This window comes from Vibrio sp. YIC-376 (assembly GCF_052353105.1).
In the GTDB taxonomy this organism is placed as follows: Bacteria; Pseudomonadota; Gammaproteobacteria; order Enterobacterales; family Vibrionaceae; genus Vibrio.
On sequence record NZ_JBBWFK010000007.1, the window covers coordinates 57,672 to 173,014 of the forward strand.

113 protein-coding genes and 1 pseudogene (2 of these 114 cut by a window edge) are annotated in these 115,343 nt (G+C 45.2%); 47 read left to right on the plus strand and 67 right to left on the minus strand.

Features of this window, described 5'->3' with window-relative positions; genetic code table 11:
* A protein-coding gene (locus WJM94_RS14350) for a Dyp-type peroxidase (RefSeq protein WP_444494878.1) crosses the window boundary here: on the minus strand, positions 1-60 show its 5' portion. The gene continues 843 nt to the left of window position 1, outside the view; the window shows 60 of its 903 coding nt (coding positions 1-60); it begins with the start codon at positions 58-60; its stop codon lies beyond the left edge, outside the window.
* Positions 61-106: 46 nt separating this feature from the next.
* A complete protein-coding gene (locus WJM94_RS14355) occupies positions 107-592 on the minus strand; it encodes a DUF2919 domain-containing protein (RefSeq protein ID WP_444495111.1) in 486 nt (161 codons plus the stop codon).
* A 210-nt stretch (positions 593-802) separates the two neighbouring features.
* Between WJM94_RS14355 and WJM94_RS14360 the strand changes: the two genes are divergently transcribed.
* Positions 803-1,159: a DUF2956 domain-containing protein gene (locus WJM94_RS14360; RefSeq protein WP_444494879.1), complete on the plus strand. Its 357-nt coding sequence runs from the start codon at positions 803-805 to the stop codon at positions 1,157-1,159.
* 28 nt (positions 1,160-1,187) lie between these two features.
* Positions 1,188-1,490, plus strand: coding sequence for a DUF4156 domain-containing protein (locus tag WJM94_RS14365; protein WP_444495112.1), 303 nt, complete (start codon positions 1,188-1,190; stop codon positions 1,488-1,490).
* Positions 1,491-1,559: 69 nt separating this feature from the next.
* Here WJM94_RS14365 and WJM94_RS14370 read toward each other — a convergent pair whose 3' ends face one another.
* Positions 1,560-1,847, minus strand: coding sequence for a winged helix-turn-helix domain-containing protein (locus WJM94_RS14370; RefSeq protein ID WP_444494880.1), 288 nt, complete (start codon positions 1,845-1,847; stop codon positions 1,560-1,562).
* A gap of 315 nt (positions 1,848-2,162) precedes the next feature.
* Between WJM94_RS14370 and WJM94_RS14375 the strand changes: the two genes are divergently transcribed.
* The 4 genes from WJM94_RS14375 to WJM94_RS14390 are packed head-to-tail and all read left to right on the plus strand — an operon-like array spanning position 2,163 to position 4,602.
* Entirely contained in the window at positions 2,163-2,513 is a 351-nt protein-coding gene (locus tag WJM94_RS14375) for an ArsC family reductase (RefSeq protein ID WP_444494881.1), read from the plus strand.
* An 18-nt stretch (positions 2,514-2,531) separates the two neighbouring features.
* Positions 2,532-3,668, plus strand: a complete 1,137-nt coding sequence (gene dapE, locus WJM94_RS14380) for a succinyl-diaminopimelate desuccinylase (protein ID WP_444494882.1) — start codon at positions 2,532-2,534, stop codon at positions 3,666-3,668.
* Between the two features lie 32 nt (positions 3,669-3,700).
* Positions 3,701-4,402, plus strand: coding sequence for a M15 family metallopeptidase (locus WJM94_RS14385; protein ID WP_444494883.1), 702 nt, complete (start codon positions 3,701-3,703; stop codon positions 4,400-4,402).
* Positions 4,399-4,602: a DUF2897 family protein gene (locus WJM94_RS14390; protein ID WP_444494884.1), complete on the plus strand. Its 204-nt coding sequence runs from the start codon at positions 4,399-4,401 to the stop codon at positions 4,600-4,602. Before WJM94_RS14385 ends, WJM94_RS14390 begins: the two co-directional genes overlap by 4 nt.
* Positions 4,603-4,699: 97 nt before the next feature.
* On the opposite strand, the gene bamC is transcribed toward WJM94_RS14390, so the two are convergent.
* A complete protein-coding gene (gene bamC / locus WJM94_RS14395) occupies positions 4,700-5,719 on the minus strand; it encodes an outer membrane protein assembly factor BamC (RefSeq protein WP_444494885.1) in 1,020 nt (339 codons plus the stop codon).
* A 60-nt stretch (positions 5,720-5,779) separates the two neighbouring features.
* Positions 5,780-6,664, minus strand: a complete 885-nt coding sequence (gene dapA / locus WJM94_RS14400) for a 4-hydroxy-tetrahydrodipicolinate synthase (protein ID WP_444494886.1) — start codon at positions 6,662-6,664, stop codon at positions 5,780-5,782.
* A gap of 528 nt (positions 6,665-7,192) precedes the next feature.
* Between dapA and WJM94_RS14405 the strand changes: the two genes are divergently transcribed.
* Complete coding sequence (locus WJM94_RS14405; protein ID WP_444494887.1) at positions 7,193-7,735, plus strand: glycine cleavage system protein R; 543 nt, start codon at positions 7,193-7,195, stop codon at positions 7,733-7,735.
* 16 nt (positions 7,736-7,751) lie between these two features.
* A complete protein-coding gene (gene bcp / locus WJM94_RS14410; RefSeq protein WP_444494888.1) occupies positions 7,752-8,222 on the plus strand; it encodes a thioredoxin-dependent thiol peroxidase in 471 nt (156 codons plus the stop codon).
* Positions 8,223-8,314: 92 nt separating this feature from the next.
* Here the strand turns inward: bcp and WJM94_RS14415 are convergent, their stop codons facing one another.
* Both WJM94_RS14415 and WJM94_RS14420 read right to left on the minus strand, forming a co-directional pair.
* Positions 8,315-9,388 (minus strand): AI-2E family transporter, encoded by a 1,074-nt coding sequence (locus WJM94_RS14415; RefSeq protein WP_444494889.1) that lies wholly within the window; start codon positions 9,386-9,388, stop codon positions 8,315-8,317.
* Between the two features lies 1 nt (position 9,389).
* Entirely contained in the window at positions 9,390-9,623 is a 234-nt protein-coding gene (locus WJM94_RS14420; protein WP_444495113.1) for a sulfurtransferase TusA family protein, read from the minus strand.
* A gap of 260 nt (positions 9,624-9,883) precedes the next feature.
* Between WJM94_RS14420 and WJM94_RS14425 the strand changes: the two genes are divergently transcribed.
* The 4 genes from WJM94_RS14425 to WJM94_RS14440 are packed head-to-tail and all read left to right on the plus strand — an operon-like array spanning position 9,884 to position 12,735.
* Complete coding sequence (locus WJM94_RS14425) at positions 9,884-11,335, plus strand: beta-barrel assembly-enhancing protease (protein ID WP_444494890.1); 1,452 nt, start codon at positions 9,884-9,886, stop codon at positions 11,333-11,335.
* Positions 11,336-11,351: 16 nt separating this feature from the next.
* Positions 11,352-11,702, plus strand: a complete 351-nt coding sequence (arsC, locus tag WJM94_RS14430) for an arsenate reductase (glutaredoxin) (RefSeq protein WP_444494891.1) — start codon at positions 11,352-11,354, stop codon at positions 11,700-11,702.
* Positions 11,703-12,272, plus strand: coding sequence for an NAD(P)H:quinone oxidoreductase (gene wrbA / locus WJM94_RS14435; RefSeq protein ID WP_444494892.1), 570 nt, complete (start codon positions 11,703-11,705; stop codon positions 12,270-12,272). It abuts the gene before it with no gap.
* A 22-nt stretch (positions 12,273-12,294) separates the two neighbouring features.
* Positions 12,295-12,735: a DUF2069 domain-containing protein gene (locus WJM94_RS14440; protein ID WP_444494893.1), complete on the plus strand. Its 441-nt coding sequence runs from the start codon at positions 12,295-12,297 to the stop codon at positions 12,733-12,735.
* A 70-nt stretch (positions 12,736-12,805) separates the two neighbouring features.
* Here the strand turns inward: WJM94_RS14440 and WJM94_RS14445 are convergent, their stop codons facing one another.
* Positions 12,806-14,005 carry a DUF2066 domain-containing protein gene (locus WJM94_RS14445; protein ID WP_444494894.1) on the minus strand — a complete coding sequence of 400 codons (1,200 nt, stop codon included), beginning with the start codon at positions 14,003-14,005 and terminating at the stop codon, positions 12,806-12,808.
* Positions 14,006-14,440: 435 nt separating this feature from the next.
* Between WJM94_RS14445 and WJM94_RS14450 the strand changes: the two genes are divergently transcribed.
* Positions 14,441-15,694, plus strand: a complete 1,254-nt coding sequence (locus tag WJM94_RS14450; protein ID WP_444494895.1) for a uracil-xanthine permease family protein — start codon at positions 14,441-14,443, stop codon at positions 15,692-15,694.
* A gap of 93 nt (positions 15,695-15,787) precedes the next feature.
* Here the strand turns inward: WJM94_RS14450 and upp are convergent, their stop codons facing one another.
* A complete protein-coding gene (gene upp, locus WJM94_RS14455; RefSeq protein ID WP_014232731.1) occupies positions 15,788-16,414 on the minus strand; it encodes a uracil phosphoribosyltransferase in 627 nt (208 codons plus the stop codon).
* Positions 16,415-16,594: 180 nt separating this feature from the next.
* Between upp and purM the strand changes: the two genes are divergently transcribed.
* Both purM and purN read left to right on the plus strand, forming a co-directional pair.
* Positions 16,595-17,635, plus strand: coding sequence for a phosphoribosylformylglycinamidine cyclo-ligase (purM, locus tag WJM94_RS14460; protein ID WP_444494896.1), 1,041 nt, complete (start codon positions 16,595-16,597; stop codon positions 17,633-17,635).
* A gap of 129 nt (positions 17,636-17,764) precedes the next feature.
* Positions 17,765-18,415 (plus strand): phosphoribosylglycinamide formyltransferase, encoded by a 651-nt coding sequence (gene purN / locus WJM94_RS14465; protein ID WP_444494897.1) that lies wholly within the window; start codon positions 17,765-17,767, stop codon positions 18,413-18,415.
* Between the two features lie 82 nt (positions 18,416-18,497).
* Here purN and WJM94_RS14470 read toward each other — a convergent pair whose 3' ends face one another.
* Entirely contained in the window at positions 18,498-19,343 is an 846-nt protein-coding gene (locus tag WJM94_RS14470) for a class II glutamine amidotransferase (RefSeq protein ID WP_444494898.1), read from the minus strand.
* 49 nt (positions 19,344-19,392) lie between these two features.
* Positions 19,393-19,968: a D-sedoheptulose 7-phosphate isomerase gene (gene lpcA, locus WJM94_RS14475; RefSeq protein WP_444494899.1), complete on the minus strand. Its 576-nt coding sequence runs from the start codon at positions 19,966-19,968 to the stop codon at positions 19,393-19,395.
* A 356-nt stretch (positions 19,969-20,324) separates the two neighbouring features.
* Between lpcA and fadE the strand changes: the two genes are divergently transcribed.
* Together fadE and WJM94_RS14485 are read left to right on the plus strand one after the other, a co-directional pair.
* The gene (gene fadE / locus WJM94_RS14480) at positions 20,325-22,769 is read left to right on the plus strand and encodes an acyl-CoA dehydrogenase FadE (RefSeq protein WP_444494900.1); all 2,445 of its coding nucleotides are present in this window, start codon (positions 20,325-20,327) and stop codon (positions 22,767-22,769) included.
* A 317-nt stretch (positions 22,770-23,086) separates the two neighbouring features.
* Positions 23,087-24,850 carry a SulP family inorganic anion transporter gene (locus tag WJM94_RS14485; protein ID WP_444494901.1) on the plus strand — a complete coding sequence of 588 codons (1,764 nt, stop codon included), beginning with the start codon at positions 23,087-23,089 and terminating at the stop codon, positions 24,848-24,850.
* Positions 24,851-24,949: 99 nt separating this feature from the next.
* Here the strand turns inward: WJM94_RS14485 and WJM94_RS14490 are convergent, their stop codons facing one another.
* Both WJM94_RS14490 and dnaQ read right to left on the minus strand, forming a co-directional pair.
* A complete protein-coding gene (locus WJM94_RS14490) occupies positions 24,950-26,200 on the minus strand; it encodes a TIGR03503 family protein (protein ID WP_444494902.1) in 1,251 nt (416 codons plus the stop codon).
* A gap of 8 nt (positions 26,201-26,208) precedes the next feature.
* Complete coding sequence (dnaQ, locus tag WJM94_RS14495; RefSeq protein WP_444494903.1) at positions 26,209-26,931, minus strand: DNA polymerase III subunit epsilon; 723 nt, start codon at positions 26,929-26,931, stop codon at positions 26,209-26,211.
* A 58-nt stretch (positions 26,932-26,989) separates the two neighbouring features.
* On the opposite strand from dnaQ, the gene rnhA reads away from it, so the two are divergent.
* Positions 26,990-27,454 (plus strand): ribonuclease HI, encoded by a 465-nt coding sequence (gene rnhA / locus WJM94_RS14500; protein ID WP_444494904.1) that lies wholly within the window; start codon positions 26,990-26,992, stop codon positions 27,452-27,454.
* Here the strand turns inward: rnhA and WJM94_RS14505 are convergent.
* Positions 27,451-28,206 (minus strand): class I SAM-dependent methyltransferase, encoded by a 756-nt coding sequence (locus WJM94_RS14505; protein WP_444494905.1) that lies wholly within the window; start codon positions 28,204-28,206, stop codon positions 27,451-27,453. The two genes, rnhA and WJM94_RS14505, sit on opposite strands and share 4 nt — an antisense overlap.
* 37 nt (positions 28,207-28,243) lie before the next feature.
* Here WJM94_RS14505 and gloB point away from each other — a divergent pair, with 37 nt between their 5' ends.
* The 3 genes from gloB to WJM94_RS14520 all read left to right on the plus strand — a co-directional run bounded on the left by gloB (position 28,244) and on the right by WJM94_RS14520 (position 31,523).
* Positions 28,244-29,002, plus strand: coding sequence for a hydroxyacylglutathione hydrolase (gene gloB, locus WJM94_RS14510; protein ID WP_444494906.1), 759 nt, complete (start codon positions 28,244-28,246; stop codon positions 29,000-29,002).
* 254 nt (positions 29,003-29,256) lie between these two features.
* Positions 29,257-30,840, plus strand: coding sequence for a LysM peptidoglycan-binding domain-containing protein (locus WJM94_RS14515; RefSeq protein ID WP_444494907.1), 1,584 nt, complete (start codon positions 29,257-29,259; stop codon positions 30,838-30,840).
* Positions 30,837-31,523, plus strand: a complete 687-nt coding sequence (locus WJM94_RS14520) for a YIP1 family protein (protein WP_444494908.1) — start codon at positions 30,837-30,839, stop codon at positions 31,521-31,523. The genes WJM94_RS14515 and WJM94_RS14520 overlap by 4 nt, the downstream gene beginning before the upstream one ends.
* On the opposite strand, the gene WJM94_RS14525 is transcribed toward WJM94_RS14520, so the two are convergent.
* From WJM94_RS14525 to rpsB, 21 genes are all read right to left on the minus strand, one after another.
* A complete protein-coding gene (locus WJM94_RS14525) occupies positions 31,520-32,365 on the minus strand; it encodes an endonuclease/exonuclease/phosphatase family protein (protein WP_444494909.1) in 846 nt (281 codons plus the stop codon). The two genes, WJM94_RS14520 and WJM94_RS14525, sit on opposite strands and share 4 nt — an antisense overlap.
* Before the next feature lie 84 nt (positions 32,366-32,449).
* Positions 32,450-32,788: a nitrogen regulatory protein P-II gene (glnB, locus tag WJM94_RS14530; RefSeq protein WP_444494910.1), complete on the minus strand. Its 339-nt coding sequence runs from the start codon at positions 32,786-32,788 to the stop codon at positions 32,450-32,452.
* 177 nt (positions 32,789-32,965) lie between these two features.
* Positions 32,966-33,277, minus strand: coding sequence for a c-type cytochrome (locus tag WJM94_RS14535; protein ID WP_444494911.1), 312 nt, complete (start codon positions 33,275-33,277; stop codon positions 32,966-32,968).
* 59 nt (positions 33,278-33,336) lie between these two features.
* A complete protein-coding gene (tilS, locus tag WJM94_RS14540) occupies positions 33,337-34,653 on the minus strand; it encodes a tRNA lysidine(34) synthetase TilS (RefSeq protein WP_444494912.1) in 1,317 nt (438 codons plus the stop codon).
* An 86-nt stretch (positions 34,654-34,739) separates the two neighbouring features.
* Positions 34,740-35,699: an acetyl-CoA carboxylase carboxyl transferase subunit alpha gene (gene accA, locus WJM94_RS14545; RefSeq protein WP_444494913.1), complete on the minus strand. Its 960-nt coding sequence runs from the start codon at positions 35,697-35,699 to the stop codon at positions 34,740-34,742.
* Between the two features lie 46 nt (positions 35,700-35,745).
* On the minus strand, positions 35,746-39,225 hold the full coding sequence (gene dnaE / locus WJM94_RS14550) for a DNA polymerase III subunit alpha (protein WP_444494914.1): 3,480 nt from the start codon (positions 39,223-39,225) through the stop codon (positions 35,746-35,748).
* A 99-nt stretch (positions 39,226-39,324) separates the two neighbouring features.
* Positions 39,325-39,978, minus strand: coding sequence for a ribonuclease HII (gene rnhB, locus WJM94_RS14555; protein ID WP_444494915.1), 654 nt, complete (start codon positions 39,976-39,978; stop codon positions 39,325-39,327).
* 9 nt (positions 39,979-39,987) lie between these two features.
* Positions 39,988-41,127, minus strand: coding sequence for a lipid-A-disaccharide synthase (lpxB, locus tag WJM94_RS14560; protein ID WP_444494916.1), 1,140 nt, complete (start codon positions 41,125-41,127; stop codon positions 39,988-39,990).
* Between the two features lie 111 nt (positions 41,128-41,238).
* A complete protein-coding gene (gene lpxA, locus WJM94_RS14565; protein WP_444494917.1) occupies positions 41,239-42,027 on the minus strand; it encodes an acyl-ACP--UDP-N-acetylglucosamine O-acyltransferase in 789 nt (262 codons plus the stop codon).
* Between the two features lies 1 nt (position 42,028).
* Positions 42,029-42,481, minus strand: a complete 453-nt coding sequence (gene fabZ / locus WJM94_RS14570; RefSeq protein ID WP_444494918.1) for a 3-hydroxyacyl-ACP dehydratase FabZ — start codon at positions 42,479-42,481, stop codon at positions 42,029-42,031.
* Positions 42,482-42,654: 173 nt separating this feature from the next.
* Positions 42,655-43,686 (minus strand): UDP-3-O-(3-hydroxymyristoyl)glucosamine N-acyltransferase, encoded by a 1,032-nt coding sequence (gene lpxD / locus WJM94_RS14575; RefSeq protein WP_444494919.1) that lies wholly within the window; start codon positions 43,684-43,686, stop codon positions 42,655-42,657.
* Between the two features lie 6 nt (positions 43,687-43,692).
* On the minus strand, positions 43,693-44,202 hold the full coding sequence (locus WJM94_RS14580; protein WP_444494920.1) for an OmpH family outer membrane protein: 510 nt from the start codon (positions 44,200-44,202) through the stop codon (positions 43,693-43,695).
* Between the two features lie 13 nt (positions 44,203-44,215).
* Complete coding sequence (bamA, locus tag WJM94_RS14585; protein WP_444494921.1) at positions 44,216-46,630, minus strand: outer membrane protein assembly factor BamA; 2,415 nt, start codon at positions 46,628-46,630, stop codon at positions 44,216-44,218.
* A 43-nt stretch (positions 46,631-46,673) separates the two neighbouring features.
* Positions 46,674-48,032 carry a sigma E protease regulator RseP gene (rseP, locus tag WJM94_RS14590; protein WP_444494922.1) on the minus strand — a complete coding sequence of 453 codons (1,359 nt, stop codon included), beginning with the start codon at positions 48,030-48,032 and terminating at the stop codon, positions 46,674-46,676.
* Positions 48,032-49,237, minus strand: a complete 1,206-nt coding sequence (gene ispC / locus WJM94_RS14595; RefSeq protein ID WP_444494923.1) for a 1-deoxy-D-xylulose-5-phosphate reductoisomerase — start codon at positions 49,235-49,237, stop codon at positions 48,032-48,034. Before ispC ends, rseP begins: the two co-directional genes overlap by 1 nt.
* A 51-nt stretch (positions 49,238-49,288) precedes the next feature.
* A complete protein-coding gene (locus WJM94_RS14600; protein WP_444494924.1) occupies positions 49,289-50,131 on the minus strand; it encodes a phosphatidate cytidylyltransferase in 843 nt (280 codons plus the stop codon).
* Positions 50,132-50,143: 12 nt separating this feature from the next.
* Positions 50,144-50,899, minus strand: a complete 756-nt coding sequence (locus WJM94_RS14605) for an isoprenyl transferase (protein WP_444494925.1) — start codon at positions 50,897-50,899, stop codon at positions 50,144-50,146.
* Positions 50,900-50,995: 96 nt separating this feature from the next.
* Complete coding sequence (frr, locus tag WJM94_RS14610; RefSeq protein ID WP_444494926.1) at positions 50,996-51,553, minus strand: ribosome recycling factor; 558 nt, start codon at positions 51,551-51,553, stop codon at positions 50,996-50,998.
* Positions 51,554-51,648: 95 nt separating this feature from the next.
* Positions 51,649-52,380: a UMP kinase gene (pyrH, locus tag WJM94_RS14615; protein WP_444494927.1), complete on the minus strand. Its 732-nt coding sequence runs from the start codon at positions 52,378-52,380 to the stop codon at positions 51,649-51,651.
* A 148-nt stretch (positions 52,381-52,528) separates the two neighbouring features.
* A complete protein-coding gene (tsf, locus tag WJM94_RS14620) occupies positions 52,529-53,374 on the minus strand; it encodes a translation elongation factor Ts (protein ID WP_444494928.1) in 846 nt (281 codons plus the stop codon).
* A 131-nt stretch (positions 53,375-53,505) separates the two neighbouring features.
* Entirely contained in the window at positions 53,506-54,234 is a 729-nt protein-coding gene (gene rpsB, locus WJM94_RS14625) for a 30S ribosomal protein S2 (RefSeq protein ID WP_444494929.1), read from the minus strand.
* 375 nt (positions 54,235-54,609) lie between these two features.
* On the opposite strand from rpsB, the gene map reads away from it, so the two are divergent.
* From map to WJM94_RS14640, 3 genes are all read left to right on the plus strand, one after another.
* Complete coding sequence (map, locus tag WJM94_RS14630; protein WP_444494930.1) at positions 54,610-55,488, plus strand: type I methionyl aminopeptidase; 879 nt, start codon at positions 54,610-54,612, stop codon at positions 55,486-55,488.
* A gap of 98 nt (positions 55,489-55,586) precedes the next feature.
* Positions 55,587-58,211 carry a bifunctional uridylyltransferase/uridylyl-removing protein GlnD gene (gene glnD / locus WJM94_RS14635; protein ID WP_444494931.1) on the plus strand — a complete coding sequence of 875 codons (2,625 nt, stop codon included), beginning with the start codon at positions 55,587-55,589 and terminating at the stop codon, positions 58,209-58,211.
* 142 nt (positions 58,212-58,353) lie between these two features.
* Positions 58,354-58,737, plus strand: a complete 384-nt coding sequence (locus WJM94_RS14640; RefSeq protein ID WP_444494932.1) for a DUF3461 family protein — start codon at positions 58,354-58,356, stop codon at positions 58,735-58,737.
* A gap of 62 nt (positions 58,738-58,799) precedes the next feature.
* On the opposite strand, the gene truC is transcribed toward WJM94_RS14640, so the two are convergent.
* Positions 58,800-59,573, minus strand: coding sequence for a tRNA pseudouridine(65) synthase TruC (gene truC / locus WJM94_RS14645; protein ID WP_444494933.1), 774 nt, complete (start codon positions 59,571-59,573; stop codon positions 58,800-58,802).
* A 5-nt stretch (positions 59,574-59,578) separates the two neighbouring features.
* Entirely contained in the window at positions 59,579-59,893 is a 315-nt protein-coding gene (locus tag WJM94_RS14650) for a YqcC family protein (protein ID WP_444494934.1), read from the minus strand.
* 79 nt (positions 59,894-59,972) lie between these two features.
* On the opposite strand from WJM94_RS14650, the gene WJM94_RS14655 reads away from it, so the two are divergent.
* Both WJM94_RS14655 and WJM94_RS14660 read left to right on the plus strand, forming a co-directional pair.
* Positions 59,973-61,010 (plus strand): DUF3549 family protein, encoded by a 1,038-nt coding sequence (locus WJM94_RS14655; RefSeq protein WP_444494935.1) that lies wholly within the window; start codon positions 59,973-59,975, stop codon positions 61,008-61,010.
* A 6-nt stretch (positions 61,011-61,016) separates the two neighbouring features.
* On the plus strand, positions 61,017-61,316 hold the full coding sequence (locus WJM94_RS14660) for a DUF3301 domain-containing protein (RefSeq protein WP_444494936.1): 300 nt from the start codon (positions 61,017-61,019) through the stop codon (positions 61,314-61,316).
* Here WJM94_RS14660 and WJM94_RS14665 read toward each other — a convergent pair.
* Positions 61,276-61,761, minus strand: a complete 486-nt coding sequence (locus WJM94_RS14665) for a GNAT family N-acetyltransferase (RefSeq protein ID WP_444495114.1) — start codon at positions 61,759-61,761, stop codon at positions 61,276-61,278. The genes WJM94_RS14660 and WJM94_RS14665 overlap by 41 nt on opposite strands.
* A 1,055-nt stretch (positions 61,762-62,816) precedes the next feature.
* Between WJM94_RS14665 and WJM94_RS14670 the strand changes: the two genes are divergently transcribed.
* Both WJM94_RS14670 and WJM94_RS14675 read left to right on the plus strand, forming a co-directional pair.
* Positions 62,817-63,110 carry a hypothetical protein gene (locus WJM94_RS14670; RefSeq protein WP_444494937.1) on the plus strand — a complete coding sequence of 98 codons (294 nt, stop codon included), beginning with the start codon at positions 62,817-62,819 and terminating at the stop codon, positions 63,108-63,110.
* Positions 63,107-63,550 carry a YaiI/YqxD family protein gene (locus WJM94_RS14675; RefSeq protein ID WP_444494938.1) on the plus strand — a complete coding sequence of 148 codons (444 nt, stop codon included), beginning with the start codon at positions 63,107-63,109 and terminating at the stop codon, positions 63,548-63,550. Before WJM94_RS14670 ends, WJM94_RS14675 begins: the two co-directional genes overlap by 4 nt.
* A gap of 75 nt (positions 63,551-63,625) precedes the next feature.
* On the opposite strand, the gene WJM94_RS14680 is transcribed toward WJM94_RS14675, so the two are convergent.
* The 3 genes from WJM94_RS14680 to WJM94_RS14690 form a co-directional block, all read right to left on the minus strand.
* A complete protein-coding gene (locus tag WJM94_RS14680; RefSeq protein WP_444494939.1) occupies positions 63,626-65,212 on the minus strand; it encodes an AbgT family transporter in 1,587 nt (528 codons plus the stop codon).
* A gap of 219 nt (positions 65,213-65,431) precedes the next feature.
* A complete protein-coding gene (gene ykgO / locus WJM94_RS14685) occupies positions 65,432-65,557 on the minus strand; it encodes a type B 50S ribosomal protein L36 (protein WP_005380299.1) in 126 nt (41 codons plus the stop codon).
* A 45-nt stretch (positions 65,558-65,602) separates the two neighbouring features.
* Complete coding sequence (locus tag WJM94_RS14690) at positions 65,603-65,857, minus strand: type B 50S ribosomal protein L31 (RefSeq protein ID WP_444494940.1); 255 nt, start codon at positions 65,855-65,857, stop codon at positions 65,603-65,605.
* Positions 65,858-65,994: 137 nt separating this feature from the next.
* Here WJM94_RS14690 and tsaA point away from each other — a divergent pair, with 137 nt between their 5' ends.
* The 4 genes from tsaA to WJM94_RS14710 all read left to right on the plus strand — a co-directional run bounded on the left by tsaA (position 65,995) and on the right by WJM94_RS14710 (position 69,114).
* Positions 65,995-66,690: a tRNA (N6-threonylcarbamoyladenosine(37)-N6)-methyltransferase TrmO gene (gene tsaA, locus WJM94_RS14695; protein ID WP_444494941.1), complete on the plus strand. Its 696-nt coding sequence runs from the start codon at positions 65,995-65,997 to the stop codon at positions 66,688-66,690.
* A 111-nt stretch (positions 66,691-66,801) separates the two neighbouring features.
* Positions 66,802-68,517: a proline--tRNA ligase gene (locus WJM94_RS14700; protein ID WP_444494942.1), complete on the plus strand. Its 1,716-nt coding sequence runs from the start codon at positions 66,802-66,804 to the stop codon at positions 68,515-68,517.
* A 199-nt stretch (positions 68,518-68,716) separates the two neighbouring features.
* Positions 68,717-68,923, plus strand: coding sequence for a YaeP family protein (locus tag WJM94_RS14705; protein WP_444494943.1), 207 nt, complete (start codon positions 68,717-68,719; stop codon positions 68,921-68,923).
* Positions 68,923-69,114 carry a DUF4250 domain-containing protein gene (locus WJM94_RS14710; RefSeq protein ID WP_444494944.1) on the plus strand — a complete coding sequence of 64 codons (192 nt, stop codon included), beginning with the start codon at positions 68,923-68,925 and terminating at the stop codon, positions 69,112-69,114. The genes WJM94_RS14705 and WJM94_RS14710 overlap by 1 nt, the downstream gene beginning before the upstream one ends.
* 80 nt (positions 69,115-69,194) lie before the next feature.
* On the opposite strand, the gene WJM94_RS14715 is transcribed toward WJM94_RS14710, so the two are convergent.
* Positions 69,195-70,559: a sodium-dependent transporter gene (locus WJM94_RS14715; RefSeq protein ID WP_444494945.1), complete on the minus strand. Its 1,365-nt coding sequence runs from the start codon at positions 70,557-70,559 to the stop codon at positions 69,195-69,197.
* A 183-nt stretch (positions 70,560-70,742) separates the two neighbouring features.
* Between WJM94_RS14715 and WJM94_RS14720 the strand changes: the two are divergent.
* Positions 70,743-70,862: pseudogene (locus WJM94_RS14720) on the plus strand (endochitinase); the annotation flags it as partial.
* Between the two features lie 108 nt (positions 70,863-70,970).
* Here WJM94_RS14720 and WJM94_RS14725 read toward each other — a convergent pair.
* Together WJM94_RS14725 and WJM94_RS14730 are read right to left on the minus strand one after the other, a co-directional pair.
* Positions 70,971-71,714, minus strand: coding sequence for a YggN family protein (locus WJM94_RS14725; protein ID WP_444494946.1), 744 nt, complete (start codon positions 71,712-71,714; stop codon positions 70,971-70,973).
* 61 nt (positions 71,715-71,775) lie between these two features.
* Positions 71,776-72,255: a transcription elongation factor gene (locus WJM94_RS14730; protein ID WP_444494947.1), complete on the minus strand. Its 480-nt coding sequence runs from the start codon at positions 72,253-72,255 to the stop codon at positions 71,776-71,778.
* 76 nt (positions 72,256-72,331) lie between these two features.
* Here WJM94_RS14730 and WJM94_RS14735 point away from each other — a divergent pair, with 76 nt between their 5' ends.
* Positions 72,332-74,257 (plus strand): RecQ family ATP-dependent DNA helicase, encoded by a 1,926-nt coding sequence (locus WJM94_RS14735; RefSeq protein ID WP_444494948.1) that lies wholly within the window; start codon positions 72,332-72,334, stop codon positions 74,255-74,257.
* Between the two features lie 12 nt (positions 74,258-74,269).
* Here the strand turns inward: WJM94_RS14735 and dinB are convergent, their stop codons facing one another.
* The 11 genes from dinB to bolA all read right to left on the minus strand — a co-directional run bounded on the left by dinB (position 74,270) and on the right by bolA (position 84,054).
* Positions 74,270-75,334, minus strand: coding sequence for a DNA polymerase IV (dinB, locus tag WJM94_RS14740; RefSeq protein ID WP_444494949.1), 1,065 nt, complete (start codon positions 75,332-75,334; stop codon positions 74,270-74,272).
* A gap of 118 nt (positions 75,335-75,452) precedes the next feature.
* Complete coding sequence (locus WJM94_RS14745; RefSeq protein WP_444494950.1) at positions 75,453-75,686, minus strand: DUF2789 domain-containing protein; 234 nt, start codon at positions 75,684-75,686, stop codon at positions 75,453-75,455.
* 202 nt (positions 75,687-75,888) lie between these two features.
* Complete coding sequence (gene nqrM, locus WJM94_RS14750; protein WP_005436655.1) at positions 75,889-76,122, minus strand: (Na+)-NQR maturation NqrM; 234 nt, start codon at positions 76,120-76,122, stop codon at positions 75,889-75,891.
* A gap of 21 nt (positions 76,123-76,143) precedes the next feature.
* Positions 76,144-77,148 (minus strand): FAD:protein FMN transferase, encoded by a 1,005-nt coding sequence (locus WJM94_RS14755; protein ID WP_444494951.1) that lies wholly within the window; start codon positions 77,146-77,148, stop codon positions 76,144-76,146.
* A 283-nt stretch (positions 77,149-77,431) separates the two neighbouring features.
* Positions 77,432-78,655, minus strand: coding sequence for an NADH:ubiquinone reductase (Na(+)-transporting) subunit F (gene nqrF / locus WJM94_RS14760; protein WP_444494952.1), 1,224 nt, complete (start codon positions 78,653-78,655; stop codon positions 77,432-77,434).
* A gap of 33 nt (positions 78,656-78,688) precedes the next feature.
* A complete protein-coding gene (gene nqrE / locus WJM94_RS14765) occupies positions 78,689-79,285 on the minus strand; it encodes an NADH:ubiquinone reductase (Na(+)-transporting) subunit E (protein WP_444494953.1) in 597 nt (198 codons plus the stop codon).
* Between the two features lie 7 nt (positions 79,286-79,292).
* Positions 79,293-79,925 (minus strand): NADH:ubiquinone reductase (Na(+)-transporting) subunit D, encoded by a 633-nt coding sequence (locus WJM94_RS14770; RefSeq protein WP_444494954.1) that lies wholly within the window; start codon positions 79,923-79,925, stop codon positions 79,293-79,295.
* A complete protein-coding gene (locus tag WJM94_RS14775; protein ID WP_444494955.1) occupies positions 79,925-80,695 on the minus strand; it encodes a Na(+)-translocating NADH-quinone reductase subunit C in 771 nt (256 codons plus the stop codon). The genes WJM94_RS14770 and WJM94_RS14775 overlap by 1 nt, the downstream gene beginning before the upstream one ends.
* Positions 80,685-81,929: an NADH:ubiquinone reductase (Na(+)-transporting) subunit B gene (locus WJM94_RS14780; RefSeq protein WP_444494956.1), complete on the minus strand. Its 1,245-nt coding sequence runs from the start codon at positions 81,927-81,929 to the stop codon at positions 80,685-80,687. Before WJM94_RS14780 ends, WJM94_RS14775 begins: the two co-directional genes overlap by 11 nt.
* A gap of 5 nt (positions 81,930-81,934) precedes the next feature.
* Entirely contained in the window at positions 81,935-83,275 is a 1,341-nt protein-coding gene (locus tag WJM94_RS14785) for a Na(+)-translocating NADH-quinone reductase subunit A (RefSeq protein ID WP_444494957.1), read from the minus strand.
* A gap of 470 nt (positions 83,276-83,745) precedes the next feature.
* Positions 83,746-84,054: a transcriptional regulator BolA gene (bolA, locus tag WJM94_RS14790; RefSeq protein WP_444494958.1), complete on the minus strand. Its 309-nt coding sequence runs from the start codon at positions 84,052-84,054 to the stop codon at positions 83,746-83,748.
* A gap of 281 nt (positions 84,055-84,335) precedes the next feature.
* Between bolA and WJM94_RS14795 the strand changes: the two genes are divergently transcribed.
* The 4 genes from WJM94_RS14795 (at position 84,336) to WJM94_RS14810 (ending at position 88,076) form a co-directional block, all read left to right on the plus strand.
* Positions 84,336-85,490, plus strand: a complete 1,155-nt coding sequence (locus WJM94_RS14795; protein ID WP_444494959.1) for a methyltransferase — start codon at positions 84,336-84,338, stop codon at positions 85,488-85,490.
* 42 nt (positions 85,491-85,532) lie between these two features.
* The gene (locus tag WJM94_RS14800; protein WP_444494960.1) at positions 85,533-86,102 is read left to right on the plus strand and encodes a YajG family lipoprotein; all 570 of its coding nucleotides are present in this window, start codon (positions 85,533-85,535) and stop codon (positions 86,100-86,102) included.
* Positions 86,102-86,647: a peptidylprolyl isomerase gene (locus tag WJM94_RS14805; protein WP_444494961.1), complete on the plus strand. Its 546-nt coding sequence runs from the start codon at positions 86,102-86,104 to the stop codon at positions 86,645-86,647. The genes WJM94_RS14800 and WJM94_RS14805 overlap by 1 nt, the downstream gene beginning before the upstream one ends.
* Before the next feature lie 76 nt (positions 86,648-86,723).
* Positions 86,724-88,076 carry an AmpG family muropeptide MFS transporter gene (locus WJM94_RS14810; RefSeq protein WP_444494962.1) on the plus strand — a complete coding sequence of 451 codons (1,353 nt, stop codon included), beginning with the start codon at positions 86,724-86,726 and terminating at the stop codon, positions 88,074-88,076.
* Positions 88,077-88,182: 106 nt separating this feature from the next.
* Here the strand turns inward: WJM94_RS14810 and WJM94_RS14815 are convergent, their stop codons facing one another.
* The 3 genes from WJM94_RS14815 to WJM94_RS14825 all read right to left on the minus strand — a co-directional run bounded on the left by WJM94_RS14815 (position 88,183) and on the right by WJM94_RS14825 (position 90,311).
* Complete coding sequence (locus WJM94_RS14815) at positions 88,183-88,842, minus strand: ChrR family anti-sigma-E factor (RefSeq protein ID WP_444494963.1); 660 nt, start codon at positions 88,840-88,842, stop codon at positions 88,183-88,185.
* A complete protein-coding gene (locus WJM94_RS14820; RefSeq protein ID WP_444494964.1) occupies positions 88,839-89,423 on the minus strand; it encodes an RNA polymerase sigma factor in 585 nt (194 codons plus the stop codon). Before WJM94_RS14820 ends, WJM94_RS14815 begins: the two co-directional genes overlap by 4 nt.
* A 291-nt stretch (positions 89,424-89,714) precedes the next feature.
* Entirely contained in the window at positions 89,715-90,311 is a 597-nt protein-coding gene (locus tag WJM94_RS14825; protein ID WP_444494965.1) for an LON peptidase substrate-binding domain-containing protein, read from the minus strand.
* 323 nt (positions 90,312-90,634) lie between these two features.
* Between WJM94_RS14825 and WJM94_RS14830 the strand changes: the two genes are divergently transcribed.
* The 4 genes from WJM94_RS14830 (at position 90,635) to csdA (ending at position 94,253) form a co-directional block, all read left to right on the plus strand.
* Entirely contained in the window at positions 90,635-91,447 is an 813-nt protein-coding gene (locus WJM94_RS14830; protein WP_444494966.1) for a nucleoside-specific channel-forming Tsx family protein, read from the plus strand.
* A gap of 108 nt (positions 91,448-91,555) precedes the next feature.
* A complete protein-coding gene (gene panE / locus WJM94_RS14835; protein ID WP_444494967.1) occupies positions 91,556-92,446 on the plus strand; it encodes a 2-dehydropantoate 2-reductase in 891 nt (296 codons plus the stop codon).
* The gene (locus tag WJM94_RS14840) at positions 92,443-93,042 is read left to right on the plus strand and encodes a DJ-1 family glyoxalase III (protein ID WP_444494968.1); all 600 of its coding nucleotides are present in this window, start codon (positions 92,443-92,445) and stop codon (positions 93,040-93,042) included. The genes panE and WJM94_RS14840 overlap by 4 nt, the downstream gene beginning before the upstream one ends.
* Positions 93,042-94,253, plus strand: a complete 1,212-nt coding sequence (csdA, locus tag WJM94_RS14845) for a cysteine desulfurase CsdA (RefSeq protein WP_444494969.1) — start codon at positions 93,042-93,044, stop codon at positions 94,251-94,253. The genes WJM94_RS14840 and csdA overlap by 1 nt, the downstream gene beginning before the upstream one ends.
* Before the next feature lie 333 nt (positions 94,254-94,586).
* On the opposite strand, the gene csdE is transcribed toward csdA, so the two are convergent.
* From csdE to WJM94_RS14865, 4 genes are all read right to left on the minus strand, one after another.
* Positions 94,587-95,012, minus strand: a complete 426-nt coding sequence (csdE, locus tag WJM94_RS14850; protein ID WP_444494970.1) for a cysteine desulfurase sulfur acceptor subunit CsdE — start codon at positions 95,010-95,012, stop codon at positions 94,587-94,589.
* 18 nt (positions 95,013-95,030) lie between these two features.
* Entirely contained in the window at positions 95,031-95,840 is an 810-nt protein-coding gene (tcdA, locus tag WJM94_RS14855) for a tRNA cyclic N6-threonylcarbamoyladenosine(37) synthase TcdA (RefSeq protein WP_444494971.1), read from the minus strand.
* Positions 95,841-95,942: 102 nt separating this feature from the next.
* Positions 95,943-97,055, minus strand: coding sequence for a murein transglycosylase A (gene mltA / locus WJM94_RS14860; RefSeq protein WP_444494972.1), 1,113 nt, complete (start codon positions 97,053-97,055; stop codon positions 95,943-95,945).
* A gap of 237 nt (positions 97,056-97,292) precedes the next feature.
* The gene (locus tag WJM94_RS14865; protein WP_444494973.1) at positions 97,293-97,748 is read right to left on the minus strand and encodes a DUF2850 domain-containing protein; all 456 of its coding nucleotides are present in this window, start codon (positions 97,746-97,748) and stop codon (positions 97,293-97,295) included.
* 165 nt (positions 97,749-97,913) lie between these two features.
* Between WJM94_RS14865 and argA the strand changes: the two genes are divergently transcribed.
* Entirely contained in the window at positions 97,914-99,251 is a 1,338-nt protein-coding gene (argA, locus tag WJM94_RS14870; protein ID WP_444494974.1) for an amino-acid N-acetyltransferase, read from the plus strand.
* Between the two features lie 39 nt (positions 99,252-99,290).
* Here argA and recD read toward each other — a convergent pair whose 3' ends face one another.
* The 4 genes from recD to WJM94_RS14890 form a co-directional block, all read right to left on the minus strand.
* Positions 99,291-101,450, minus strand: coding sequence for an exodeoxyribonuclease V subunit alpha (gene recD / locus WJM94_RS14875; RefSeq protein WP_444494975.1), 2,160 nt, complete (start codon positions 101,448-101,450; stop codon positions 99,291-99,293).
* Positions 101,450-105,148 (minus strand): exodeoxyribonuclease V subunit beta, encoded by a 3,699-nt coding sequence (gene recB / locus WJM94_RS14880; RefSeq protein ID WP_444494976.1) that lies wholly within the window; start codon positions 105,146-105,148, stop codon positions 101,450-101,452. The genes recD and recB overlap by 1 nt, the downstream gene beginning before the upstream one ends.
* Positions 105,149-105,454: 306 nt before the next feature.
* Entirely contained in the window at positions 105,455-108,958 is a 3,504-nt protein-coding gene (recC, locus tag WJM94_RS14885; RefSeq protein ID WP_444494977.1) for an exodeoxyribonuclease V subunit gamma, read from the minus strand.
* A gap of 188 nt (positions 108,959-109,146) precedes the next feature.
* Entirely contained in the window at positions 109,147-110,121 is a 975-nt protein-coding gene (locus WJM94_RS14890) for a TDT family transporter (RefSeq protein ID WP_444494978.1), read from the minus strand.
* A gap of 109 nt (positions 110,122-110,230) precedes the next feature.
* Between WJM94_RS14890 and WJM94_RS14895 the strand changes: the two genes are divergently transcribed.
* The 4 genes from WJM94_RS14895 to dapD all read left to right on the plus strand — a co-directional run bounded on the left by WJM94_RS14895 (position 110,231) and on the right by dapD (position 114,969).
* On the plus strand, positions 110,231-111,139 hold the full coding sequence (locus WJM94_RS14895) for a LysR family transcriptional regulator (protein WP_444494979.1): 909 nt from the start codon (positions 110,231-110,233) through the stop codon (positions 111,137-111,139).
* Between the two features lie 117 nt (positions 111,140-111,256).
* The gene (locus WJM94_RS14900) at positions 111,257-111,553 is read left to right on the plus strand and encodes a YebG family protein (RefSeq protein ID WP_444494980.1); all 297 of its coding nucleotides are present in this window, start codon (positions 111,257-111,259) and stop codon (positions 111,551-111,553) included.
* A gap of 331 nt (positions 111,554-111,884) precedes the next feature.
* Entirely contained in the window at positions 111,885-113,630 is a 1,746-nt protein-coding gene (locus tag WJM94_RS14905; RefSeq protein ID WP_444494981.1) for a PKD domain-containing protein, read from the plus strand.
* A 307-nt stretch (positions 113,631-113,937) separates the two neighbouring features.
* Complete coding sequence (gene dapD, locus WJM94_RS14910) at positions 113,938-114,969, plus strand: 2,3,4,5-tetrahydropyridine-2,6-dicarboxylate N-succinyltransferase (protein ID WP_444494982.1); 1,032 nt, start codon at positions 113,938-113,940, stop codon at positions 114,967-114,969.
* Between the two features lie 118 nt (positions 114,970-115,087).
* On the opposite strand, the gene glpQ is transcribed toward dapD, so the two are convergent.
* Positions 115,088-115,343 carry the end of a glycerophosphodiester phosphodiesterase gene (gene glpQ, locus WJM94_RS14915; RefSeq protein ID WP_444494983.1) on the minus strand. 800 nt of this gene lie beyond the right edge of the window, so only the last 256 of its 1,056 coding nucleotides appear in the window; the start codon falls outside the window, past its right edge; its stop codon occupies positions 115,088-115,090.

Below are 115,343 nucleotides of genomic sequence, written 5' to 3' on the forward strand. Positions count from 1 at the left end.
TTGAGTGTAGAGTGCAAATGGTGCTGCTTCTGGCACAATTGCCGTTTGAGCTTGTAACATTAAGTTTTCCTCTAAACTTTGCCCCTTTGCGGGAAATTATTGATTTTTAATTCTTTGAAGCCTGTTCTTTATTATGCTCAAATTGTGGAACATTAAAACAGTCTTTTACCCACCTTCCGTTGACAAGGTAGATCATAAACCAGGTTATTAAGGTGATGGTAAGAGCGTTTGCCCAATTGAATACACCGTGTTCGAGATACACATGATAAGTGGTCTGAGCAAGTTGGATACCACACAAGATCAAAGTCATCTCACGGCCGTAGCTCACTATTTTATTCACCCACCTACGTTCAGGCTGACGTAATCCCATTAGCCACATCAACAACAGGCTCGGGATGCCCATTAATAAACCTAAATATAGCGTGCTTGAATCTGGGTAAACAATCGACAGCAATTTGCTCCCGCTTTCACGACTGACCCCCGCCATGGCGAATACTACCCAGGATCTGGCAAGAAACATCCATCCTAGCCAAACTAAAATCGGCGCTTTCAAAAAGCCATGAGCGTCATATTGGTCAAATGCGTAGCGCACAATATCTTCTTCTTTAATCACTTACTGCGGTCACTTTACCTGATCGCCAAGAAACTGCAATGCAGCAGCCAGTACATCAGAAAAGTCGTACCCGCGCAGAAGCTTGCTCAGAACTTGGGGACAGCAGTTCATTTCAACCCATTTGGAAGGTAGACTATAACTAAGTGACTTCAAGATGCAGGCTCCTGTAAGCCGGAGTGATTAAAAACCATGAAAAAGAATAACCCAGCAGCACCCGTGCCCTCTTTAGAAACCCAGAATGAAGCAATGAGCATTGCCAGAGCAACCCAGAAACCGGGACAGACAAAAGAACAAACCAAACTGATCGCTCAAGGGATAGAAAAAGGAATCGCGCTATATAAGAAGCAACAAAAAGAACGAAATCGCCAAGCAGACAGAGCGAGAAAAAAGCAGCTTAGAGATAGACAACGTCAGACCGACGACGTGACAGATGCAGACACGCAAGGCGTCGTAGAATCGAAGTCGTCTAAATCATCACTGCTTCCCTGGGTATTGCTTGTACTCAGTTGGATCGGTTTCGCAGCCACCATTATGATGGGAAAATAACATGCGTCACATGATTGTTGTCAGCACGATGATATCGCTGTTTGGTTGCTCATCTACATCGCTCATTTCCCATGACATAAGTCAGCAGGTTGAAGTCCGGATTGATAGTCAGTTTGACCCAGCTCAGTGCGAGTATTTAGGAGAATTAACTGGCAGTGAGGGACACTGGTACAACTACCTGTTCTACTCGAATGACGACATGATCAAAGGTGCAATCAACGATTTAAAAAACAATGCCATGGCCATCAACGCGGATACCGTGTTTATGATTTCTCCGCAATATTTCGTGACATCGTTTAGTGTGTTAGGCACCGCCTACCGTTGTAAATAATCCACGGTTTCTGCATACCCCATCTCATGGCTCAGTAGATAGGCAGAAAAAAAGCCAGCGACTGCTGGCTTATGCACGAAATCCTAGGCTACTAGCGATATCGGTCTCTCTCTCCAGAACCCATTGACTGTCAAAAGGTCCCCAATCCGACAGTTGGTAATAGCCGTCATTATGACGTCGACCATCTTGAACGAATATGAGTTCAATACCGATTCCAGGTAATGCCTTGAGTACATCTTGAATTGTACGACGAGGCCACCCCGTTTTTTCGATTAGTTTTGGTACATTTGGCCTTTCCAGGTTTTCGACCAACAAGGCCAAATATAACCGCCTTGCAAAAACAGGACTCAACTCCATTGACACCTCCTCAAATTGTGCTGAATCATTATTTCGTTTTTGCACCACAAGATGTTGCGTTTGATCAATAACTCGACTTTTCCAACCGAATTTGGTGTCATTTTACTCAAATTCCTACAAATAGAGTTCTATTTAGGCCCATTTTGTAAGTTATTAACTCCTACATCCCGTCACTTAGAGACACAAATCTACGCATAAATTATTCTCTGTAGCATTTTGTCAGTTCGATTGCTTCTTGGTAGGATGCGTGAACAGCCGAGAATTGCTTGAGCACATTAGGTGCCTAAGACCAAATAAAAGAGAAAAGGAAACATTATGACGATTACCATGTTCGGTATTCCAAACTGCGATACGATAAAAAAAGCCAAAAAGTGGCTAGAAGCGCAAAATATCGCGTATGAGTTTCATGATTATCGCAAACAAGTTGTGGATGCCGCTTTGGTGACGGAGTTTTGTGATGCTTTGGGCTGGGAGACTGTACTCAACAAACGTGGTACAACTTACCGCCAACTGACGCAGGAACAGAAAGATTCTCTCAGTGGAGAAAACGCCGTTGAACTGTTGGTAGAGAATCCAGCCATGATTAAGCGCCCTATTCTAAAAGTGAATGACCAGCTCCACATAGGTTTTAAAGCTGATCAATACGCTACTATTTTTAACTCATAATTTAAGGAACACTCAAGGATGACAGACAGTCCAGTACTGGCTCTTGCTAAAGACCTAATCAGCAGACAATCCGTAACGCCTGAAGATGCAGGTTGTCAGGACTTAATGATCGAGCGCCTTACAGCGCTTGGCTTTGAAATTGAAGTCATGGTGTTTGAAGATACAACCAACTTTTGGGCTCGCCGCGGCACACAAGCTCCTTTATTTGCATTTGCTGGTCATACTGACGTAGTGCCTGCTGGCAAACTTGAACAATGGGACACTCATCCATTTGATCCAGTCGTAAAAAATGGCTATCTGCATGGTCGGGGAGCAGCAGATATGAAAGGTTCTCTTGCGGCGATGGTCGTTGCTGTTGAACGCTTTATCGCAGAGCACCCTGATCATAAAGGCTCTATCGGCTTTTTGATCACATCGGACGAAGAAGGCCCTTTCATTAACGGTACAGTACGAGTCGTAGAAACCCTGATGGAACGTGGCGAGATCATTGATATGTGTATCGTCGGTGAACCTTCAAGTACAGAGATCGTTGGTGATGTGGTGAAAAATGGCCGTCGTGGCTCAATTACTGGCGATCTTACGGTAATTGGCACCCAAGGGCATGTGGCATACCCGCACCTTGCTAATAACCCGGTTCATTCCTCCTTGTTAGCAATCCACGAGCTGGCGACAACAGAATGGGATAAAGGTAATGATTACTTCCCGCCAACCAGCTTCCAAATCCCTAATGTATCTGCAGGCACTGGAGCTTCAAACGTTATTCCGGGTGAATTCAATGTTCAGTTCAACCTACGTTTTAGTACAGAGCTAACGAACGAAGTGATTGTTCAACGAGTCACTGAAACGCTGGATAAACATGCTCTGAACTACGAACTTAACTGGACATACAACGGCGACCCGTTCCTGACGGATACCGGTGCCTTGCTTGATGCCGTCGTTGCAGCCGTTGATGAAGTTAACCACACCAAACCAGCATTGCTGACAACTGGTGGTACTTCTGATGGTCGCTTTATCGCTCGTATGGGCGGACAAGTTGTGGAACTTGGTCCAGTTAACGCAACCATTCATAAGGTCAACGAGTGTGTGAAAGTTGACGACTTAGAGAAGTTAACAGACATGTACCAAAACACGCTGAAGCACTTGCTGGCAAATTAATCGTTCGTTAGTTACTAATTTATGAGAACACTATGACGCCATCGCAACTCACAGGTACTACCGATTCTCACCTTCAATCAACTATGGTGGGTCAGAAAGCCTTTTTGCTTCATCCAGAAGTGGCGGACGACCTACTTAAAATGATTGAGGCAGCGAATGAAGCTGGATTTAAAATGGAAATTGCCAGCGGATTTCGTGATTTTGCTCGCCAGCGTGCGATTTGGAATGGGAAGTTTTCAGGTGAGTTGCCTATTCTTGATTCAGAATCAAAGCCAATGAACAAGGCGCACTTGAGTGATGAAGAGAAGGTAATGGCGATATTGCGCTGGTCTGCTCTTCCTGGCGGAAGCCGCCATCATTGGGGCTGCGATTTCGATATTTATGCCCGCAACCTATTGCCTGAGGATGCAAATCTTCAGCTTGAGCCGTGGGAATATCTACAAGGCCACCAGCACGAGTTCTATGTGTGGCTCAAAGATCATATCAATGAGTTCGGTTTTTTCTTCCCTTACCAAAAAGATATCGGAGGCGTCGCGATTGAACCCTGGCATATTAGCCATAAGGAAATCGGACAACAATGCTTATCACTGTTGACTCCTGAGCTACTTAGAAGTGAGTTGGTTCAACAAAATCAACAGCACAGCATTGCAGGAATAGAATCTATCTTGAATAATTTAGATAAGATTGCGTCTACGTTTATTCATAACATTACACCACCACAGGAGGCACTATGATAGAGCTGTTATCTAACCCGTGGGTTATTATCATTGTGGTGTTAAGCGTCATTATCGGTAACATCGCCGCCCTGAAATACACGGCTAAAATGAAATTTAATCAAATGGATAAAAGCCGTAAAAACGAATTGGATCGATTGAATGAAATTGACCGGGAACGTTATGGGGATAAAGACGGAAAAGACGATGATTCACAATAAGCGCTGAATTTCATGAACGATCAAAAAAGGGACCGCGCGGTCCCTTTTTAACTATCAGCCTACCTTGCTGCCTTCAAGAATGAAAACCAGTTGGCGACTACTGCTTCACCACTTCAGCCAGAACAGGCACTAGTGATTTCAGGAATTCTTCTTCAACTGGTTTGCCCGCTGAATCTGTAATATTGATCGACGTTCGGTTACCTAAATCGCCCAACAAGAAGGTATATTTACCTGCCTTCAGATCGACTGGTTTAACGCCAATATCATTCCAGAAATCATCATCCGGTGAAGCGTATTTCGCCTCAACCGTACCTTGAGACTGAGTGCGGTCCTCAACTGTAAAACCGATTTTAGGGAGAATAACTGGCAGACGTGGCCACAGTACATCATATTGAGCGCGAGCAATGATGACTGGAAGACCGCTTCGGTCTGTGCCCATTGTAATAGGGATCTGTTTCACCAGTTCCTGAGCTTTGCGCTGAGCGTCTTCGCGAACTTGCTGATCGTATCGAGCTGTCACTAAGTTGGTCATGAACACATTGTAGCGCTCACGATTTGTTGGGGTAACTTCTTTAACTTGGTTGCCTTCACGCCAGTCGATTAGGCTGACTTTAAAACCATATCGACCACCTGATTCTGTACGAGTGATCTCGTATCGGCTGCCGATCTCCATATCTTCATCGGCAGAGTCCCAAGTGACCCAACCCGTTTCGATACGAGAACTCGTTTGGCTTTCAACCGGAATCTTTTGAGCTTCAACCATGCTCTGAACAGTTTGCCAAACCTTATCCTGCTCATCCTTACGCAACAACCATAAGGTCACTTCACCATCTGTCCCGCGATCCAAACGCGCTCCTGGGATCAGTTCCAGTACTTGTTGTGGAGGTCGAATATCGACGTTTTTACCTACACCACCGACGTAATTGCCTTGAGGAATTTCGTAATTTGGATAGAACTGAGGCTGAGCACCTTGTGGGGCATTCCACTCACCCAGTGTTGGGGTGTTTAAATACTCGAAGTCATCTTTTGCCTGACGACGTTGAGTGGCACCACCTGAACAGGCAGTCAATACTAATACAGCTAATGAACTTAACACTAACTGGCTTGAAAGCTTCATTTATACTCCTAAAACACTGAGGGCTCATTGGCCCCCAGTATGAACGTCAATCCTAGTAACTCAATCTAGATAAATACGGGCGTCCCTTAACGCCTGTTCCACGATCGGCTGCATTTTTTCAGAAAGCGTGGTTAGAGGAAGACGCAAACTACCATCGTCGATCAAACCAAGCTTTTGTGCCGCCCATTTAACTGGGATTGGACTCGCTTCGACGAATAGGTTCTTGTGCAGCGTCATTAAACGCTGGTTAATTGCCTCTGCTTCTTCGTACTTACCTTCACTTGCCAAATGGAACATGTCTGCCATGTCTTTAGCAGCAATATTGTTGGTTACCGAAATAACACCATCGCCACCAAGCTTAACAAACTCTAAGCCTGTCGCATCATCACCACTTAGTAAGATAAAATCTTTGCCACAAAGTTCACGATGAATAGCAACTCGGCTTAAATCACCCGTCGCATCTTTGATACCGACTATATTATCAATCTTTGACAAACGCGCCACTGTCTCAGGCAGCATATCAACGGCAGTACGACCTGGTACATTGTACAAAATTAACGGAATCGCACTCGCTTCAGCGATTGCTTTATAGTGCAGGTACAAACCTTCTTGTGTCGGTTTGTTGTAGTATGGCGTTACACTTAGGAAGCCAGAGATACCAGAATCAGCCAGCAATTTACTAAATGTCACTGCTTCGTGAGTTGCATTTGCACCCGTACCAGCGATCACTGGAATACGACCGTTGGCAAACTCTACAGTCTTATTAACGACCTTTACATGCTCTTCAATCGTCAAAGTCGCTGACTCACCGGTTGTGCCTACTGCCACAATACCGTCTGAACCTGATTCAATATGGTACTCTACTAACCTTTGTAAACTATCAAAGTCTACTTCACCATCTGCTTTAAATGGCGTAATCAGCGCTACGATACTTCCTGAAAACATGTTTATCTCCCTTATTTAGTTCTTTCTGCATGGTACTGTAATGCGATTGAAAAACACAAGAGCGTAAACTCGCTTACAAAGTACAAATGAGTGAATAATTATCAGATGTTAGAGATCTCGCAACTTAATTGCCTGGTTTGACCTGACTCTAGACAAATTTGATAATGGTGTCAGTTAAATGGTTCTATCACTGGTTAATAACATATAAACAAAGGACCGATCTCATTTTCACTATGCTCAGAAATATACTCTTTGGGGCGCTTTATCAAGTCATACTTGAGTGAATAAAAAAATCATCTTGTAAACAAAAGCTGACCGAAGGCGTGGTAATAATAAATGGCATGGTTTTAACATAACCCAGAGCGTCAAATGGGCTTACTGCCTTTGCTAGCTTCCAGGTTGTCCCTCCCCTTCAACCGTTGATCAAAACGTACAACAGCAAAAAACCAAAAAAAGAACTGACTCGATATTTCTCTATCATATCTGTGCTAACATCTTTCTATTGAAGAAAGGACAAGAAGCTCATTTATGAAGCAACATCTGGTACTTACAGCAGTTGGAACGGACCGTCCAGGCATTTGTAACCAAGTCGTCAAGCTCGTTACGCAAGCTGGCTGTAATATTGTTGATAGCCGCATTGCTATCTTTGGTAATGAATTTACCCTCATCATGCTGCTGACTGGTAACACCAGTAACATCACTCGCGTCGAAACACAGATGCCTTTATTAGGGCAGGAACACGACCTGATCACGATAATGAAGCGCACCGCCGCTCACGAGTTACTTGATAACAGTTACGCTATGGAAGTCTTTATTGAGTCAGATGATCGCCCGGGACTAACCGAAAAATTTACCCAGTTCTTTGCCGACCAGCAGATCGGATTGGATTCACTTAGCGCACAAACCATCAGCAAATCTAAAATTCAGGCCGATGTCGATCAATTCCACATCGCCATTACTGCATCGGTCTGTGCCGATTGTAATCTCATGCAGCTACAAGAAGATTTTGATGAACTTTGTAAGTCGCTCAACGTACAAGGTTCTCTGAATTTCATTAAAAACACACCATAAAGTAAAGGAAATCATAATGAACACGCTGACAGCGGGCTCACCAGCGCCAGCCTTCTCTTTGCTCGACCAAGACGGCAACACTGTGACTCTTGGGGATTTTAAAGGCAAGAAAGTACTTTTCTACTTTTACCCTAAAGCCATGACTCCAGGTTGTACTGTACAAGCGAAAGGTCTGCGCGACGTTAAAGCAGAACTAGAGGCGCATAATGTCGTTGTTCTAGGCGTCAGCATCGACCCTGTAAAACGTCTCGGTAAGTTTATCGAGAGAGATGAACTTAACTTCACTCTGCTTTCTGACGAAGACCATGCGGTTGCAGAACAGTTCGGAGTCTGGGGCGAGAAAAAGTTCATGGGCAAAGTCTACGATGGACTCCACCGAATCAGCTTCCTAATCAACGAAGATGGCGTGATTGAACACGTGTTTAATAAGTTCAAAACCAAAGATCATCACGAAGTGGTTTTAAATTATCTGAACGAAAACGCGTAAGAATAACGTATTCGTAATACAAAATGCCCAGCAGTTGCTGGGCTTTTTATTCTTGTGAGTACCGGGTAATGGCTTACTTCATCGCCTCTGAATTATTCTTGCTCGGTTGGCTCGTGCTCATCAGGGCTAGGTAACGCATTCCAAACCGCTTTGACCAATGTCGCTAGAGGGATTGCAAAGAATACTCCCCAGAAGCCCCACAGGCCGCCAAAAACTAGCACTGCGACAATAATGGCGACTGGATGCAGGTTTACCGCTTCAGAGAAAAGAACCGGAACCAGAACGTTCCCATCGAGTGCCTGAATAATACCGTAAGCAACAAGTAACCAGTAGAATGGCGGAGTTAATCCCCATTGGAACAAACCTACGATCGCCACTGGCACGGTTACCGCCGCAGCACCAATGTAAGGAATAAGAACGGATAAACCCACCGCAACCGCTAACAACGCGGAGTAACGCAAATCCAAAATCGCGAAAGTGACATAACTGACACTCCCAACAATCAATATTTCAAGCACTTTACCGCGAATATAGTTCGAGATTTGTTGGTTCATCTCATGCCAGACTTTGTTCGCTAACTTACGGTTTTTAGGCAAAATACCACTGGCCATACCGAGCATCACTTCTTTATCTTTTAGCAAGAAGAAGATCAGTAAAGGCACCAAGATTAAGTAGACCGCTAACGTTGCAAGACTGACTAACGAGGCCAGTGATCCCTTAACCACACTTTCCCCAAGACTTACAGCCTGATTTTTCGCATTCGTTGCGATTGTTTCAACGATTTGCAGGTTAGCCAGCTCTGGATGGCGCTCAGGCAATGAAACAATAATCTTCTGTAAGCCATTGTACATATTTGGAATATCGTTAATTAGGTTTCCGACCTGATTCCAAATGGTAGGCACCAACCCAAACAATGCGATCAACATCAAACTGATAAAAACCAGCAATACGATGATCACGGAGAGCGTGCGGGGCATTCCTAAACGACACATTTGCACCACTGGCCACTCCAGCAAATATGCCAATACAATCGCCACGAGTAGAGGTGCAATGAGATGACCGAAGAAATAAATGGTGATAAAGCCAAATAGCAAGATCGCTACGAGGCTCACAGCATGTGGGTCTGAGAATCGACGTTGATACCAACGATTTACCATTTCGAACATCTTAAACGGATTCCTTATTGAAAACAGTCAATGTGTAGTGATCTGATGTTGGTTGGCAATCAACCATGTATCCCTGAGAGTTTAGGTATTTCACAATATCTTGTTTAGAGCTGTTATCCATCACTTTAATGACAAGCTTATGATGCTGCTTTTCTCCCTGAAAGGCCTCTGCAGTGTGACGCTTAGCGAGTAACAGTGCCATGGGGCAGCGTTGCTCGCGCAAATCAAGTAACATGGATTCCATTGTATTGCTCTGCACTTATGATAGGGTTGTATTGTAACGGCTTTTTGAGCTGGAGCTAGCAATTCTGACACTATTTAACCGGAAACTGAAATCACTCAGATACAGAAAAATTTACGAAACCAATTCGTTTAATCCCGGTCTTATTGCTAGCGCACTCATCCGACAGGATGACCATAAAGTATAGTGGTAACGTTGAGAGGTACTCTACCTCCAACCACTTGCTTAGGTATTTGGGAGAACCTTTAGAACGTATGTTAAAACGCACTCGATCGCTAGTTTGCTTATGTATTGCTGCTGCAATTAGTTCGCCGACAACCTACGCCAATAGTATCGACTTACCAGATATTGGGACAGCTGCTGGGAGCACACTATCGATAGACCAAGAGTTAATTTATGGTGATGCTTATATGCGCATGCTCAGAGCGAGTAAGCCCATCGTTAACGATCCCGTTATTAACGAGTACATTGATTCTCTCGGCCATCGATTAGTCGCCAATGCGGCCGATGTAAAGACACCGTTCCACTTTTTCATGATACGTGACCGTAATATCAACGCTTTTGCGTTTTTTGGCGGTTACGTTGCTTTGCACTCAGGACTTTTTCTGCATGCTCGCAGCGAAAGTGAGTTAGCGTCCGTTATTGCTCACGAAATCGCTCACGTCACCCAACGCCACCTTGCTCGCAGTATGGAAGACCAAGCTAGACGCTCCCCGGCAACACTGGCTGCGTTAGCGGGTGCCCTGCTCCTCTCAATCGCAGCACCAGAAGCAGGCATAGCGGCAATAACAGCGGCGACGGCGGGAAACATGCAAAGCCAGATAAACTACACCCGCGCGAATGAGAAGGAAGCCGACCGTTTTGGCATCTCGACACTGGCAAAAGCAGGATTCGATGTGCAAGCCATGCCACGTTTCTTTGGGCGTTTAGCTGACGAGTATCGCTATGCAAGTAAACCGCCTCCGATGCTGCTGACCCACCCATTACCGGAAGACCGCGTTGCGGATAGTCGACAACGAGCACAAGCTTATCCACCGATGCGTATCGCCCCATCGATTGATTACCATCTGGCTCGAGCACGGATCGTTGCGCGTTATGCAGGCATTGATGGACCTGCCGCGTTAGGTTGGTTCGAACGTACACAGAAAAATGCCTCTGCCGATATCATGCTTGCGTTCGATTACGGACGTGCATTGGTTCATATGGACAGCAAACGCTTGTCTCAGGCTGAGCCAATCCTAAAAAAGCTGTTGGCACAAGACCCAGGAAATCCGTTCTATCTTGATGCGATGAGTGATCTCTATATCGAAAAAAAACAACCTGAAAAAGCTGTCGAAATGTTGAGTAGTGCGCTCGCTCGTAATCCTCAAAACACAGTCCTGACCATTAACTATGCGAATGCCCTGCTTGAGGCAAAACAATACGAACAAGCTGTACGCATTCTTCAGCGCTACTCACATGATCGCCCTGAAGATACCAATGGTTGGCAGTTATTGTCGAAGAATTACCATGAACTCGGACGCAATGACGAAGAGTTAGCAGCACGCGCTGAGATTTTGGCATTGCAAGCAAACTGGAATAAAGCGATTCAATATTATAGTGAAGCGAGTAAAATGGCCCAGTTGGGCAGCTTAGAACAAGCTCGATACGATGCTCGTATTGACCAACTCATGATCCAAAGAGATCGATTCATGGCATTACAATAACGAAATGGAGAAAACCATGTCAGTCGTGATTTATCACAACCCTCGTTGCTCAAAGAGCCGTCAAACTCTTGAACTGCTTGAACAAAATGGTGTTACACCAGAAGTCGTAAAATACCTGGATAACCCACTTAACGTAGATGAACTAAAAGCCCTGTATGCTCAACTCGGTTTCTCATCAGTTCGTGACATGATGCGTACTAAAGAAAGCGAATACAAAGAATTAGGCTTAGATGATGAGTCAGTCAGTGATGAGCAACTGTTCGAAGCAATGGCACAAAACCCAAAATTGTTTGAACGTCCAGTAGTGGTAGCAAACGGCAAAGCAAAAATCGGTCGCCCACCAGAGCAAGTGTTGGATATTCTATAAATGGATTGCCAGATCCTTATTTTGTATTTCAGCCGTCATGGCGCAACAAAACAACTGGCAAGACAGATAGCAAGAGGAGTCGAATCGACTCCTCAATGCCAAGCAATTTTGCGAACAGTTGAAGAATTGTCACCTCACTCACATACCCCTTCCGATCCAATTGTTACTCTAGAAGAACTGAAAAATTGCGACGGCCTCGCGTTTGGCAGTCCTGTTTGGTTTGGCAATATGGCAGCGCCTCTAAAGCACTTCTGGGATCAAACCACTCCTTTGTGGGTGAGCGGTGACTTAATTGATAAGCCAGCTTGTGTATTTACCTCATCATCTTCGATGCATGGTGGGCAGGAAACGACGTTACAAAGCATGATGACGCCATTATTGCATCACGGGATGATGCTACTTGGCATACCTTATGTGGAACCCGAACTACACTCAACGATCTCTGGTGGAACACCATATGGCGCAAGCAGTGTAGGAAAAGATCCAAGTCTTACCAACGACGAGGCTCGTCTGGCTCAGAAACTGGGTAAACGACTGGCAACAGCAGCATTAAAGCTCAAAGGCTGTTAGTAAATTCAAGGATAGTAAATCGATGTCTGAATCTTTTGACCAACCTGCACTTGGTGCCCAAACTAAAAGCTATCGATATCTGGCTTTATTTGGCAACTTGGCTTTATTAGCGTGGGTAGCAATCTGGCAGCTCGCTTTATCGCCTCACCCTCACTTAAGCAGCACAACCTTAGCAATTGCATGGTGTATACCCTTATTACTTCCTCTTCCGGGCATCTTGGCTGGAAAACCTTACACTCATGCATGGGCCAACTTCGTGCTAATGCTGTACTTCCTGCATGGACTAACCATCCTTTACGTCGATGATGGGGAACGTTGGCTAGCGGTAGTTGAACTGGTGCTGACTACTTTTGGTTTCATTGGCAACATTCTGTTTGCGCGAGCGAGAGGCAAAGAGCTCGGGCTTAAGCTCAAACGCTTATCCCAAGTAGAAAAAGAAGAAAAAGCCAAATTCAATAAATAAGCAATTTCAAAGTGTCAAAAAAAGAGTCGCGATTTGCGACTCTTTTTATTATTTTAGAATCATTAGTATTTTAAGAACGTTGGCTAGCGGTCCACTCGTAGATTACATCATACTGTTCTTGTGTTGGCGCGATAATGACAGACTCTGATTCCTGCTCCTCTTGAACCGGCACTTCAGCCGTCACAACGTCTGAATTTAATTGTTCTTCTTCCGCCAATGTTTCCGTTGGTATTGGCTCTTGCGTCGCCTGCACAGGACGTACCTCTTCAACTGGCTTAATCGGCTCTTCATACACCGCTAACTGAGAAATCGATGACGCTTCTTGTTCAAAGGCCTGTTTTGATGCCAATAGATGAAGCCTAAGCGTCAACTCATTACCTTGAACACGTTTAATCTCGCTACCCGCAACAGAGTTGAGCTTCTTCAACGCACTTTCTAAACGGAAGAAATCTGAGGCAGAAGTAATGTTAACGACTTTCATCGTAATGCCCTCAGAAGACTCGCCAGAGACTACAACGGCACTCTTGCCTGCGTAATAATCGGTAATGCCATCTACCGTTGTTGTAATGGCATCAGCCCCCGAAGCAGAACCACTACGTGGGGTGCGTTGAGAAATAATAATTGCAGATGGTGATTGATCGTAAAGAGTCCAGCGGACTTGATCGCCTTGTGCACGCAACACAAGTACGGCGTCAACTGGGTAACGTTGGCTGGCCTTAGCAATTGGTTCAACAAAACCGCCCCAAAGATCGGACACATTCACGCCCGTGACATCTTCAAAATCGCCCACAGGAATGGTGATTGGTAACCCTCTCGCTTCTGCAGCGGAACGCAGCGCCGCAATGTTTGAAGAATCTGAGTGTTCCCAGGCAACGGTGCGATCATAAGCCTGCTCTTCTACTACCCAGACAAGGATATTAGGGCGGTGAGGTGACCACGAAGGTAATTGTGCTTGCGTTAGAAGAGAGTGAATCTGGCCACCATTAAAGCGCATCTTTAAACTTGATTGACCATTGACTTGCCCGTAACCAAGTTGAGAAATGTAACTGGAACTGGAGTTCAAAGCTTTTTGAATAACCGGGTTGCTTAAAGAAGATTGTGAACCAGTTGCTCTAACAATCACATCTTTCATACCCTGTTCTCTAGCCAAAGACTCACCGTTTTCCTGTTCACTATCGATGACGACTTCGGCATGATAGATATCTACCTGAGTTGATGCATACACTGGCAGGGACAACCAACCTATCAATAAAAGAACTAAATAGCGCATAGTTTTCATTTTCCTCTAAACAAGAAACTGCATAATAAGAAACTATCAAACCCGGAGCAAGGCGACCCAAATGTAAATAGCTTGAAATATGACCAACTTAGGCCACTTTCGGAACGACCTTTAGAGTACATTAACTAGCCACCCTTTTTCCTTAAGTGCCTGATTGCTTATTCGGGAAACGAATGAACACATAAATGTCTCCACGATTACTTATCTAATGCAAGAAACGCGACATTACACCCTTTTCTTTGCGGCGCATCTAACAAAATATGAATTTCAGCTCATAAAACAGACACTTTTGCAAACTAGCCACTCTCAAAACATACTTTGTCCACTTAAAATCATCGAAAAATTTGATCTGAGCATTGTCGCAAACGTTTGCTGAGTGATACTATTCGCCGGATTTGTCTGCGTATCTTTAAATAGGAAATGATTATGAAAAATGCGTTACAAGGCGCTCAGATGCTCTTTGTCGCTTTTGGTGCTTTGGTACTCGTGCCCCTTCTGACAGGACTCGATCCAAACGTAGCACTCTTCGGTGCCGGTGTCGGTACCCTCCTCTTCCAATTGATCACTAAACGTTCTGTCCCAATTTTCCTTGCCTCTTCTTTCGCGTTTATTGCTCCTATTCTGTTCGGTATCCAAACATGGGGTATCGGTGCAACAATGGGTGGCTTAATGGCAGCAGGTATGGTGTATATTGCACTTGGCGCAATGATCAAAATTCGTGGCGTAGACTTTATCCATAAGATTCTGCCACCTGTGGTTGTTGGCCCAGTTATTATGGTTATCGGACTTGGCTTAGCACCAACAGCCGTTAACATGGCGATTGGTAAAACAGGTGATGGCGCCGCTCAACTGGTCAATGGTGATGCCGCCATTATGATTTCATCAGTGTCACTGCTAACGACCATTGCATTGAGCGTGTTTGCGAAAGGTTTCTTGAAGCTAGTACCAATTGTTGGTGGTATTTTAGCAGGTTACTCTGTGTCTCTCGCATATGGTGTGGTCGACTTTACTCCAGTTGCTCAAGCCGCGTGGCTGGCAATGCCAAACTTCACAACGCCAGAGTTCAACATCAACGCGATTCTATTTATGATTCCGGTGGCGATCGCTCCCGCGGTAGAACACGTGGGTGACATACTGGCCATTTCAAATGTGACTGGCAAAGACTACCTTAAAAAACCTGGCCTGCACCGCACAATCGCGGGTGACGGTTTAGCGACTATGGCTGCAGCTATGGTTGGTGCGCCACCAAATACAACCTATAGTGAAGTGACCGGTGCAGTTATGCTGACGAAAGCATTCAACCCGGTGATCATGACGTGGGCAGCGGTGACGGCTATCATTCTGGCTTTGGTCGGTAAGCTAGGCGCTATCCTACAGACAATCCCTGTGCCTGTAATGGGTGGCATCATGATCCTACTGTTTGGTTCTATCGCAACTGTAGGTTTGAACACGCTGATCAAAAACCACGTGGACCTGCACAAATCTCGTAATCTGGTTATCGTTGCTGTTACGCTAGTATTTGGTATCGGCGGCATGGCTTTCGGTATTGGCGAATTCAGCCTGCAAGGCGTTAGCTTGTGCGGTATCGTGGCGATCATTCTAAACCTGATTCTTCCACACGACCTAGGTGAAAACCACGTTGTAGATAACGCTCAAATCGAAGAAGACAAAACAAACTAATTTGCCGAATCAACTTAGACACATACAAAAAAGGCTTGGTATTAACCAAGCCTTTCTTCTTTGTTCACAACTGATTAAGCGTGTTTTGTGCGCTTATTTAGTACCAAAAATCTTATCGCCCGCGTCACCAAGACCAGGAACGATGTAACCTTTGTCGTTCAGCTTCTCATCAATTGCCGCTGTGTATAGTTCAACGTCTGGGTGTGCTTTTTCCAGCGCTTCGATACCTTCTGGAGCCGCAACCAGAACAAGAACTTTAATCTGATTACAACCTTTCTCTTTCAGAAGGTCGATAGTCGCGATCATCGAACCACCAGTTGCCAGCATAGGATCAACAACCAGCGCGATACGCTCATCGATGTTAGACGCAAGCTTGTTAAAGTATGGTACTGGCTCTAGTGTTTCCTCGTCGCGGTAAATACCGACTACACTGATACGTGCACTTGGCATGTGCTCAAGAACACCATCCATCATACCCAGGCCAGCACGAAGGATTGGCACTACTGTTACTTTTTTACCTTTAATTTGGTCAACTTCTACTGGACCATTCCAACCTTCGATAGTAACTTTCTCAGTTTCAAAGTCTGCTGTCGCTTCGTAAGTAAGTAGGCTACCGACTTCTGTCGCTAATTCACGAAAACGCTTTGTGCTGATATCACCTTCTCTCATTAGACCAATTTTATGTTTTACTAGAGGGTGCTTTACTTCAACAACTTTCATGTCCATCTCCGGCTATAGTTGGCTATATTTAAACAAACCTTCAGATTATACACGATTTCCACTAGGAAATCAGGATATATGACTAAAGAAAAAAACTCGCGCAAACGTTTGCTATCTGTAATTAAGCACTGGTAGAATAGCGCCGTTTTCATATCCAACTTAAATACCGAGGACTTCCCTGTGAGTGGTAATAACTCTTCTCTTAGCTATAAAGACGCTGGTGTAGATATTGATGCAGGCAATGCGCTTGTAGATCGTATTAAGGGTGCGGTTAAACGTACTCGTCGCCCTGAAGTGATGGGTGGTATCGGTGGTTTTGGCGCTTTATGCGAATTACCGACGAAATACAAACAACCTGTACTGGTTTCTGGTACCGACGGTGTAGGTACTAAACTTCGCCTGGCACTGGATATGAACAAGCACGATACCATCGGCATCGACCTTGTTGCTATGTGTGTAAACGATCTAATCGTGCAAGGTGCTGAGCCATTGTTCTTCTTAGATTACTACGCAACAGGTAAGTTAGACGTAGACACAGCGGCAGATGTTGTTTCTGGTATCGCGGATGGCTGTGTGCAAGCTGGTTGTGCACTTATCGGCGGCGAAACGGCTGAAATGCCTGGAATGTACGAAGGCGAAGACTACGACGTTGCTGGTTTCTGTGTTGGCGTGGTAGAAAAAGAAGATATCATCGACGGCACTAAAGTTGCAGTCGGTGATGCCCTTATCGCTGTAGGTTCTAGCGGTCCACACTCAAACGGTTACTCACTGGTTCGTAAAATCCTTGAAGTTTCTGGTGCTGACAAAGATGAAGTACTAGACGGCCGTACTATCGGTGAACACCTTCTTGAACCAACTAAGATTTACATCAAATCAGCACTTAAGATGATTGAGAAGCACGACATTCACGCTATCTCGCACATCACTGGTGGTGGTTTCTGGGAAAACATCCCTCGCGTACTACCTGAAGGCACTAAAGCAGTGATCGACGGTAACAGCTGGGAATGGCCAGTGATTTTCCAATGGCTACAAGAAAAAGGTAACGTAGAAACCCGCGAAATGTACCGTACATTTAACTGTGGTGTTGGCCTAATCGTTGCCCTACCTAAAGAACAAGCTGAAGCAGCAGTTGCACTTCTACAAGAAGAAGGCGAAAACGCATGGGTGATTGGTGAAATCGCTCAAGCGGAAGCAAATGAAGAACAAGTTGAAATTAACTAACTTGCGATTCTCGCTCAAAAAATAAAAAGAATGAGGACACTAGGTCCTCATTCTGCTATCTGGAACTCGAAAACCATTTCAATAGTAGGTAATTTAGAAAACCTACAATAGTAAGGCAGTCTCAACATCATGAAAAACATAGTGGTCCTCATTTCTGGTAGTGGCAGTAACCTACAAGCGATACTGGAAGCATGTGAAGCGAATATGCCTAACGCACAAGTCGCTGCCGTTTTCTCAAATAAAGCGGATGCTTACGGATTAGAGCGAGCGAAAAAATTTAATGTTGATGGCCATTTTGTCGATCCAAAGGCATTTGAATCACGCGACGCATTTGATGCTGAGTTAATGAAACAAATCGATCAGTACAAACCTGACGCTGTCATTCTGGCCGGTTACATGCGCATTCTCAGCAGTGAGTTTGTCCAGCATTACATGGGCAAAATGATCAACATTCACCCTTCCCTGCTGCCAAAGTATCCAGGCTTGCACACCCACCAGCGTGCAATTGATGCAAAAGATAAAGAACACGGCACCAGTGTTCATTTTGTGACGGAAGAGCTAGACGGTGGCCCAATTGTTCTGCAAGCAAAAGTGCCTGTTTTTGAAGATGATGATGCGGAAACACTGGCAGCGCGCGTGCAAACTCAAGAGCACACCATCTATCCAATTGTGACTAAGTGGCTGGTTGAAGACAGACTGAAGATGCTCAATGGTAAAGCTTGCTTAGATGGAAAAGAACTCGGTGAGCACGGCTACGCCGCCGCTGAAGATGAAGAGTAGTCCTCTAACTCTTTCTCGCAGATTCAAAAAATCAAAAAAGGCAGTCTTGATGACTGCCTTATAATTAGCTAGAAAGAATTGATTATTCTAGCGGTTCGGTCGGAGCTTGATTACCCGGCTTTGGCGCTGCAAACGGCACATTGGTGAGCTCATGAGCATTGTTCTTCATTAGCTCTCCTAAATGAAACAGACCATATTCGCCTGGCTTCATTCGCTGCCATGCTTCATTACCTGTCAGAGGTTGAGTAGCAATCACTGACACAATATCGTTCGGTGTGGTCTCTTCCTGGAAGTTAATCTCCACATCTTCATCAAGTAATGCGGCTTTACCAAATGGTGCGCGTCGCGTGATCCAATACAGATGATTAGTGCAATAGGTCATCACATATTCACCATCACTGAGCAGCATATTGAACACGCCTTTCTCTCTCAGCAGATCACAACATTCAGCAATATAAAGAAAGACCGATTCCATATCCTCAGGAGGCTCTGGATATCTTTCTTCCATTTGCTTAAGCAACCAACAAAACGCCAGTTCACTGTCGGTCTGACCTACCGGACGATGCCGTCCTGTGTAGAGATCCTGATAATCAGACAACTGACCATTGTGAGCAAATGTCCAATACTTACCCCACAATTCGCGTGTGAATGGGTGAGTATTTTCTAAATTGACTCCGCCACGATTCGCCTGACGAATATGACTGACAACCGCACGGCTTTTGATCGGATAGTTCTGAACCAGTTCAGCTATTTTGGAATCGCAACTTGGCGTAGGATCTTTAAAAGTCCTAAAACCTTTCCCTTCATAGAAAGTGATTCCCCAGCCATCACGGTGTGGGCCAGTTCTGCCTCCACGCTGCATCAACCCTGTGAAGCTGAAACAGATATCCGTTGGAACATTGGCGCTCATGCCGAGCAATTCACACATGGTTTAACGAACTCCTTACCTATACAGCCCAAAAGAGGCTGCGAAAAACTTATTCCATCTCTTTCTCAATTAGTTGAATGATGATGTGAATAATCTTAATGTGCACTTCCTGAATACGGTCAGCGTAGCCAAAGTGAGGTACACGAATTTCAACGTCGGCCAGACCCGCCATTTTTCCGCCGTCTTTGCCCGTCAGTGCAATGGTCTTCATGCCTTTTGCTTTAGCAGCTTCAATTGCTTTAAGAATATTGCCTGAGTTACCAGATGTCGACAAACCAAACAAGACATCGCCTTTACGGCCAACCGCTTCAACATAGCGAGAGAATACAAAATCGTAGCCAAAATCGTTACTCACACAAGAAAGGTGGCTCGGGTCAGAAATCGCAATACCTGCGTAGCCCGGACGATTGTCACGGTAGCGACCTGTCAACTCTTCAGCAAAGTGCATTGCATCACAATGTGAACCACCGTTACCGCATGACAGCACCTTGCCTTCTTGTTTAAAAGAATCCGCAATCAATTTCGCAGCCGCTTCAATTTGAGCAATGTTATGGTCATCGCTTAAAAATTTGTTGAGCACTTCAGCAGCTTCGTTCAATTCACTTCTAATCAGATCTTGGTACATAAGACGTTCTCTTTATTATTTCGACCATCGGCGTGCATCCGCATTACCTTGGAACAGTGTTCTGATGCCAATCTGGCACCGGACATTTCGTTACTGAGAGTTTACCCATAAACGAGAATTAGTGTCGATAGCGAAGCAACAGATTTGGATTGGTGGAAGTAATAAACTTAGTAAAGTGCTTAAGAAAACAGCACCCAAATCGCAATTTTAGACTTTTTACTCTACATGGATCACTTTTTATCCAATCTCGAGTTTTACATTTTATTAATATTCTGATTACAATTATAAGAACTGGTTAGACCTCTTATCAGAATACAGACGTACAACACTTATAAAGTCTGAAAAGGAAAACACATATGGACATCTTGCTTTCAATCATTGCGATGACAATCGTCTTAGGGATTACGCTCTATCACCGAATGCCACTCGTAAAATCCGTCAGCCTTCTAACCGCTGCAATGTTAGTGCTGACAATCGCTGGTGCTGTTGGCTTTATTGGCTGGGCAATTTACATTCTTGCTCTCGCCGTTTTTGCTATATCGGGAGTTCGCCAATCTCTTATCAGTCGTAAGGCTTTGGCGGTTTTCAAAAAAGTCCTGCCGGCTATGTCTCAAACAGAGAAAGAGGCCTTGGATGCGGGAACCGTTTGGTGGGAAGCCGAGCTCTTTAAAGGTAAACCTGAATGGCAAAAACTACATGCTATCCGCACACCTAAACTGAGTGCTGAGGAGCAGGCTTTTCTAAATGGCCCGGTCAACGAAGTGTGCGCTATGGTGAACGACTTTCAGGTCACTCATGAGCTTGCTGACTTGCCACCAGAGGTATGGCAATACCTGAAAGACAACAAGTTCTTCGCCATGATCATCAAGAAGAAATACGGTGGTCTGGAGTTCTCTGCTTACGCACAATCACTTGTTCTACAAAAGCTGACTGGCGTTTCTGGCGTTCTGTCTTCTACCGTTGGTGTTCCTAACTCATTAGGTCCAGGTGAATTGCTACAACACTACGGTACAGAAGAACAGAAAAACTACTACTTACCTCGCCTGGCTGAAGGCAAAGAGATCCCATGTTTCGCCCTAACCAGCCCAGAAGCTGGTTCTGATGCGGGTTCTATCCCAGACTACGGTGTTGTGTGTAAAGGTCAGTGGGAAGGCAAAGAAGTATTGGGCATGCGCCTGACATGGAATAAACGTTACATCACCCTCGCACCTGTGGCGACCGTGCTTGGTCTTGCTTTTAAACTGCGCGATCCAGAAGGCCTACTTGGTGACAAAGAAGACCTTGGTATCACTTGTGCGCTAATCCCAACCAACGTGAAAGGCGTAGAGATTGGTAACCGCCACTTCCCGCTTAACGTCCCATTCCAGAACGGCCCGACACGCGGTAAAGATATCTTCGTTCCTATCGATTTCATTATTGGTGGTGAGAAGATGGCAGGTCAGGGATGGCGCATGCTTGTTGAGTGTTTGTCCGTCGGGCGTGGTATTACCCTGCCTTCAAACTCAACCGGAGGCATCAAAACAGCGGCACTGGCAACGGGTGCTTACTCACGTATTCGCCGTCAGTTCAAACAGCCTATCGGACACATGGAAGGCATTGAAGAACCATTGGCACGCATCGGCGGGAACGCTTATGTAATGGATGCAGCTAGTAACTTAACGGTGGCTGGTATCGACCTTGGAGAGAAACCGTCAGTCATTTCAGCGATTGTGAAGTACCACTGTACTCACCGCGGACAACAAAGCATCATCGATGCAATGGACATCGTCGGTGGTAAAGGTATCTGCATTGGTCCTTCTAACTTTCTGGCACGTGGCTACCAAGGTTCACCAATTGCAGTGACCGTAGAGGGTGCCAATATTCTCACTCGCTCTATGATTATCTTTGGTCAGGGTGCAATTCGTTGTCATCCATACGTTCTAGAAGAAATGAACGCGGCATATTCTGAAGAAAGTAATGCCGTTGAGAAGTTTGATAAAGCGCTTGCTGGTCATGTCAGCTTCACCATGAGTAACCTTGTACGAAGCATTTGGTTTGGTTTGAGCGATGGCCTTGGTTCATCATCACCAACCAAAGACGCGACCAAGCGTTACTACCAGCAACTCAACCGCTACAGCGCAAACTTAGCACTTATGTCTGATATTTCTATGGCTGTGCTTGGCGGTTCGTTGAAACGTAAAGAGCGTCTGTCTGCGCGTCTTGGTGACATCCTAAGTCAACTTTACTTGAGTTCAGCAGCCCTAAAACGCTTTGATCAAGATGGCCGCCCGGTGGAAGATTTGCCATTAGTTCACTGGGGATTGCAAGACAGTTTGAAGCAAGCTGAAATTGCAATTGATGAGTTCCTGGCGAACTTCCCGAACAAAGCGATTGGCCGAGTACTTCGCGTATTTATCATGCCATTTGGTCGTGTGCGCAAAGCGCCAAGCGATAAACTCGACAGCAAAGTCGCTCGTATTCTGCAAACACCGAGTGCAACACGCTCCCGCATTGGTCGCGGTCAGTATCTGGAGCCAACAGAGCACAACCCTGCGGGTAAGATTGAGTTGGCACTGTCTGTGATTCTGCAAGCGGAGCCTGTGTTTGACAAAGTCTGTAAAGCACAAGGCAAACGTCGTCCGTTCTTGCGCCTGGACATGATTGCAGAGGAAGGATTGAAGCAAGGTATCATTACTGACGAAGAAGCTGAGCTGCTAAGAGAAGCAGAGCAGCACCGCTTAGATACCATCAATGTCGATGACTTTGCTCCTGAACTGTTGGCAGCAAAGCCAAGCTATCCTCAGATGGATAACGTTGCCTAAGTACATCAAGTATTGTTCAATAAAATAAGCGGGAGCCAAGTGGCTCCCGTTTTTGTTGTGCATTTGATAACGTCAATGATGATGAAAGAATTCATCCCCCACCATGCAAAGCAATGCGGCTATGGTTCTATGAACGTTTATCAATGAGAGCCAATATAATTATCAGTTCCGACCTAACGCTCTCTAGCGTTACTCTCTCACTTGAGATAAAACCGTCCAAACGACATTCACACGAATTGACTGATAAACAGCTCACAGAAGGTTCTACAGGACGATGTATACTTTACAGTAACTTAACCACACATAGGGTAAATCTATTGGTCAAAATATTCTTCTCCCAGTGGTTTCCAGGTTTCCAACAACTCAAGAATTACCAACGTGAATGGCTCACAAATGACATTCGTTCTGCTTTTTCTGTCGTTGCTGTTGCCTTACCCGTCGCTATCGCCTATGCACAATTAACCGGTGTTTCTGCTATTGTTGGCCTCTATTCATGCGTGTTGCCAATGTTGGTTTATGCCATGATGGGCACATCCCGACAACTCATCGTGGGCCCTGATGCTGCAACCTGTGCGGTGATTGCAGCTGTCGTTACACCTCTTGCTGCAGGCGATCCGACCAAACACTGGCAGTTAGTGATGACCATGACGGCAATGACCGGCATTTGGTGTGTGCTGGCGAGCCGCTTCAAATTGGGTATTTTTGCTGATTTCCTCTCTCGTCCAATACTTCTTGGCCTGCTCAACGGTGTCGCGCTCACCATCATTGTTAGCCAGTTTTCGAAAATAGTCGGATGGCGATACGAGCAACGTTACCTCTTGGAACGCTTGTGGGAAGCACCTCAACGCTTAGCTGAACTTCACTGGCCAACAGTAACATTAAGCATCTCTACTCTTGTTGTGTATCTGGTCACCAAGCGCTTTCGACCATCCTGGCCTGCCGCAATGCTGGCTATTCTGATCACGACCGCTTCCGTGTGGTTGCTGCATTTACAAGACATGGGCGTTTCCGTTGTCGGACTCACTCAAGGCGGTTTTCCTCAATTTCAAACGCCTAAATTTGAACTGGGTGAAGTGCGTGAATTAGTCGTACCCGCCTTGAACCTTGCCATTGTAAGCTTTGTCAGCATGATGCTCACGGCTCGCAGTTTCGCAGCAAAAAACGGTTATGACATAGATGCCAACAAAGAGTTCAGAGCCCTAGGGTTTGCCAATATTGCTTCTGCGTTTTCACAAGGCTTCGCTATCAGTGGTGCTGACTCTCGCACCGCAGTAAATGACGCCAATGGCGGGAAAACACAACTGGTATCCATCATTGCAGCACTCACCATCGCGGTAATTGCTGTTTTTATCTATGAGCCTTTACAGTTTATCCCTATTGCTTCACTCGGGGTGGTATTGATCATAGCGTCGTTGTCGTTACTCGATCTTAAAGGGATATGGACGTTAAGAAAGCGCGACAAAGACGCCTTTTATCTCGCAGTCACCACTTTTGTTTCCGTGTTGGTGATTGGCGTGATTCCGGGAATTACGTTAGCCGTACTTTTGGGACTGTTTCAATTTTTGCGTATCGTCATGCGTCCCAGCGATCAGATCCTTGGCTTAGATGACGAAGGTACCATTCGCTCCGTTGATGACACAGGCAAAGCGACGCCAATTCCGGGAATGGTGATTTATCGTTTTAACTCACCACTTACCTATTTTAATGCCGCCTACTTTAAGCGCCGTATACTAGAGCAGGCAGAACATACCAAGGATGTAAGTTGTGTCATCGTGGATGCGGTATCAAGCTTTACCCACCTAGATTTAAGTGTGATGGCAACATTATCAGACATTCACGAAATCTTAAAAAAACGGGGGATACGTTTAATTCTGGCTGGGCGTAAACGACGTTTACGTCAATGGTGCGAACTAACGGGCATCAGCACCAGCGAAGGCGGCATCTTACTCCGTGCAGATATGTATCTCGCGATAAAACTCAGTGGCTGCTACATCAATGCCGTCGGCGAAGGACAAGTACCCGCCGTGCAAAAAGAACCCGATTTGGAACCAACTCCGAAGCCGATCCCCGAAGTCGCTTAATTGCCAATATTGTCATTAAAGCGCTACTTTTAATCAACGAAGAGAACGTAAATACACTCTAAAACAAAAGCGGAACCAATAGGCTCCGCTTTCTTGTATCTAGCTTTTCGGCATTTGTAGCTGCATCTCGGGTATGGCATCTCTTTTGGCTTTCAGCTTACGCCACGCCAGCCAAACCAAGATACCCAATAGCAACATCACCACGTTACCGACAGCAATAATGATCACGCTGCGCTTCCGTTCGGCCTCACGCTCGGCGATGACGCGCTTTTCTCTCTCGATTCGGTGCTGCTCTGCAAGTTCGGCTTCTTTGGCTTTACGAGCCGTTTCTAGGTCAACTTCATCAACCACACTGAATGTTTGTTCTTGGATTGGAAAAACCAATGCACGTTGCGTGGCGAAATCAGTTGCGAAGATATTGCCATGCCATGAGTACTTACCCAACTCGGAATCGTTATCTAAATTCAGTGTAGTTTTCATACCATCCTGAGAAACGATACCTTGGCTATAACTTTTAAAACCATCAGGTGCGTTCTGTTCAACACTCACCGCCAACGAGCCAGGTGCAATCATCCCCTGCTCTCCACTGACCACCAGCTGATGGGCTTGGTTAACATCACGCGATTGAATGAAAGTACGAGATATCGGATTCGGATAGACCAGCACCACCTGCTCTTGGGCGCGTAAAAACACACCGTTCCCTGAAGTAATACGCGCGCGATATTTTCCCGGCTCCACTTCAATAGGCAGCTGGACAGTAAAGACGCCATCGCCAGCTTGTTCGTCTAAATCACGGCCATCATCGGTAAACTCACCAACGACTAATGGTACGGGGCGAGCTTCTTTAATCAGCTCATCTTCGTTTTCGATAAACTTAGTGAAGGTCACGCGCAGGTTTACACGGTCGAGAAAGTCTCTGAGAACAAGTGGTTTATCATCTGACGTGAGGCGAGCGGTAAACTTAATCGCTTCACCATTATATAGGTGGTTAGGAAAAACGTCTGTACTTAACCTTAAATGAGAAATTAAACGGACGTTGTTTTTGGGAGTGACTTTACCTACCGCTTGCCAGGGGCCTGCCATCGGCTTATCAATTGAGACGATATCGAGCGAGGGTTCCTGATACCAGCGCACATCATCGTATGCTCCCCAGGCATAATATTTTTTACCGTCAGGGCGCACTAAAACAACAGGTTGAGAACTTTGTTCACGATAAACCAGAAAGGTGATTTGTTCGATACTTGGATCGACACGAAAGCGGTTATCTAACAAAGACATGGTGGACTCATTCGCAGCACTTGCAAAACAAGCCCAGATAGCCAGAACTGCAGCCAACAAAGCCCTCAACATAGCTTCTCCTATTGATGCCAGAGACAATTATTCACCAGTTCTAATCTTTTCTGGTGTGCATCTAATTCATCGGCACTTGCTCGCAAAACCTTTAGCGCTTTTCTTCCCTCAACACGGCGAACGCTTTCTACACCACCCTCTTGTTTGTTGGCGTTAAATTCAAGGCTTGTTTGGCCACCGGTCATTAACAAATAAACGTCAGCCAGAATCTCCGCATCGAGCAAAGCCCCGTGAAGGGTTCGGTGAGAGTTATCAATGCCGTAACGTTCACATAAGATATCGAGGTTATTTCGCTTACCCGGGAAGATTTTCTTCGCCATGGCCAGCGTATCGGTCACCTTACAGAAATCATCTGTTTTACCGATTTTTGGATCGAGCATTTCGAACTCGTAGTCCATAAAGCCGGTATCGAAGGGGGCGTTATGAGCAACGAGCTCGGCACCTTTGATAAAGTCGAGGAACTCTTGGTGAACGCTCGCATAATCGGGTTTATCAACCAAGAATTCATCAGTAATACCGTGAACCTCAACCGCTTCTGATTGAATTTCACGATCTGGCTTTAAATAGACGTGGAAGTGACGGCCAGTCAGTTTACGGTTAATGATCTCCACGGCACCAATTTCGATAATTCGGTGCCCCAAGTAGTGAGGGCCACCTTCTTGGTTCATACCTGTGGTTTCGGTATCGAGTACGACAATGCGACTATGTTCAGAATTGCTGCTGGTATTCATAAGGTTATGTATGTCAGACTATGCTTTATTAAATGTTTCGGCTAATAGTACCAAAAATATGACCAAACACGTTGAGATTTTCACTGACGGATCTTGTTTAGGTAACCCAGGACCTGGTGGTTACGGCATTGTTTTACGCTACAAGGCAGTGGAAAAAACACTTTCAAAAGGCTATACGCTCACGACGAATAACCGCATGGAAATGCTGGCGGCAGTCGTTGCACTGCAGACCCTCAAGGAGCCTTGTAAAGTCACCTTAACTACCGACAGCCAGTATGTCCGCCAAGGGATCACCCAATGGATACATAACTGGAAAAAACGTGGCTGGAAAACAGCCGATAAAAAACCGGTAAAAAATGCCGACTTATGGCAAGCACTAGATAAAGAGACCGCGCGTCACCAAATAGACTGGCACTGGGTAAAAGGCCACGCAGGTCACAGAGAGAACGAAATTTGTGATGAACTCGCGAGAACTGCAGCAGAGAACCCTACAGACGAAGATACCGGTTATCAAGCGTCTTAACGCTTATCACTCGATAACTTTTTCACTCCAGCCCCCTCTCGATTCATCACACCCAGCGGCGTGAGTTTTTTCTTTAAACGCCAGTGTGGCTTGATAGGTTTGAGAGGGTAAGTTCGTTTGCGGGCAACAATGTAGTATAAACTGCCCGCTGGTGATGCCCAATCGCCTAAACTGTTTTCCAACCACGTCCACATCGTACGATAGCGTGTCATTGGGAAAAACGAATATCGATCACGATGAATCACCTGATAGTTCAACAGCCCTAACCAGTCCTGTACCCGGTTAGATGAAAACATTCGTCCACTCCAGGGCAAGTTATTTTTTCGCCAAGGAAACAGACTCGCCAGGCCAGTAAAACTAAATGGGTTAAATCCGGTAATAATCAAGTAGCCATCATCCATCATGACTCTGTCCACTTCCCTCAGCAAACGGTGCGGATCACTTGCGTAGTCAAGCTGATGAGCCAAAATTACTACATCAAAGCTTTTCTCCAAAAAGGGTAATTCGTAACCATCTGCAATCACATTATGCAACGGGTTCTGGATATCTACGTTGACTTGGTGTTGAATATTACAATTACAGCTGGTTAGCTCACAGCTCAACCCGCCCAGTTTGAGCATATGGTAACCGAAGAGTTTCGGACACCACTCATCAAACCGGGTTTGGATTGACTCAAGCACCCAAGGACCATTGTTCATATCAGACCAAGTCGACGGGTGCGGTAAAGTTTTGTTGCTGAGTGCTGGTTTCATTAACCACCTGACTAATTTGGGTAACGGAGAACGAATCGTGTTAGATATCAAAAGCATACCCGCATTTAATGATAATTACATCTGGCTGATACAAAATAACGATAAGCGCTGTGCCGTCGTGGATCCGGGTGATGCAAAACCTGTATTAGAGTATTTGCAGGCTAACGAGTTAACTTTAGAAGCAATCATGATTACACACCACCACAATGATCACATTGGCGGTGTTTCCGATTTGGTTCGCGCCTTTCCTGACGTAACAGTTGTAGGTCCAAAAGCAGAACCAATCCCGACATTATCCGCTCCGATGGAAGAAGGCGACAAGTTAGAAATCTTCGGTGAAATATTCATGGTTCTGGGCTTGCCGGGTCATACGTTAGGTCATATTGGTTACGTAGGTGATGGCAAGCTATTTTGTGGTGATGTGCTATTTTCAGCAGGTTGTGGACGCATTTTTGAAGGTACGCCAGCGCAGATGTTTGAGTCACTGAGTAAAATTGCAGCTCTGCCGGAAGAGACCCAAATCTACTGTGCACATGAGTACACAGCGAGTAACGTTGCCTTTGCTCTGGCTGTCGAGCCAGATAATGAGCAACTTCGCCAATATCGTGATGATGTAAACCGACTACGTGCGATGAATATCCCCACTCTTCCGACAACATTACGTCAAGAGAAATGGATCAATCCATTTTTGAGAACCACTACTCCAGATGTCATTAAATCTGTGACAACTCGCATAAAAAATAGCGATCCATGCTCAGTTTTTACTGCATTAAGAGAGTGGAAGAACGAATTTTAACCAATTTTTACTTGTAAGTTTACAAGACCCCAGTATTATCATGGATTGTTTTTCCAGAGAAGCGCCATTCATGCTTCTCTGTGTTTTTGGGATAGCATATAAAACTATTTACATGCCATCCATTGCATACAAAGAGGCTTTTAACCTCTTTTATTAGTGTTTAAAGAAATATGTCTATTATCTTGCGATTGCCACGTAGCACATGCTACGCGACAGGCTGGAGAAGATAAAAAGGCCCTAAATAGGCTGAATCCATGCGTTTGAAGTACAGTTTGGCGTTGGCGTTATTGCTATCTGGTTGTCAGATGACATCTCCAGATTCAACAACAGCAACTCCAGAAACCAACAAATCAGAGCTAGTTGCAAAACAAAAAGCAGCTAAGGAACAAGCACAAAGTAAGCAATCTTTGACAAAGAAGAATGTCAAGGCTACGCCGAAGGTGCTTTCTCCTCAGGAACAAGAAGATGTATGGCAACGTATCGCCATGCAACTTGAAATGGACATCCCAAACAACAAGACGGTGAACTACTACCGTACTTGGTATCTAAAACACCCTAATCATTTAAAAACAGTGTCACAACGTGCAGAACCGTTTCTGTACATGATAGCGGAAAAGATTGAAAAGCGTGGCTTACCAATGGAGCTGGCCTTGCTGCCAGTAGTTGAGAGCTCGTTCGATGCTTTCGCCTATTCACACGGCAGTGCGGCTGGTCTTTGGCAATTTGTTCCAGGCACAGGAAAAATGATGGGCCTTGAGCAAAATTACTGGTATGACGGACGCCGCGATGTGGCAGCCTCTACCGAGGCCGCATTAGACTACCTTGAACAGTTAAACAAACAATTTGATGGTAACTGGGAGCATTCAATCGCTGCATACAACAGCGGTGGTGGCCGTGTAGCAAAAGCAATCCGTAAAAACAAAAGTAATGGTAAGTCGCTTGACTTTTTCTCTTTGGATTTACCAAAGGAGACCAGCAGCTATCTGCCGAAACTATTAGCACTTGCTGATGTGATCGCGAACCAGGATAAGTATGGCCTTAACATTCCGGCTATCCCAAATAAACCTGTACTAACGCTTGTCGACCCTAAAGAGCAGCTCGACTTAGCTATTGCGGCGGACTACGCAGGTATCGGTGTAAAGGAGCTGCAAAGCTATAACCCGGCTTATAACCAGTGGTCTACCTCACCAGATGGCCCACAAAAGCTGTTGATTCCTGTAGAAAAGAAGGATGTGTTCCTCGCTCAGGTAAATCAAAACCGCGGTAAAGGCGTTAAAGTTGCTCGTTACAAAGTAAAATCGGGTGACTCACTTGGTCGACTAGCTCAGAAGTATGGCACTACAACGAAAGTGATCCGTCGTGCTAATGGTCTGTCGAATGATAATATTCGCATTGGCCAAAACCTACTGATCCCAACATCGACTAAAGATGATTCTAAATACGCATTATCAGCGGATAACCGTTTAAGCAAGACACAATCTAAAGAACATGGTCAACTGAAACTGACACATGTGGTGCAGTCAGGTGAAAGCTTATGGTCAATTGCTCATGACAATAGTGTCTCGTACAAATCTCTTGCTAAGTGGAATGGCATGGGACCAAAAGACACCTTGAAAAAAGGGCAAAAAATCGTAATTTGGAAGAATGCTTCTGATGACGCGGTTATTCGTACCGTTTTCTACAATGTGCGTTCTGGCGACACCATCAGTGGTATCGCAAGTAAGTTTAAAGTGAAAAGTAATGACATTGTGAAATGGAATTCTCTTCAAAAGAAGAAGTACCTAAAGCCAGGTCAAAAACTAAAGTTGTACGTTGATGTAACCAAGGTAAGTGTATGACCCCATCAAGCAATCCGCTTGTAATGTTGTTAGACATATTCCGTTCACCAACATCATGCTTCTTAGCGTTATACCAACGTGGCGGCTGGGGATGGCAACCTTTCATCCTATTGATGATCAGCCCATTCTTGTTTTGGGGTGCGTACTTCTCAAACGTTGATTTCACTTGGCTAAGTGAACAACTTACCGCTCAATTCCAACAAATCGATCCTCAGCAGATCGATTTGTTGGAGCCAAACACATTAATGGCTGGGGCGATCATCAATGACGTTGTTAATCGCTTGGCTACGCTACTGCTACTTGCACTTTGGTTCTTCCTTGCGACCAAAGCAAGCAAACAGCAGTACGGATACTGGAAGTGGTTTGCCGCTTCTTGTGCCATTCTGTTTCCGGCAGTGCTTGGTGACATTGCAAGCTACGCAAGCTTGTTACTTAAGCATGGTGAAGTGATGACATACGCTGCGGATCTCAACAGTCTGAATGGCTTACTGAAGTTGCCGCTAACCAATGAATGGTGTCACTTTGCAAGCTCTCTGCCATTGCTATTGCCTTGGTACGTTGTTTTAGGTTACGGCGTCGTACTGACCTGGACTGAGTTTGAACGTGGACAGGCATTGGTTATTGCCAGCCTGCCATGGGTGATGTTCTACGTGATTTGGGCGCTTTATATCGTCGCAACCTAATCGTCCAGGGTAAACGACACCATTAATGGATTATGATCGGAAGCGTCGCTCTGTGGCGCTTTTGCGTTTTTCAGTACTAAACCACGATAAAAGACATGATCGAGTCGCTGCCCGGTAATGAACTGCGTTCTATGATCCGGTTCAAACGTTACTTCTTGCAGGTCTGCCTGTTGTAAAGCTTGCTTCATCGCATCCAATCGGTATTCGTTCCAACTGTTGAAATCGCCAGCAAATAAAATAGGACCAGTGTGTTGTTTGACTAATATCTCAAGTGCGGAAATCTGAGAACTGTATTCATCCGTGCCAACGGTGAAGTTAATCGCATGTATATTAACAACCGCGAGAGTTTCACCATTGCTCAATCGATACTGACTGTACAGTGCAGATTTGGGTAAGCGTAACCACGGCTCTGTTGATGTATATGCGCAGGCTTTCTCAGGCAGTTTTTGCGCGACATTAATAACACCAGCCCCACTCCCCAATGCTTTAAACGCACTTACCTGATTACTCATCCAGTGACCATCCACCAGCCACTGTTTAAACGACTCTGTCATGCTGGCTTCTTGCAGTAATAACAATTGCTTATCGGCAGACAGTGCATCAAGTGCACTTTGCCAGTTGTCTTTGCCTTGCTTGTAAATGTTCCAAACTAAAACATTGAGCTCACCGTTTTTATCTACTACCTGCGAGTCACTAAACTCGATACATTGAATATCTTCGGTAATCTCTTCGCCAGTTTGCGTGATAATTTGCGGTTGATCCGGCACCGTAAAGATGATTTGAAAACCAAGCACCACCGCCATGAAAAAAAAGACTATCGCCAGGACAAAACGCTTAAACATGAGGTCTTACCTAAAATATGTAATAAAAAAGGAGCCATTTGAGGCTCCCTTTTAGCTTAATCAATAATAAATTCGTAGTGAAATTTAAATCGCGTCTTCGTCTTCTTCGCCAGTACGAATACGGATAACACGCTCTATATCAGTAACGAAAATCTTACCGTCACCAATTTTCCCTGTTTGCGCGGTTTCAATGATGGTTTCGACGCACTTATCAGCGACATCTTCATTGACTACGATTTCCAGTTTCACTTTAGGCAGGAAATCAACCATGTATTCTGCACCACGGTACAGTTCTGTGTGACCTTTCTGACGACCAAAACCTTTGACTTCAGAAACGGTCATCCCTGTGATGCCAACTTCAGCTAACGCTTCTCGAACATCATCCAGTTTAAATGGTTTGATAATCGCTTCAATCTTCTTCATGTTCATCCCTTAAGCTTTAATCGTATGCGGATATTATCGTTTACCGAGTTACAACATTCAATCTTTGTGTCAATTCGGTGTTGTAAAATCTTGAGTTTGATGAAGTTTATTAGCGCAAAAATAGCAAAGCCAGAGCACTGCTCTGGCTTTGAACAACATGCGTTCCGGTCGAACCGACTATAAACTAGAGTAGTATGCCGCTAGGTTTGCGATATCATCATCAGAAAGTAGCGAAGCTTGAGCCTGCATGATTGCAGAAAGCCCACCATTACGCTCTTTGTTTTTGTACGCATTAATTGAGCTCATGATGTACTGTGCATTCTGACCCTTCAGGTTTGGGTATCCAGGAATGGTTGCCATACCACCAGCACCATGACATGCTGCACACACTGCCGATTTTGCCTGCCCTGCAGTAGCATCGCCCGCCGCGAATGCCTGTCCTGATAACATGGTTAACGCGACCATTGCGCCCATCATTGCTTTCTTCATTGCTTCACCTAATTATTTGAATATAGACATACATTTTATATTCGATATTGTGGCATGTATTACAGAGGCTTACGCCATATCAGCTCACAATCTTGGCCACAAAACGCCTTATCAACAAACAAATCGGCTACGGCAACCACTTGACCTTGATACATCAGAATTGGAATCTGGCGACGCAACCAGCTCGGCACATTGTACTCTTGAAACAGTTTTTTCAGTTTACGACTGTGATTGCGCGCTGCAGGATGCGCCGACAGTCCCTCTGGATTAAACGTGACGCTCAGCAGTTCTGGTTGAGGAGGCAAGGCAATGGTTGGTTGTTTTGAGCTCGAACTTAAAATCAGCTCTCCCAAACGCCCCGGAAGAATAAGCGCTAAATCAATGTGAATCTTGCTCTGCCAGTCTACGACATCTATTGCTTCAGTTACCCAGTACAGTTTGTTCTGAAAACGGCGTACTTCCCCCTGTTTTAGCTTAAATTTTGGGTTGGCATCTTGTTGTGCTAATGCCACTTCATTCCAAATTAAGCCAAGCTGTACTTGAGATGGCATTTGAGCATTTTGCTTAGCGAGCCACGTACGAATCAAACGCGCTCGGGCAAGTTCACTGTGTGACGCTAACTCTGCTATGTCTAAACTGAGATCCGATTGCAACGCGCGGCAAAACACGTCATTAAGTAATTCATCTAACAACGCTTCTTGCTGAGCGCATAGAGACGCACTGCGTTGAACCGCCTGGTGAATACTCGGCCAGCGTTGAGACAACTCAGGAACGATGTGGTGGCGCAGGTAATTACGGTCATAGCGCGTATCCTGATTACTTTCATCTTCAACCCATTCTAGGTTTAACGACCGTGCAATTGTCTCAATTTGGACACGACGAGTCGTCAATAACGGGCGAATCAAAGTGCCAGCAGAAAAAGGCATACTTTCTGCCATACATGACAATCCTTTTGGTCCGCTACCACGTTTGAGAGCAAGAAGAAAAGTTTCCACTTGGTCGTCAGCATGCTGCCCGGTCAGCAGAAGATCACCGTTATCAATGTATTCGGCCAACGCTTGGTAACGCGCTTCTCGAGCAAGTAATTCGATGCTTTCACCACTATGGGTATCTAAGCTGACATGTTCTATCGAACATGAAATACCGGCTTGCTGAGCCCATAACTGACACTTGTCTGCCCAGTCATCAGCGTTACCGCTTAATCCATGATGAACATACACCGCATGACACGGGATTGCATGCTCCTGTTGGTAGCGACTAAGCAGCTCTAGTAACAAGCGGGAGTCCACTCCTCCACTAAAGGCTAAAACAACTTTAGTCTGAGGCACATAATACGTCGCCATCACGTGGGCAAAATGCTGATAAAGCGATTCCATAATCAATCCGAGCGATACAAAAAAGGGTTGGACTCAATCCAACCCTTTCTATTTTATCCGTTATCTTACGAGATATCAGCTAACAATCAGCAGTAACCGTAGCTCATCAGACGCTGGTAACGACGTTCGCGTAGCGACTCGTCATCAAGCTGTTCTAGATCTTCCAACTGACGAAGTAGCGTTGCTTTCATGTTTTCAGCCATCTCAACATGGTTGCGGTGTGCGCCGCCTAGTGGCTCTTCGATGATTTCATCGATAAGTTCAAGCTCTTTAAGACGTGGCGCAGTAAGACCCATAGCTTCTGCCGCTTGTGGTGCTTTATCTGAGTCACGCCATAGGATTGAAGCACAACCTTCTGGAGAAATTACCGAGTACGTTGAGTACTGAAGCATGTTCACGTAGTCGCCTACACCAATCGCTAGTGCACCACCTGAACCGCCTTCACCGACAACGTTACAGATTACTGGTACTTTAAGGCCAGACATCACTTTTAGGTTTTTCGCGATAGCTTCAGATTGACCACGCTCTTCTGCACCAACACCTGGGTAAGCACCAGCGGTATCGATGAAGGTAATGATTGGCATGTTAAAACGCTCAGCCATTTCCATTAAACGTAATGCTTTACGGTAACCTTCAGGCTTTGGCATACCAAAGTTACGTCTTACTTTTTCTTTCGTCTCACGACCTTTTTGATGACCAATGATCATCACTGGGCGACCTTCAAGGCGAGCAATACCGCCTACAATCGCTTTATCATCAGCAAAAGCACGGTCACCCGCAAGCTCATCAAACTCTTCGAAGACGTGTTTGATGTAATCCAACGTGTAAGGACGTAATGGGTGACGAGCCAGCTGAGCTGTTTCCCATGCGCCTAAATTACTGAATGTCTTTTTTTTCAGTTCCTGGCTTTTCTTCTCAAGCTGTTCGATTTCTTTATCCAGGTCAATCGCAGCATCACCACCATGGCGAGATACATCGCGTAGGGCTTCAATTTTCGCTTCTAATTCTGCAATTGGCTTTTCAAATTCAAGAAAGTTTAGGCTCATCGATGAATCCTTGTTGACTCAGCGTCTAACATATCGCGCTGAATTTTTAGTTAAATTCGAGTTCTACCTGGTTAGTTCCAAGTAACTGTTTCAAATTGTCTATTAATGTATCACTTGGCGTTACTCGCCATTCGGTGCCCAATGTTAACCGCGCTCTGGCGTCGGCACGCTGGTAGTATACATTGACGGGTACGGTTCCGGACTTGTGCGGCTCTAAAATACGACTAAACTGATCAAAAAATTGATCATTGATCTGATTTGCATCAATCGATACCGACAGACCACAAGCGTATTTTTCACGCGCGCTGCCGAGATCCATAACTTCACGCGCCGACATTTTAAGGCCACCATTGAAGTCATCAAAGCTGACCTGTCCGGAAACCACCAAAATTCTGTCTTTTTCGAGAAGTTCAGCATACCGATCAAGCGCATCGGAGAACAACATGACTTCCATTCGACCACTTCGGTCATCCAGCGTCATGATACCAATGCGCGTTCCACGCTTGGTGGTCATAACACGAGCTGCTATCACTAAACCTGCTACTGTCACCGATTGATCGCGACGTGTCGGGGTCGCGTCTTTTAGTCGACAACTGGTGTATTTGTTTAGTTCCTTCAAATACGCATTTATTGGATGTCCGGTCAAATATAAACCGAGAGTTTCGCGTTCACCCTCCAACCATACTTTTTCTGGCCAAGGTGGCACTTGCGTGTATTTGTTTTCTACTTCCTCTGGCGCATCTGTCAATACACCAAACATATCAGACTGTCCAAACGCCTCCGCCTGGTGATGCTGACTCGCAGCTTTTACTGCATCATTTAACGACGCCATCATTGCCGCACGGTGTGGTCCGAGTCGGTCCAAAGCACCGGCGTAAATCAGTTTCTCAATAACACGCTTGTTAACACGTTTAAGATCGATGCGAGCGCAGAAATCAAACAGGTCTTTAAAGTGACCACCTTTGTTTCTCGCCTCCAGAATTGCATCAATCGGTCCTTCGCCGACCCCTTTAATCGCACCGATACCGTAAACAATTGCTCCGTTTTCATCAACATTAAAACGGTACAATCCCGAGTTAATATCCGGTGGCAGCACCGTAAGCTTCATACGAAAACATTCGTCTACCAGACCAACCACCTTTTCGGTGTTATCCATATCGGCGGTCATTACCGCAGCCATAAACTCAGCTGGGTAGTGCATTTTTAGCCACAATGTCTGGTAAGAAACCAACGCATATGCAGCTGAGTGCGATTTGTTAAAGCCGTAACCGGCGAACTTTTCTACCAAGTCGAAGATTTTCATCGCCAACTCGCCGTCGACGCCATTCTTCACGGCCCCGTCTTCAAAAGTCGCACGCTGCTTGGCCATCTCTTCCGGTTTTTTCTTACCCATCGCACGACGTAGCATATCCGCACCACCCAAGGTGTAACCAGATAGAACCTGTGCGATCTGCATAACCTGTTCTTGATACAGGATGATGCCGTAAGTTGGATCGAGTATTTCTTTTAAAGATTCATGTTGCCATTTTTCATCAGGATAAGAGATAGCTTCTCGACCATGCTTACGATCGATAAAGTTATCTACCATGCCTGATTGCAACGGCCCCGGACGGAACAGGGCCACCAGTGCGATAATATCTTCAAAACAGTCAGGCTGAAGTCGCTTGATCAGCTCTTTCATACCACGTGATTCGAGCTGGAATACCGCTGTTGTTTCTGAGTTTTGTAACAAACGGAACGAAGCCGAATCGTCAAGTGGAATCGACTCGATACGCACTGGGGCCTTACCTTCACGTTCTAAACGCGGGTTAATCAGACCAAGTGCCCAGTCAATGATGGTCAGTGTACGCAGACCTAAGAAGTCAAACTTAACCAAACCAGCGGTTTCAACGTCGTTTTTATCGAACTGAGTAACCGGGAAGTGCCCTTCTGAGTCCGCATAAATCGGTGCAAAGTCCGTAATCGTGGTCGGTGAAATAACAACACCACCAGCGTGCTTACCCGCGTTTCGCGTACACCCTTCCAGTATGCGACACATATCGATGAGTTCTTTCACTTCCTCATCGGCCTCGTACAGCTCAGGTAATGCAGGCTCAGCCTTGAACGCTTTCTCCAGCGTCATCCCCGGATCAGGCGGGATCAACTTCGAAATTCGGTCTACAAAACCGAATGGGTGACCAAGTACACGACCTACATCCCGGATTACCGCTTTTGCCGCCATGGTACCAAAGGTAATGATCTGAGATACCGCATCTCGACCATACATTTCGGCAACGTGATCAATAACTTGGTCACGCTTATCCATACAGAAGTCGACATCAAAATCGGGCATCGATACACGTTCTGGGTTCAAGAAACGTTCGAAGAGCAAGTCATATTCAAGTGGATCAAGGTCCGTGATTTTTAGAGCATAAGCCACCAAAGAACCTGCACCCGAACCACGACCTGGGCCGACCGGAATCGCATTGTCTTTCGACCACTGGATGAACTCCATTACGATCAAGAAATAACCCGGGAAGCCCATTTGGTTGATTACATCGAGTTCAATTTGTAAACGCTCGTCATATTCTGGACGACGCTTCTTACGCTCTTCTTCATCCGGAAACAGGAATTCCAGTCGATCTTCCAAACCTTCTCGTGACTTCATGACCAAGAACTCGGTCTCTGCCATCCCTTCTGTCGGGAAAGCAGGCAGGAAGTATTCACCCAAACGCACGGTAACGTTACAGCGCTTCGCAATCTCAACGCTGTTTTCTAGTGCTTCAGGAATGTCAGCAAACAGCTCACACATCTCTTCTTCACTACGAAGGTATTGCTGCGGACTGTAGTTCTTTGGCCGACGCGGGTCTTCCAATGTATAGCCGTCATGAATAGCGACTCGAATTTCATGAGCATCAAACCGATCTGCGCTCAAGAAAACCACTTCGTTTGTCGCAACAACAGGCAACTCTTCTTGCTCTGCAAGTTCAACAGCAAAGTGCAGATAGGTTTCTTCGTCTGGACGTCCGGTACGAATAAGCTCCAGATAAAAGCGATCTGGGAAATGCTTTTTATAAAATTCGACACAGCTTTCGACTAAATTGCGGTTGCCTTTAAGCAACGCCTTGCCAATATCACCGTTCTTAGCACCGGAAAGAACGATAATACCCTCTGACATTTCCGCCAGCCACGCTTTATCAATAACAGGCTGATGTTGAACATGCCCCCGCAAATAAGCCCTTGAGATAAGCAACGTCAGGTTTTTGTAACCGACATTATCTGCAGCCAGTACCGTTAGCTGTGTCAGTTCCTCGCCGAATTCATCAGATTGCATTTTGAAATCTGCACCGATGATCGGTTTAACACCGCAGCCATGCGCTGTGCCATAAAACTTCACCAAACCACACAGGTTAGTGAAATCGGTCAATGCCATCGCAGGCATACCAAGCTCAGCGACTTTCTTAACTATCGGTGGAACTTTGTTGATACCATCCACCATCGAGAAATCACTGTGAACACGAAGATGGATGAACTTGGGATCTGACATTAACAGGTACCGTGTAACTCTTTTTGGGTTGAAATTCTTTTAAGGAAGCGGGTTATAACACCTCTATCTCCTTAATACTACTCGTTAATTAATGATGCGTTAATCAACGATTCCGAGTGCTTTTTTTACCGGCTTGAAGCTCTTGCGATGCTTATCGATAACGCCATGCTGCTCTATCGCTTCAAAATGCGCTTTAGTTGGATACCCTTTGTGTTTAGCAAAACCAAATTGTGGATGTAGCTTGTCTAGCTCTTCCATTTCGGTATCACGCACTACTTTAGCAATAATAGACGCTGCACTGATCTCAGCCACACGCAGGTCACCTTTCACCACTGCGTGCGCATCCATTGGCAGCTCAGGGCAACGATTGCCATCGATAAGCACTAACTCGGGTTGGAGATTTAATCCAGCAATTGCACGTTGCATAGCCACCATGGTCGCCTGAAGAATATTTAGCTCATCAATCTCTTCTGGAGAGCAACGCCCAACCGCCCAAGCAAGTGCTTTCTCCTTGATCTCTGGCAGCAACGCTAAACGTTTTTTCTCGCTGAGCTTCTTAGAATCATTTAGCCCTTCGATGGGATTATTTGGGTCTAAAATCACTGCAGCGGTCACGACATCCCCGACCAAAGGACCACGTCCTACTTCGTCAACACCCGCGATAAACTGGTAGCCTTGCGGATATTCAAACGGGGGAAATTCGACTTTTGTTTTCGTCGTCTTGGTTTTGGTAGACTTAGCTTTCGCAACCATGGGAATTCTCTATTTCTCTATCAGTTTTAATACCGCGTTTGCGGCTTGGCGATCCGCGTCTTTACGAATCCAGTGATGCATTTCGGTAAACTTATCTAGCATCGGCTGATTGTCGCTTTCCAATAATCGCGCGACCTCTTTGAATAAGTTCTCTGGCGTGCAATCATCTTGCAGATACTCTTTAACCAACTCATCGTCAGCCAGAATGTTCGGCAGCGATACATACTTGGTTTTTAACAGACGCTTTGCCAAAAATGCGGTAAAGGCATTAACGCGATAACCTACGACCATAGGACGTTTAAGCAGCATACATTCCAGTGCAACGGTGCCTGACGCCAGCATCACGGCATCGGAAGCGGTAATCACGTTCCGTGCTGTATCATCGACCAGAGTAAAGTCGAGCTCAGGTGCATGCTCTTTCCACGCTTGTTCAAATTGATCACGACGCTTTTGATTTACCAATGCGACGACAAAGCCCAAATCTGGATATTTCTGTTGTAGCAGCTTGCACGTTTCGATGAACGGTTGCGAGAGCATTTTCAATTCACTTCCGCGACTTCCCGGTAGAACGGCTAACCATTTTCTATCTTGCTCTAGTCCCAATAACTCTCGTGCTGAAGCTTGGTCAGATTGAAGAGGAATGGAATCCGCTAATGTGTGACCGATAAATTCACATGGCACATTAAACTTATCGTAAAACGCTTTTTCAAACGGCAGAAATGCTAAAACCAGATTGGTGGCCGCTTCAATCTTGAAAATACGTTTCTGACGCCAAGCCCAGACAGATGGACTCACATAATGAACCGTCTTGATACCCGCTTGCTTCAGATCCAATTCCAAACGTAAATTGAAATCTGGCGCATCAATGCCGACAAAAACATCTGGCGGATTTTGTGTGAAGTATTTAACAAGTTCAGCTTTGACTTTTAGTAAGCGAGGCAGACGCCCGAGAACTTCGACTAAGCCCATTACGGCCAGCTCTTCCATATCGAAGAGGGACTCACATCCTTGAGCAATCATTTTAGGGCCGCCAATACCCACAAACTCTGCGTTTGGGTACTGCTCTTTTACGGCTTTGATAAAGCCTTCACCCAACGTGTCACCCGAAAGTTCACCGGCAATAATGCCAATACGTAATGGTTTTTCCATATCGTTCCCGTTCTATGCACTATGGATAATGGGATTCACTATCCATAAAACACAAAAAGATCGCTGCCCAGTTCGGGCGCGATCTTTTCAGATTATTTGACCACTCGTAAATTAACGAATGATGCCACGTTCCGTGATTTCCAAAATATCAGAGAAACGCTTCACTGCTGGAAACTCTTGTGCCATTTCAGCCAAAATAGGTTTCACTTCTTCCAAAGTTTTACCTGAACGGTAAATTTCTTTGTACGCTTTTTGCAGTGCTCGAATCTCAGGTTTTTCGAAGCCATTACGCTTCAAACCGACTAAGTTCAAACCAAACGGCGTGGCATGATTACCTTGAGCTAATACGTAGGCAGGTACGTCCTGAACAACAGCAGAACATCCACCAACGTAAGCGTAAGCACCAACCGTACAGAATGGGTGAATTGCAGACAGCGCCATAACACCAGCGTAATCGTCAACAGTTACGTGACCACCAAGGATCGCATTGTTACCGATGTGCGTGTGGTTACCTACAACAACATCATGTGCGATGTGAGCGTTCACACATAGAAGGTTATCATCACCAATAATTGTGGTGGCTTTGTCTTGAACAGTACCGCGATGAACCTGAACCGCTTCGCGAATCACATTTCGGTCACCGATAACCACAGTGGTATCTTCGCCGCCGTACTTCTTGTCCTGGTTTTCTTCACCAATGACAGCATGCGGGAAAATGCGGTTGTCTTTACCAATTTTGGTATGACCTTTGATTACAACGTGAGACATGACTTCTGTGCCTTCACCAATTTCAACCGTTGAGGTGATGTAGGTAAATGGTCCAACTGTCACATTAGCGCCAATTTTTGCGCCTTCTTCTACCACCGCTGCTGGGTGGATTTTAGCGGTTTCATGAATCATATTAAAACTCTCGACGAGCACACTTCAGCTCAGCTGAACATACTACTTCGCCGTCAACTTTTGCCACACCACTAAATGCAGCAATGCCGCGGCGCTCTTTAAGAAATTCTACTTCAATAATCATTTGGTCGCCTGGAACTACGGGTTTACGGAATTTCGCACCGTCAACACTTGCAAAGTAATACAGTTCATTCTCTGTTGGTGCGCCAAATGATTTAAATGCTAACAGGCCAGTAGCCTGAGCCATAGCTTCCAGAATCAAAACTCCTGGGAATACTGGCAGTTGAGGAAAGTGACCTGTGAACTGAGGTTCGTTAACCGACACATTTTTAATTGCGTGAAGGTACTTCACTTCTTGGAAGTCAATCACTCGGTCGATCAATAAGAATGGGTAGCGATGAGGTAGTAGCTCTTGAATCTCAGAGATGTTCATCGTTTTCTTTTCAGTAGTCAAAGTCGTCTTCCTATATCAATTCTCGATAACCAAGATGGTCAGGCAGCGGCAAAGGCCGCAATTCTGCGAAGTGCCTGCAAAGTGTGTACCAGCTTGGTATTTAATATACTAATAGCGCGTCATTATAGAAGAAAAAGACTCGCATTTCGCGAGTCTTTGTTCAGAATATGGAACTAAGATTCTTCTTTCGGTTCCAGCAGCTTCTCAACTGCTTTGAGGCGTTTATTCATCTCGTCAATACGGTGAACTCGGGTTGCGGTCTTACGCCACTCTTTGTTCGTTTGTAGAGGGATGCCCGATGAGTAAAGGCCTTTTTCTTCGATACTGCGCATTACCATGCCCATACCGGTGATAGCGACACCATCTGCGATGGTGATGTGGCCGTTAAGCACCGACGCGCCGCCTATCTGGCAGTACTTGCCGATTGTGGTACTGCCCGCGACAATAGTACCACCAGGCATCACGGTACCATATCCGATCTGAACGTTATGACCGATTTGAAGCTGATTATCAAGAATTACATTGTCTTCAATGATAGTGTCTTCTAATGCGCCACGGTCAATTGTAGTACATGCTCCAATCTCAACACGGTTTCCGATACGCACAGAGCCTAGTTGAGGGATCTTAATCCACTCACCTTTCTCATTTGCATAACCGAAGCCATCCGAACCAATCACAGTACCTGATTGAACTAAACAATCATCGCCCAATGAAACTTCATGATAGATAGTAACATTAGCCCAAAGCTTGGTGTTATTACCTAGCTTTGCGTTTTTACCGATAAAGCACCCGGCACCAACAATAACGTTATCACCAAGCACTACCCCCGTTTCAATGACTGCATTAGCGCCAATTGCAACGTCTTTACCCATTTTCACATCTGCCGCGATCACTGCACTTGGTGCAATATCTTCAGCAGGCTTTGGCGTAGTGTCCATCGCTTGAACAACACGAGCAAAAGCGACATATGGGTCGGCAACCACAAGCGCATTACCAGTACACTGGTCTTTGTGATCCGCCTTCACCATCACTACTGTCGCTTTGCACTCGGCTAGATGCTTTGCGTATTTTGGGTTAGACAAGAAGGTAACATCACCCTCTTGTGCTTTATCCATCGGAGCTACACGGTTAACAACAAGTGTACCGTCACCAATTAATTCGCCGCCAGTAATTGTTGCCAACTCGGCTAATGTTAATGTCTTCATAACTTCTTATTTTAAGGCTTTAATTACGTCTTCAGAGATATTGTATTCTGGCTTAGCAAATTGAAGCATAGAGCTATCAATAACTAGATCGTAACCTTTGTTCGCAGCGACTTTTGCCACAGCGTCTTGAATCGTTTTAAACAGTTTCGCTTTTTCTTCCGCTTCACGACGAGCGCTTGCTTTGTCTAAAGCCTGAGCTTTCACTTTGTATTCACTGTCTAGTTTTGCAATATCGATACGTAGTTTTTCAACTTCGTCTTGACTTAAAAGCTCACCATCACGTTGTAGCTTCTCGATTTTCGTCTTAGCCTGAGCTTGAATTTTCTTAAGTTCATCGGCTTTACCTTTAAAGTCTTTCTGCATTTTTTGCAAAACAACTTCACGCTGAGGAAGTGCTTGGAAAACTTGAGCCGTGTTTACGTAAGCAATTTTTTGAGCAGCTTCTGCAGCATTTGCAAACATTGATGAGCCAAGTACTAGAAGGCCAATCCCAGCCGCTTTAATCATTTTATTCAAAATATTATCCTCATTAGAAGGTTCGACCGATAGTGAACGTGAAGAATTCTTCATCATCGCCATCATATTTCTTAACTGGTTTCGCTAGTGAGAAAACTAGTGGCCCCATTGGAGACATCCATTGCAACGCCGCACCGTAAGAAGAGCGATAGTTGGTTGGATCTGAGTAATCGTAGTAGTAACGATCACCATATTCCGCACCTGAGCTGCGGTAGTCAAATTCTGTATCCCAAACACTCGCCATATCGAAGAAGATACTGGTTCGAATTTGGCTACGAACTTCATCCGAGACAAACGGCGTCGGAACAATAAGTTCGAGGCTAGCTAAGGCGACAGCGTTACCGCCAACAGCATCATCTGTTGCCGTATCAGCACCATTGTTTGAGCCCGAATAATCGCGGTAAACCGCTTTCGGGCCTACTGAGTTAGAGCCGAAACCACGAAGTGATGTAAAGCCACCCGCGTAGTAGTTTTCGTAGAATGGCAACAAGTTGTCATGGCCATCTGTTTCGCCATATCCGTTCCCGTAACCTAAGCGGCCACGGAACAAGAGTGTGAACTCATGCTTTTCAGTAAGGGGAACGTATTGACGAACATCATACTGCATTTTGAAGTACTGAACGTCAGAGCCCGGTACGGTCATCTTGTAGGAGGCACGTTGATGGTTACCTGCTGTCGGGAAATAACCGCGGTTTAGATTGTTACGCGTCCAGGAAATATTGATGTCGAAGTCGTTGGTATTCAAAGAACCATTAGAATCGATATTGTCCGCTTGAGCACGTAAGAACTGTTCAACCTGTAGGTATGGCGACAAGTTGCCAATCTTGTTGTGAGTGTAACCAATGCCGAATTCAAAACGGTTTAATTCGTCGAAAGGGAAACCCCATGTCAAGTTAGCACCGTAACTTTGGTTGGTATAGTCAACGATACCCGCTTCAGATGCTTCAAACTCATCGTAGAAGATCTTACCACCCAAACTAACACCATCCAGGTTCCAGTAAGGGTCACGATAATCCAAGCTGATGTTCTTTTGGTAGTCGTTCATCATTGCGTTAATACCGACGCGATTACCACTACCCAAGAAGTTGTCCTGTTGTAAACCTACCTGGAAGCTAACACCTGATTCAGTACCATAGCCAACACCAAAGTTCACGCTACCTGAGTTTGCTTCTTTTACTGTGTAAACTAGGTCTACTTGGTCATCACTGCCAGGTACACGAACCGTTTGCACTTCGACATTCTCAAAGTAACCAAGACGATTCAGACGGGTTTTACCAGTTTCAATCGACTTCGAGTTTAACCAGCTGCCTTCCATCTGACGCATTTCACGACGAAGTACTTCATCTTTTGTCGAGTTGTTACCCGTAAAACGAATATCTCGAACGTAAATTCGGTTGCCCGGATCAACGTTAACCACTAACGATACTTGTTTGTTTTCATCGTCAAATTCAGGAATGGTGTTTACCTGTGGGTACGCATAACCAGACTCGCCCAGCACACGCTTAATACCCTCTTCCATTGACGTTACAAGCGAACCGTTGTAGGTCTCATTGCTCTTGAATGGCACCATGCTTTCGAACGTATCTTGTTCACCAACAAGCTCACCGCGGAATTTTACGTCCTTTACGGTATATACCTCACCCTCTTCTAAGCCAAGAGTAATATATACCCCTTTCTTGTCAGGCGAGATTGCGACTTGTGTTGAATCAACGTTAAATTTCAGGTAGCCACGATCCAGATAAAAAGATTTCAGCGCTTCGATATCACCAGCAAGTACTTGCTTTTGGTATTTTTCATCAGCAAGGAAGTTCCACCAAGGCACATCAACATTCAAGTTAAAGCGGGACAAGAGCTCTTCGTCCGAAAAGACTTCATTACCGATAAAGTTGATTTGCTGAATTTTTGCCGACACACCTTCGGTGAAGACAAACTTCAGATCAGAACGGTTACGAGGCAATGGCGTGACTACCGCTTTTACTGTCGCGTTGTATTTACCAACACTGTAGTAAAAGTCCTCCAAGCCTTTTTCGATGTTACTCAGAGTAGTACGGTCAAGCGCTTCACCTTCACGCACGCCTGATGCGTTCAGGTTTTCTTGTAGCTGCTCGTCCTTGATTGCTTTGTTACCTGAAAATGAGATGCTTGCAATTGTCGGGCGTTCTTTTACTTGAACAACAAGAACGTCGCCATCTCGCTTCACTCTCACATCTTCAAAGTTACCAGATGCGTACAGTGCGCGAATAATCTCTGCTACATCGCCTTGGCCAATGGTATCACCGACACGTACAGGCATTTTCAGCAACGCAGCACCCAATGCAACACGCTGCAATCCATCGATTTCAATATCTTGAACTACGAAGTTCTCTGCCCCATTTGCAGATACACTGGTCGCCAGTAAACTTGCAAATAGAATTCGCTTAATCGCCATATTTGTTCTAATTATTCCTTGCTACTGCTTTGTCTCTGAACTATCACAGACGAGTAAAATCATTAAATAGCGCTAACGCCATGAGCGAGAAGATTATCGCACCACCAATTCGGTATCCCATTTCCTGTATTCTTTCTGGAACAGGACGTCGAATAACTGCTTCAATTGCAAAAAACAACAAATGGCCACCGTCCAACATTGGTAAAGGTACGAGGTTAATAATACCTAGGTTAACACTAATTAAAGCGAGAAAACCTAAAAAATACACCAGACCATAATCTGCTGTCGCCCCAGCCCCTTTCGCAATTGAAATAGGTCCACTTAGATTGTTCAGACCAACATCCCCTACAATCAGTTTCTTAAGCATACTAACTGTAAGTCCAACCACTTGTCCTGTTTTATCAATCGCTTTGCCAATTGATTCGAATACACCAAACTGTAATTCGAAGCGATAACTTTCTGGCCATTCTGCGACTTCAGGTGCGATACCTGCAAAGCCAATAACCTGTTTGTTAGCCAGCTCACGACTGTCAGGGGTCAAGGTCAATGACTGGTGGTAACCGTCGCGCAAAACGGTCAATTGTAACGGTGTATTAGGGTTCGTGCGTATCGCCTCTACTACCTCATCCCAAACCGTTACCGCTTTGTCCTCAATAGCGACAATCTCGTCTCCAGGTAATACTCCGGCTTTTTCAGCAGCACCACCTTCCGTAACCTGCTGAATGACCATGTAGATTTCCGGAGTATACGGTTCAAAACCAAGTGAGTGCATCGCGGACTCAGTTTCCGGATCGAATTTCCAATCACGAAGGTCGAGCGTTTTGGTCACTTCAGAGCCGATTTCATCGTTTGATGCCACGGTTACCGTCATCAAATCATCACCAATGTGAGAAATCAATCCCATATTGACAGATTCCCAGTCCGGAGTTTTGATACCAGAGATTGCTTTTAGTTCCATCCCCGATTCAATTCCTGCTTCAGCAATGATCGAGTTGGGCGTAATTTCACCAATTACAGGCTTTACAGCAGGTACACCAATGAGGAAAACCAGCCAGTAAGCGAAGATAGCAAATAAGAAGTTAAATACAGGACCTGCAGCGACAATAGAAGTACGTTTCCAAAGTGGCTTTTGATCGAAGGCTAAATGTTTTTCATGTTGTGGAACATCATCAACACGGCTGTCCACCATTTTGACGTACCCACCAAGAGGGATCATAGAGATGCTGTACTCGGTTCCATCTTGGCCCATCTTGCTCCAGATGGGCTTACCAAAACCGATTGAAAATTTTTCAACTTTTACGCCACAGCGGCGAGCTACCCAAAAGTGGCCAAACTCGTGCACGGCAACAAGAATGCCAAGAGCAACAATAAAAGAAACGAGATTCCACAAAATACCAGTCATTAGCCACGCTCGCGTATGAATTCAAGGGCGATAGTTCTAGCCATTCTATCTAGCTCTAACAAGCTTTCCAAGCTATTAACATTCTCAGCTCTGCAGCTTGCAGTGATTTTATTCAATACAGATGCATTGATGCGAGCTATATCTGTAAAACCAAGCCTGTTATTTAAGAATGCATCAACAGCGACTTCATTGGCAGCATTTAATGTTGTTGTCGCATGTTGACCTTCATAACATGCTTCAATCGCTAACTTCAAGCATGGGTATCTTTCAAAATCAGGCTGCAAGAATGTCAACTCACCAACTTGTGTAAAGTCCAATGGCTTAACCCCTGCATCAACGCGAGATGGATAGGACATGGTCAGCGCAATCGGCGTTGCCATATCAGGCTCCCCCATTTGAGCTAAAACAGAACCATCACGATACTGCACCATTGAATGAATAACAGACTGTGGATGAATAATCACCTTTAGCTGCTCGCGAGAGGCATTAAAAAGCCACTTCGCTTCTATGTATTCAAGACCTTTATTCATCATCGTCGCAGAATCGACTGAAATTTTTGGCCCCATAGACCAGTTGGGATGCGCGATAGCCTGTGCTGGGGTGACATTGGCCAGTTCAGCAATGTCTGTGTAACGGAATGGACCACCAGACCCTGTCAGCAGGATATGGTTAATTCCATGCTCATCAAGATTGCATCGACCTAAACTGGTTTGAACTTGCTGTGGCAAACACTGAAAAATAGCATTGTGCTCGCTATCAACAGGAAGCAACTCTGCACCATGTTCTTTAACCGCATCAATAAACAGCTGTCCTGACATCACTAACGCTTCTTTGTTTGCCAGCAACACTCGCTTACCTGCTTTAACCGCCGCCATCGTCGGCAGCAAACCCGCAGCGCCAACAATTGCCGCCATTACGCTATCTACTTCTTCTAATGAAGCCACATGACAAAGGGCATCAACGCCACCTAGCACTTCTGTGTTTGGTGAAATGGTGCGGATTTCAGATTGCAGAGCTACAGCCGCCGTCTTATCCGCCATGACAGCGTATTTAGGTTGCCATTGGCGACAAAGTGAGACCATTTTTTCTACGTTAGTGCTTGCCGCTAATGCGACCACAGAAAACAGCTCTGGGTTTTGTTCAACCACTTTTAATGTGCTTGCACCGATTGAGCCTGTTGCACCAAGAATCGTTAACTTTTGCATGATGTAAGACCGTTAGAAAAATTCAGGAGCGATAAAACCGCTCCCGATAAATTAGAATACGTAGTAAAGAAGAGCAAAAACGGGGAATGCAGCGGTTAGGCTATCAATGCGATCAAGCACACCACCGTGTCCTGGAATGATATTGCTGCTATCTTTAATGCCTGAGACGCGCTTGAACATACTTTCAACCAAATCACCAAGCACGGAAATTACAACTGTAATTAACGTAATTATCACCATATGAATAGGGCTAGTGAATTGGATATCAAACCAATCTGCGAATAACCAACCGACAATAAGTGCAGTGATAATACCGCCAATCAGGCCTTCAATGGTTTTATTTGGACTTACGTGTGGTGCCATTTTTCGCTTACCCATACTTTTACCCGCAAAGTAAGCGCCACTGTCAGCAGCCCATACCAAGAAACAAACGAAAAGTACCAGCTTTGCGCCGTGGTATGGATCTACCGTAATGTCTGAGGCTCGCAGAATAATGACGCTCCACAGAAAAGGAAGTAATGTCAGAAAACCGAAAACGTGTCGTAAGACAAGGTTACTCTGCCAAGACTTTGTGGTACGCGGATAAGTAATGGCCATGAAACTGGCGATAATCCACCATACAAACCCCAAACCCAACATAACAAAATGAGGCATCGTCAGTTGATTGAGGCTGTTTGCATCAGGTGCAATATATAAAAAGCTAAGTCCGGTCACAATGACTGCAGGAATTAGGGCAGCAATGCGTGAACGACTTTCTGTGAACTGAGTCCACTCCCAAAATCCCAACAGTGTTATCGCTGTCAATGCGATGATAAATCCCATCAGGGGTAATTTAAAAATGCCTAAAATAACCAGGGGAGCTAAAATTAGTGCTGTTATTATTCTCTGTTTCAAACTAACTAGTCCTTATTGAGCAGCCATTAATGCCTTTATTTGTTCACCAGTGCAACCAAAACGGCGCTCTCGGTTGATAAACCAGGTAACCGCTTCGACCAAACTGTCTTCATCGAAATCTGGCCAGTATTCTGGTGTAAAGTACATCTCAGCATATGCCATCTGCCACAACATAAAGTTGCTAATGCGACACTCACCACTCGTGCGAATCAGAAGATCCACTTCAGGTAAATCTGCCATGGTCAAATGCTCAGTGATTAACTGCTCATTTATATCCTCTACACGTATTTCACCATTACGTGCTTTTTGTGCTAATGCTTTTGTTGCTTGCATGATGTCCCACTTGCCGCCGTAATTCGCGGCAATGTTGATCACCATACCCGTATTTTCTGCCGTTAACTTTTCCGCTTCTACAATTTTCCTTTGTAGACGCTCACTAAATCGGCTGGTATCTCCGATTACTCGTAACTGTAAGTTGTTTTTGTGTAGCTTTTTGACTTCACTTGATAAAACTGAGATAAACAGCTCCATCAAAAGACCAACTTCTTCCTCTGGACGACGCCAATTTTCGCTACTAAAAGCAAATAACGTCATGGCTTTGATGCCTAGTCTTGAAGCCGCAGCAACCGTTTTACGAACTGCAGTTACGCCTTTTTTATGACCAAATACACGAGGTTTTCCTTGGGACTTAGCCCAACGACCATTACCGTCCATTATGATGGCAATATGTTTGGGAAGGGAGTCAGAGAAGGCTTGAGAATTTTGCATAGGGAGTTAATTGAGTTCCATCAGTTGGACAGACTAACATAAAAAAACGCTGAACTGTGAGCACAGCGTTTTCCAACAGTGATGTAGGTGGGAGTATTAAACTTCCATCAACTCTTTTTCTTTAGCAGCAAGAACATCGTCGATCTTCTTAACAGCTAAGTCAGTCAGTTTTTGGATCTCATCTTGTGCTTTACGATCTTCATCTTCAGAGATTTCTTTATCTTTTAGAAGAGCTTTTAGATCGTTATTTGCGTCACGACGGATGTTGCGTACTGCAACACGGCCACCTTCAGCTTCACCACGAACAATCTTAACTAGGTCTTTACGACGCTCTTCAGTTAGCGGTGGAAGTGGAACGCGAATGATAGTACCTGCTGACATCGGGTTTAGACCCAGATCAGACATCATGATCGCTTTTTCAACTTTTTGAGTCAGTTCTTTGTCGAAAACAGTGATTGCTAGAGTACGTGCATCTTCAGCAACAACGTTTGCTACCTGGTTTAGAGGAGTAGAAGCACCGTAGTACTCTACAGAAATACCAGAAAGCAGGCTTGGGTGTGCACGACCAGTACGAACTTTAGAAAGGTTGTTCTTTAGCGCTTCAACGCTTTTGTCCATGCGCTCTTGCGCGTCTTTTTTGATTTCGTTAATCACGGTTTCACCTTAAAAATATCATCTTTCCTGAAGAAAGCTTAAAAGGGTTTAGCAAAGCTAAACACCATCCAAGGTTTCTTGGATGGTGCCTAGGATTATGCGTTAGAGCTGATCAGAGTACCTTCAGCTTCACCCATAACCACGCGGCGTAGTGCGCCTGGTTTATTCATGTTAAATACACGGATTGGCATTTTGTGATCACGAGCAAGTGTGAACGCTGCCAAATCCATTACTTTCAGCTCTTTATCCAGAACTTCTGCGTAAGATAGCTTATCATACAGCTCTGCGTCTGGGTTTGCTACTGGGTCAGCAGTAAATACACCATCAACCTTAGTTGCTTTTAGAACTACGTCAGCTTCAATTTCAATACCACGCAGACACGCTGCAGAATCTGTCGTAAAGAATGGATTACCTGTACCTGCAGCAAAAATAACTACACGGCTTTGACGAAGTTCACGGATCGCATCAGCCCAATTATAGTCGTCACAAACACCTTTTAGCGGAATTGCAGACATAACACGTGCATTTACATAAGCACGGTGAAGTGCGTCACGCATCGCAAGGCCATTCATTACCGTTGCAAGCATACCCATGTGGTCACCCACTACACGGTTCATGCCAGCTTCTGCAAGACCTGCACCACGGAACAGGTTACCGCCACCGATAACTACACCAACCTGAACACCCAATTCAACAAGTTCTTTAACTTCTTGAGCCATACGATCTAGGATCGCAGGATCAATACCAAAACCGTCTTCACCTTGAAGAGCTTCACCACTCAGTTTTAATAGAATACGTTGATACGCTGGTTTAGGGTTCGTAGTCATGGAGTTTACCTTAAAAAGAGAGTTGTTGATTAACAGTCATGGATACACTTAACATTTAATAAGCGCATTCATCACGGCTAATCACGAGCTGCTCATAAAAAGACCGCAGCCTTGGCTACGGTCTAATATTTGCACGCTTCTCTAAGGATTAACCTTTTTGAGCTAGTGCTACTTCTTCAGCGAAGCTTAGGCCAGCTGCTTTCTCGATACCTTCACCAACTTCTAGGCGAACGAATGTAGCAACTGAAGCACCTTTTTCTTTTAGCATTTCGCCAACAGATTTCTTAGGTTCCATGATGAACGCTTGACCAGTCAGAGAAACTTCGCCAGTGAATTTCTTCATACGGCCTTCAACCATTTTCTCTGCGATTTCTTTTGGCTTGCCTTCGTTCATAGCGATTTCAACTTGAACTTCACGCTCTTTAGCAACTACGTCTGCAGGTACGTCTTCTGGGTTTACGTACTCTGGACGAGAAGCAGCAACGTGCATTGCTACGTGCTTAAGAGTTTCTGCGTCGCCTTCACCAGCAACAACTACACCGATTTTCTCACCGTGACGGTAAGAAGCGATAGCAGTGCCTACAACGTATTGTACGCGACGGATAGTGATGTTCTCACCGATCTTAGCAACTAGATTTACGCGAGCTTCTTCGAATTGAGCTTGTAGCTCTTCAACAGATGCTTTAGATGCTAGAGCTGCAGCTGCAACTTCTTCTGCAAATGCAGCGAAGTTACCATCTTTAGCAACGAAGTCAGTTTGGCAGTTAACTTCAAGAAGAACAGCTACACCGTTTTCTTCTTTGATGATGATTGCGCCTTCAGCTGCAACGTTACCAGCTTTCTTAGCTGCTTTCGCTGCGCCTGACTTACGCATGTTTTCAATTGCTAGTTCGATATCAGCGTTTGCTTCTACAAGCGCTTTCTTACATTCCATCATGCCAGCGCCAGTGCGCTCGCGAAGTTCTTTAACTAGAGCAGCAGTTACAGTTGCCATTCTCTATTCCTCGTTTGATTCGAAATAAGGTAAAAAACAGGGGCCTACATTGTCGGCCCCCGTTGCTAACTATAACTCAGTCTATGCTACAACAAGGTTTCACATAAACTAAGTGTGACACAGAGCCGCTATTATTCAGCTTCTACGAAACCGTCTTTTTCAGCAACTACTGCAACGTCTTTGTTGCGACCTTCAGTTACTGCAGATGCAGCAGCGTTTAGGTATAGTTGAACTGCGCGGATCGCGTCGTCGTTACCTGGGATGATGTAGTCAACGCCGTCTGGGTTAGAGTTAGTATCTACCACAGCGTATACTGGAATACCTAGGTTGTTAGCTTCTTTAATTGCAATGTGTTCGTGATCAGCGTCGATTACGAATAGAGCGTCTGGTAGGCCGCCCATATCTTTGATACCACCAAGAGATTTCTCTAGCTTCTCCATTTCACGAGTACGCATTAGAGCTTCTTTCTTAGTTAGTTTGTCAAAAGTACCGTCTTGAGATTGAACCTCAAGCTCTTTTAGACGCTTGATTGACTGACGAACAGTTTTGTAGTTTGTTAGCATACCGCCTAACCAGCGGTTGTTAACGTAGTACTGGTTGCTTGCGATCGCAGCTTCTTTAACAGATTCAGATGCAGCACGCTTAGTACCTACGAAAAGAACTTTACCTTTTTTCTCGCCAACTTTAGCAAGCTCAGCTAGAGCTTCGTTGAACATAGGTACAGTTTTTTCTAGGTTGATGATGTGAACGCGGTTACGAGCACCAAAGATGAATGGCTTCATTTTTGGGTTCCAGTAACGAGTTTGGTGACCGAAGTGAACACCAGCTTTCAGCATATCGCGCATTGATACAGTTGCCATATTAAAATCCTCTATGGGGTTAGGCCTCCACATCCCCCATAACTCCGACCAAGCTTCTGCCCAGCACCCCGGAATATGTGACGGAATGTGTGTGATTTAAAGATAAAAAAGTTATTCGGATGACGCCTGCTTCGCCGCTTAGCTTTCACTAAACAAAGAGAACAGTCCTCTATTCCGGCGCGCTTTATATCATATTTTAGCTCACTCTGGCTAGTAAAAATTATTTCTTCACCGAGTCAATCCACCCTATTTGAAGGTACAACTGTGTATATAAGAATGACTCATATTCTTAACTGGCTTGGGTTCATCGACAGATGTCTGTTAGAATGCGACCATTCGCACGTTTACGTGCTTACGAATAAGTAGAGAAAGCCAATGTCAATCAAGATTAAAACTGCTGAAGAAATCGAACGCATGCGCATTGCGGGCAAGCTGGCCGCAGAAGTTCTAGAAATGATCGAACCGTACATCAAGGTCGGCGTAACGACAGAAGAATTAAACAAAATCTGTCATGAATACGCTCTAGAAAAAGGCGCGTACTCTGCACCGCTTGATTACCATGGATACCCTAAATCGATTTGTACCTCTATCAACCACATCGTTTGTCACGGCATCCCGGCTGAAGAAGACGAAATTGGTAGCAACGGCCAACTAAAACCAGCCGTACTGAAAGATGGTGACATCATTAACGTCGACATTACAGTGATCATCCCTAACGATGAAAACGCTGACTTGAGCGTTCGCCCTCAAGGTTACCACGGTGATACTTCGAAGATGTTCCTGGTTGGAGAGGTATCTCCTGCCAATAAACGTCTGTGTATGGTAACGCAAGAAGCACTTTACGTAGGCATGCGCCAGGTTAAGCCAGGTGCTACGGTTGGTGATATCGGTACAGCAATTGAGAAGTACATAAAAGAAAACAACAAGAACAATCCTCGTAACAAGTTCTCTATTGTGAAAGATTTTTGTGGTCACGGCATTGGTGATGAGTTCCACGAAGAACCACAAGTGGTTCACTACAAGAACAAAGACCGCCGCGCACTGAAAGAAGGTATGTGTTTCACTATCGAGCCAATGATCAACGCTGGTAAATTTGGTTGTAGTGTTGATGCACAAGACGACTGGACGGTATACACAGGCGATGGCAAAAATTCAGCTCAGTATGAGCACACCATTGTGGTGACGAAAGATGGTTGTGAAGTTCTGACACTTCGCAGCGATGATACCATTCCACGCTTGATGAAAAACGCGTAATAACACATTTCTACACTATCCCCGCTCATGCGGGGATATTTTTTATCTGCGTCAAATTTGTTAGATTGCTAATAGTTTTAGCTTGCACGGATAGCAATATGTCACTTCAGTCACCAATTACGTTTACCGATGAACAAATCAACATCGGTGAACTCAAACAAGAGCTGGAAAAATTTGGCTCTGAACAGAAACAAGAATTTTTAAATCACCATCCTGTGACAAGTCTGGTTCTCGCCCGAGCGGAATACATGGACTTGCTACTTAAGCGTTTATGGCAACATTTTGGCTTCAATGACATTTACAATATTTCATTGGTCGCTGTAGGTGGCTATGGTCGTGGAGAGCTTCATCCATTATCAGACATTGATATTCTCATCTTGTCGAATAATAAATTACCGAATGCACTGGAAGCTAAAATCAGTGAATTCATCACCCTTTTGTGGGATCTCAAGCTTGAAGTAGGACATTCCGTTCGTACCGTTAACGAATGTGCTGAAATTGGCCGCGATGATCTTACCGTTGCAACTAACCTGCAAGAAGCCCGCCTGTTGTGCGGTAGCGAAGATACGTTCCAGGCACTAAAAAAAGTGGTCTTGTCCGATTCCTTCTGGCCAAGTGAGACTTTTTATCGTGCCAAAATACAAGAACAAAGAGAGCGTCATGCACGTTATCACGACACCACATACAATCTGGAACCTGATATCAAGTCTACCCCCGGCGGGCTAAGAGACATTCATACTTTAAGCTGGGTAGCTCGCCGCCATTTTGGTGCGACATCATTGCTTGAGATGAGCCGCTATGGATTTTTAACTGATGCGGAATACCGTGAACTGGTTGAGTGTCAGGATTTCTTATGGCGCGTACGCTTTGCACTTCATTTAGAGCTTCGCCGCTACGACAACCGTCTGACTTTCGCCCATCAGGCCCAGGTTGCAGAAAGCCTCGGCTATGTCGGAGAAGGCAACCGCGGTGTAGAAATGATGATGAAGGAGTTTTATCGTACCCTGCGCCGCGTAGCCGAGTTGAATAAAATGCTCCTCAAGCTGTTTGATCAGGCCATCATCAATGGCGGTATCACTGAAAATGCCGAAATTCTTGATGCTGACTTTCAACGCCGGGGTTCACTCATCGAAGCTCGTAAACCAGCACTGTTTCAGGCACGGCCAGAAACGATTCTCGACATGTTTCTGCACATTGCTAATGACTCGACCATAGATGGTGTGAGTCCTCCAACTCTGCGTCAATTGCGAACTGCTCGCCGCCGCTTGAACAAGTTTCTGCACACTATTCCTGAGGCCCGGGAAAAGTTCATGGCGTTATGTCGTCATCCAAATGCACTACATAAAGCATTTAGTCTGATGCACAAACTCGGTGTAATGGCAGCCTATCTGCCGCAATGGAGTCAGATAGTCGGCCAGATGCAGTTCGATCTTTTTCACGCCTATACCGTGGATGAGCACAGTATCCGATTACTCAAGCACATTCATACATTTAACGATCCGGCTAATCACAGTAAACACCCTATTTGCTGTGATATATACCCGCGACTGCAAAAGAAAGAGTTACTGATCATTGCCGCGATTTTCCATGATATCGGCAAAGGCAGAGGTGGCGACCACTCAATTATTGGCGAAGGTGAGGCCTACGATTTCTGTATCGAGCATGGGTTGTCAAAGCCAGAAGCAAAATTAGTGAGTTGGTTGGTAAGACACCACTTGCTGATGTCAGTGACGGCTCAACGAAGAGACATTTACGATCCCGATGTCATTACTGAGTTCGCTAAACAGGTTCGCGATGAAGAATCGCTGGAATATTTGGTTTGCCTCACGGTCGCAGACATTTGCGCAACTAACCCAGAATTATGGAACGCCTGGAAACGCACCCTTTTGGCTGAGCTTTTCTATTCGACTCAGCGAGCGCTCCGTCGCGGGCTAGAAAACCCGGTAGATGTTCGAGAGCGCATTCGACATAACCAGCAAATGGCTTCTGCACTGTTACGCAAAGAAGGGTTTTCTGCTCGAGAGATTGAAGTACTCTGGCAACGATTTAAAGCCGACTACTTCTTACGTCATACTCACACCCAGATAGCCTGGCATTGTGGCCACTTGCTGCGGATGGAAGATCCGAGCAAGCCGTTGGTGCTAATAAGCAAAAGGGCGACTCGTGGTGGTACTGAAGTCTTCGTTTACAGCAAAGATCAACCTGCGTTATTTGCGACGGTTGTTGCAGAGCTTGACCGACGTAACTTTAACGTCCATGACGCGCAAATCATGTCGAGCAAAGATGGGCATGTCATCGATACGTTTATCGTTCTCGATCAGCACGGCGAAGCGATAGATGAGTCTCGGCATGCTGCTGTTATCAAACATTTGGCTCACGTGTTAGAAGACGGCCGACCGACGAAAATTAAAACCCGTCGCACGCCAAACAAACTGCAACACTTCAATGTGAAAACTAAAGTGGACTTCTTACCGACCAAGGGTAAAAAACATACCTTAATGGAGTTTGTTGCGTTAGACACGCCGGGATTGCTGGCTAAAGTCGGCCGAACTTTTGCTGATTTGAGTATCAACCTTCACGGCGCGAAGATCACTACCATTGGTGAGCGCGCAGAAGACTTATTTATTCTGACCAGCGGCACTGGAAAAAGGCTGACTGAAGAGCAACAAAATGAGCTACGTGAGAAGCTCATAGAGACTTTATCTGACGCGCTAACCGATTAGCTACCCACTAGAGTTTACTGTGGGCAAGAACGATAGCGATCTTGCCCACAAGTTAAGCAATTTGACTAAATATCAGCTATCTAGCTCGTTCCTAGGCTGCTACAGTTAGTACTGATATCATTTCAGTATACAGAGGTAGCCTATGTTTCCACACCTCACTGGTTTGGGCATTCAAGATCCAAAACAGATTGAACGTTATTCCCTTCGCCAAGAGGCACATAAAGATGTGCTAAAAATCTATTTCCACAAACAGAAAGGCGAACTCTTCGCTAAAAGTGTCAAATTTAAATACCCACGCCAAATTAAAAACGTACTAGTGGACAGTGGCACTCACAGATATAAAGAAGTCACAGAAATTAATCGAAATCTTACTTTAGTCATTGATGAACTTAATAAAATAACTAAGCCAACGAGAGTGACAGAAGTCGATATTAAAGAGAAAATCCTGTCTGACCTTCGCCATCTAGAAAAAGTAGTGTCCAGTAAAATAGCAGAGATAGAAGCTGATCTCGAAAAGCTCAAATAGTATTGAGCAACAACGAAGTAACAAGGGGGTTGGTAATGGTACCAGCCCCCTTTTAAGTTACATCACTTACACGTGAATAACGCTTCATCCCAATCAAACCGATCAAACAGTTGTTGCCAGGTCTCATCAATATTCGCTCTCAGCACGATCTCTTCGTTAGTGTATGGATGCACGAAACGAAGCTCGGTTGCGTGCAAGAGCAAACGGTGTGAATCAAATTCAATACGATAAAGCTTGTTATGCTTACCATCACCGTGCGAAGTATCGCCCACGATGGGATGACGAAGGTGTGCCATGTGGCGGCGAAGCTGATGCTTACGCCCAGTCTTTGGTTTCATTTCCATTAAACAATATCGAGTGGTTGGAAATTTACCCGTAGAGTACGGTACTTCCACTTTCGCCAGCGGCTTGTAGGCGGTTACCGCTTCTTGCGCTTCTTTTTCTTGCGAAGCGAACTTATCCGCGATCTTGTCCAGTTCGACTTTCAGTGCGTAATCTAAAACGCCCTCTTCCTCAATCCAGCCGCGCACGATGGCATGATAAGTTTTCTCCATCTTGTGCTCAGCAAACATCGGCATCACCTGAGAAGCGACCTCACTTGAAAGGGCAAACACCAAAACTCCCGAGGTTGGCCGATCTAAACGGTGCAAGGGAAAAACATGCTGACCAATCTGATCGCGCAGCGTTTGCATGACAAATTGGGTTTCGTGTTTGTCTAACCAGCTTCGATGCACCAGCATACCTGCTGGCTTGTTCACTGCCACAAAATATTCATCTCGATAAACGATCTCTAATTCCACTGGAGCTACAACTTGTGATGTTTCTTGTTCTGACATTGAGGTTACTTACATAGTTCGTCGATAGTTCGGATGGTTATCAGTAGCTCAGCATATTGCGGCTCTTGTTTCCATGCTTCTGAAAAATAAGGTTCAATAGAAAAGCCACTTGGCAACGGCTGGTTGCTCTCCACCAATGCACGCATTCTGGCAATAAATATCCACTGTAACCATTCATGTGGATGGAGGGTATCAATCGCGAAAGGCTCTACACTTTGCAATGCGGTAGTAGATGGCATCGTTTGCTGCCAAAGCTCATGTTGTTTTAGCTGAGCTTCAAGTTGGTGAAGTAATTCCACCAGTTTTGTGCTTTTGGTCATTAACTTTTACATCTCGAACCTTGAATTAGCCAAGAATGATACCATTTCTTGTGAAAAGAACGTTAGGACGTCGTATTTAATGGAAAACATTCAGACTCTCACCCAATTGCTCAACAACAGTAATTGCGACTATCAAATCTTCGACCTCGGTCGTCGCATCAAAACCATAGACCCAAAAGTATTTGCCAATGTCGAAAGAGGCCAATGCCCTTACCCGTATCCGATGCAGCGCAAAGCACATTTAGCTATTGCCTACTGGAATGAGCAAAAGCAACCTTGGATTTGGTTTTTAAAGTTCGAGTTGGATGAACGAGGCCTGTTAAAACAATCCGATATTGGTAACTTCATTAAATACGTCGTTGAAGCCATGGGCACCCGCCTGAGTGACGATATGTCTGAAGAGCAGCAACAAAAGCTCTCTAATAACCCATATACCTTCAAACCTTCTGAAGACAAAATGGCAGTATTCCATAGCCAGATTCGTTCAAATTTGGACTTACCAACCAGTCAGTATTACGAACACACACAACACTATTTCTCTGGTGGCCTTGGTTGGGAAAACTGGCAGACAGTTGGCCTGCAAGGCATAACCGATATGGCAGCCCGATTGGGTAAAGAGCAAAACGCTGTCACTCTGCGTAAGGCTCTTAATCATCTTCCAAACGAGCCAATGTACGCGCTGCTAGGCGCTTTAGAACACGTTGACTTACAAGATCGTCTGGCTGAACGCATTGCAGAAAAAGCGCAACAAGAGATTGATAGTAGCGAGCCCGATCTCTTCCTATTATCTGCGTTAACTCGAGCGCTGGCTGGCGCACCAACTGAAATATCACTGCCAATATTAAAAGCGATATTACAAAGTCCGCGCCTCAGTCACCAGGAGGTACTCATCGGGATAGCTGGCCGTGCATGGCATCTGTTAGCAGATGCGGATATTGCTGAGCAGTTTTTGCTTCGACTTGCACAAACAGGAGACCAAACTCTGTTTAATCAATTATTTGCCGATTTGGTTATGCTGCCGGAACTCAGAATGGTATTGCTACCGTTACTGCACTCCAGCCCATCTGAAGAGTTGGCTCTTGCACTAGTCAAATTGCAGCAAGCAACAAAAGGTTGATAAAGGATGATTGGAGATCTTCTGGCAATACTGGGACTGTGCTTCTTCTGTTTTCTATTTTGGCAACAGCGACGTCAATCTGAACTAGCCAAAGCAGCGATAACACGCAAATGTGAACAGTTGGATCTCCAATTGGTGAGCATCGCTTTCGGGGCCCATAAACTCAAAACGCCAGATGGGCTCTGGCGTTGGCATACTGTGTATCAGTTTGAGTTTTCATCCCTTGGCGACGATTGTTATCAAGGGGAATTAACAATGATCGGGTTCAGGCCGCAGAGCTTTCACCTACCACCTCATCGTTTATAAAGACCATTTCAAAGTAAGGGCCATATAAGTCCTTACTTTCTTTCATCTTAACGAAACCTAACTTTTCCAATACGGCTAATGAGGCGTAATGCCCACTATTCACGTTAGCGGTCACTCTTTGCAACCCGAGCTCCCGACAAGCTTTAGGGAAAAACGCGGTTAGAGCTTCGGTAGCCAACCCTTTTCCCCAATAAGATTTATCGAAAATAAACCCAAGTTCAGGTTCTGAATCGAGATGAGAAATAAAGATATGCCCCATGTAGTCACGAGTGGTACTTTCTAACACCGCTAGACTATAGATATTTTTGTTATCCAATATCTTATCAAATAACTGTTTGGCGGACGCCACTGTATGAGGACCGTTCATTTCGGCGCGATTTTTTGCGCAGCAATTAAGCATGACAAACTCTAGTTGCAACGACTCATCGTAGGGTAGAAGAAGCATTCTTCTGGTCACTATGGCCACATCTTTTCCTTGATTACAACAAACCTAATTTACCCGCATGTCACATACGATGAATAGACGATTCAGTGATTGCGGGACATGATATTTTGTAGAAAAGCCAAAAGTTTAACCAACTGATTAGAAAGTGTATTGTTTTTGATTGTTTTAATTAACAATACGTTAAGTAGTAATTCATTATTTTTATTATGTTTCTAATCTTATGCTATTGAGATTATTTCAGTTACTAAAAGCTTTGTAGGAAAACTCGGATCACGTCACGAGGATACTTAGCTACAAATGTTCATCACCTTCGACAAACATCTCTTTTCGCGGTTAGTAAATTAACCAGTAAAGATGCGTTTACTTGGGGAAATTAAATTCAATGCTTCAAACAAGAAAAACCCCGACACAAACGTATCGGGGTAATGATCTTACTCGCAGCAGTCCGGCTACTAAATAATGCTCCTTGCATCATCCATAATAGTGGCTGATCCCTTCAGCTCTATCCCTTCTTCGCCGTCCTAGCGGTGTCCTAATCTTCCTGATTGCCAACATTCCCCGTTAGCGCACATCACTTGTTCCTTGAGCGGTGTCCATCGCATCTTCCTGATGCTGTCCTCAACCTCATTCCTATGAGGGGTCCATTGTCTATCCTTAGTCATCAACATCCTATTGATGATTGTGTCCTTACAATGTCCTGCGCTCCATGCTTGATTAATCTTCCTGAGTAACCAAATCGTCTTCCTGACGATAACCAAATCCTTGGTGCTTTCCTGTTCCATGTCTGCTTCCTGCTGACGAGATTTAATGTACTCTTTTCCTTTGGATTCACAATCTACCCAAGAATATTTTTTTTCATCCCCTTTAACTGCAACGATTTAAATTTTTTATTTATCAATGCATTATGATATTTATTTCCTTTTTGGCTGCTGACGAAATCGTTTTCTCTCACAAGTCATGTAAGAGATCTCTTACAAAACGCTACCGAAATTGCCATTCGCTAAATTCAACTGCCCAAAGTATGATGATAACTATATCGTCATTAAGGATTGAAAATGTTAACTCAAGACGTCACTAAAGAGCTGGAAGCTGTAATGGAACAGCTCCAACAAGAGGGTAAAGAACCCACGGTTGCCCTAGTGAAAGCACGCATGAAAACACCTGTGCCGATGCCTGCGTTAATCACGGTTATCAAAAGTTGGAAGAGCGCAAGTCACGTCCCGAAAGTTGAGGTCACTGCACCAACTTCAAAAGAGGATGATCGCCTTACTGCTCTTGAAAATACAGTCGCCAAATTGACCGCACGTATTGAAGAGTTAGAAGCAAAACTCAGTGAGAAATCATCATGAAGTTATGGGTAGATGCTGACGCTTGTCCAAAGGTCATTCGAGAGACAATTGTACGAGCCGCAGAGCGTACTGGCGTTGAATGTACCTTTGTTGCCAACCATATTGTACCGGTGCCGAAACGAGCAAATATTCACTCGCTTCAAGTACCTGCAGGCTTTGATATTGCAGATAACGAAATAGTTCGTCGTGTAGAAGCCAAAGACTTGGTTATTACATCTGACATTCCATTGGCCGATGAAGTGATCGCTAAAGGCGCGCTGGCGTTAAGCTCACGAGGTGAGCTCTATACGAAAGACACCATAAAAGCACGCCTTAACATTCGTGATTTTATGGACACCATGCGCTCAAGCGGTATTCAAACCGGTGGCCCGGCAGCATTATCGCAAACCGAGCGCCGAGAGTTTGCAAATCACCTGGATAGAATTTTGGCTAAGCGCTAATCAAACCACCTTGGTTCAATAATAAAAAAGCCTGCGATGAACGCAGGCTTTGATTGAGCTGAATGGGGTTGCCAATTACGGCGTGTAGTACGTTGCCGCGCCAGGACCTACTGGTAATCCAAGTACGAATACCCAAACGTAGAACAGTAAACTCCAACCTACAATAAAGCAGATTGAGTAAGGCAACATGGTCGCGATTAGCGTACCGATACCTAGGTTCTTCATGTAGCGAGTTGCAACCGCCAGAATCAGACCAAAGTAGCTCATCATTGGTGTGATGATGTTAGTTGTTGAGTCACCGATACGGTATGCTGCCTGAATGGTTTCAGGAGCGTAACCAACTAGCATTAGCATTGGTACGAAGATAGGTGCTGTTACTGCCCACTGCGCCGATGCAGAACCGATCATCAGGTTGATGAAGCCACACATCAGGATGAATGCAAAGAACAACATAGGACCTGTTAGGCCGATGTTTTGTAGGAAATCCGCACCCGCTACCGCAAATACCTGACCAAAGTTCGTCCACTTAAAGAATGCAACGAACTGAGCTGCGAAGAATACCAGTACGATGTACATGCCCATAGATGACATAGATTTCGACATCGCATCGATAACGTCACGGTCAGTTTTCATTGTGCCAACAACTTTACCGTATACAAAGCCAGGGATAGCAAAGAATACGAAGATGAAAGCAACAATACTTTTCAGGAACGGTGAACCTGCCACTGTACCTGCTTCTGAGCGTAAAATGCCATCTGCTGGAACGATTGTCCAAGCCAATAGTGCTGATACTGCCAGAACAGCTAGACCCGCGATTTTCAGACCTTTCTTCTCTAAGTCTGTGAGGCTACCCATTTTATCTTTAGACAGATCTTCCGCAGCTTCTTCTTCGTTGTATTTGCCAAGTTTAGGCTCAACGATTTTCTCAGTAACAAATGCACCCATGCCTGCAATAAAGAAAGTAGACACAAACATGAAGTACCAGTTTACTTCTGGACCCACTGTGTAAGTCGGGTCAATCATTTGTGCCGCTGTCTCAGTGATACCTGAAAGCAGTGGGTCAACTGTACCGATAAGTAGGTTTGCAGAGTAACCGCCCGATACACCAGCAAATGCAGCAGCAAGACCAGCTAGAGGATGGCGACCTAACGAATGGAATAGCATTGCTGCTAGTGGAATAAGTACCACATAACCAAGCTCAGACGCTGTGTTAGAAATGATACCAGCAAATACAACCGTTACCGTAACCATGCGCTGAGACGCACCCATTACAAGGCCACGCATTGCAGCTGATAGTAGGCCCGAGTATTCAGCGATGGCAACGCCAAGCATCGCGACCAGTACAGTACCTAGCGGAGCAAAGCCAACAAAGTTCTTCACTAAGTTAGTAACGATAAGTTCTAGACCGTCAGCATTGAATAAGCTGACAACGTGGATCATACCATCAGCGGAACGACCACTTGCACCCTCTGGACGAGGATCCATCACGGAAACTTCGAAGTAACCTGCTATACCCGATGCCACCAAAATGGCTAAACAGAAAATGGCAAATAGTGTAATCGGATGGGGCAATAGGTTCCCTAAATATTCGACAGAATCCAAAAAGCGCGTAAACAGCGACTTCTTAGGCATGTTTTGTTTAATTGAAGCAGATGAACTCATCTGTTCCCTCCTTGTTTTTATTCCTATGCAAATGTGACAAAAATGTCAAAAAGCGGGCGAAGGTTACTTGAGTAAGGAGTCAATTTAAAGTCAAAAACGTTACAAAGTGTAACCAACAGGAAGATTTTTAACCACTATTGAATAAAAATGCAGATATTTCATCCGTATAAATCAGACAAATCAACACTATCAATTAAACAAAACTAAAATGTCTTTGCGTTATTTCTGTACAGCCTTGAATCTCGGATTTGTTTTGCAAATGACATATAAACGTCCTCTGCGCTTTACAATCTGGCAGTCAGGGTGACGACTTTTAGCACTCTTTAGTGACTTCACAACTTTCATATCTTACTCCTTAGTCTTTAGTCTTTAGTCTTTAGTCTTTAGTCTTTAGTCTTTAGTAAACTGTCCAAAACGACGCTTGAAATTCGCAATACGCCCTTCCGCCTGAACCACGCGTTGTTTGCCTGTGTAATACGGGTGAGATGCTGACGATACATCTAACGTGAAGTAAGGGTATGTTTTGCCATCTTTCCATTCGATGGTACGGTCGGTTTGCAGTGTTGAACCGACAACAAAATATTTATCTACGCTGGTGTCGTGGAATACCACTGGACGATATTCAGGGTGGAGACCTGGTTTCATTACATTTTCCTTTTGAGTTAATTGTTATGTTATAACATTTTAATTAATAATCATTCCCAACAATAAAAGCAAGAAAAATTTGTGGTATTTTCGCGTTAATACTTTTTGCGTGAAATAGATACTTAAAGATGTCCACTATGTATTCCATCGAGCCAATTGGCATCATTGAAACGCCTTACAAAGAAAAATTTGCAGTACCTCGTCAGCCGCGTTTAGTACCTGCTGCAAAAGCAAGAGTACGCCTTGTAGGTGAAGCAAATAGCCCCGAAGCAGTCAGAGGCTTGGAACAGTTCTCTCATGTTTGGCTACTGTTTATCTTTGACCAAAATTTAGAGGCAGGCTGGAAACCTACGGTCAGACCACCACGTTTAGGCGGGAATGAAAGAATTGGTGTATTTGCCTCTCGATCCACTTTTCGACCAAACGGTATTGGCATGTCAGCAGTGGAAGTAAAAGGCGTTACCAAGAAAGGTGAACAAATATATATAGAGCTTGGCAGTGTTGACTTAGTCGATGGCACTCCCATTGTCGATATCAAGCCCTACATTCCCTACTCGGACTCAATTCCAGATGCGCAAGGCGGCTATGCAGGAGAAGAGCCAGAAAAGTCTAAAGTCATCTTTTCATCACAAGCGTTAGATATGATTAAAAAACGTTCTGACACTGATTATGTGCTGTCAGTGATCGAACAGGTCTTAGCGCAGGATCCACGTCCCGCGTACAAAAAAAATAAACCCGACAGCAAAGAATATGCGGTAAATTTGTTCGATTTAAACGTGAAGTTCACAGTTACAGGCAACTTAATAACGGTTACCGCGATCGAAAGCTTTTGACAAAGCCATTTGGCTGATATTATAAGCGGCTAACAAATTTCCCATTGTGGGACTTCCATACTCCCTCCAGCTCTGGCGAGAGTATTTAACTTAAATAAACGGATAAATTTAATGCGTACCAGTAAATATCTTCTTTCTACTCTGAAGGAGACTCCAAACGACGCAGAAGTAGTGAGCCACCAGCTCATGCTACGTGCAGGTATGATCCGTAAGCTGGCTTCAGGTCTATACACCTGGCTACCTACTGGTCTACGTGTGCTGCGTAAAGTCGAAAACATCGTTCGTCAAGAGATCGACAATGCAGGTGCAATCGAAACTTTGATGCCCGTTGTTCAGCCGTTTGAACTTTGGGAAGAGACAGGCCGCAGTGAAAAAATGGGTCCTGAACTGCTTCGCTTTACTGACCGTCATGAACGTCCGTTTGTTCTTAGCCCAACTGCTGAAGAAGTGATCACTAGTTTGGTACGTAATGAAGTAAGCTCTTACAAACAGCTTCCACTGAACTTGTATCAAATCCAGACTAAATTCCGTGATGAACGACGCCCTCGTTTTGGTGTGATGCGCGCGCGTGAATTCTCAATGATGGATTCATACAGCTTTGACATAGACAAAGAAGGTCTGCAGAAGTCCTACGATGCAATGCACGATGCTTACTGTAAAGCATTCGACCGCATGGGTCTGGATTACCGTCCGGTACTTGCTGATAGTGGTGCTATCGGTGGTAGCGGCTCTCAAGAGTTCCACGTACTGGCAGAAAGTGGCGAAGACCTTATCGCTTTCTCTACTGAATCTGATTACGCAGCGAACCTTGAAAAAGCAGAAGCATTAGCTCTTGCAGATGCAGCTCCAGCACCAACTCAAGAAATGACACTAGTGGACACACCGGACGCGAAAACAATCGCGCAGCTAGTAGAACAGCATGGTTTACCGATTGAGAAAACTATCAAGACACTATTTTTCAAAGCGTCTGATGAAGTTGAAGCACCAATCATTGCTCTGCTAATCCGTGGTGATCACGAACTCAACGAAGTGAAAGCAGAAAATCTTCCTCAAGTGGCGGCACCTCTGGAAATGGCAACAGAAGAAGAGATTCGTGAATTGGTCGGTGCTGGCCCAGGCTCTCTAGGTCCTGTTGGTCTTAAACTTCCTTTCATCGTTGATCGTAGCGTAGCGGTTATGAGTGACTTCGGCGGCGGTGCTAACATCGATGGCAAGCACTACTTCGGTATTAACTGGGGTCGTGACGTTGAACTTGGTCAAGTCGAAGATCTACGTAACGTGGTTGAAGGCGATCCAAGCCCATGTGGTAAAGGTACGATCCAACTTAAACGTGGTATCGAAGTTGGTCATATCTTCCAGCTAGGTAAAAACTACTCTGAGAAGATGAACTGTGGCGTACTTGGTCCAGACGGTAAGAACGTCATTCTGGAAATGGGTTGTTACGGCATTGGTGTTTCTCGCGTTGTTGCTGCTGCTATTGAACAGAACCACGATGAGTACGGTATCATCTGGCCAGACGCGCTTGCGCCATTCCAGGTTGCTATCGTGCCAATGAACATGCACAAATCAGAAGAAGTGAAAGAAGCGGCTGAGAAGCTGTACGCTGAACTGACCGCATTGGGCATTGAAGTTCTGTTTGATGATCGTAAAGAGCGTCCAGGCGTGATGTTCTCTGATATGGAATTGCTAGGCGTACCGCACACAATCATTATCGGCGATCGTTCAATGAAAGAAGGCAACTTCGAGTACAAAAACCGTCGTACTGGTGAGAAAACTGCCGTAGCGATGGCTGATATCGTTGAGCACGTTAAAGCTCAACTTAAGTAAGCTCGATACTCGTCTGTTACTTGAAAGGGTTGGCTTCGGTCAGCCCTTTTTATTGCCTCCAAATCAAACCCTATCATTCCGCTTTGATTAATCCACACCCAACGTGAACAACAAATTGAGCCAAAACAAGTCTCTGCTTTGAGTTTCAAATCAGCTATGTGTATATTTGAAAGCAGTTATCACTTTTAAGGATTATACGATGCAAGTATACGGCTGTTGTGAATTAGTTCGTGAGCTTTATGCTCAAATCGGCAGTGGCGATCAAGCCTATGTGCCTCAGGCAATTTCTTGTGCAGTAAAAGCTCTGAATGACATCGCTGCAAACGAGTCCCTACCAAAAGAAACTCGTGAAACTGCAGCATTTGCAGCAGCAAACTTACTGATTTCTGATTTTGAGGATAAGTGATGAATCTGGCGAACTTTGAGTCAATGGATCCTGTGATGCTGATGAGTATCGTGAACATGAAGCTGCGCGACGACTTTGGCGGTGATCTTGACAAGCTAGTGACTTTTTTTGACATCGACCGAGCGACTCTGGAAGCTAAGTTGGCTAGCGCAGGATTTGATTTTCTTCCTGAAGTAGGTCAATTCCGTTAATCCTGTAACGGGACACGAAATTAAAAAAGGGCTTAATGACACGTCATCAAGCCCTTTCTTCTATCAGGAGAACGGGTTAATCATCCAAATGAAGCCCAGATGACAGTGGCCACGAGTACCGGACAAACAAATTTCACGTAAAGCGGCCATAGTTTACCGAACCAACCTTGAGTGAACTCAGGGAAGCCCTGTTCAAGCTCTTTAATTTTCGAGTTACGATTCCACACCCAGCCGCCAAACAAACAGAACAGCAGAGCCGCCGTCGGTTGTAAGTACTGAGTCGCGACAGTCGCCACCAGACCAAACATCGCACCGAAGTTATAGACAATCACCACACTGAACAAAGCAATCAAACCACCCAGTACCCAGCTGGTTCCGCTACGTTTAGTATTAAAGCGCTCACTAACCAATGCGACCGGGCACTCAAGCATCGATATAGAAGATGTCAGTGCAGCAATCGTCAGCAGTAAGAAAAAGACAATTGAGAACAATTGGCCAAGCAATCCCAAACTATCAAACATCAGTGGCAAAACTGTAAAGACCAAGGTATCTGAGCTGAGAAGAGAACCATCATCTGCGTAAATCTGAACGCCTTTTTGCATTGCAACAAACATCGCAGGCAATACGACCAGACCCGCAATAAACGCAACGGCGGTATCCACTAAAGTCACGTTCATCGCCATCTTAGGCAGGTTCTCTGTCTTGCTTAAATAAGAGCCGTAGATCAGCATCGAACAGCCACCAATGGTCAGTGAGAAGAAACCCTGCCCCATAGCTGCCAAGATAAGCTTTCTGTCCCAAACTTTTTCAAAATCCGGTATCAGGTAATGCTTAAGGCCTTCCATCGCACCGTTTTGCGTCATGATATAAACGAACAACAAACCAAACAGCACAAACAGTGCAGGCATCAAACGAGTTGACCACTTTTCGATACCGTCTTTAACGCCACCTTGTACGATCAAAACAGTGAGAACATAAAATATAATCGTCCCAAATAGATTGCGCTCAACGCTGAAACCTTTAAACCACGCCGTTATTTCTTCCAGACCCATGATGTCAGTAACCGCGCCCAGCAAAAAGCAGATCAACCAGCCACCAACAATAGAATAAAACGCCAATACTGCGCTTGGCACACTCAGGCCAATCCAACCTACCATGCCACCAAACTTTTTACCGACAGGGTTATGGGTTAGCGCTCGCATACTGTCGACTGGGTTTGCCTGACCATGACGACCAATCGCCATTTCAACAACCAACATTGGAAAAGCGACAATCAGAATCAGTACCAAATAAACCAACAAGAAGGCACCACCACCATTACTTGCCGCTTGCGTTGGGAAGCCCCAAATGTTTCCCAGACCAACTGCAGCACCTGCTGCCGCTAAAATGAATCCGAGACGAGAGCCAAAATGCTCACGAGGCTGAGAAGAAGTTTGTTGTGTCATACCACTCACACAAAATATCAATGAACTAGCTAACTAGTACATTATAGAAATATCAACTAATCAGCAAGAGTAATCAGGTTAAATGTTCGCCAACCAAAACAATTTGCAGACATTCGGTTTGTAAATTTATACGTACATCTCATATTTATTCAATGTTCAGTAGTGAATTTCTAACCTATGTAGGCCTTCAATTACCCTAGCTATAAAGGTGTCATGACGTGGTCTATCAATTGGGTTCAGCAAGATGACTTTAACTTCTCTCTACCAGTCGGCAATAAACTGACGCAAATGAATTCGCAATAAGTTTCAACCAACTAGCGGCGTTTAATGAGCTAACACATAATAAAAAAGAGAGCGTAAATAAGCGCTCTCTTCTTATACTTTTTTACATTGAAAGAGTGAACGATCCGATTAAATCGTGAAAACTCGATAGTCTTTCAGCTCTGGGATTTTCTTCAGTACGTTATCTTCTTGATCTGCCATTTCATCCAGAGAGTCACATAGCTCTGCAGATTTCTGCTCTAACTCTTTTGAATGTTCAGCAATTCGCTGCTCAACTTTGGCGCTCAGCTCCGTCATACTTTCAGACAGCGCAGTAAGATTTAAACCATCTTCTTCTGCCATCTTGTTAGATAATGCTTCGAACGCGCTGGCTAGAAATTCTTTATTGAAGATTTCCTGTGCTTTAGCGAAGTCGTCTGTCCAGCTTTGTGTCATAGATTCAAAGCTTTCTGCCGGCAGAATAAAGTCTCCATCTTTGTAGTAACGAGATTCTATATCAGCAAAAAACGCTTTGACTGAAGCTTTCACATTATCAAAAGCACCGGGCGCATCCAGGCTCGCTGCAACATCATCTATAATGGCATTCGCCAGTTCTAAACCTTCACTCGCCAGTTGCTTAGCCTGAGGGATGTAAGCGTTCATTTTCTCACGATAACCTTCGATGGCCGCTTTTTGGTCTGCATCGAGCTCGACTTGCTCACCTTTAATAAACAGATTGTTGTCTTCGTCGACTACCGCTTTTTCACCAGTCGATTGGCGAATTTCCAAACTCTGTCCATCCATTCGAACTTCATTATTGATGTCCACACGACATTGTGCCGAATAGCCAGAGGCACTAACTATCAGTAGGGAGAGTGTAAGGAGTTTCTTCATGTCTTTCTCTTTTATCCAACATTACTACCGTTAAACATAACACTGAGTTATAGATTTGATGTCAGAAAACCGTCACCACATCATAACCAATTGTTTTATCGCCAATTTTAACACAAACACCTTCCCCTTCTTCTTTACCGACTAACGCGTGACCAAGTGGAGATTTCGCTGTTAAGACAAAGACTTCTTTGCCTTGCCAATTGACCGTCAAGCCACCAGAGCATGGGCCAATGAAGAAGTATTTCTCATCGGCTTTGTCGTCTTCAAGCACAATATAAGCTCCAACGTTAATTGGCGCATCTGTGAAATCTCGAAGAATTAACGCACGATATTGCCTCAGTTCTTCCTCGCTTTCCTGAACTCTCATGGCTTGTCCGTGGGCAAGGTAGGAAGCCTCTAACGCCAGAGTATCGTATTTGTGCTCTGGTACGGTTTCTTCATCTGTTGCTGCATCGATAGCACGCTGTGTTGAGGCGTGTGCTATCTGAAGCTTCTCTTCCAGTTGTTGAATGATTTTTTGGACTAAGTCTGCTTTGTTCATACTTTTAAGACGCGCGTTACATACTGAGGATATGTTAAGGTGCTCTATTCTATCATCAAAGAAAGGTTTCCCTATTATGCAAAGTAGCCCGTTGCAGCAAACACTTCAGTCTGTCTTTGGCTTTGACTCATTACGCCCAGGGCAGCAACCTGTAATTGAAGCTGTGATGAAAGGAGACTCTGCAGCGGCTATCTTTCCGACTGGTTCCGGAAAATCGCTTTGCTATCAACTTCCGGCGACCCAGTTACCTAACCTTACTTTGGTGATTTCGCCATTACTTGCGTTAATGAAAGATCAGCTTAGCTTTTTACAAACTAAAGGTATTGCGGCGGCATCGATTGACAGCAGCCAAAGCCGGGAAGAAGCGCAGCGAGTGATGGCAGGTGTGAAAAACGGCCAGATCAAAATTCTCATGATCTCAGTAGAACGGCTCAAGAACGAACGGTTTCGTGAGTTCATTCGTCAGATCCCCATTTCCTTAATGGTGGTGGACGAAGCACACTGTATTTCCGAATGGGGACATAACTTTCGTCCGGATTACCTGAAACTGCCGCAGTATCAGCGCGAACTGAATATTCCTCACTCGCTGTTACTCACCGCTACCGCCACTCCCGCTGTTATTGAAGATATGCAGCGCAAATTTAATATCTCCAGTGAAAATATCACCGTCACTGGTTTCTACCGCCCCAATCTGGATATCTCAGTAGTTCCATGCCAGGAGTCAGAGAAACAGACCCAGCTTAATACCATCGTTGCGGCTCAACCTACTCTGCCAACGATTGTGTATGTGACTCAGCAGCAAACTGCGGAAATGGTGGCAAAATCGTTGATTCATATTGGCATCAATGCGCACGCTTACCATGCTGGTATGAAGAGTGACGTCCGCGAGCAGATTCAGCAACAGTTTATGGATAGCCAAATAGACTGCATCGTAGCGACGATTGCATTTGGCATGGGAGTGGACAAATCTGATATTCGCCGCGTGATCCACTTCGATTTACCCAAATCAATAGAAAACTACGCACAGGAAATTGGCCGGGCAGGACGTGATGGTCAACGATCTGAATGTATTCTCCTCGGAAATACGGCCGGTTTAACGGTGCTGGAGAACTTTGTCTATGGCGATACCCCAGAGTACGCTTCCATCCGTTATGTATTAGAGCAAGCCCGCGAACATTCACCACAATGGGAAGTCGTCCCATTACGTCTGTCTCGCGAAAGTAATATTCGTCAATTGCCGCTCAAAACACTGTTGGTTTATTTGGAGTTAGAGAAAGTAATCGAAGCGAAATATAGCTACTTTGCCGAATATCGCTTTAAGTTCCTCCAAGACCAACAGTTCATCCTCAATCAGTTTCAAGGTGAACGACGCCAGTTTGTGGAAGCTATATTCATGTGCTCAACCAAAGCCAAAATATGGTGCCAAGTAGATTTAGACGCACTCTGGATGAACTATCAATCCGAACGAAGTCGTGTGGTAGCCGCACTAGATTACTTCCATCAAAACGGATGGATTGAACTTGAGAGCAAGCAGCTAACCGACGTGTACTCGGTTCTTCCGACAACAAAAAACTCTGAAGCAGTAACGCAGCACTTGTATGAATTGTTCCAGTCCAAAGAACACAAGGACATCGAGCGAATTCATACAATGCTGAACTTGTTCCAGTCTTCAGATTGCCTGAGCTATCAGCTGGCCCATTATTTCGCTGACAAGAATGCCCCAACACAGTGTGGCCATTGTTCCGTTTGTCGTGGTCAGGTAGCGACTTTCCCAACTCAAGTCAATGAACAGCCGGATCTTTCAAAGATTACATCTTGGATCAATGAATTTGTGAAACTAGCTCCAACAGCGGTGAGTAACGATGCCGTAGCCAGGTTCTTATGCGGGATTAGCACACCGCTCATCAGTCAGATCAAAGCGGCAAAATTATCCGGTTACGGTGCTATGGTGAATGTTTCTTTCGATCAAGTAATGCAACAGGTCGATAAAGCTCGTGCTTAAAAGAAACCGTCCTTAAAAGAAACTAAGCTGGCGAGCTTGTACTTCAGGCTTGAGCATCACACTCAAGCCTAAAAGGCGAATTTCTCTACCCTGCTGACGCTTGAGAATATCTTTAAGCAGTACCTTGAAATCATCCAACTCCAGCTGTGGGTGAATATGCTCTATGGTCGTGAGCTGAAAATCGGCAAACTTCACCTTTATGCCTTGCTTAACGATCGACTTATCAGGGCTGGCGCGCTCTAAGCGTTTCTCAAGTTCGGGATACAGTTTGCTCTCGATCACCTGCCAGCATTCGTCGTAAGTGGAAATATTCTGGCTAAATGTTCGCTCGACACCAACAGACTTTCGCTCCCGTTCAACAACCACTTCTCTGTCATCAATTCCCTGACTACGCTTCCACAGTGAAGCACCTTGCCGCCCAAACTGACGCAGCAATTTTCGGTAATCGCTGTTTTTGATGTCTTCACAGAGATAAAAGCCCGCTTGATGCAGTTTTTCCAAGCTAACTTTTCCCACTCCCGGGATCTTCTCAAGTGGTAATTTGTCGACGACTTCCTGAACTTTGTCAGGAGGAATGACAAACTGTCCGTTGGGCTTGTTCATGTCTGACGCAACTTTGGCGAGAAACTTTATTGGAGCCACACCTGCTGACGCCGTCAAGCCAAGCTCATTCGAGATATCCCGCCGAATTGCCTCAGCTATTAATGTCGCCGAGCCGTGACACACTGTGGCGTCTGTGACATCTAAGTAAGCTTCGTCTAAGGAAAGAGGTTCGATGATGTGAGTGTAGCGCTCGAAAATAGCCCTAATCTGTTGAGATACCTGTTTATAGACAGACATCCTTCCGGGAACCACTAACAGATTGGGACATAATTGTAATGCCCGAGCCGTAGACATCGCGCTACGCACGCCATATTTTCGCGCTTCATAATTACAGGTGCTGATGACACCACGCTGCTTCTCATGGCCGCCAACAGCCAGTGCAATATCTCGGTAACTGGGGTTATCTCTCATCTCTACGGCAGCATAAAAACAATCCATATCGACATGAATGATTTTTCTGATTCGCTCTGACATAACCAACATCACACTGTTTAAAAATACAGTATAAATAATATCATGCCCGAAGAAAACGAGAGATTACTCAGTGTGGTAGAAAGCGAACATACAAACTCTCTAACTCACCTGTTATCAGTTAATCCCGTAACATGACGTCTAGTTGATCCACCAATTCCGCCCAATCTGCATCTTGCTCAATTGCCTGTTTCAAAAATGCTGACTGTGAATTTGTCCAAAAGCTCGCTTCATGTATTGGTGCTGAATCGCGTTTATGTCGGTGATTATTCACGAAGTCTTTAATTTCCTTCGGAGAACTCCCCAAGCCAAGCTGCTCAAATAACTCCGTCATACCATGTTGATGCATTTCCATATCCGCCTCCTAAACAGGATCACTTAACAAGAGTATATACCTTGTTTGACGCAGTGTTTGCGCTAAACCAATTCTCATATCCGAGTGATGAGGTTTCCTTAAATGAATTGATAATGGCCAAGAGCAATAAAAAAATAACCCTGCTAAAGCTGGGTTATTAAAATCTCATGGTTATTGCTAGGAAATACTGTATCTCAGAGTATTAAGCAATACGGTCTTTTTCCCAAGCCGCCAACTTTTCGGCGCGCGCAGCTTCACGAGCTTCACGCTTTTTACGAGCGTCACAAGGCTCTGGGCAGTTACATACCTTTTCGATACCTACCGCACCAAGACCGCCACAACTACCTTTTACTACTTTCTTCTGAAAGATATAGCCGACTGCCATCGCCGCAATAACCGCGACAAACACGGCAAATGTAATTAGAAATGTACTCATTAAACATGCTCACTTCTGCTGTTATTTGTTCATAAATGGCTTATAAGTTTCTGAAGCCAGTTCTTTAAAGCCATCATCCGTCTTCACAATCATGAAGACTGGAATGTTGTTCTCATTCGCGATAGCCATGCCTTTATCTTCGCCCAGCACCATAAGGCCAGTAGCAAGACCGTCAGCAGTCATCGACGATTTATCCAATACCGTAACAGACACAACCTTGTGATTAATTGGCTTACCAGTTTGCGGGTTTATGATGTGAGAGTATCTCACACCATCGCTCTCAAAGTAATTACGATAGTCACCACTTGTTGCAATTGCCATGTCGCCCGGCTCAATAATCTCTTGAATTGAGCGTTCCTCAACCGTCGGTTTTTCAATTGCGATACGCCAAGGCACACCTTCACGGTTCACACCTTTTAGACGCATTTCACCGCCTACTTCAACCATGTAATTGCTAATGCCGGCAGATTGAAGATAATCAGCGACAACGTCGACACCCCACCCCTTCGCGATGGTTGAGAGATCAACGTACAAGTTTGGAATATCTTTTGACAACTTATTGCCATCCACGGAAAGATGGTGGATACCAGTATTCGCCTTGCGAGCCGCTAACTCTTCATCTGAAGGTACAACATCTGGACGTGCTTCTGGGCCAAAGCCCCATAAGTTCACCAGTGGGCCAACCGTCACATCAAGCGCACCTAATGTGAGACCATTTAAACGAACCGCTTCTTTCACTACGGTTGCCGTTTGCGGAGAAACCTCAAACGGTTCACTAGACTGATGCTGGTTGAAACGACTCAGCTCTGAGTCTTTACGATAAGTCGACATCTGGTCATTCACTTCCTCCAGCAAACGATCTATTTCCGTTTGGATCACCTTCGGTGTAGGAATGCCATCTTGCTCAATGTATTTGATGTTGTACGTGGTACCCATCGTTGGGCCACTCAAATGAATTTGATCTGCAGGCTGTTCACAGCCAGCCAAAACCAATAGAGAAGCGAATGCAACAAGCCACTTTTTCACTTGTTAACTCCCATTGTTGTTGAATTGATATGGAAAATAGGTCGGTCATATACAGACCCACTGTCAATATCAACTATTAATGACGATTTTTCTGATTAGAAAAAAGAATGGCTGGCTAAAGTTAGCCAGCCATTTTATACGTTTAATTTCTAGTAGTTGGAGCTGTAGCTAGACGGCAAGCAAACCCAATCCTATGAGCATAGAGCTACTATGTAATTAGGGCGGCCGGCGAACCGGTGGGTTTATGAAGCCAACAACGCTACAGCTTCAAATACGCTGAAATTTAGCCACCGAAGTCATCTAGTAGGATATTCTCATCCTCTACACCTAGATCTTTCAGCATGCCGATAACAGCTGCGTTCATCATAGGTGGACCACACATGTAGTACTCACAGTCTTCTGGAGCTTCGTGATCACGTAGGTAGTTCTCGTAAAGAACATTGTGGATGAAACCAGTGTAACCATCCCAGTTATCTTCTGGCATTGGATCAGATAGAGCACAGTGCCAGATGAAGTTGTCATTTTCTGCTTGTAGGCCGTCGAAATCTTCTACGTAGAACATTTCACGCTTAGAACGAGCACCGTACCAGAAAGACATCTTACGCTTAGAGTGCAAACGCTTAAGTTGGTCAAAGATGTGCGAACGCATTGGAGCCATACCAGCACCACCACCAATGAATACCATTTCAGCATCAGTATCTTTCGCGAAGAACTCTCCAAATGGACCTGAAATCGTACACTTGTCGCCAGCTTTTAGAGACCAGATGTACGAAGACATGATACCAGGCGGTACATTAGGATTATTAGGCGGCGGCGTAGCGATACGCACGTTCAGCATAATAATACCTTCTTCTTCAGGATAGTTAGCCATAGAGTAAGCGCGGATTGTTTCTTCGTTTACTTTTGACTCGTAGCGGAACAGGTTAAATTTGTCCCAGTCTTCGCGGTACTCATTTGGTACATCGAAGTCAGCGTATTTCACGTGGTGAGCAGGTGCTTCAATCTGGATGTAACCACCAGCACGGAAAGGTACTGATTCGCCATCTGGAATTTGTAGCTTAAGCTCTTTGATGAATGTCGCTTTGTTATCGTTAGAGATAACCGTACATTCCCACTTCTTAACGCCGAAGATTTCTTCTGGAAGTTCGATCTCCATGTCAGTTTTCACTGCCACTTGACACGCTAGACGCTCACCTTCACGTGCTTCACCTTTAGTAATATGGTCAAGCTCAGTAGGTAGGATGTCACCACCACCAGATTTAATTTTTACGCGACACTGACCACAAGAGCCACCGCCACCACAAGCAGAAGATACGAATACGCCAGCACCAGCTAGAGCGCCAAGTAACTTGCTACCTGGTTGTGTAACGATCGCTTTTTCAGGATCGCCATTCACAGAAATTGTAATGTCACCTGTTGGTACAAGCTTAGACTTAGCGAATAGAATCACTAGTACTAGAGCCAGTACAATCAGAGTAAACATCACTACACCAAGAATAATGTCCATTGACTATTCCTTAATTGTTGCGGTTTACCCGACTTACAGTTGAACACCAGAGAAAGACATAAAGCCAAGCGCCATCAGACCAGCAGTGATAAAGGTAATACCTAGACCACGTAGACCAGGAGGCACGTCTGAATACTTCATTTTCTCACGGATACCTGCAAGAGCGACGATAGCCAGCATCCAGCCCACACCTGAGCCGAAACCGTAAACGACAGACTCTGCAAAGTTGTAATCACGCTGCACCATGAAAGATACACCACCGAAGATCGCACAGTTAACTGTGATCAGCGGTAGGAAGATACCTAGTGCGTTGTACAGAGGCGGGAAGAAACGGTCTAAGATCATTTCTAGAATCTGTACTAATGCTGCGATTACACCGATAAAGGTAATGAAGCTAAGGAAGCTTAAATCCACACCTTCAGCAAGCGCGTCTGGCTTAAGAACTAGGTTGTACACCAAGTTGTTTACAGGAACAGAGATGGTTAATACCACTGTTACCGCAATACCCAGACCAAATGATGTCTTAACTTTCTTTGATACAGCCAAGAAGGTACACATACCTAAGAAGAAAGACAGAGCCATGTTCTCGATGAAGATCGAGCGAACCAGCAAACTAATATAATGTTCCATGACGACCTTACTCCTTCGCTTCTACTTGTTCAGGCTTGAAGGTACGAATTGTCCAAATCATAAATCCAATAAGGAAGAATGCTGAAGGAGCCAATAGCATCAGGCCGTTTGGCTGATACCAACCGCCATCTTTCACTAGTGGTAGTACTTCCATACCAAATAGCTTACCTGAGCCAAATAGCTCACGGAAGAAGCCTACAGAAATAAGAACGAAACCGTAACCAAGACCGTTACCGATACCATCGATAAATGATGGGATTGGCGCAGATTTCATTGCGAATGCTTCAGCACGACCCATTACGATACAGTTCGTGATGATAAGACCTACGAATACTGATAGCTGTTTAGAGATATCGTACAGGTAAGCTTTAAGCACCTGGTCTACCACGATAACTAACGATGCGATGATCGCCATCTGAACGATGATACGTACGCTGTTAGGAATGTGGTGACGGATTAGAGATACCGAGAAGTTAGACAGAGCAGTTACGAACGTTACTGCAAGCGTCATAACAAACGCAGTCTCTAGCTTAGTTGTTACTGCAAGAGCAGAACATACACCTAGAACCTGTAGCGCGATTGGGTTGTTATCCAATACTGGCGCTAATATGCTCTTTTTAATATTTTGTGCGCTAGACATTAGTTCAGACCTCCGTCACGAACTTTTGCTAGGAATGGACCAAAGCCCATGTCACCTAACCAGAAGTCAAATGTGTGTTGAACACCGTTACTAGTTAGTGTCGCACCCGACAGGCCGTCAACACCGTGCTCAGAACCTGCTGGCGCACCACCTTTCACTACCTTGATAGCTGGCTTGTGGTTATCGTCAAACAGTTTCTTGCCTACGAATTGTGCACGCCAGTTTGGGTTCTCAACTTCACCACCAAGTCCAGGAGTTTCACCCTGCTCGTAGTAAGTGATACCTGACACTGTATTGCCATCAGTTTCAACGGCAATGAAAGCGTACATCATAGACCATAGACCGTTACCATGAACCGGTAGGATAACTTTAGACACTGCATCGCCATCTTTCACAAGGTATACAACACCTGTGTTAGCACGACGAATGATCTTAGCTTTGTCATCTTCAGCAGATAGCTTGATAGACTCAGCTGGATTTTTAGCAGCTTTACGCTGATCGAAAGTCGCAGCGTTGCCTTCTACAAAGTCACCAGTATTAAAGTCAACCAGACGTGGTTCGATGTATTGTGCAAATAGCTCAGGCACTTTCTTACCTGCAGCATCAATGCCCGCAACTTCAACGATCTTAGATTGCTTATCTAGTACAGCGTTAGCTTTTTGCTTGTCGCGTAGACCTACGGCTGCTGTTGATACAATGATTGAACAAACAAGGCTCAACCCGACAACAACACCCAGCGTCTTTTTAATGCTGTCGTTATTACTTGCCATAGCGTGCTTGTCTCCGCTTGATGTTCTTCTCAATAACTAAGTGGTCGAACAGAGGTGCAAACAGGTTCGCGAATAGAATCGCCAGCATCATACCTTCTGGGTACGCTGGGTTAACTACACGGATAAGAACACACATTACACCGATTAGAGCGCCGTACCACCATTTACCTTTATTAGTAAATGAAGCTGATACAGGGTCTGTCGCCATAAAGAACATACCGAATGCAAAACCACCCAGAACTAGGTGCCAGTGCCATGGCATGTTAAACATTGGGTTAGTATCTGAACCGATAACGTTGAACAGCGTCGCAGTTGCAATCATACCGATCATTACACCCGCGATGATGCGCCATGAAGCGATTCGCATGTAAACGATCATCGCTGCACCAATCATCAGAGCAAGAGTCGATACTTCACCGATTGAGCCAGGGATGTTACCGATGAAAGCATCCATCCAAGTGATAGGAGCGCCAGTTGCAGTGTTTACTAGAGCACCGTTACCACCTTGAGCCCATTGGCTAAGAGCAGTCGCACCAGAGAAACCGTCAGCTGCAGTCCACACTACGTCACCCGAGATTTGCGCTGGGTAAGCGAAGAATAGGAATGCACGGCCTGCAAGTGCAGGGTTTAGGAAGTTACGACCTGTACCACCGAAGATCTCTTTCGCAACAACAACACCGAAGGTAATACCTAGTGCAGCTTGCCATAGAGGAAGTGTTGGTGGAACGATAAGTGCGAACAGGATAGAAGTTACAAAGAAGCCTTCGTTAACTTCGTGCTTACGCACCATACAGAACAGAACTTCCCAGAAACCACCAACGATAAATACCGTTGCGTAGATTGGTAGGAAGTAAGTCGCACCCAGGAGCATCTTACTGCCAACCCCTGCTTCAGCAGAGATAGTTCCGCCAAACATTTCGGTTAGCCAGTAGTGCCAGTTGCCTGCTACTACTGCCGCTAGTTGATCACCAGCGTGCATGTGAGTCAGTGCTGTGATAGCTTGGCCACCCGCGTTGTACATACCCCAGAACATAGCTGGGAATACTGCGAACCAAACCATGATCATGATACGTTTTAGGTCAACGCTATCACGAACGTGTGAGCTTCTCTTTGTTACAAGACCTGGAGTATAAAACAGCGTTGCAGCTGCTTCATATAAAGCAAACCACTTCTCATGTTTACCACCAGGCTCAAAGTGATGCTCGATGTCTTCAATAAATTTTTTAAGAGACATGAAAATTACCCTTCCTTCTCGATCTTATCTAGGCATTCACGAAGTAGTTGGCCGTACTCGTACTTACCAGGACAAACAAAGGTACACAATGCTACGTCTTCTTCGTCTAGCTCTAGAGCGCCAAGTGCTATTGCACTATCTGCATCGCCTGCACATAGATCGCGAAGTAGCAGAGTAGGTTCCATATCTAACGGCACTACGCGCTCGTAGTTGCCAATTGGAACCATTGCACGATCACTACCATTGGTCGTGGTTGTCATGTTGAACAACTGACCTTTGAATAGGTGACCAAGGAATGAGCGAGTTACTGAGAACTTGTTCTTACCAGGCACAGCCCAGCCAAACAGTTCTTTTTCATAACCTTCACGCAAAACAGAAACTTGTACGTGGTAACGACCTAGGTAAGCGTGAGAACCAGTTGCATGAGTACCTGTTAGTACAGAACCAGAAATCACACGAACTTCACCTGGCATTAACTCGTTGTCTGTCACTTCGTCTAGGCTAGCACCTAGCGTCGTGCGAACTAGACGAGGGTTATTCACTACTGGACCAGCCAGAGAAATAACACGGTCAGTGTAAAGTTCACCAGTTAGGAACAACTTACCGAACGCAATAACGTCTTGGTAGTTGATGCTCCACGCCACGTTTTCAGCATTTACTGGGTATAGGAAATGCATGTGGGTGCCAGCAAGACCTGCTGGGTGAGGGCCATCGAAGACGTGTTCTTCAATGTTAGACTGCGAAGAGCGTGGCAAACTAGTGCCAGATTTACATACGTAAACCTTGCCTTCCGTCAGGGCTGAAAGAATGTCTAGACCAGCAACGAATGCTTCTTGTTGCTCGTTGATTATCAACTCAGGATTAGCTGCAAGAGGATTAGTATCCATTGCAGTTACGAAAATCGCCTTAGTTGAAGACTCGATTGCTGGAACCTTGCTAAACGGACGAGTACGTAAAGCGGTCCATAAGCCTGATTCAACCAGTTGAGTCTTGATCACTTCACGATCTAGACCTGAAAGTTGAGCGGCTTCGAACTTATCGAATGTCACCTGCTCTTCACCTGCCACTTCAATCACAACTGATTGAAGGACACGTTTAGCGCCACGGTTAATTTCGATCACTTTACCGGCTGCTGGAGCAGTGAATTTCACGCCTGGGTTCTTCTTATCTTCAAAAAGAACTTGCGCTTTTTTCACTTCATCGCCAACGCGGACATGCATGGTTGGACGCATGCCAACGTACTCTTCGCCAAGCAAGGCGACTTTTTTGATGGTCTTACCATCATTAATCACCTGGGATGGTGTTCCTGCGATAGGAAGATCCAAACCCTTCTTTATTGTAATCATACGCACTTGCACTACTTTTATCGGGAAAAAGATTCTTTTGATTGCGTAACTTTTAGACACGACATCTGTGTCCGGTTTTGGCGTTGCTTAAAACACCAAAATCGCAACATCCTCTTAAAAATCTCGTTACAAAAAATACGCGAGATTTCTCAGGTGCAATATTCTAGCATTTTTTAGGAACTTGATGCCATGACCAATCATAAGAATAGAGCGGTTATTTAGGTAGAATAAGGTCTAAAAGGTCAAAGAATACTCATAATTTTGACCAATCGCACAATTGTAATATTCCATACTTCTCTTATGGAAAAGCATTATTCACCGCCTGAAACATTCTTTGATTTTCATTCATTTGTTGAAACACTGTTAATGCATTTGACATACACTATTCACGTTACGCAAACTTATTAAACTAGGTAAAACGAAAAAAAGATGGTCTTCACCATCTTCTGTTTTTCTGTTTTTATATCGCTCTAACGACCACCACCGACACACATAGGGCTATCAGGAGCGCCATTTTGCTCCCTCTTCCATTCGTCGTCGGTGTAGGTATGAATCGCCAAGGCATGAATATGATTATCCAATTCATCAGCCAGGATTTGATGAACCTGTCGATGCCTTCCGATCAGTCTATGCCCTTCAAATGAGTCACTTACTACAATAACTTTAAAGTGACTTTCTGAACCTGGCGGTACATTGTGCATGTAACTTTCATTGATCACTTTCAGGTAACTAGGTTGCAGCTCACTATGCAGCTTTTTCTCTATGATTTCTTGGATCATATTCGTTCCTCATTGATGCGAATCCCATAAGTATATACCCAACTTAAAGTAACTTGCAGTATCCATACGCAGATATGCTCAAGTAACCTGGTGACGCTCAAATATATCATCGGTAAATCATAGCCAACCCCCGATATTTTTAAAACACAGAATTGGTTCATGTTTAAGCCAATGGGCGCGGCTAAATAGAGTAAACGTAAAATTTAACAGCTTTTTGTATCTACACTTGCCATCATTTGAGACAATAATCTCTAGTTTATCGAATCAACCTACGTTTACTTATGAAAACCGAACTGAATCTTCACGGTCGAAGCCTATCGCTTCATCGTTTCCCTATGCGTTCCAACGAAACACTGCAAGCTTGGGACGCAGGTGATGAGTACCTGATTAATCACGTCGAAGAGCTGGCATTACCTGACAATCAACATATTGTCGTTATTAATGATAACTTTGGTGCCCTCGCTTGCTGGTTTTCTGCAAAACATCACGTAACTTTGATGAGTGACTCTTTTATTTCTCATAAAGGCGCTCAAAAAAACCTCGAAATCAATCATTGTACTGACGTGGCATTTCTCACCACGATGGATGATGTTCCGGCCAATGCAGATCTGGTTCTGCTTCAGTTGCCAAAAAGTAATCGTCACCTGACTTGGATACTGAGCCAGTTAAGAAAAACTCTCCCAGAGTCTTGCCCTGTTATTGCCGTTAATAAAGTAAAAGAGATTCACACTTCGACACTCAAGCTCTTTGAAAAGCACTTGGGTGAAACAAAGACATCCCTTGCCTGGAAAAAGCACCGTTTGGTTTTCTCTCAAGCGAATGCAAAGCCAGTAGTCGAAGTTGACCCTATTAACGCTTGGGGCGTCGATGGCGAGGATATTCAGCTCAAAAACCTGCCAAATGTCTATTCAGGAGAAAGTCTGGATCTAGGTGCCAGATTCATGCTGCAACATATCCCGCAAGATCCCTCTATCGGTCACATCATCGATTTAGGCTGCGGTAATGGCGTATTGTCAGTTAAAGCAGGTCAACTCAATCCTAACGCACGTCTGACTTGTGTAGATGAGAGCTTTATGGCTCTGGAATCAGCCAAGCAGAATTTGTTGGATAATTTAGGCGAAGATCGCGATATCCAATGCATCGCGAACAACTGCTTAGATGGCTTTGAAAAAGAGAGCTGCTCACTCATCATGTGCAATCCACCGTTTCATCAACAGCAAGCCATTACGGACCACATTGCCTGGCAGATGTTTTGCGATTCCAAGCAGATTTTGAACAAAGGCGGTCATTTACTTGTCATAGGTAATCGACACTTAGGCTACGATGCCAAGTTGAAACGCCTGTTTGGTGATAGCAATGTGAAACTCATCGCGTCCAACAATAAGTTCGTGATTTTACAGGCAACAAAAAATCCTGCTAAATTAAACGCAAAATAATAAAGCTCTTTACTGAGAAAAATGTTTACAAGGAACAAACAAATGAAAAAACTGGTACTCGCGGCTTCAGTTGCATTACTTGCTGCATGTTCAGCACCTCAACAACCACAACTGAACCTGATGCCTGAAAGCACGCTTAGTACAAACCCGATTGTGCAAGGCAAAACCTACAGCTTGACCAGTAAAGATGTGCGTGCCGCTCAATATGTCGCGTTAGTAGACAATGGCCGTTCGAATATTCTTCCTCTTCACGCGAAACAGAATTTGCGTATCACTCTGGAACAAGCGTTGGAGAAACAGTTCTCATCTCAGGGCTTTCATTCAGATCTAAACAGCAACAATATTGTCGAACTTAAAGTCCAGGAAGCATTGGTGAATGTAAAACATTCCGTAATGGAAAACGAAATGGATGCAAAGGTCGTTGTAGAAATTACAGCAGAGAATCCACAGGGCAGACTAGTGAAAACATTCACCGGTACTGCAAAACGTTCAGGTACGTTCAGCGCGTCTGACTCAGATATAGAGAAAACATTAAACGATGTTGTCAATCTAACACTGAAAGAAATCGCCAACGACCCTGAGCTTCGTATGTACATGCAGGAGCGATTCTAATGATACGCAAAGCTATATTTTCTCTGGCGCTGTTAAGCTGTAGCGTTTGGGCGGGTCCCAAGGTAACGTTTGAAACAACGTTGGGTTCTTTTACTGTCGAGTTGAATGAAGAAAAAGCGCCGATAACTGTCGCTAACTTTCTCAAATATGTAGAAGATGGCAGCTATAAGGGAACCATTTTCCATCGAGTGATCCCGGGCTTTATGGCTCAAGGTGGTGGGTTTAATCAAGATATGCAGATGGTTAATACCTACGAGCCAATCAAAAATGAAGGTAACAACGGCCTAAATAACGACCGCGCTACCATTGCGATGGCACGAACCAATGCCCCTGACTCTGCCACTCGCCAGTTCTACATCAACTTAGTTGATAACGATTTTCTAAACTTCGCTGCCCGCCCGCCGGGTTATGCGGTATTTGGTCAGGTAACAGAAGGTTTTGAAGTCATTCAAAACATGGCGAAACAGCCAACAACTTCATCAGGCAGAATGAGTGACGTTCCAGAAACTCAAATCGTCATCACCAACGCAACATTACTCAAATAGCCAAATCAAAATCATAAACCCTTTGAATATTCGAAGGGTTTTCTCTTTCAACGGCGTTATTTTATTGGATTGATCTATGTCTTCATTACCTTCCATCACTTGGTTGGAAACGGTAAAAAGTTACCTCGATAAGCGTTTGTTATGGGTCTTTATGCTCGGTTGCTCAAGTGGTTTCCCGTGGGTACTGATAGGCTCTAATATGTCTGGCTGGCTAAAAGATGCTGGTCTGACTCTTTCTGCGATCGGTTACTTTGGCAGTGTATTCGCGGTATATGCGATTAACTTTCTTTGGGCCCCTCTTGTAGATCGAGTCAAACTCCCGCTGTTGCACCGTTTTCTGGGACAGCGACGCAGTTGGATTTTCTTTTGCCAGAGCATCGTACTCGTCGCAACTATCTTTATTGCAGATGTCAATCCTGCAGAGAATCTGGTTTTTGCGTCACTTCTTGCCCTTTGTATTGCCACAGCATCAGCAACGCAAGATATCGCTATAGATGCATTTCGTATCGATACATTCCCGAAATCAGAAGCATCAAAGTTACCTCAAGCATCGGCGATGGCAGTAACCGGATGGTGGACGGGTTATTCCCTGCCTGGCTATTTAGCATTTATTAATGCCGATAGCATTGGCTGGAATGGCGTCTATTACGGTATGGCTTTCGTCGTTGTCATTTTAATGGTCTTCACCCTACTGGTCGGTGAGCCAAAAACACAGCGTGAGCAGCTACAATTAGAAGCAGAACAACGTCATAAAGATGTTGTTGGTTCAAAGATAGTGGCTTGGCTTACAGTAACCGTTGTCGAACCTTTTCTGGATTTCTTCAACCGCAACGGTGTGCGTGTCGCGATTACCTTATTGCTATTCGTGTTCCTATTTAAAATTGGCGAAGCTTTCTTAGGCCGAATGTCCATCGCATTCTACAAAGATATCGGCTTCAGTAACGAGCAGATTGGTCACTACTCCAAGCTCATCGGCTGGGGTGCCACCATATTCTTCACATTAGTGGGCAGTATGTTCAATGTGAAGTTTGGTATTGTTCGCGGTCTGATGATTGGTGGCGTTGCAATGTCGGCAAGTAACCTGATGTTTGCCTGTATTGCCTCAGTTGGTCCAGATGAGCACCTGTATTTGGCAACTATTATCGTTGATAACTTTACAACGGCATTCTCAACGGTGGCGTTTGTCTCGTTCCTGACCATTCTCACTGGTCAGGCATTTTCAGCGACGCAGTACGCTTTGCTGGCATCTTTAGGTAACTTTGGACGAACCACACTGGCGTCCTTCAGTGGAGAGTTGGTTGATTACCTAAACGACTGGAGTACGTTCTTCATTCTAACAGCGGTAATGGTGATCCCAAGCTTGATTATGCTGTATTCACTACGCCACTACTTTGATGAACTGTTGGAAAAAGCCCGACATAAACATTAGGCGAACAGCAGTCCATGTAGTAAGCGCCTTATGTACGCAGAGAAAAAAGAACCACCGCAATTGGGTGGTTCTTTTTACATGAGAGTATTGCTTACAGCTAAGGTAATTACGGATAGAGCCCTTTACCGAACATATTGAATATTCTTGCCACACCTTGAGTAAATATCATCGGCTCTGTCAGTACGGTTAAGCACAAGCAGTCTTCCCCAGCTTTGGTGTAAGGGCTGTGCTTAATAGAGGCATCTCTTATCATCAGGTCGCCCTCTTCATACTCACCGTCCTCATCGCTAAAACCGCCATGAAGAATTAAGGTTGATTCCAATCCTTTGTGAGTATGTTGAGGTATTCGTACATCACCGCTGATGTACATCAGATTCACTCTGGCATCTTCACCTAAGTCGATTTGAGCACTGTAAACTTTACCTCCATAACTTCTCCATGAACCAACCAGGTCTGAAAAGCGACTTAACGTTTTTGGCAACTCAAAGCTTTTACCCGCTACGGTCACCTTAGCGGAGTCTCTAATTACAACATTATCTCGCAAAGGTTTTGCTGTGATAATCTCATCAAGCATGTCGTCGAATTCAGGCACATAGACACAAGGGGTATCACTCACCACATTTGCTTGCGTAGTTTCGATTCGGTTTACGTATTCTCTGCACTTGGAGCACGTTTCTAAGTGAGTCGCGACCACAAGACCAGAAACTGCATCAATGCTGCCCGAAGCATACGCTTCTAACAATTTGTTATCTGGATGTTTGTTCATAGTTGCTCCGTTTGCATTGAATGTCTCAGTTTTTCTACAGCAAGTCTCAGGCGTGATTTAACAGTACCAAGTGGTATATCAAACAGTTCTGCCACTTGCTGGTGTGGTAACTCTTCGAGGTATACCGCTTGCAACACGTCTCTCTGGCTTTTCGGTAGCGTATCCAAGAACTTGACTACCTGCTCTTTGAGCATGTCCAACTCAGGCGAATAGTGATCAACGAGATCGGGTGGGTAGTATTCTGAAGGCCAGATATCATCAGAATGAATATGTAACTCTTTACCTCTCTGTTTCCTCAACAAGTCAAAGCACAAGTTACGAACGATGGTATATATCCAGGTTGATAATGCACTTTTCTCGCCATCATAAAGGTGAGCTTTATGCCAGACCGTTGCCATGGTTTCTTGCACCATTTCCATCGCGACCTGTTCATTACCCACATGTTTGAAGGCAAACTGTTTCAACTTTGGCGCGTAAAAACGGAATACAAAAGCAAAAGCATCTTTGTCTCGAGCTTTTACTTTTTCCATGTAAGCATTCCATTCTCGGCGCCCCAGTTTTTGTCGGCTATCACTCATCATATTCGGCCTTATCTTCGGGAGGGGTACCCCTCTCTCATTGCGTCCTAGTCGCTGATGTCATTACCCTATTAGCTGTAGACCCTGTCGTTAACAATGGCTTTGTACGTCAAAAGGTCATCACTTGGATCACTGCCTATACAATCGTTAATTTATTCGTGTTATATCGATCTTTTGAGGAACAGACGCTACTCATTCCTCCCGGAGACTAAACTCCCCTATTACCTGAAATTATAGAGAAGCTGACGCGAGAAATGTGATGCAAACAATATCACCATCAGTTTTTCTAGTTTCTTAGGTTCTTGTTTCTTTATCTGTAGGGGCTTCAAGCGCCTGACGTAAAAACTGCATCGCTGGGAGGCAGTCATTTGCGCCCGCCAACTGTTCAAATAAGCTGCAATCTAACGGCAACAGCTCGAGCCAACGTTGAGTAACCCATGTTGGGTCGTCATAGAAACGATGAAGATAGAGCGTTCCCAGTTGAGGGAATTCTTCATAAACGTGTGCAAGTTGCTGACTCAAAAAGTCAAAGTGAAGTATGCCCTTTGGAACTTGCCAATTTTCTAACCATTCGACTTCTGCATGGCGTAAACCATCGGAATCAGCCCGAACGCGCTTAACACTAAACCGCTTCTCTCCCACAACTGTGATACCCAGAAGCCCATCATCCAGCGTTTCAAAATCAACAATTCGAACCAATGTTCCTAATGAAGAAACATTACCCACTTCTTTTGGGTCGCCGTCACTACCTACCAGGCAAACACCAAAGCCGACGTTTTTCGAAGTGCTTTCTTTCACCATGCGAATATAGCGTGGCTCAAAAATACGCAAATTCATTTTGCCTTCAGGAAGTACTACTGAAGTAAGTGGAAATAACATGACTTCGTTCATTTATAAGTCCTCTTGGGTTCACCGTTTTAGTACGAATTTCTAATTATTCCGATCACTAACAGTTTATGTTGATTAATCGACTGCCTTAAAAAGTCACGAAAATCGCTACGCAAACGATCCAAATCACACATTCATTGCAAAAAAGTGCAACAACAGAAAAGTTCCGTAAATAAAAACCAAAACGTGACAAGCGTCACTAAAAAGGTTTTGTTTTGCACCGTTTATCACTTTCTTTTGGGATTATTATCGCTATTATTCCCGCCAATTGGAAAACGCAACGTCGATTGCATATTCTAAAACATTACAAACATAGAGAGTCCCTTATGCGTAAATCACTTTTAACTCTTGGCCTACTAGCGGCAACTTCAGCTCCAGTTTTGGCTGCTGATTACTCTGACGGCGATATCCACAAAAACGATTACAAATGGCTGCAATTCAACCTAATGTACGCTGTAGATGAAAAAGGCCCTGGTGAAGATTCATCTCATGATTACCTAGAGATGGAATTTGGTGGTCGCTCAGGGATCTTTGATTTGTACGGTTACGTTGATTACTTCAACATTACTGGCGACAGCAGCAGTGACAAGTCAGGTTCTGACAAACTATTTATGAAGTTTGCTCCTCGTATGTCTCTTGATGCAGTAACAGGCAAGGATCTTTCTTTTGGCCCAGTACAAGAGCTTTACATTGCTACAGAAAACGTAATGTACGGTGGCACTACTGAAGCTCAATACAAAATCGGTCTTGGTTCAGATGTTATGGTTCCTTGGTTTGGCAAAATGGGTCTAAACCTATACGGAAACTACGATAACTCTGTAAAAGACTGGAATGGTTTCCAACTATCGACTAACTGGTTCAAACCTTTCTACTTCTTCGACAACGGTTCATTCATTTCTTACCAAGGTTACTTAGATTACCAATTTGGTATGGAAGACAAGTACTCTCAGTCTGATGACGGCCTTGCAATGTTCAACGGCATTTACTGGCACTCTGAGCGTTACGCTGTAGGTTACGGTCTAAAACTGTTTAAAGACGTATACGGTTTTAAAGACGGAGCTCCTGTACCATGGAACCCAGCAGTGACTAACGACTCATCAGGTGTTACGCACTACTTCTCTGTTACTTACAAGTTCTAATTGAACCGATAAGTTTCCTCAAAAATGGCGCTCATAAGCGCCATTTTTATTTGCTTTCCTTTTTCCCCTCATTATCCTTGCAGCAAACCTTTTTAATGAGAGCGTTGGGTGAATATTGTCATCTTAGGTCCCGGAGCTATCGGCTCACTCTGGGCAACAAAATTCAAGCAAGCTGGACACAATGTGTCTCTTTGGAGCAGAAGCCCAGAATCTCAGCTCCAGTTGCAGCTTGATGACGGAGCCGTTGACACCTTTTCGAATCATCACCTTCCAGATGTAAAGAATGCAGACTTGATTGTTGTGACAGTCAAAGCATGGCAGGTTGAAGAAGCGATTCGTCCCCTACTTGCGCATATCAACCCTGATACCATTGTGATGTTAATGCATAACGGCATGGGTACCGCACAACGCGTCTCAGAAACGCTTAAGAACAACCCGATCGTTTTAGCGACCACGACTCACGGCGCCTACAAACCTTGTAAACAGCAAGTGTTACATACAGGCCATGGCATCACTCAAATCGGAGGCTTTAATAGCCCGGGTAAGCAATGCCAGTTTTTACAGGAGGTAATGAATCACGCTCTTCCTGAAGTGAGATGGAACCCAAATATCAATGCAGCATTGTGGACTAAACTCGCTATAAACTGTGCGATTAACCCATTAACGGCTATTCATCAATGCAAAAATGGGGCGCTTGCACAGCAAGAGTTTCAGGGTACTCTGCGAAAGATTACGCAGGAACTGGTTAACGTCATGAATAAAGAGGGTATCGATGCCGAGTTCGAAAACCTGTTCGGTACCATCATGCAAGTCGTCAACGCTACTGCGGAAAACTATTCTTCAATGAGACAAGATGTTGTCCACCAGCGCCGTACTGAAATTGACTTTATTACAGGATATTTGCTGCACGCTGCTGAGAACCACCACATCGATACTCCTGAGAACTTAAATCTTTACCAACGCATTAAACAGATAGAACAAAGCTGGACAGAAAAATGAGTGTAAAAATCTTAGTGCCTATCGCGCCAGGGACCGAAGAAATGGAAGCCGTCACAATCATCGATATGATGGTTCGTGCCGGGTATGACGTTACTGTAGCTAGTGCTGCGTTCGACGGTGCTTTGACGATGAAAGCTTCTCGTGGTGTTACGCTAACCGCAGATTGTAAGCTGGTTGATATTGCCGATGACGAGTTTGATGTCATTGCGCTTCCAGGCGGTGTCGGCGGCTCTGAAGTGTTTCGTGACAGTACGGTAATGATAGAAATCCTTAAACAACACATTTACGAGGGCAAATTGGTTGCCGCTATCTGTGCTGCCCCTGCTCTGGTGCTACAGCATCATGATCTCTTCCCGGGAGCCCTGATGACTTGTCACCCTAGCTTCCAGTCACACATTCCTGAAGCGTACTGGCGCAGTAAGCGCGTTACTATCGATGTGAACCATAACCTGATCACCAGCCAGGGACCGGGCACGGCTTTGGAATTTGCGATGGAAGTGATCATCAAGTTGTCAGGGAAAAAGCATGCCTGGACTGTCGCTGAACCTATGGTGACAATTCCTACTCTTCATTATCACAAGATTGGTGACGAGTAATGTTTGACGTCAATGCGGTTCGCAAACAGTTTCCCGCTTTAAATCAGTCAATCAATGACACTCCACTGGTCTACCTTGATAGCGCTGCGACTACACAAAAGCCTCAATGCGTGATCGACGTGATCAGTCATTACTACAGTGCTCAAAATGCCAATGTACATCGTGGAAGTCATAGCTTAACGGCCAATGCAACCAGCCAATTTGAAGCGGCACGCGACACGGTTACTCGCTTTATCGGTGCTGCCAGCTCAAAAGAGATCATCTGGACACGTGGTGCAACAGAAGCTCTCAACTTGATTGCCCAGACTTATGCGCGAAGCACTTTACAACCGGGCGACGAGATATTAATCAGTGAAATGGAGCATCACGCCAACATCGTTCCATGGCAAATTGTTGCTAAGCAAACCGGCGCCAAAGTCGTTAAGATCCCCATGACTTCTGACTGCCAGTTTGATATGGATGCGTTTAAAACACTTCTCTCTGAACGCTGTAAGATTGTGGCGTGTGCACAAATCACTAACGTCACTGGCTCACGTCAACCTATCGAAGAAATTACGTCCCTTGCACATCAATTCGGTGCGGTTGTCGTGGTGGACGGCGCACAAGGTATCGTGCACGAGCAGCTGAAACTTGCTGAACTGGACATCGATTTTTACGTGTTCTCCGGCCACAAACTTTATGCCCCAGCAGGAATTGGCGTGCTTTACGGTAAATTAGCGCTATTAGAAGCTATGCCTCCATGGCACGGCGGCGGGAAAATGGTCGAGAGAGTATCGTTTGAAAAGACCACCTTTTCTGCGTTACCCGGAAAATTCGAAGCGGGCACTCCGAACGTCGCTGGCGCTATTGCGCTCGCAAAAGCCATTGAGTGGTATCAGGGGTTTGATCATCAAGAAGTGGAAGATCACCTGCATGCTCTACAAAACAAAGCCTATCAAACACTTAGCCAATTGGATGATATTCGAATTCTTGGCTACCAGCCGAACGCATCTGTACTGACATTTGTGATGGATGGCGTGCACCATCAGGACATCGCCACACTGCTAGACCAGCAAGGTATCGCAGTACGCGCTGGACACCATTGTGCACATCCGTTAATGGATGCACTTAAGGTTAAAGGAACAGTACGCGTCTCTTTTGGTATTTATAACACTGAAGAAGATGTGGATAGGCTGATTGCGGCGGTAAAGAAAGCGGTCGATATGCTTTAAAATAAGGTTCTAGGATCCTAGGTTCTAGGGCCTAGGAAAAGATTACGGATTACGGATTACGGATTACGGATTACGGATTACGGATTACGGATTACGGATTACGGATTACGGATTATTTTTTAATCTACCCAAACCCGACGTCAAGCATTTCGGTATTCTGTAATCGGTATTCCAAAGAAACAAACACCGGAACCTACGTTTATCACTGAACTGGCCGCATCTTCCCTAGAACCTAGGACCTAGCCACCTAGGACCTTTCACCAAAACAAAGCTTACTGTTTTCCAATCAATTCACAGCGAGAAAACCTAGGATCCTAACCACCTAGGATCTAGTCACCTAGATCCTTTAATTTTCTCAACAATCGCCTTCAGACCATTGCCACGAGATGGGCTTAAGTGTGCAATCAAGCCTAGCTGTTCAAAATACGCGTCAATGTCGAAAGCTTTTATCTGCTCAGCGGTTTTTCCATCATACGCGGCCATCACTAACGCAATCAAACCACGGACAATTCGCGCATCGGAATCAGCGCAGAAATGCCAAACGCCATCCTGCTCCTGGCTAACCAGCCAAACTAAGCTTTCACAGCCCGATACCGTAACTTGTTCAGATTTCAGCTCGTCAGGCATTTGGGGCAGTTTTTTACCCCACTGGATAACCTGACGGTAGCGATCTTCCCAGCCTTTAAATTGCTGCATCGTCGCGACAATATCGTCACTGGTGATCTCGGAGCCAAATGGGGAAACTGGAAAATCAGTCATAATGCCTACTTCTCTGTGTTACTTCTTATACTTTTGAATAAGCTTTTCCACAATGCGTGAAACCGCAACAAAACCGAATGTAGCCGTCACCACTGTTGCCGCACCAAATCCGCTTGCGCAGTCCATTCGTTTCGGGCCTTCTGCAGTAGACTTCACGCCACAGACTGAACCATCCGCTTGAGGATATTTTAGCTGCTCTGTAGAGAATACGCAGTCAATACCAAATTTACGCGCAGGATTCTTCGGAAAGTTATGATGACGACGCAAAGTATCTTTTATCTTTTTGGCGAGCGGATCCTGAATCGTCTTCGTCAGATCCGCCACCATGATTTGTGTTGGGTCAAGCTGACCACCAGCGCCACCAGTCGTGATCACTTTGATCTTGTTACTGCGGCAGTAGGCCAATAGAGAAGCTTTTGCTTTCACACTATCGATCGCATCCAACACGTAATCGAACTCTTTGCTCAAGTACTCATGCTGGTTGTCTGGCGTAATGAAATCGTCAATCAGATTCACCTTACATTCCGGGTTGATCAGTTTAACGCGCTCTGCCATCACTTCAATTTTGCTTTGGCCAACCGTACCAGACATAGCATGAATTTGACGGTTAATGTTCGTCACACACACATCGTCCATATCAATCAGCGTCAGCTCACCAATACCCGTACGTGCAAGCGCTTCTACCGCCCACGAACCTACACCACCAATACCAATCACACACACATGTGCCGCGCGAAGAATTTCGACTTCGCTATTGCCGTAAAGACGACGAGTGCCGCCAAAGCGTTGATTGTAATTGTCAGAGGCCGGAGTATCGAGTTCGCGCATATTGAAATCCAGATGATCGATAGAAAAACAAAGAGTGCGATTTATACGCACTCTTTGAGAAAATGTCTAGACAAGAGGACGTTCCTCTCTCTTTTCAGCCCGCTATTGTAACTTTTCTGGCGGCAAAGCCCAAGGCGCTTGAGTCGGAGTGTTTTCCAATCCTAGTTTCCAAACACGGCCAAAGTGTTTGTAGTGCCCAGCTTCGGTTCCCGCTCTTGCACCGATACCGTGATAAAGATCGAGGTGATTACGTTTTACCGCACCGCCTGTGTCCAGTACAAGCAGAATGCGAAGTTGGTGCACGCCACTCCAGGTTCCGTCCTCATTAAGTAGTGGTACTTCAGCCAGAACCGGGGTGCCCATTGGTAAAATCGAACGGTCACCCGCCACCGCCGCCATTGGCAACAGTGGAATGCCAGCCGCACCTGTCACTGGCGCTTCCGCTTTAGGTGCAAAGAACACATAAGACGGATTTTGCTCCAATAGCTCACGAACGGTGGCTTCATCGTTAGCCATCACCCAATCTTTAATCGCTTTCATGGACATCTCTTCACGTGGTACTTCACCACGTTCAATCAAGATTTTTCCGATACTCACGTACGCCTTGTTGTTCTTCCCTGCATAGGCAAAGTATTCCAGAGTGTCATCGTCTTCAAAGTGCACATATCCGCTGCCCTGCACTTCCATCATAAATGGGTCGATACGATTAGGCGCATACCCCAGTACCAAGCCTTGACCGTCTAATGCGCCATCGTAGATCTCGGCACGAGTCGGGCAGTCAGAAGAACAATCAGGCTTGCCATACACTGGGTATTTAAAGATGTTATTTGGCTTATGGCGCAATTCCATTACCGGAGAGAAATACCCCGTGAACAACACGTTGCCCTTTTTATCACCACCACCAAGCTGCGCCGCTTGAATTCCGTAGGCGCTGAGTACACTAGTATCACCACTTTGTTGTGCCCATTCACTCAGTCTGTGATATAGCGGTTGGTACATCTTCGTCATAGATGGCGATTTTATCAAAACCTGCTCTACTTGCTTGTTGAACTCTGTAAAGTCGCGGGGTTTATTCGACTCAACCACATCGACTTGATTAAGAATTTGGGGAAACTCAGCATCAAGGTATTGCTTGGCGAGATCGTTTTTTTCACTCGTCTGAGCACAACCGAACAGCAGGCTTAGAGAAACAATAGGAATGAGTTTTTTTAGCACGTGATTATTCCGTAATAAAAGATAGCAAAAGGATGGCAAACAAAATCAAGCAGCGCAATTGGAAAGCAGCATCAAATTGTTTCAATACTAAGCCAACGACTTTAGATGCTGCGATTTCATCCACTTAAGGCTGAATTAACAACATGATAGCAGGAGATGAAAGTCAGAATTGTCCAGAGAATGTGTGAATATAAACGGTGTACAACGACTGGTAAATAAAAGAAGAGTGCAGCAAGTTTAATGAGCCTGATTTCCCAAGCGTTTCTCTAAATGAAAAACAGGCAGGTAATGGGCGTTCGCATCCAGCTTCATTTCGGTGTATTGGTGATCTAAAAACTCAAAACGGCGAACTGTGGCACCAAGCTTATAAGAGAATGAATCGCCATCGAATTCAAAATCTGTTGCGATGGTGGATCCGTTAACCGTGACGCCTCTTTCACTCAATACAAACTTTTCACGCGCATACGGAGCGACGTCTTGCTCGACCCATTTACCAAAAATAGCCGACTTGGGAGTGGTTGGGTTGATGTATCGGGAGATCAAATCGCTGTACAGCATACACACAATGATTGTCCCAAGCACCGCAGCAAGCATCAAAGAACGCTCTACACCTTTTCGAAACTTGGACTTTTCTAAAGCATTTAATTGGGATTGAGCAGTAATCGCAGCGTTCTTATTGACAACTGAAGGCATGAGAACCACCGATTGGGAAAAGAGGTCTCATTGTAACCTTTACCTCTTTGTTCGATAAAGAACTACTCTCTATATGTTTGTCCTTTATTCCAAAAAAATCACCTTGCCATAAGGTGAATAAAAAGACATTATTCAAGCATAAATAAACACAAGGAAATGGCTGTAGTGAAAATTCGTAGTACCGCTCTCGTCAAAGGGTTTCGCCAATCAACACCCTACGTTAATGCACACCGTGGTAAAACCATGGTCATTATGCTTGGTGGTGAAGCTGTAGCCCATAATAACTTCGGTAACATTATCAATGATATTGCTTTAATGCACAGCTTGGGCATTAAGGTAGTGGTGGTTTATGGCGCTCGTCCGCAAATTAACCAATTATTGGAAAAACAGAACCTTACTACGCCATACCATAAGAACATCCGAGTTACTGATGAACATGCTTTATCAGTAGTTATGCAAGCAGCGGGACAACTTCAACTGGCTATCACCGCTCGTCTTTCAATGAGTCTGAACAACACCCCAATGGCAGGAACGCAATTAAGCGTCGTCACGGGTAACTACGTTATTGCCCAGCCTTTAGGCGTTGATGATGGTATTGATTACTGCCACAGCGGACGAATTCGTCGTATCGATACAGATGCCATTAACCGCACCTTGGATCAAGGTTCCATTGTGTTGCTTGGTCCAATCGCCAGTTCTGTGACCGGAGAATGTTTCAACCTACTCTCCGAAGAAGTCGCTACACAGCTTGCAATTAAGCTGGGTGCTGACAAGTTGATCGGCTTCTGCTCTGAACAAGGTGTTATTGATGACAACGGCAATGCTGTCGCGGAACTGCTTCCGATCGAAGCCGAGCATGTCATTAAAACCCTGACAGAAAATGCCGCGCCAGATTCTGACTACAATTCCGGCACCCTTCGTTTCTTAAAAGGTTCGATTGCAGCTTGCCGTGCTGGCGTACCTCGTAGCCATCTGATCAGTTATAAAGTCGATGGTGCGTTGATTCAGGAGCTGTTCTCTTTCGATGGTATCGGTACTCAAGTCGTAATGGCCAGCGCTGAGCAAGTCCGCCAAGCCAATATCGATGACATTGGCGGGATTTTAGACTTAATCCGTCCACTGGAAGAGCAAGGCATATTAGTAAGACGTTCGCGCGAGCAATTGGAACAAGAGATTGGCAAATTCACCATCATCGAAAAAGATGGGTTAATCATTGGCTGCGCCGCGTTATACCCATACGCCGAAGAACGCAAAGCGGAAATGGCCTGTGTGGCGATTCATCCTGATTACCGCGATGGTAACCGTGGTTTGCTATTACTGAATTACATGAAGCATCGTTCCAAGTCAGAGAACATCAATCAGATCTTCGTGCTAACGACTCACAGCTTACACTGGTTCAGAGAACAGGGTTTTTACGAAGTGGGCGTCGATTATTTACCGGGAGCGAAGCAAGGCTTATACAACTTCCAGCGTAAATCAAAAATCTTAGCTCTGGATTTATAGGCAATTAAAAGACCGAGTTGAATACTCGGTCTTTTTGTTTTAGCTGGCTAGTCGCTGGATCAGCCCACTGGCACGCGTCGTTTTGACCTTTATGCCTCGTTTAAGAACATTTAGCTCAGCGTAAAGAGCTAAACGCTTTTTCGCTCGGGTAATACCTGTATAAATCAGCTCGCGGGTTAATATCGGGCTAAAGTCCGGTGGCAGAATCATCAGGGTGTAATCAAATTCACTGCCCTGCGATTTATGAATTGTCATGGAGTAGGCCGTTTCATGCTCTGGTACCCGACTTGGCAGTACCGACTTAACGCTTCCATCAGGTAGCTCGAAAAAGACTTTCAAACGCGGTTCTTCTTCGCTGTCATCCCGCATACAAATACCAATATCTCCGTTATACAACCCTAGACCGTGATCATTTCGTGTGACCATAACCGGCCTGCCGTGATACCAAATCTCATCCTGTACCTGAATCAGCTTACGCGCTGCCAGTGCTTTCTCGATGCGCTGGTTTAACCCTGCGACACCGAAGTCTCCTTCACGAATCGCACACAGTAGACGACATTGATTAAACGTATCTAACACTGCTTTTGCTTTTCGGGTTAATGATTCAGTCTCTCCAGTATTCGGATCGATTTCAGCTTGGCCTATGCGCTTTAGATAGCGACCGTATTCCTGCACTAACGTCTGCATCATCTGATTGTAGTTTTGGCTACTCAGGGCAAAATGCTCGATATCTGAAAAGTCACGCGCCCACACATTATCAACGCTAGCGGCAGAACCTGAGTTAATCGCTTTTGCCAACTGGCCAATCCCCGAACGCGCATCGAATCGGTAACTCTTTTGCAGCATGCACAGACTATCGGCAATGCTGGACGCACTGTTGCTACTGTACGCTAAGGTGTCAAAACCAGTCAGCCTTGCTACGGCCGAAGCCTGTTCCTTACCGTAACCCAAAGCGTGGAACGAACAGATATCCCCGAGAACAGCCCCCGCCTCTACTGAGGCAAGCTGGTCTTTGTCGCCAAGCAGAATCAGTCGAGCATGTTTAGGTAACGCATCGACCACTTTGTACATCATGGGTAAATCAACCATCGAGGCTTCATCTATCACTAGAATATCCAGATGCAGCGGATTCTGCTTGTTGTGACGAAACTCAGCGCTGTTTGGAATCGCGCCTAGCAAGCGATGTAACGTGCTCGATTCAGTTGGAATTTTGGTTTTTAACTCCGGAGAAACTGGTAGCTCTTGCACTGCTTTACCAATTGACTCGGTTAATCGTGCAGCCGCTTTACCCGTCGGAGCCACCAGCTTGATGGTTAGATTCTTCTCTTGTGCGGCCTGCTCTATCAGAGCGGCAAGCAATTTGGTTACCGTGGTTGTTTTACCGGTTCCCGGTCCACCAGAAATCACAGCAAATCGACGGGTTAACGCTACCGCAGCCGCAACTTTTTGCCAGTTTACACACGCAGCAAGTGGCACTAATTCATCCAGTGAATGTAAGTCCTGAACTTTCTTGGCCTGACTTAAAACAGCATCAATCGCTGTCCAGTTAAGTACATCGTTTGCGACTACATCAAGATGGTCACATACCATTTGTTGACGTACAACTTGGTTGTTATTACCCGCTTCCGTGGCTTTGACTAATGCGTTAAAAAGAAAATGATATTGCCTTGCAAACAAATGGTTAAGCAGCTCAGATAAACGCGCAAACTCTTTTGGCTGCAAGTTAACCGCCGCGCCCAATTGATTGAGTTTTTCTGCCAGTGTCACTTCATAGTGCCAGTAACGATGCAGATACAAACGCTCACCATCGAACATCAGCGGCAAGGCTTCCCCCTGCACACCTACCAATGTGGAACTTTGCAATACTGTAATCCAGTCAATACCTTGCAGTTGAGTATTGAGAGCCAATGCCGACTCACCAAACAACCCTAATTTACTGGCAAAGTCAGTAGGCTGCCCCTGAGCATCAAACAGAGGCAAACAAATATGTCCTTTGCCGAGCTCGCTACTGACGACACCAGCGATAAACGCCAGCGCCTGACGTTCAGTTTGCCGCTCACCTTGCTCATTACTACATTGAGCATCAATAAATCGTGCAAACTGGTAGTCGAGCTGACGAATGGCACCTTTGTGCGCCAAACGTTCGAGCGTAGACAACAGGCTCTCTTGGTCAGATTGAAGATTGTGATTTGTCGTCATTAAAGTAGCTCCATCTGCCCAGCTTGAGTCGATCGCGTTTCCAACGTTTGACCATCAATCAAACGATCCATCTCTTGTAAAAACTCCAAGGTTGGTTTGGCGGCAAAAATACCGTGATCACTTTGTCCGTCCATACCACGCAAGAATAAGTAATAAACGCCACCAAAGTGTTGATCATATTGATAATTGGCAAGACGGCTACGCAAGAAACGATGCAGTGCTAAGGCATAAATCTGATACTGCAAATCGTATCTGTGATCCGCCATTGCAGATTTCAGCGCTTCACCATGATAATGCGTCACATCGTCGCCAAGATGATTCGATTTCCAGTCCAGTACGTAGTACTTGCCTTGATGTTCAAACACCAAGTCGATAAAACCTTTAAGCATGCCTTGCACGGTTTGGAAACCTAAATCCCCGGCTTTTGCAGACAATGGATCATGGCGCTGAATTACTCGGTTCAGAGCCGGTGCGGACAACACTTCAATCGGCAGCAGAAACTCCATTTCCACCAGACGCTGCGATGGTGCTTTTTGATTAAGCAGCAATGATTTACCGTCTAACGGCGTGGCAAGTACGGTATCAATTAGCTGTTGTAAAATTGGCAGCCACTCTTCATCCAACTGCTCACTTTCCATCAATCCAAGGATGATTTGCGTGTTTTCTTCCGCCGTTGCTGACTGAGTAAATTCAATTTCCTCAAACAAACTGTGCAGGAAAGTCCCCGGGCGAGCACCACGCGGGAAGGTAAAAATAGAACGCTCTGGCTCAACCAAATCGGCTTCGTCTTGCTCATCAGAAGAGTCAATATCAAAACCGGTGATCTCAATGGTGGCGTCATGTTCAGCATGATGAGATCCTTGCTTCACCAAACCAGAATAACTGGTGATGCGCCAGTTTTTGTCGATAGAGTTTTGTAGCTCTTTCGCAGTCAGGTCATACACTTCTTCTTGTGGCGCCACATACATGTCATCCAGCTGTTTCGGCGGCTCTGTCACTATTACGCAATTAGGCACCACACAATTGAGTTTATCTTGCTGCTGTATTAAACCTTGGTATAAATCGTTGATTCCACCCTCTTCGCCATTTTGCACTAAATAGCCAATTGCACTGCGATGTACGCCAGTTGGTTCTTTGGTTGAGCGGCCATTACGTAAAGGCGAAGCACCGATAAAGCAGGCATACACGGCGCGCGTTAATGCCACATATATCAGACGCAAGTCTTCAGCGAGACGCTCTTTGTCCGCTTGCTGCATTGATGCATCATTGCCCGTAATATCCAGTACAGTACGGTCATTGGCCACATCGTAATATTTGGCTTCGCTGGCTTCTCGGTAGCTGAAAACAAACGGCAGAAAGACTAGGTCATACTCCAGACCTTTTGATTTGTGGATGGTGACGATCTGTACCAAATTACGTTCGGATTCCAAACGTTGAATTTGGTCGTCACTGCCACCCAAGCCATTTTCCGCATCGCTAATGGACTGAGCCAGCCAGCGCAGCAGACCGTGGTCGCTGTCCAGTTCATTACTGGCTTGCTGAAGCAACTCACCAATGTGCATTAAATCGGTAAGTACTCGCTCACCATTTTCTCCTTGTGAGCTTGCGCCTTCTTCTAACAACCGTTCAGCAATATGACGCTTGCTGATCACCGCACGCAGCATGGGTAACACGCCACGCTGAATCCAAAGTTTACGGTACTCTTTGAATTCATTAACCGCGTTTTCCCATACGATTTCATCGTTGTTGAGTGCATCCAGACTGGCGGCATCCAGCGCAAACAGTTCAGAGGCGAGACTGGCACGTAGAGCCCGGTCATTTTCCGGGGTCAGCACTGCTTGCAGAAGACGCTGTAAATCTTGAGCCACCGAGCTGGTAAACACGCTGTCTCGGTTGGACAAATACACACTAGCAATGCCTTGGTCTGCCAGTGCTTGTTTAATCATCCGGCCTTCGCTTCCCGTGCGAACCAGTACCGCGATGTCGCCTGCTTGAATGGTTTTCTGTTTGTCACCGTTCACCAGACACGCTTGCCCGTGCTGAGCCTGAGTCAAAATGGTTTGGATTTGGCTTGCCGTTGCCTCTGCCATTCGAGTCAAATACTCGCCTTTTGGCAGCGGTTTGTCGTCAGCTTCTTGCAGCCAATAAGTGAGAGCAGGTTGCTTTTGACCACCCATAGTCCAAATGCGTTTGTCGGCGTTTGGGCTGTAATTTACCGGTAAGAACGGAATGTCCGAGTCATAGATAAACGGACTGTCTGGCAAGGCGAACACTTGATTCACCGCCTGAACCATATCCGCACTTGAACGCCAGTTAGTCCCTAGCGTGTAGTGGGCACTGACTTGGTTACGCGCTTTGATATAAGTGAAAATGTCTGCGCCGCGAAAGCCATATATCGCCTGCTTCGGATCACCGATCATAAACAAACCGCATTCTGGATTATTCAGATAGATACGGCTGAAAATACTGTATTGCAACGGGTCGGTATCCTGAAATTCGTCAATCATTGCAACGGGATACAGGGTGCGAATACGTTCGGCCAGAAGCTCACTTTCATCCGTATCGATAGAGGCAGAAAGTTGAGTCAGTAAGTCATCGAAAGAGAGCCACTGCTTTTGATTTTTCGCGCTGGCCAGCATTACTCGACAGTGTTCAATCGCATGGGCAAGCAGCGGAGCCTTTAAGCTGATAGGATTGGCAAGAAACGTTTCAATCGCTTCGAAAACAACATGCTGCGGCGCACTACCTTTGGGTGTTTTTTCCAGAAGAACATTCTGGGCAAACTTCTCCAGTTTGTCTGGATAGTCGTAACCTGTGGTTTCCGTTGCCGCCCAGTTGTTTACTGCCTCAAGCCAGGTCGGCAAGGACTTTTTGGTGTAGCTGCGTTTGTTGATATCTGAATCCGAAATCAGCGCTAAAAAATCATCTTGGCTGTCTTGCCATAAAGCTTTCAACTCATCAATTTTTTTCAGATTTTCAGTATGAAGATCAGCCAGGCTACCTTTCATTGCCGGGACCGACAAACTTAAAGGTACACCAGTCAAATAGTTACCGATATCTGCGAGAAGAGCAGATGGAGAGCCCCATAACTGACGAATTTCTCCGGCCAAAGTAAATGGCAGAGGGTAGAAGTTTCGGCGCCAGTAATCTGCCACAACCTGAGCTTTAAGGTGACTTTCATCGGTCACAAATTCGTTATTAAATCGGCTGCCGGATTCAAAGGCATTTTGCGTCAGCATACGCTGGCAGAAGCCGTGAATAGTGTAGACCGCGGCCTCATCCATTTGACGTTCTGCTTGCAGTAGAATTTCTGCCGCTTGCTTGTGATCGTCGAATTCGGTAAGCAAAGGCTGAATAACCGGATCAGAGCTTTGTCCACGAGCAAAAGCGATACGCGCATCATGGATTCTTCCCCTGATACGATCGCGCAATTCTGCCGTCGCCGCTTCAGTAAAGGTTACGACCAGAATCTGGTCAACTGTAAGCGGGGCGCGATGCTTGGTCTCAGTACTACCATGACCGAGCAAAAGTCGCAGGTATAACCCGGCAATAGTGAACGTTTTGCCCGTACCTGCGGACGCCTCAATTAACCTCGCACCATGCAGAGGAAATGTCATCGGTTCTAGTGGCGTTGGTTGTGACTGCTTAGGTACTTCTAACTCATGGTTAGGTAACTCTGCACCTGACATTTGATCCATAACGCTGAATTTCTCCGGATTATCGACTAATCAAACTGTGATCTATCGTTAAAAATTCTATTAATATGTTTAACAAGCTGGAAAATTTAGAGCTTTGTGGGATCTTTCTCACGGTTATCCATCTGCTGTACCGTTAGTATGCGCCTCACGAGATAAGCCAAGCCTTTTAGGCGGCGCAACTCAAATGAATTAAGCAAAAGAATCATGGTCCCTCTGACCTTGTGGCCGTACAGCGAACGCCCTACACAAAATAATGATTTTCTGGCGGCCACACTACACTCTCTTTCCTTTAACCTTTTGTCTTCATTACGCTTTTACATCTTCTGCATCTTGCACAGCTAAACGCGCGCCTTGCAGTACCAATGCGGTCATTAAACGTACTTCTGTAGCTAAGTCATCATTCCAGGCAGGCCAAATACGTGCAATATAGGCGTTGTTTCCTTCACCTGAACTCATGTAGCCATCGTTGAATGTATCTGCCATTTTCTTCAAAGACTTTTCTTCGTCGTCAGCCCAGTGTCCACGACTAAAGCCCGCTTCAACACATGCCAGCGCAGTTTGCGGGAAGTAAGGCAAAGGCTTGGTCATACCTTCAAAGAACAAGCGCACTAACTCAGTGAGTAACTGCTTGGCATACGCGGCATCTGCAATTTCTGGGTAGATTAAATGCACCGCACCTTCTTTACGATCATAACCAATGAGGTGAGTTTTCTTGGCATAACCCGATGCTGACACGGCGAGATGATCGATCCAGGCAGCCAGGTAATCCTGCGATCTAACCCTACCGCTGCGGTAGCGAATTAAACCAGATTGGTAACACTGAGTCAGCCAGCCTGTCAGGCGGACTTTTTTCTCTCCGCCCTCATCTGCTTTAAATGAGGAATCAAATAAGGAATCAAAGGTCAGGTCGATTTCTAAATCATCTTGAGGTGCACCAGATAGAAACGCCAGTTTTTCCACCAGCTCTTCAGCCTGAACTCGGTTGGTTTCAAACTCGATATCACCAAACGCACCAACTGGAAGTTTACCTTGGGCGCGTTGTTGACTCATAAAATGTTTCAATACGTCCACTTTTGACTCTGGCTGCGTCAGTGTCGTTTCGAGCAAGGTTTCTAATAGCTCATCACGCATCTGATAGCTTTCCAGTCCACCTAAAACAAATGGTTCATCATCTTCCATGACTGGCAGTGGCGGCTCAAATACCACTTTTAAGCGGCGATTGAAAAAGTACTGTACCGGTAAACGCCAGAAACGTTGCAGCTCTACCAAATCAAGCTCAATCGGGAATGTTGCTCCCAGCAGGTAATCATCCAATGCGCGGTTGAAATCTCGGCGAACGTAGCCTTGAGATTGGCTACTTTGAGTTAATGCCGCCGGAATCCACTCTTTCGCATAGCTGGAGTGTATACCCTGGAACGCACTAGGACTAAACGGCACCATTGCGTGAGCATTCACTAAAGCTTTCAATAAATTGTCGCCAGACTCATCAACCGGTAAACCTTCATCGCCGCTTAAGCAGTAGTTTTGGTGGCAGTATTCCATCAGCTCAGAAACCAGTACTGAAGGAACGCGTTCAGTGTTGTCTTGAATCGAACGGCCAACGTAACTGATGTAGAGCGTTTGCTGCGCAGACAACATCGCTTCCAGGAACAGGTAACGGTCATCATCTCGTCGTGAACGGTCACCCGGCTTAGTTTTTCCCGTCATCAGGTCAAAGCCTTCTGGAGGCATTGAACGCGGGTAAACTCCGTCATTCATTCCGAGCAGACAGACCGTTCTAAATGGAATCGAACGCATCGGCATCAGGGTACAAAAGTTAACTTGTCCGGCAAGGAAACGCTGACTGACTCGCGTGCCAGACAGTTTATCTTGCAGATATTGGCTGATGATCGCAGGTGATAACGCATCTTCAAATGCCGCATCGGCTAACTGTTCTTTAAGCTTACTGAGCGTGTCGCGAATGGATTTCAGCGCCATTTCACCTTCTAACTCGACTGAGAAGAAATCATCCAGCAGCGATACTAATGTCTCACGCCAGCCATCGATAGTGTGAGCATGAGAAAGCTTGCTGCGATACGTGCTGATTTGTTGGATAAAGTGCGCTAATTTGCCAGCAAGTTCGGCTCCCATCCCTTGCACTTCATTGTAGGGAGACAAACTGCCTTGCTCGGTTTCAAACAAGCCTGCCGACTCTGGCATCGCATAGCCCAGCAGCATTCTCTGAATACCAAACTGCCACGTGTTTTGACGGGTTTCCGGCAGTTCAAATTCACGTCCGGTATTGGCATCTAACCCCCAACGAATGCCCGACTCTTCAACCCACAGTTTAGCTTGTAAGAAATCATCTTCACTGAGCTCAAAACGCTTTAAGATCGCCGGAGTTTCCAGCAGTTCCAGTAGTTCTGAAGCCAAACAGCGCGTATTCGGTAAGTTTACCAACTGCATGAATGCCGCAAGAATTGGGCTCTCCTGGTCCGCCGTTCGGTCTGAAATCGAATACGGAATAAAACGCTCCCCCGGCGCATTACCAAATACCGCCTGAATCGCCGGGCTATAAGCATTGATGTCCGCAACCATGACAATAATATCGCGTGGCTTTAAGGTCGGGTCAGCATCAAACATCGACAGCAGTTGATCATGAAGCACTTCTACTTCACGCATTGGACTGTGGCAGGCGTGTAGACTCAGAGATTTATCGCCCAAGCTAACAACCTGCTTGTGATTACTGTGATCGATCTGCTGGTCGTCTTGATGTTCTTCGAGGTTCAGAATATCAGCTTGCAATTGATGGAGCAGATTGTCGCGCTCGACATCAACAAACGCTTCAATCTCATGGGATTCAAGCTGAGAAAGCAGATACATGTTATCGCGCCCCAATTTCCCCATTGAAGCTAAGAGGCTGTTTCCGACCACATCGGTGTGCAGTTCATCAATCACATTGTCTTCCAGAGCCCCTTTCAACTGCTCGGTTTCACCTTGTACTTCAGAGTGGTCATCCTGCCATACGACATGCTGACGATGTTTCGCTGCCAAACGAGCCAGATACTTGCGGTCCCGAACCTCACCCCAGTAGTAACGGCACGGGTTAGTGAACATCAAGTGCACATCGATGTGCTCACCAATCGCTTTTAATGCATCCATATAGCGTGGCGGCAAAGAGGAAATACCAAAAACAAATAAACGCTTCGGTAAATGGTCAAAATTGCCATTAAAATTCTCTAACGTGTCGATAAAGTGTTCATAAAGATTGGCACGGTGATAAGGAGACTGCCCCAGTGATAGCGTGTGATCGTACAGCGCTTGCCACAAAATTGGCTGCCACGGATGTTCGTCTTCCAGTTCAGGTACGCTCTGCCCTGCTTCCCAACTTGCAATCCATTCTGGACGGTACACCAGGTAACCATCGAAGATATCGGCGATTTTCTCTGCTAGCTGGTACAGCTTTGAGTTATCACTGTCGTCTTTGAGATATTGCGCTAACGGTGAAAACGTCTCTTGGTTTAGAAGCCCCGGCAGCAGGTGCATCAACTTCCACGTCATCGCTTCTTTGTTAAACGCACTGCGCTTTGGCACATCAGGGAGAACTTGCGTAAACATTTCCCAAATGAACGTTGCAGGTAGCGGAAAATCGATATTCGCCGCCACACCAAATTCTTTGGCCAATTCCATTTTTAACCACTGAGACATACCCGGACTTTGAACCAGAATTTGTTCTTTTTCGAACGGGTTTTCCAGCGGACTGATTCGAATCAGTTCAACAAGAAGTGATTTGAGAACGTCGACTTGGTTGGAGTGATAAACAGTAAACAAAATGGGAACACCGAGTGCCGATTGAAACTGTTAGCTAGCTTAGCACAGCCCTATTTAATCTGGCAGATATCTCGATCTGTTAAATAACAAAAGCTTATTAAACGCTGAATCACGCAGCAATCGCGTGTGATTCAGCGTCACTTTTTCTCTCAGATAACGGCAATTGTGACACACCTAGAATAGGCAGGTTACACATGAGCCATCGGCCAAACTCGCGGTTTTATCATCAGGTGATTCACGTATTGAAATGCCACATACACAACAACACAAGTTGCAACGATGAGTTCTAAACCCGCCAAACTTCGCACTTGTTGAACATAGTGTGACGATAAGCCTTGTGTCTCCATCCAGTTAGCCATTTTGAACAACGCCGTTGCACCAATTACCATTGGGAAGGTAAACGCCGCATAACCTGGGCTGAACGGCAGTCTTAGCAGTTTAAAGAATGCCAAGTAGATGATGGCCGTCATCAACACCGCAATACCAAACAACATAGCAATAACGACAGGCGATGGCGTAGTAATTACAGTTAAGTACCCAGCCAAAGATAAACTCGCAGGTGCAGCCAAGATCGCCATAGTTGGCTTCGCTGCATCGGGAATTTCCTGTGTAAACATGAATCGGTAAATCATGATCGGAAGCATCACTGCGTACGCCATCATACCGAACATCAATGCACCATGTGCGATGGGAACCAAAAACGGATTGCCCGAAAAAGAGACATCCGCAACGATGATGCCTACTGGTGGTACAAACCAGCTCGGTACCATGTGGTGTAACTCAAACTCTTTTGCTCGGTGGTAAACAAAGCTAACCAAAAACACAATGTGCATTACAATTGCGACTAACCATAGTGTGTCGCCCGCAAGTGGAAATAACTGCCCCAACGAGTTAGAAACCACCATCGTTCCCATTGCAAAAGTCGGTACCACGCTCCCGACGACTGGGTGAGCTAGATCCTGTCTTAACAGCTGACGATGTAGTAGGAATTTAATCGCCAGAATGGTGAGTAACACACTGGCGATGCCCGCACTCATCCACTGTCCGTAGCCATTTAATTCAGCGAAGTTTTCCCAACTCCAACCCAAACTTGCAATACCAAGTGCTAACCCTGCCATCGGCGTTGGAGCTGCCATTAGTTTTGCTCTTGTTTTCTGAATCATAACAACCTCTATCAGAGCCAGTCTCGATGTCGCTAATAATACGCTTGCACTTCGTTCCGATATATCTAATTATCTAGAACACACGTTCAGATTTACTAAACATTGATCTATGGCAAGTCATATATCTCTCAAACAACTCAAGGTGTTTACCACCATCACTCAGCACAACACGTTGACTGCCGCCTCGGAGAGTCTCTATCTTTCTAAAGCAGCGGTAAGTATGGCGCTGTCTGAGCTAGAAAAGCAGATTGGGCATCACCTGTTCGATCGGGTCAACAACCGACTGATTCTCAATCAGGAAGGACAAAAGTTGCTGCCTTTAGCGGACGAGTTATTAAACCGAGCCAAAGACATTGAAAGCATATTTGAAGGCGACCACGCCCTGTCAGGACAACTGAGAATTGGTGCAAGTGATACCATCGGCAATCAAGTCGCGCCTTATCTCCTAAGCGCATTTCGTCAACATACTAATCACCGCTCGCAAAGCCTGTTTATTTCCAACTCGGCGCAGATATGCGACAAACTAACCGACTATGAGCTGGATATCGCACTGATCGAGGGTAAAACGCTTCACCCCGAACTGCAGTCCTCTCAATTTAGTGAGGATGAGATGTGCGTTATCTGTTCGCCAAATTATCCGGCAGCACACGAAGGTATGATGAATCTGTCAGAGCTGGAAAACAGCGAGTGGATATTGCGGGAAGCAGGTTCCGGTTCTCGCGAATTCTTCCTGCGTGTGATTGCTCCGCGAATTGAGCAATGGCATGAAGCTTTTCAACTCAATACCACTGAAGCGCTGATTAACTCTGTGTCTGCGGGTTTAGGGTTAGGTTGCTTATCGCGTCTGTCCGCTGAACCTGCGATTAGAGATGGCCGAGTCAAGGTTCTGGAGATGCCATTAGATATGAAACGCCGATTCTGGCTACTGGTGCATAAGGAAAAATATCAGAGCCCACTCCTAAAAACTTTTATTGCGTTTTGTCAGAGTTGGCAGTTTCCTGTAAATAATAACAAATAGTTCAATAGCTGGTCACTTAGTTCTACCTGCTTCTCATTCTTAGACCAGTCGCTAGACTTAGCTGGTTAAAAACTGTATAAAAAGCCAGTATCAATACACCAAATTAGGGGACCAACCATGGCTGTAATAGTCAAGTACGTGGTAGAACGCAATGGAGAAGAGAAAATGACTTTTACCTCTAAAGCGGAAGCTGACGCATATGACAAAATGCTGGATATGGCAGATGAGCTATTCTCTCTGCTAGGTAAAAGTGAACTTCTGGAAGACGAAGGAAAGCAAGAAGATCTTGCCATGTTCCTTGCGCAAAACAAAGAAGAACTCCTTTACGCTCTGGGTGCAAAGCGTAGACCTGCACCTAAGAAAGCAAAAAAGCTTGAAGCTGTCGAAGAAGAGACACAGGAAGACGCAGCATAAGCTTACCTAGCTTTTCAAAATGACGCCGCATATTGTGGCGTTTTTTTATGCCGGTTGATCACAGATGAAATATTTAAAGTAGCTCTCACTTGCTCTAAGCCCACACGCCAATATGCATACAGCATAATAACCAATCCCCTTATGAAATCTTCTTTTTTCAGGCTGCAATCACTGCATTTTGCTAGGTAACTGCCCTCAAAAATTGTGACATTCTATCCATTAATTGATATGCCTCGAAAATCGCATAGGTCACCACTTTTTAAGGTAATCATTTGTTGTTGCTAAAGAATTAGCAATACAAAATGTCGGCACTTTTCAGAGAGGTGAAATTATGTACAAAGTTAGTTCTTTGGCTTTTGCGTTACTTTTGGCCGGTTGTGGCGGCGGTGGTGGTGGCAGCGATAATATTCGCGTATACAGCCCACAACCAACGGTAGATATCGTCGGTGATACTATGTCGCCAATAACCACACATATCGAATTTGATTCAAAAGGGGTGACTAAACAGGAGATCTATGTGGGTGTTGCTTCAGAAAGCCCGCTGGTGAAATACGCCGAGATTATGTTTACGTCTGGCACTGGTGGGATAGTGAAGATTGATCTAGAGCCCGGCTACAAAGCAGGCAATGGCACGACCCAACATCAGATTTCTATGCTGGCTTGCTTTGATGAGTATTGTAATGAGCATGTTCCTGGCTCACCAATTAAAGCAACGATTAACTATAGTGTTGAGCTTAACGAACAGGCGATCTTGTTAGAGGATGAAACGATCCACTACCACGCGGCAACAAACGCTCTCGTGGATAATAATCTCAAGCAGCGCACCATCCGTCTTCGCGGTAACCATGGCGATCAGCTCAAGCTATCACGCTCAAACGGTGAAGTGCGGGTCAATCAGCTCTCTCTGGCACCAAAAGCCTATGATGAGTACGCTGCTTTAATTGACTTAAAGTTGCCACATAACCTTGCTGTTGGCGATTATAGTGGCGATTTAGAACTCAATGTATGTTATGACGAACAGTGTGACTACCCTGTAGCAGGTAGCCCACTTCAGGTACCAATGGACTTTGTGATTGAAGCACCAACGCAAGCCGCAAGTAACGCGCTGGCAGTGAGCGAGCGCTTGAAGTTCGGGTATGAAGTGTTACAAGCGGCCTACGTTCCAGGCTTAAACCTGTTAGTGATGACTTCAGATTCACCAACTAATCAGTTGTATGTATATGATTTAGCAACGGGTGAGACACAAAGCTTTAGCCTTTCTAACCAGCCTGTTTCTCTGACTGTTGATACTCTTGCCAAACAAGGTCGCGTTGTTGTCGCCACGGAATATCAAGCTGAGATATTTGATTTTAATTCAGTAGATCTAGCAACGCCGACCCGCCAACAGATCTCGACGAGTTATAATTCTCCAAGCATTGCAGTACGTCGTGATGATCTATTTGCTGCGGGTTCAAACCTAGAAGTGATCGATATTTCAACAAAAAATAGTGAGATCTCTGAAGGAGTCGACTGGTATTCCCCTGATATTAAACTGGGCAGTAACGGGGACGTATTGTTAGGCTTGGAGGCCAACCTTTCACCACAAAGTTTTACCGGCGTATTCGTTGAGTCTGGGCAATGGAATTTGCCGAATACCGAAGATGAGTACCATGGTGACTATTCGCATGGAGGAGTATTCTGGTTTGATAAAGCAGGTGAGAACTATATCGACGGCAACGGCAACTACTATACGCTAAAAGATGGCAACCACTTAGATCTGAAGTGGGCAGGTCAACTTCCGTTATCTGAATTGAGTGGCACTTACAAACCGTCAATCACTGCGTTTATTGACACAGGCAGTCAGTATGTAATTGCTGAAGGTGAGCAAAGTCGCCAGCTCCGAGTGATTGACAAAGCGAGCAACAAGGTAGCTGAGACTTTTTCTGCAACCAATCGTCAAGGTTTTTGGGGAGAAGACGAAGAGCATATTCAGTTTGCCTTTGTCGCTGATGGCGGAGAAATCTACATGATTAAATCACTGAATGACTACACGACTAGTTGGGAATATGCACAACCTGAACTGGTAAGAGTTAAGTAACTCCGATCTTCTACATGGATAATATCCGAGTAACTTGTTAGTTCACGAAGCCATGTCTTTTGTTGACTTGGCTTCTTTAATTTCAGGGCTTTGGATATCTTATCGTTCAAGCTGAATATTTAGTTTACGACACATTTCTCATCAGACAGAGATATCTCTCAAAAGACAAAAGGTATCCATCTACGGACTTTATCCCATTACCCCCTTTAAACTCCCCAATAGTGTCTTTATGATGACTATCAACTTAACTCAATTAGATTCTTGTCAGCGAACAGACGAGACCAGACTCAACAGACGGAGATCAACTATGGCTTTCTTTTCTCTAGCCTTTGGTACGGCAACTAAAAACCGCGGCGGTAAAATCATCGAAGCGTTTTTTCCAAACCCAATTCTTAACCCAAGCGACGAACTAGTAAACGCACTAGCAGCAGTAGCTGGTTACGAGCAAGGCAACCAAGCTATCGAGATCTCTGTTGCACAGAGCACAGAGCTAGCGGCTGCATTTGAAGCTAACGGTGACGCGGCAAACGCATCATTCGCGACCAAAGCAGCGGAATCAGCACAACCTCTTGTACTGGTTATCCTTGCATCTGATGAACAGGCACAATCTGTTGCAGAAGGCTTCCTGAAACTACAACTTATCTCTAACCGTCTGGTTAAGCCACACGGCACAGTACTGGATGGCATCTTCGGCCTGCTGCACAACATCGCATGGACAAACGAAGGTCCAATCGACCTACCAGAACTGGCAGAGCGTCAAATCGAAGCTCGTCTTGCTGGTCGCACACTAAGCGTAGATTGTGTAGACAAGTTCCCTAAAATGGTGGACTACGTTGTACCAACTGGCGTTCGTATCGCTGACACATCTCGTGTACGTCTTGGCGCACACGTTGGCGAAGGCACAACCGTTATGCACGAAGGTTTCATCAACTTCAACGCAGGTACAACAGGCGTGAGCATGGTTGAAGGTCGTATCTCTGCAGGTGTTGTGGTAGGAAACGGTTCAGACATCGGTGGTGGTGCATCTATCATGGGTACCCTATCTGGCGGCGGTAAAGTTGTGGTTTCTATCGGTGAAAACTCTCTACTAGGCGCAAACGCTGGTCTTGGTTTCCCACTAGGTGACCGTTGTACTCTTGAATCTGGCCTATATGTAACAGCAGGTACTAAAGTACGTATGCTGGACAAAGAAGGTAACGAAGTAGAAATCGTTAAAGCTCGCGACCTTGCTGGCGTATCTGACCTACTATTCCGTCGTAACTCTGTGACTGGTCAAATCGAGTGTCTTGCAAACAAGAGCGCGGTTGAACTAAACAGTGAACTACACAAAAATAATTAATCTGTTAAAAACAACTAATCCGTAAAAACAAATAGTCTGTTTTTGATTTGGTCTTTAAAAAAATCCCCCGACAGGAAACTGTCGGGGGATTTTTATTTCTGCAACTTTGGGATATCAGTTACTTATTTAGGAAACTTACCGCTTTGTCAGGGAAGTCGGTGAACAAACCATCAACCTTCACCTGATTGTAGAAGATATCCATCATACCTTCGAAGCTAACGGTGTAAGCGGGAATACGTCCCGGATCAGCACGGAAAGTATAAGGATGTACCTGTAATCCAGCGTCTTTTGCTGCTTTCATCAACGGTTTGATAACGATGTTATCTTGGGTGGACTTATCATCGACAAGCATCGGTTTCCAAGGACCAATACCT

Coding starts and splice junctions, on each gene's coding strand:
- WJM94_RS14360 (WP_444494879.1), top strand. CDS start 803: ATGAAAAAGAATAACCCAGCAGCACCCGTGCCCTCTTTAGAAACCCAG.
- WJM94_RS14365 (WP_444495112.1), top strand. CDS start 1,188: ATGATATCGCTGTTTGGTTGCTCATCTACATCGCTCATTTCCCATGAC.
- WJM94_RS14370 (WP_444494880.1), bottom strand. CDS start 1,847: ATGGAGTTGAGTCCTGTTTTTGCAAGGCGGTTATATTTGGCCTTGTTG.
- WJM94_RS14375 (WP_444494881.1), top strand. CDS start 2,163: ATGACGATTACCATGTTCGGTATTCCAAACTGCGATACGATAAAAAAA.
- dapE (WP_444494882.1), top strand. CDS start 2,532: ATGACAGACAGTCCAGTACTGGCTCTTGCTAAAGACCTAATCAGCAGA.
- WJM94_RS14385 (WP_444494883.1), top strand. CDS start 3,701: ATGACGCCATCGCAACTCACAGGTACTACCGATTCTCACCTTCAATCA.
- WJM94_RS14390 (WP_444494884.1), top strand. CDS start 4,399: ATGATAGAGCTGTTATCTAACCCGTGGGTTATTATCATTGTGGTGTTA.
- bamC (WP_444494885.1), bottom strand. CDS start 5,719: ATGAAGCTTTCAAGCCAGTTAGTGTTAAGTTCATTAGCTGTATTAGTA.
- dapA (WP_444494886.1), bottom strand. CDS start 6,664: ATGTTTTCAGGAAGTATCGTAGCGCTGATTACGCCATTTAAAGCAGAT.
- WJM94_RS14405 (WP_444494887.1), top strand. CDS start 7,193: ATGAAGCAACATCTGGTACTTACAGCAGTTGGAACGGACCGTCCAGGC.
- bcp (WP_444494888.1), top strand. CDS start 7,752: ATGAACACGCTGACAGCGGGCTCACCAGCGCCAGCCTTCTCTTTGCTC.
- WJM94_RS14415 (WP_444494889.1), bottom strand. CDS start 9,388: ATGTTCGAAATGGTAAATCGTTGGTATCAACGTCGATTCTCAGACCCA.
- WJM94_RS14420 (WP_444495113.1), bottom strand. CDS start 9,623: ATGTTACTTGATTTGCGCGAGCAACGCTGCCCCATGGCACTGTTACTC.
- WJM94_RS14425 (WP_444494890.1), top strand. CDS start 9,884: ATGTTAAAACGCACTCGATCGCTAGTTTGCTTATGTATTGCTGCTGCA.
- arsC (WP_444494891.1), top strand. CDS start 11,352: ATGTCAGTCGTGATTTATCACAACCCTCGTTGCTCAAAGAGCCGTCAA.
- wrbA (WP_444494892.1), top strand. CDS start 11,703: ATGGATTGCCAGATCCTTATTTTGTATTTCAGCCGTCATGGCGCAACA.
- WJM94_RS14440 (WP_444494893.1), top strand. CDS start 12,295: ATGTCTGAATCTTTTGACCAACCTGCACTTGGTGCCCAAACTAAAAGC.
- WJM94_RS14445 (WP_444494894.1), bottom strand. CDS start 14,005: ATGCGCTATTTAGTTCTTTTATTGATAGGTTGGTTGTCCCTGCCAGTG.
- WJM94_RS14450 (WP_444494895.1), top strand. CDS start 14,441: ATGAAAAATGCGTTACAAGGCGCTCAGATGCTCTTTGTCGCTTTTGGT.
- upp (WP_014232731.1), bottom strand. CDS start 16,414: ATGAAAGTTGTTGAAGTAAAGCACCCTCTAGTAAAACATAAAATTGGT.
- purN (WP_444494897.1), top strand. CDS start 17,765: ATGAAAAACATAGTGGTCCTCATTTCTGGTAGTGGCAGTAACCTACAA.
- WJM94_RS14470 (WP_444494898.1), bottom strand. CDS start 19,343: ATGTGTGAATTGCTCGGCATGAGCGCCAATGTTCCAACGGATATCTGT.
- lpcA (WP_444494899.1), bottom strand. CDS start 19,968: ATGTACCAAGATCTGATTAGAAGTGAATTGAACGAAGCTGCTGAAGTG.
- fadE (WP_444494900.1), top strand. CDS start 20,325: ATGGACATCTTGCTTTCAATCATTGCGATGACAATCGTCTTAGGGATT.
- WJM94_RS14490 (WP_444494902.1), bottom strand. CDS start 26,200: ATGTTGAGGGCTTTGTTGGCTGCAGTTCTGGCTATCTGGGCTTGTTTT.
- dnaQ (WP_444494903.1), bottom strand. CDS start 26,931: ATGAATACCAGCAGCAATTCTGAACATAGTCGCATTGTCGTACTCGAT.
- rnhA (WP_444494904.1), top strand. CDS start 26,990: ATGACCAAACACGTTGAGATTTTCACTGACGGATCTTGTTTAGGTAAC.
- WJM94_RS14505 (WP_444494905.1), bottom strand. CDS start 28,206: ATGAAACCAGCACTCAGCAACAAAACTTTACCGCACCCGTCGACTTGG.
- WJM94_RS14515 (WP_444494907.1), top strand. CDS start 29,257: ATGCGTTTGAAGTACAGTTTGGCGTTGGCGTTATTGCTATCTGGTTGT.
- WJM94_RS14520 (WP_444494908.1), top strand. CDS start 30,837: ATGACCCCATCAAGCAATCCGCTTGTAATGTTGTTAGACATATTCCGT.
- WJM94_RS14525 (WP_444494909.1), bottom strand. CDS start 32,365: ATGTTTAAGCGTTTTGTCCTGGCGATAGTCTTTTTTTTCATGGCGGTG.
- glnB (WP_444494910.1), bottom strand. CDS start 32,788: ATGAAGAAGATTGAAGCGATTATCAAACCATTTAAACTGGATGATGTT.
- WJM94_RS14535 (WP_444494911.1), bottom strand. CDS start 33,277: ATGAAGAAAGCAATGATGGGCGCAATGGTCGCGTTAACCATGTTATCA.
- tilS (WP_444494912.1), bottom strand. CDS start 34,653: ATGGAATCGCTTTATCAGCATTTTGCCCACGTGATGGCGACGTATTAT.
- accA (WP_444494913.1), bottom strand. CDS start 35,699: ATGAGCCTAAACTTTCTTGAATTTGAAAAGCCAATTGCAGAATTAGAA.
- dnaE (WP_444494914.1), bottom strand. CDS start 39,225: ATGTCAGATCCCAAGTTCATCCATCTTCGTGTTCACAGTGATTTCTCG.
- rnhB (WP_444494915.1), bottom strand. CDS start 39,978: ATGGTTGCGAAAGCTAAGTCTACCAAAACCAAGACGACGAAAACAAAA.
- lpxB (WP_444494916.1), bottom strand. CDS start 41,127: ATGGAAAAACCATTACGTATTGGCATTATTGCCGGTGAACTTTCGGGT.
- lpxA (WP_444494917.1), bottom strand. CDS start 42,027: ATGATTCATGAAACCGCTAAAATCCACCCAGCAGCGGTGGTAGAAGAA.
- lpxD (WP_444494919.1), bottom strand. CDS start 43,686: ATGAAGACATTAACATTAGCCGAGTTGGCAACAATTACTGGCGGCGAA.
- bamA (WP_444494921.1), bottom strand. CDS start 46,630: ATGGCGATTAAGCGAATTCTATTTGCAAGTTTACTGGCGACCAGTGTA.
- rseP (WP_444494922.1), bottom strand. CDS start 48,032: ATGACTGGTATTTTGTGGAATCTCGTTTCTTTTATTGTTGCTCTTGGC.
- ispC (WP_444494923.1), bottom strand. CDS start 49,237: ATGCAAAAGTTAACGATTCTTGGTGCAACAGGCTCAATCGGTGCAAGC.
- WJM94_RS14605 (WP_444494925.1), bottom strand. CDS start 50,899: ATGCAAAATTCTCAAGCCTTCTCTGACTCCCTTCCCAAACATATTGCC.
- pyrH (WP_444494927.1), bottom strand. CDS start 52,380: ATGACTACGAACCCTAAACCAGCGTATCAACGTATTCTATTAAAACTG.
- tsf (WP_444494928.1), bottom strand. CDS start 53,374: ATGGCAACTGTAACTGCTGCTCTAGTTAAAGAACTTCGCGAGCGCACT.
- rpsB (WP_444494929.1), bottom strand. CDS start 54,234: ATGGCAACTGTATCAATGCGCGATATGCTGAAAGCTGGTGTTCACTTC.
- map (WP_444494930.1), top strand. CDS start 54,610: ATGTCAATCAAGATTAAAACTGCTGAAGAAATCGAACGCATGCGCATT.
- glnD (WP_444494931.1), top strand. CDS start 55,587: ATGTCACTTCAGTCACCAATTACGTTTACCGATGAACAAATCAACATC.
- WJM94_RS14640 (WP_444494932.1), top strand. CDS start 58,354: ATGTTTCCACACCTCACTGGTTTGGGCATTCAAGATCCAAAACAGATT.
- truC (WP_444494933.1), bottom strand. CDS start 59,573: ATGTCAGAACAAGAAACATCACAAGTTGTAGCTCCAGTGGAATTAGAG.
- WJM94_RS14650 (WP_444494934.1), bottom strand. CDS start 59,893: ATGACCAAAAGCACAAAACTGGTGGAATTACTTCACCAACTTGAAGCT.
- WJM94_RS14655 (WP_444494935.1), top strand. CDS start 59,973: ATGGAAAACATTCAGACTCTCACCCAATTGCTCAACAACAGTAATTGC.
- WJM94_RS14660 (WP_444494936.1), top strand. CDS start 61,017: ATGATTGGAGATCTTCTGGCAATACTGGGACTGTGCTTCTTCTGTTTT.
- WJM94_RS14665 (WP_444495114.1), bottom strand. CDS start 61,761: ATGCTTCTTCTACCCTACGATGAGTCGTTGCAACTAGAGTTTGTCATG.
- WJM94_RS14670 (WP_444494937.1), top strand. CDS start 62,817: ATGTTAACTCAAGACGTCACTAAAGAGCTGGAAGCTGTAATGGAACAG.
- WJM94_RS14675 (WP_444494938.1), top strand. CDS start 63,107: ATGAAGTTATGGGTAGATGCTGACGCTTGTCCAAAGGTCATTCGAGAG.
- WJM94_RS14680 (WP_444494939.1), bottom strand. CDS start 65,212: ATGAGTTCATCTGCTTCAATTAAACAAAACATGCCTAAGAAGTCGCTG.
- ykgO (WP_005380299.1), bottom strand. CDS start 65,557: ATGAAAGTTGTGAAGTCACTAAAGAGTGCTAAAAGTCGTCACCCTGAC.
- WJM94_RS14690 (WP_444494940.1), bottom strand. CDS start 65,857: ATGAAACCAGGTCTCCACCCTGAATATCGTCCAGTGGTATTCCACGAC.
- tsaA (WP_444494941.1), top strand. CDS start 65,995: ATGTATTCCATCGAGCCAATTGGCATCATTGAAACGCCTTACAAAGAA.
- WJM94_RS14700 (WP_444494942.1), top strand. CDS start 66,802: ATGCGTACCAGTAAATATCTTCTTTCTACTCTGAAGGAGACTCCAAAC.
- WJM94_RS14705 (WP_444494943.1), top strand. CDS start 68,717: ATGCAAGTATACGGCTGTTGTGAATTAGTTCGTGAGCTTTATGCTCAA.
- WJM94_RS14710 (WP_444494944.1), top strand. CDS start 68,923: ATGAATCTGGCGAACTTTGAGTCAATGGATCCTGTGATGCTGATGAGT.
- WJM94_RS14715 (WP_444494945.1), bottom strand. CDS start 70,559: ATGACACAACAAACTTCTTCTCAGCCTCGTGAGCATTTTGGCTCTCGT.
- WJM94_RS14725 (WP_444494946.1), bottom strand. CDS start 71,714: ATGAAGAAACTCCTTACACTCTCCCTACTGATAGTTAGTGCCTCTGGC.
- WJM94_RS14730 (WP_444494947.1), bottom strand. CDS start 72,255: ATGAACAAAGCAGACTTAGTCCAAAAAATCATTCAACAACTGGAAGAG.
- WJM94_RS14735 (WP_444494948.1), top strand. CDS start 72,332: ATGCAAAGTAGCCCGTTGCAGCAAACACTTCAGTCTGTCTTTGGCTTT.
- dinB (WP_444494949.1), bottom strand. CDS start 75,334: ATGTCAGAGCGAATCAGAAAAATCATTCATGTCGATATGGATTGTTTT.
- WJM94_RS14745 (WP_444494950.1), bottom strand. CDS start 75,686: ATGGAAATGCATCAACATGGTATGACGGAGTTATTTGAGCAGCTTGGC.
- nqrM (WP_005436655.1), bottom strand. CDS start 76,122: ATGAGTACATTTCTAATTACATTTGCCGTGTTTGTCGCGGTTATTGCG.
- nqrF (WP_444494952.1), bottom strand. CDS start 78,655: ATGGACATTATTCTTGGTGTAGTGATGTTTACTCTGATTGTACTGGCT.
- nqrE (WP_444494953.1), bottom strand. CDS start 79,285: ATGGAACATTATATTAGTTTGCTGGTTCGCTCGATCTTCATCGAGAAC.
- WJM94_RS14770 (WP_444494954.1), bottom strand. CDS start 79,925: ATGTCTAGCGCACAAAATATTAAAAAGAGCATATTAGCGCCAGTATTG.
- WJM94_RS14775 (WP_444494955.1), bottom strand. CDS start 80,695: ATGGCAAGTAATAACGACAGCATTAAAAAGACGCTGGGTGTTGTTGTC.
- WJM94_RS14780 (WP_444494956.1), bottom strand. CDS start 81,929: ATGTCTCTTAAAAAATTTATTGAAGACATCGAGCATCACTTTGAGCCT.
- WJM94_RS14785 (WP_444494957.1), bottom strand. CDS start 83,275: ATGATTACAATAAAGAAGGGTTTGGATCTTCCTATCGCAGGAACACCA.
- bolA (WP_444494958.1), bottom strand. CDS start 84,054: ATGATCCAAGAAATCATAGAGAAAAAGCTGCATAGTGAGCTGCAACCT.
- WJM94_RS14795 (WP_444494959.1), top strand. CDS start 84,336: ATGAAAACCGAACTGAATCTTCACGGTCGAAGCCTATCGCTTCATCGT.
- WJM94_RS14800 (WP_444494960.1), top strand. CDS start 85,533: ATGAAAAAACTGGTACTCGCGGCTTCAGTTGCATTACTTGCTGCATGT.
- WJM94_RS14805 (WP_444494961.1), top strand. CDS start 86,102: ATGATACGCAAAGCTATATTTTCTCTGGCGCTGTTAAGCTGTAGCGTT.
- WJM94_RS14810 (WP_444494962.1), top strand. CDS start 86,724: ATGTCTTCATTACCTTCCATCACTTGGTTGGAAACGGTAAAAAGTTAC.
- WJM94_RS14815 (WP_444494963.1), bottom strand. CDS start 88,842: ATGAACAAACATCCAGATAACAAATTGTTAGAAGCGTATGCTTCGGGC.
- WJM94_RS14820 (WP_444494964.1), bottom strand. CDS start 89,423: ATGATGAGTGATAGCCGACAAAAACTGGGGCGCCGAGAATGGAATGCT.
- WJM94_RS14825 (WP_444494965.1), bottom strand. CDS start 90,311: ATGAACGAAGTCATGTTATTTCCACTTACTTCAGTAGTACTTCCTGAA.
- WJM94_RS14830 (WP_444494966.1), top strand. CDS start 90,635: ATGCGTAAATCACTTTTAACTCTTGGCCTACTAGCGGCAACTTCAGCT.
- WJM94_RS14840 (WP_444494968.1), top strand. CDS start 92,443: ATGAGTGTAAAAATCTTAGTGCCTATCGCGCCAGGGACCGAAGAAATG.
- csdA (WP_444494969.1), top strand. CDS start 93,042: ATGTTTGACGTCAATGCGGTTCGCAAACAGTTTCCCGCTTTAAATCAG.
- csdE (WP_444494970.1), bottom strand. CDS start 95,012: ATGACTGATTTTCCAGTTTCCCCATTTGGCTCCGAGATCACCAGTGAC.
- tcdA (WP_444494971.1), bottom strand. CDS start 95,840: ATGCGCGAACTCGATACTCCGGCCTCTGACAATTACAATCAACGCTTT.
- WJM94_RS14865 (WP_444494973.1), bottom strand. CDS start 97,748: ATGCCTTCAGTTGTCAATAAGAACGCTGCGATTACTGCTCAATCCCAA.
- recD (WP_444494975.1), bottom strand. CDS start 101,450: ATGACGACAAATCACAATCTTCAATCTGACCAAGAGAGCCTGTTGTCT.
- recB (WP_444494976.1), bottom strand. CDS start 105,148: ATGGATCAAATGTCAGGTGCAGAGTTACCTAACCATGAGTTAGAAGTA.
- WJM94_RS14890 (WP_444494978.1), bottom strand. CDS start 110,121: ATGATTCAGAAAACAAGAGCAAAACTAATGGCAGCTCCAACGCCGATG.
- WJM94_RS14895 (WP_444494979.1), top strand. CDS start 110,231: ATGGCAAGTCATATATCTCTCAAACAACTCAAGGTGTTTACCACCATC.
- WJM94_RS14900 (WP_444494980.1), top strand. CDS start 111,257: ATGGCTGTAATAGTCAAGTACGTGGTAGAACGCAATGGAGAAGAGAAA.
- WJM94_RS14905 (WP_444494981.1), top strand. CDS start 111,885: ATGTACAAAGTTAGTTCTTTGGCTTTTGCGTTACTTTTGGCCGGTTGT.
- dapD (WP_444494982.1), top strand. CDS start 113,938: ATGGCTTTCTTTTCTCTAGCCTTTGGTACGGCAACTAAAAACCGCGGC.